General features: G+C 42.6%; 108 protein-coding genes and 1 riboswitch (1 of these 109 only partly in view). Of the genes, 76 read left to right on the forward strand and 32 right to left on the reverse strand.

Going from position 1 to position 115,343, the window contains the following annotated elements; translation table 11 throughout:
* The 4 genes from B7E06_RS02740 to B7E06_RS02750 form a co-directional block, all read left to right on the forward strand.
* Positions 1–559, forward strand: a 559-nt coding sequence (locus B7E06_RS02740; RefSeq protein ID WP_143414544.1) for an aminopeptidase, incomplete at its 5' end; no start/stop codon positions are given.
* A 797-nt stretch (positions 560–1,356) separates the two neighbouring features.
* The gene (locus B7E06_RS02745) at positions 1,357–2,835 is read left to right on the forward strand and encodes a phytoene desaturase family protein (protein ID WP_082232551.1); all 1,479 of its coding nucleotides are present in this window, start codon (positions 1,357–1,359) and stop codon (positions 2,833–2,835) included.
* A 55-nt stretch (positions 2,836–2,890) separates the two neighbouring features.
* Positions 2,891–3,067, forward strand: a complete 177-nt coding sequence (locus B7E06_RS21685; protein ID WP_179133929.1) for a hypothetical protein — start codon at positions 2,891–2,893, stop codon at positions 3,065–3,067.
* A gap of 169 nt (positions 3,068–3,236) precedes the next feature.
* On the forward strand, positions 3,237–4,763 hold the full coding sequence (locus B7E06_RS02750) for a BCCT family transporter (protein WP_082232552.1): 1,527 nt from the start codon (positions 3,237–3,239) through the stop codon (positions 4,761–4,763).
* Positions 4,764–4,856: 93 nt separating this feature from the next.
* Here B7E06_RS02750 and kynB read toward each other — a convergent pair whose 3' ends face one another.
* The 3 genes from kynB to recQ are packed head-to-tail and all read right to left on the reverse strand — an operon-like array spanning position 4,857 to position 8,922.
* The gene (gene kynB, locus B7E06_RS02755; protein WP_082232553.1) at positions 4,857–5,480 is read right to left on the reverse strand and encodes an arylformamidase; all 624 of its coding nucleotides are present in this window, start codon (positions 5,478–5,480) and stop codon (positions 4,857–4,859) included.
* Between the two features lie 11 nt (positions 5,481–5,491).
* A complete protein-coding gene (gene kynU, locus B7E06_RS02760) occupies positions 5,492–6,754 on the reverse strand; it encodes a kynureninase (RefSeq protein ID WP_082232554.1) in 1,263 nt (420 codons plus the stop codon).
* Positions 6,755–6,771: 17 nt separating this feature from the next.
* Positions 6,772–8,922 (reverse strand): DNA helicase RecQ, encoded by a 2,151-nt coding sequence (recQ, locus tag B7E06_RS02765; protein ID WP_082232555.1) that lies wholly within the window; start codon positions 8,920–8,922, stop codon positions 6,772–6,774.
* Positions 8,923–9,025: 103 nt separating this feature from the next.
* On the opposite strand from recQ, the gene B7E06_RS02770 reads away from it, so the two are divergent.
* From B7E06_RS02770 to B7E06_RS02795, 6 genes are all read left to right on the forward strand, one after another.
* Positions 9,026–9,961: an NADP-dependent oxidoreductase gene (locus B7E06_RS02770; RefSeq protein ID WP_082232556.1), complete on the forward strand. Its 936-nt coding sequence runs from the start codon at positions 9,026–9,028 to the stop codon at positions 9,959–9,961.
* Positions 9,962–10,090: 129 nt separating this feature from the next.
* Positions 10,091–11,536: a circularly permuted type 2 ATP-grasp protein gene (locus B7E06_RS02775; protein ID WP_082232557.1), complete on the forward strand. Its 1,446-nt coding sequence runs from the start codon at positions 10,091–10,093 to the stop codon at positions 11,534–11,536.
* A complete protein-coding gene (locus tag B7E06_RS02780) occupies positions 11,529–12,500 on the forward strand; it encodes an alpha-E domain-containing protein (protein WP_179133930.1) in 972 nt (323 codons plus the stop codon). The genes B7E06_RS02775 and B7E06_RS02780 overlap by 8 nt, the downstream gene beginning before the upstream one ends.
* 214 nt (positions 12,501–12,714) lie before the next feature.
* Positions 12,715–14,172, forward strand: coding sequence for a circularly permuted type 2 ATP-grasp protein (locus B7E06_RS02785; RefSeq protein ID WP_082232559.1), 1,458 nt, complete (start codon positions 12,715–12,717; stop codon positions 14,170–14,172).
* A complete protein-coding gene (locus tag B7E06_RS02790) occupies positions 14,165–15,136 on the forward strand; it encodes an alpha-E domain-containing protein (protein WP_082232560.1) in 972 nt (323 codons plus the stop codon). The genes B7E06_RS02785 and B7E06_RS02790 overlap by 8 nt, the downstream gene beginning before the upstream one ends.
* A gap of 20 nt (positions 15,137–15,156) precedes the next feature.
* The gene (locus B7E06_RS02795) at positions 15,157–16,011 is read left to right on the forward strand and encodes a transglutaminase family protein (RefSeq protein ID WP_082232561.1); all 855 of its coding nucleotides are present in this window, start codon (positions 15,157–15,159) and stop codon (positions 16,009–16,011) included.
* Positions 16,012–16,943: 932 nt separating this feature from the next.
* Here the strand turns inward: B7E06_RS02795 and brnQ are convergent.
* On the reverse strand, positions 16,944–18,260 hold the full coding sequence (gene brnQ / locus B7E06_RS02800; protein WP_082232562.1) for a branched-chain amino acid transport system II carrier protein: 1,317 nt from the start codon (positions 18,258–18,260) through the stop codon (positions 16,944–16,946).
* Between the two features lie 302 nt (positions 18,261–18,562).
* Here brnQ and B7E06_RS02805 point away from each other — a divergent pair, with 302 nt between their 5' ends.
* Positions 18,563–20,413 (forward strand): cation:proton antiporter, encoded by a 1,851-nt coding sequence (locus tag B7E06_RS02805; RefSeq protein ID WP_082232563.1) that lies wholly within the window; start codon positions 18,563–18,565, stop codon positions 20,411–20,413.
* A gap of 581 nt (positions 20,414–20,994) precedes the next feature.
* Here B7E06_RS02805 and B7E06_RS02815 read toward each other — a convergent pair.
* On the reverse strand, positions 20,995–21,177 hold the full coding sequence (locus B7E06_RS02815; protein WP_082232565.1) for an SE1832 family protein: 183 nt from the start codon (positions 21,175–21,177) through the stop codon (positions 20,995–20,997).
* 813 nt (positions 21,178–21,990) lie between these two features.
* Between B7E06_RS02815 and ehuB the strand changes: the two genes are divergently transcribed.
* The 4 genes from ehuB to ehuA all read left to right on the forward strand — a co-directional run bounded on the left by ehuB (position 21,991) and on the right by ehuA (position 25,186).
* A complete protein-coding gene (gene ehuB, locus B7E06_RS02820; RefSeq protein WP_082232566.1) occupies positions 21,991–22,878 on the forward strand; it encodes an ectoine/hydroxyectoine ABC transporter substrate-binding protein EhuB in 888 nt (295 codons plus the stop codon).
* A gap of 195 nt (positions 22,879–23,073) precedes the next feature.
* On the forward strand, positions 23,074–23,703 hold the full coding sequence (locus tag B7E06_RS02825) for an amino acid ABC transporter permease (RefSeq protein WP_082235880.1): 630 nt from the start codon (positions 23,074–23,076) through the stop codon (positions 23,701–23,703).
* Entirely contained in the window at positions 23,700–24,410 is a 711-nt protein-coding gene (ehuD, locus tag B7E06_RS02830; RefSeq protein WP_082232567.1) for an ectoine/hydroxyectoine ABC transporter permease subunit EhuD, read from the forward strand. Before B7E06_RS02825 ends, ehuD begins: the two co-directional genes overlap by 4 nt.
* Positions 24,410–25,186 (forward strand): ectoine/hydroxyectoine ABC transporter ATP-binding protein EhuA, encoded by a 777-nt coding sequence (ehuA, locus tag B7E06_RS02835; RefSeq protein ID WP_082232568.1) that lies wholly within the window; start codon positions 24,410–24,412, stop codon positions 25,184–25,186. The genes ehuD and ehuA overlap by 1 nt, the downstream gene beginning before the upstream one ends.
* 44 nt (positions 25,187–25,230) lie before the next feature.
* Here ehuA and B7E06_RS02840 read toward each other — a convergent pair whose 3' ends face one another.
* Complete coding sequence (locus B7E06_RS02840; RefSeq protein ID WP_082232569.1) at positions 25,231–26,421, reverse strand: MFS transporter; 1,191 nt, start codon at positions 26,419–26,421, stop codon at positions 25,231–25,233.
* 76 nt (positions 26,422–26,497) lie between these two features.
* Complete coding sequence (locus B7E06_RS02845) at positions 26,498–27,562, reverse strand: AI-2E family transporter (RefSeq protein WP_082232570.1); 1,065 nt, start codon at positions 27,560–27,562, stop codon at positions 26,498–26,500.
* A gap of 187 nt (positions 27,563–27,749) precedes the next feature.
* Between B7E06_RS02845 and pepT the strand changes: the two genes are divergently transcribed.
* The 4 genes from pepT to B7E06_RS02865 all read left to right on the forward strand — a co-directional run bounded on the left by pepT (position 27,750) and on the right by B7E06_RS02865 (position 30,832).
* A complete protein-coding gene (gene pepT / locus B7E06_RS02850; RefSeq protein ID WP_082232571.1) occupies positions 27,750–28,994 on the forward strand; it encodes a peptidase T in 1,245 nt (414 codons plus the stop codon).
* 273 nt (positions 28,995–29,267) lie between these two features.
* Entirely contained in the window at positions 29,268–30,041 is a 774-nt protein-coding gene (locus B7E06_RS02855; RefSeq protein WP_082232572.1) for a TerC family protein, read from the forward strand.
* A gap of 136 nt (positions 30,042–30,177) precedes the next feature.
* Positions 30,178–30,378: an SE1561 family protein gene (locus B7E06_RS02860; RefSeq protein ID WP_082232573.1), complete on the forward strand. Its 201-nt coding sequence runs from the start codon at positions 30,178–30,180 to the stop codon at positions 30,376–30,378.
* Positions 30,379–30,385: 7 nt separating this feature from the next.
* On the forward strand, positions 30,386–30,832 hold the full coding sequence (locus B7E06_RS02865; protein WP_082235881.1) for an OsmC family protein: 447 nt from the start codon (positions 30,386–30,388) through the stop codon (positions 30,830–30,832).
* 78 nt (positions 30,833–30,910) lie between these two features.
* On the opposite strand, the gene B7E06_RS02870 is transcribed toward B7E06_RS02865, so the two are convergent.
* Positions 30,911–32,563, reverse strand: coding sequence for a glycoside hydrolase family 13 protein (locus tag B7E06_RS02870; protein ID WP_082232574.1), 1,653 nt, complete (start codon positions 32,561–32,563; stop codon positions 30,911–30,913).
* Positions 32,564–33,161: 598 nt separating this feature from the next.
* Here B7E06_RS02870 and B7E06_RS02875 point away from each other — a divergent pair.
* Positions 33,162–34,418, forward strand: a complete 1,257-nt coding sequence (locus B7E06_RS02875; RefSeq protein WP_082232575.1) for a DNA polymerase IV — start codon at positions 33,162–33,164, stop codon at positions 34,416–34,418.
* Between the two features lie 101 nt (positions 34,419–34,519).
* Here the strand turns inward: B7E06_RS02875 and B7E06_RS02880 are convergent, their stop codons facing one another.
* Positions 34,520–34,654: a YjcZ family sporulation protein gene (locus B7E06_RS02880; RefSeq protein WP_082232576.1), complete on the reverse strand. Its 135-nt coding sequence runs from the start codon at positions 34,652–34,654 to the stop codon at positions 34,520–34,522.
* Between the two features lie 186 nt (positions 34,655–34,840).
* Between B7E06_RS02880 and B7E06_RS22185 the strand changes: the two genes are divergently transcribed.
* On the forward strand, positions 34,841–36,088 hold the full coding sequence (locus tag B7E06_RS22185; RefSeq protein ID WP_281249027.1) for a collagen-like protein: 1,248 nt from the start codon (positions 34,841–34,843) through the stop codon (positions 36,086–36,088).
* Between the two features lie 18 nt (positions 36,089–36,106).
* Here B7E06_RS22185 and B7E06_RS02890 read toward each other — a convergent pair whose 3' ends face one another.
* From B7E06_RS02890 to B7E06_RS02915, 6 genes are all read right to left on the reverse strand, one after another.
* A complete protein-coding gene (locus tag B7E06_RS02890; RefSeq protein ID WP_082232577.1) occupies positions 36,107–36,568 on the reverse strand; it encodes a hypothetical protein in 462 nt (153 codons plus the stop codon).
* A gap of 43 nt (positions 36,569–36,611) precedes the next feature.
* Positions 36,612–37,076 (reverse strand): Hsp20/alpha crystallin family protein, encoded by a 465-nt coding sequence (locus B7E06_RS02895; protein ID WP_082232578.1) that lies wholly within the window; start codon positions 37,074–37,076, stop codon positions 36,612–36,614.
* A 33-nt stretch (positions 37,077–37,109) separates the two neighbouring features.
* Entirely contained in the window at positions 37,110–37,352 is a 243-nt protein-coding gene (locus B7E06_RS02900) for a spore germination protein (RefSeq protein WP_082232579.1), read from the reverse strand.
* An 18-nt stretch (positions 37,353–37,370) separates the two neighbouring features.
* Positions 37,371–37,613 (reverse strand): spore germination protein, encoded by a 243-nt coding sequence (locus B7E06_RS02905; RefSeq protein ID WP_082232580.1) that lies wholly within the window; start codon positions 37,611–37,613, stop codon positions 37,371–37,373.
* Positions 37,614–37,732: 119 nt separating this feature from the next.
* On the reverse strand, positions 37,733–38,068 hold the full coding sequence (locus B7E06_RS02910; protein WP_082232581.1) for a hypothetical protein: 336 nt from the start codon (positions 38,066–38,068) through the stop codon (positions 37,733–37,735).
* 57 nt (positions 38,069–38,125) lie between these two features.
* Positions 38,126–38,680 (reverse strand): DUF3189 family protein, encoded by a 555-nt coding sequence (locus tag B7E06_RS02915; protein WP_082232582.1) that lies wholly within the window; start codon positions 38,678–38,680, stop codon positions 38,126–38,128.
* A 135-nt stretch (positions 38,681–38,815) separates the two neighbouring features.
* Between B7E06_RS02915 and B7E06_RS02920 the strand changes: the two genes are divergently transcribed.
* Positions 38,816–39,034 (forward strand): spore germination protein, encoded by a 219-nt coding sequence (locus B7E06_RS02920; protein WP_082235882.1) that lies wholly within the window; start codon positions 38,816–38,818, stop codon positions 39,032–39,034.
* 46 nt (positions 39,035–39,080) lie between these two features.
* Here the strand turns inward: B7E06_RS02920 and B7E06_RS02925 are convergent, their stop codons facing one another.
* On the reverse strand, positions 39,081–39,272 hold the full coding sequence (locus B7E06_RS02925; protein ID WP_082232583.1) for a hypothetical protein: 192 nt from the start codon (positions 39,270–39,272) through the stop codon (positions 39,081–39,083).
* Positions 39,273–39,351: 79 nt separating this feature from the next.
* On the reverse strand, positions 39,352–40,155 hold the full coding sequence (locus B7E06_RS02930) for a YihY/virulence factor BrkB family protein (RefSeq protein ID WP_082232584.1): 804 nt from the start codon (positions 40,153–40,155) through the stop codon (positions 39,352–39,354).
* Positions 40,156–40,333: 178 nt separating this feature from the next.
* Here B7E06_RS02930 and B7E06_RS02935 point away from each other — a divergent pair, with 178 nt between their 5' ends.
* The gene (locus tag B7E06_RS02935) at positions 40,334–41,104 is read left to right on the forward strand and encodes a polysaccharide deacetylase family protein (RefSeq protein ID WP_082232585.1); all 771 of its coding nucleotides are present in this window, start codon (positions 40,334–40,336) and stop codon (positions 41,102–41,104) included.
* Positions 41,105–41,297: 193 nt separating this feature from the next.
* On the opposite strand, the gene B7E06_RS21690 is transcribed toward B7E06_RS02935, so the two are convergent.
* A complete protein-coding gene (locus tag B7E06_RS21690) occupies positions 41,298–41,462 on the reverse strand; it encodes a hypothetical protein (RefSeq protein ID WP_179133931.1) in 165 nt (54 codons plus the stop codon).
* A 180-nt stretch (positions 41,463–41,642) separates the two neighbouring features.
* Positions 41,643–41,795: riboswitch (FMN riboswitch) on the forward strand.
* Between the two features lie 136 nt (positions 41,796–41,931).
* Between B7E06_RS21690 and ribD the strand changes: the two genes are divergently transcribed.
* From ribD to B7E06_RS02970, 7 genes are all read left to right on the forward strand, one after another.
* On the forward strand, positions 41,932–43,029 hold the full coding sequence (gene ribD, locus B7E06_RS02940; RefSeq protein WP_082232586.1) for a bifunctional diaminohydroxyphosphoribosylaminopyrimidine deaminase/5-amino-6-(5-phosphoribosylamino)uracil reductase RibD: 1,098 nt from the start codon (positions 41,932–41,934) through the stop codon (positions 43,027–43,029).
* Positions 43,030–43,677 (forward strand): riboflavin synthase, encoded by a 648-nt coding sequence (ribE, locus tag B7E06_RS02945; protein WP_082232587.1) that lies wholly within the window; start codon positions 43,030–43,032, stop codon positions 43,675–43,677.
* A gap of 16 nt (positions 43,678–43,693) precedes the next feature.
* Positions 43,694–44,887 carry a bifunctional 3,4-dihydroxy-2-butanone-4-phosphate synthase/GTP cyclohydrolase II gene (locus B7E06_RS02950; protein ID WP_082232588.1) on the forward strand — a complete coding sequence of 398 codons (1,194 nt, stop codon included), beginning with the start codon at positions 43,694–43,696 and terminating at the stop codon, positions 44,885–44,887.
* Between the two features lie 231 nt (positions 44,888–45,118).
* Positions 45,119–45,589, forward strand: coding sequence for a 6,7-dimethyl-8-ribityllumazine synthase (gene ribH, locus B7E06_RS02955; protein WP_082232589.1), 471 nt, complete (start codon positions 45,119–45,121; stop codon positions 45,587–45,589).
* A 350-nt stretch (positions 45,590–45,939) separates the two neighbouring features.
* Complete coding sequence (locus B7E06_RS02960; RefSeq protein WP_082232590.1) at positions 45,940–47,181, forward strand: aminopeptidase; 1,242 nt, start codon at positions 45,940–45,942, stop codon at positions 47,179–47,181.
* Between the two features lie 255 nt (positions 47,182–47,436).
* A complete protein-coding gene (locus B7E06_RS02965) occupies positions 47,437–48,450 on the forward strand; it encodes an acyltransferase family protein (protein ID WP_082232591.1) in 1,014 nt (337 codons plus the stop codon).
* Positions 48,451–48,541: 91 nt separating this feature from the next.
* Positions 48,542–49,201 (forward strand): type 1 glutamine amidotransferase domain-containing protein, encoded by a 660-nt coding sequence (locus B7E06_RS02970; protein WP_082232592.1) that lies wholly within the window; start codon positions 48,542–48,544, stop codon positions 49,199–49,201.
* Between the two features lie 1,033 nt (positions 49,202–50,234).
* Here B7E06_RS02970 and B7E06_RS02975 read toward each other — a convergent pair.
* The 4 genes from B7E06_RS02975 to B7E06_RS02990 form a co-directional block, all read right to left on the reverse strand.
* The gene (locus B7E06_RS02975) at positions 50,235–51,590 is read right to left on the reverse strand and encodes a YjiH family protein (protein WP_082232593.1); all 1,356 of its coding nucleotides are present in this window, start codon (positions 51,588–51,590) and stop codon (positions 50,235–50,237) included.
* Between the two features lie 127 nt (positions 51,591–51,717).
* Complete coding sequence (locus B7E06_RS02980; protein ID WP_082232594.1) at positions 51,718–52,590, reverse strand: fructosamine kinase family protein; 873 nt, start codon at positions 52,588–52,590, stop codon at positions 51,718–51,720.
* Positions 52,591–52,608: 18 nt separating this feature from the next.
* A complete protein-coding gene (locus B7E06_RS02985) occupies positions 52,609–53,496 on the reverse strand; it encodes a GNAT family N-acetyltransferase (RefSeq protein WP_082232595.1) in 888 nt (295 codons plus the stop codon).
* A 115-nt stretch (positions 53,497–53,611) separates the two neighbouring features.
* Positions 53,612–55,837, reverse strand: a complete 2,226-nt coding sequence (locus B7E06_RS02990; protein WP_082235883.1) for a M6 family metallopeptidase — start codon at positions 55,835–55,837, stop codon at positions 53,612–53,614.
* A 281-nt stretch (positions 55,838–56,118) separates the two neighbouring features.
* Here B7E06_RS02990 and B7E06_RS02995 point away from each other — a divergent pair, with 281 nt between their 5' ends.
* The 5 genes from B7E06_RS02995 to B7E06_RS03015 all read left to right on the forward strand — a co-directional run bounded on the left by B7E06_RS02995 (position 56,119) and on the right by B7E06_RS03015 (position 62,451).
* A complete protein-coding gene (locus tag B7E06_RS02995) occupies positions 56,119–57,765 on the forward strand; it encodes an ABC1 kinase family protein (RefSeq protein ID WP_082232596.1) in 1,647 nt (548 codons plus the stop codon).
* A 16-nt stretch (positions 57,766–57,781) separates the two neighbouring features.
* Positions 57,782–58,093 (forward strand): phasin family protein, encoded by a 312-nt coding sequence (locus tag B7E06_RS03000; RefSeq protein WP_082232597.1) that lies wholly within the window; start codon positions 57,782–57,784, stop codon positions 58,091–58,093.
* Between the two features lie 1,156 nt (positions 58,094–59,249).
* Positions 59,250–59,951: a cytochrome c oxidase subunit II gene (gene coxB / locus B7E06_RS03005; protein ID WP_082232598.1), complete on the forward strand. Its 702-nt coding sequence runs from the start codon at positions 59,250–59,252 to the stop codon at positions 59,949–59,951.
* Positions 59,952–59,969: 18 nt separating this feature from the next.
* The gene (gene ctaD / locus B7E06_RS03010; protein WP_082232599.1) at positions 59,970–61,880 is read left to right on the forward strand and encodes a cytochrome c oxidase subunit I; all 1,911 of its coding nucleotides are present in this window, start codon (positions 59,970–59,972) and stop codon (positions 61,878–61,880) included.
* Positions 61,873–62,451, forward strand: coding sequence for a cytochrome c oxidase subunit 3 (locus tag B7E06_RS03015; protein WP_245807659.1), 579 nt, complete (start codon positions 61,873–61,875; stop codon positions 62,449–62,451). The genes ctaD and B7E06_RS03015 overlap by 8 nt, the downstream gene beginning before the upstream one ends.
* A gap of 58 nt (positions 62,452–62,509) precedes the next feature.
* On the opposite strand, the gene B7E06_RS03020 is transcribed toward B7E06_RS03015, so the two are convergent.
* Positions 62,510–63,742 carry a GNAT family N-acetyltransferase gene (locus tag B7E06_RS03020; protein WP_082232601.1) on the reverse strand — a complete coding sequence of 411 codons (1,233 nt, stop codon included), beginning with the start codon at positions 63,740–63,742 and terminating at the stop codon, positions 62,510–62,512.
* A 4-nt stretch (positions 63,743–63,746) separates the two neighbouring features.
* Positions 63,747–64,469, reverse strand: a complete 723-nt coding sequence (locus B7E06_RS03025; protein ID WP_082232602.1) for a YwaF family protein — start codon at positions 64,467–64,469, stop codon at positions 63,747–63,749.
* A 357-nt stretch (positions 64,470–64,826) separates the two neighbouring features.
* On the opposite strand from B7E06_RS03025, the gene B7E06_RS03035 reads away from it, so the two are divergent.
* The 4 genes from B7E06_RS03035 to B7E06_RS03050 all read left to right on the forward strand — a co-directional run bounded on the left by B7E06_RS03035 (position 64,827) and on the right by B7E06_RS03050 (position 67,478).
* Positions 64,827–66,164, forward strand: a complete 1,338-nt coding sequence (locus B7E06_RS03035) for a sodium-dependent transporter (RefSeq protein ID WP_082232604.1) — start codon at positions 64,827–64,829, stop codon at positions 66,162–66,164.
* Between the two features lie 221 nt (positions 66,165–66,385).
* Positions 66,386–66,640, forward strand: coding sequence for a biotin/lipoyl attachment domain-containing protein (locus B7E06_RS03040; RefSeq protein WP_082232605.1), 255 nt, complete (start codon positions 66,386–66,388; stop codon positions 66,638–66,640).
* 142 nt (positions 66,641–66,782) lie between these two features.
* Positions 66,783–67,094, forward strand: coding sequence for a YwdI family protein (locus tag B7E06_RS03045; protein WP_082232606.1), 312 nt, complete (start codon positions 66,783–66,785; stop codon positions 67,092–67,094).
* Between the two features lie 15 nt (positions 67,095–67,109).
* Complete coding sequence (locus tag B7E06_RS03050) at positions 67,110–67,478, forward strand: DUF423 domain-containing protein (protein ID WP_082235884.1); 369 nt, start codon at positions 67,110–67,112, stop codon at positions 67,476–67,478.
* Here B7E06_RS03050 and B7E06_RS03055 read toward each other — a convergent pair.
* Entirely contained in the window at positions 67,475–67,726 is a 252-nt protein-coding gene (locus tag B7E06_RS03055) for a hypothetical protein (protein WP_082232607.1), read from the reverse strand. The two genes, B7E06_RS03050 and B7E06_RS03055, sit on opposite strands and share 4 nt — an antisense overlap.
* Positions 67,727–67,755: 29 nt before the next feature.
* Complete coding sequence (gene gerQ, locus B7E06_RS03060) at positions 67,756–68,244, reverse strand: spore coat protein GerQ (RefSeq protein ID WP_425432219.1); 489 nt, start codon at positions 68,242–68,244, stop codon at positions 67,756–67,758.
* Between the two features lie 436 nt (positions 68,245–68,680).
* Here gerQ and B7E06_RS03065 point away from each other — a divergent pair, with 436 nt between their 5' ends.
* The 5 genes from B7E06_RS03065 to B7E06_RS03085 all read left to right on the forward strand — a co-directional run bounded on the left by B7E06_RS03065 (position 68,681) and on the right by B7E06_RS03085 (position 73,144).
* Positions 68,681–69,349, forward strand: a complete 669-nt coding sequence (locus tag B7E06_RS03065; RefSeq protein WP_082232608.1) for a response regulator transcription factor — start codon at positions 68,681–68,683, stop codon at positions 69,347–69,349.
* The gene (locus B7E06_RS03070) at positions 69,346–70,695 is read left to right on the forward strand and encodes a HAMP domain-containing sensor histidine kinase (RefSeq protein ID WP_082232609.1); all 1,350 of its coding nucleotides are present in this window, start codon (positions 69,346–69,348) and stop codon (positions 70,693–70,695) included. Before B7E06_RS03065 ends, B7E06_RS03070 begins: the two co-directional genes overlap by 4 nt.
* Before the next feature lie 106 nt (positions 70,696–70,801).
* A complete protein-coding gene (locus tag B7E06_RS03075) occupies positions 70,802–71,740 on the forward strand; it encodes an ABC transporter ATP-binding protein (RefSeq protein ID WP_082232610.1) in 939 nt (312 codons plus the stop codon).
* Positions 71,718–72,422 (forward strand): ABC transporter permease, encoded by a 705-nt coding sequence (locus B7E06_RS03080; protein WP_082232611.1) that lies wholly within the window; start codon positions 71,718–71,720, stop codon positions 72,420–72,422. The genes B7E06_RS03075 and B7E06_RS03080 overlap by 23 nt, the downstream gene beginning before the upstream one ends.
* Entirely contained in the window at positions 72,422–73,144 is a 723-nt protein-coding gene (locus B7E06_RS03085) for an ABC transporter permease (RefSeq protein WP_082232612.1), read from the forward strand. The genes B7E06_RS03080 and B7E06_RS03085 overlap by 1 nt, the downstream gene beginning before the upstream one ends.
* A gap of 750 nt (positions 73,145–73,894) precedes the next feature.
* On the opposite strand, the gene hemQ is transcribed toward B7E06_RS03085, so the two are convergent.
* Entirely contained in the window at positions 73,895–74,632 is a 738-nt protein-coding gene (gene hemQ / locus B7E06_RS03095) for a hydrogen peroxide-dependent heme synthase (protein WP_082232614.1), read from the reverse strand.
* Between the two features lie 229 nt (positions 74,633–74,861).
* On the opposite strand from hemQ, the gene pta reads away from it, so the two are divergent.
* The 4 genes from pta to B7E06_RS03115 all read left to right on the forward strand — a co-directional run bounded on the left by pta (position 74,862) and on the right by B7E06_RS03115 (position 77,627).
* Positions 74,862–75,833, forward strand: a complete 972-nt coding sequence (gene pta, locus B7E06_RS03100) for a phosphate acetyltransferase (RefSeq protein WP_082232615.1) — start codon at positions 74,862–74,864, stop codon at positions 75,831–75,833.
* A 223-nt stretch (positions 75,834–76,056) separates the two neighbouring features.
* Positions 76,057–76,506 carry a LytTR family DNA-binding domain-containing protein gene (locus tag B7E06_RS03105; protein ID WP_082232616.1) on the forward strand — a complete coding sequence of 150 codons (450 nt, stop codon included), beginning with the start codon at positions 76,057–76,059 and terminating at the stop codon, positions 76,504–76,506.
* Entirely contained in the window at positions 76,507–76,908 is a 402-nt protein-coding gene (locus B7E06_RS03110; RefSeq protein WP_082232617.1) for a DUF3021 domain-containing protein, read from the forward strand. It begins immediately after the preceding gene.
* Positions 76,909–76,934: 26 nt separating this feature from the next.
* Positions 76,935–77,627 carry a hypothetical protein gene (locus tag B7E06_RS03115; RefSeq protein WP_082232618.1) on the forward strand — a complete coding sequence of 231 codons (693 nt, stop codon included), beginning with the start codon at positions 76,935–76,937 and terminating at the stop codon, positions 77,625–77,627.
* Positions 77,628–77,643: 16 nt separating this feature from the next.
* On the opposite strand, the gene B7E06_RS03120 is transcribed toward B7E06_RS03115, so the two are convergent.
* Complete coding sequence (locus B7E06_RS03120) at positions 77,644–78,486, reverse strand: lipoate--protein ligase family protein (protein WP_082232619.1); 843 nt, start codon at positions 78,484–78,486, stop codon at positions 77,644–77,646.
* A 200-nt stretch (positions 78,487–78,686) separates the two neighbouring features.
* Between B7E06_RS03120 and B7E06_RS03125 the strand changes: the two genes are divergently transcribed.
* From B7E06_RS03125 to B7E06_RS03140, 4 genes are all read left to right on the forward strand, one after another.
* Positions 78,687–79,997, forward strand: coding sequence for an HD domain-containing protein (locus B7E06_RS03125; RefSeq protein WP_082232620.1), 1,311 nt, complete (start codon positions 78,687–78,689; stop codon positions 79,995–79,997).
* Entirely contained in the window at positions 79,997–80,497 is a 501-nt protein-coding gene (locus tag B7E06_RS03130; protein ID WP_082235886.1) for a YwgA family protein, read from the forward strand. Before B7E06_RS03125 ends, B7E06_RS03130 begins: the two co-directional genes overlap by 1 nt.
* Positions 80,498–80,563: 66 nt before the next feature.
* Positions 80,564–82,576 carry an ABC transporter permease subunit gene (locus B7E06_RS03135; RefSeq protein WP_082232621.1) on the forward strand — a complete coding sequence of 671 codons (2,013 nt, stop codon included), beginning with the start codon at positions 80,564–80,566 and terminating at the stop codon, positions 82,574–82,576.
* A gap of 13 nt (positions 82,577–82,589) precedes the next feature.
* Positions 82,590–82,934 carry a VOC family protein gene (locus B7E06_RS03140; RefSeq protein ID WP_082232622.1) on the forward strand — a complete coding sequence of 115 codons (345 nt, stop codon included), beginning with the start codon at positions 82,590–82,592 and terminating at the stop codon, positions 82,932–82,934.
* A gap of 41 nt (positions 82,935–82,975) precedes the next feature.
* Here B7E06_RS03140 and B7E06_RS03145 read toward each other — a convergent pair whose 3' ends face one another.
* On the reverse strand, positions 82,976–83,158 hold the full coding sequence (locus tag B7E06_RS03145) for a 2-hydroxymuconate tautomerase (protein ID WP_082232623.1): 183 nt from the start codon (positions 83,156–83,158) through the stop codon (positions 82,976–82,978).
* A 185-nt stretch (positions 83,159–83,343) separates the two neighbouring features.
* Between B7E06_RS03145 and B7E06_RS03150 the strand changes: the two genes are divergently transcribed.
* On the forward strand, positions 83,344–83,883 hold the full coding sequence (locus tag B7E06_RS03150) for a YwhD family protein (protein WP_082235887.1): 540 nt from the start codon (positions 83,344–83,346) through the stop codon (positions 83,881–83,883).
* A gap of 371 nt (positions 83,884–84,254) precedes the next feature.
* The gene (locus B7E06_RS03155) at positions 84,255–84,590 is read left to right on the forward strand and encodes a YolD-like family protein (protein ID WP_082232624.1); all 336 of its coding nucleotides are present in this window, start codon (positions 84,255–84,257) and stop codon (positions 84,588–84,590) included.
* 171 nt (positions 84,591–84,761) lie between these two features.
* Here B7E06_RS03155 and B7E06_RS03160 read toward each other — a convergent pair whose 3' ends face one another.
* On the reverse strand, positions 84,762–86,816 hold the full coding sequence (locus B7E06_RS03160) for a transglycosylase domain-containing protein (RefSeq protein WP_082232625.1): 2,055 nt from the start codon (positions 86,814–86,816) through the stop codon (positions 84,762–84,764).
* Positions 86,817–86,945: 129 nt separating this feature from the next.
* Here B7E06_RS03160 and speE point away from each other — a divergent pair, with 129 nt between their 5' ends.
* The 6 genes from speE to B7E06_RS03190 all read left to right on the forward strand — a co-directional run bounded on the left by speE (position 86,946) and on the right by B7E06_RS03190 (position 91,750).
* A complete protein-coding gene (speE, locus tag B7E06_RS03165) occupies positions 86,946–87,773 on the forward strand; it encodes a polyamine aminopropyltransferase (protein ID WP_082232626.1) in 828 nt (275 codons plus the stop codon).
* A gap of 12 nt (positions 87,774–87,785) precedes the next feature.
* Positions 87,786–88,664, forward strand: coding sequence for an agmatinase (gene speB / locus B7E06_RS03170; protein ID WP_082232627.1), 879 nt, complete (start codon positions 87,786–87,788; stop codon positions 88,662–88,664).
* A gap of 125 nt (positions 88,665–88,789) precedes the next feature.
* Entirely contained in the window at positions 88,790–89,305 is a 516-nt protein-coding gene (locus B7E06_RS03175; RefSeq protein WP_082232628.1) for a hypothetical protein, read from the forward strand.
* 66 nt (positions 89,306–89,371) lie between these two features.
* Positions 89,372–89,803, forward strand: coding sequence for a YwiB family protein (locus tag B7E06_RS03180; RefSeq protein ID WP_082232629.1), 432 nt, complete (start codon positions 89,372–89,374; stop codon positions 89,801–89,803).
* Positions 89,800–91,467: an arginine--tRNA ligase gene (argS, locus tag B7E06_RS03185; protein WP_082232630.1), complete on the forward strand. Its 1,668-nt coding sequence runs from the start codon at positions 89,800–89,802 to the stop codon at positions 91,465–91,467. The genes B7E06_RS03180 and argS overlap by 4 nt, the downstream gene beginning before the upstream one ends.
* 103 nt (positions 91,468–91,570) lie before the next feature.
* Positions 91,571–91,750, forward strand: a complete 180-nt coding sequence (locus tag B7E06_RS03190) for a XapX domain-containing protein (protein ID WP_082232631.1) — start codon at positions 91,571–91,573, stop codon at positions 91,748–91,750.
* On the opposite strand, the gene cls is transcribed toward B7E06_RS03190, so the two are convergent.
* Positions 91,747–92,925: a cardiolipin synthase gene (gene cls, locus B7E06_RS03195; RefSeq protein WP_082232632.1), complete on the reverse strand. Its 1,179-nt coding sequence runs from the start codon at positions 92,923–92,925 to the stop codon at positions 91,747–91,749. The two genes, B7E06_RS03190 and cls, sit on opposite strands and share 4 nt — an antisense overlap.
* Before the next feature lie 169 nt (positions 92,926–93,094).
* On the opposite strand from cls, the gene B7E06_RS03200 reads away from it, so the two are divergent.
* From B7E06_RS03200 to icmF, 8 genes are all read left to right on the forward strand, one after another.
* A complete protein-coding gene (locus B7E06_RS03200; protein WP_082232633.1) occupies positions 93,095–95,233 on the forward strand; it encodes a heterodisulfide reductase-related iron-sulfur binding cluster in 2,139 nt (712 codons plus the stop codon).
* 531 nt (positions 95,234–95,764) lie between these two features.
* Positions 95,765–96,949: an acetyl-CoA C-acetyltransferase gene (locus B7E06_RS03205; RefSeq protein ID WP_082232634.1), complete on the forward strand. Its 1,185-nt coding sequence runs from the start codon at positions 95,765–95,767 to the stop codon at positions 96,947–96,949.
* Entirely contained in the window at positions 96,950–97,801 is an 852-nt protein-coding gene (locus B7E06_RS03210; protein ID WP_082232635.1) for a 3-hydroxybutyryl-CoA dehydrogenase, read from the forward strand. It begins immediately after the preceding gene.
* A gap of 20 nt (positions 97,802–97,821) precedes the next feature.
* On the forward strand, positions 97,822–98,967 hold the full coding sequence (locus B7E06_RS03215) for an acyl-CoA dehydrogenase (protein ID WP_082232636.1): 1,146 nt from the start codon (positions 97,822–97,824) through the stop codon (positions 98,965–98,967).
* 11 nt (positions 98,968–98,978) lie between these two features.
* Positions 98,979–100,118 carry an acyl-CoA dehydrogenase gene (locus B7E06_RS03220; protein WP_082232637.1) on the forward strand — a complete coding sequence of 380 codons (1,140 nt, stop codon included), beginning with the start codon at positions 98,979–98,981 and terminating at the stop codon, positions 100,116–100,118.
* Between the two features lie 18 nt (positions 100,119–100,136).
* Positions 100,137–101,075: a methylmalonyl Co-A mutase-associated GTPase MeaB gene (gene meaB / locus B7E06_RS03225; protein ID WP_082232638.1), complete on the forward strand. Its 939-nt coding sequence runs from the start codon at positions 100,137–100,139 to the stop codon at positions 101,073–101,075.
* Positions 101,072–101,701 carry a TetR/AcrR family transcriptional regulator gene (locus B7E06_RS03230; protein WP_082232639.1) on the forward strand — a complete coding sequence of 210 codons (630 nt, stop codon included), beginning with the start codon at positions 101,072–101,074 and terminating at the stop codon, positions 101,699–101,701. Before meaB ends, B7E06_RS03230 begins: the two co-directional genes overlap by 4 nt.
* A 97-nt stretch (positions 101,702–101,798) precedes the next feature.
* Positions 101,799–105,047: a fused isobutyryl-CoA mutase/GTPase IcmF gene (gene icmF / locus B7E06_RS03235; protein WP_082232640.1), complete on the forward strand. Its 3,249-nt coding sequence runs from the start codon at positions 101,799–101,801 to the stop codon at positions 105,045–105,047.
* Between the two features lie 58 nt (positions 105,048–105,105).
* On the opposite strand, the gene B7E06_RS03240 is transcribed toward icmF, so the two are convergent.
* On the reverse strand, positions 105,106–105,426 hold the full coding sequence (locus B7E06_RS03240) for a hypothetical protein (protein ID WP_082232641.1): 321 nt from the start codon (positions 105,424–105,426) through the stop codon (positions 105,106–105,108).
* A gap of 178 nt (positions 105,427–105,604) precedes the next feature.
* Between B7E06_RS03240 and rpoE the strand changes: the two genes are divergently transcribed.
* The 8 genes from rpoE to rho all read left to right on the forward strand — a co-directional run.
* Positions 105,605–106,144, forward strand: coding sequence for a DNA-directed RNA polymerase subunit delta (gene rpoE, locus B7E06_RS03245; protein WP_082232642.1), 540 nt, complete (start codon positions 105,605–105,607; stop codon positions 106,142–106,144).
* A gap of 195 nt (positions 106,145–106,339) precedes the next feature.
* Complete coding sequence (locus tag B7E06_RS03250) at positions 106,340–107,941, forward strand: CTP synthase (protein WP_082232643.1); 1,602 nt, start codon at positions 106,340–106,342, stop codon at positions 107,939–107,941.
* A gap of 1,133 nt (positions 107,942–109,074) precedes the next feature.
* Positions 109,075–109,437, forward strand: coding sequence for a response regulator (locus B7E06_RS03260; protein WP_082232645.1), 363 nt, complete (start codon positions 109,075–109,077; stop codon positions 109,435–109,437).
* A 173-nt stretch (positions 109,438–109,610) separates the two neighbouring features.
* Positions 109,611–110,474 carry a class II fructose-1,6-bisphosphate aldolase gene (gene fba / locus B7E06_RS03265; protein ID WP_082232646.1) on the forward strand — a complete coding sequence of 288 codons (864 nt, stop codon included), beginning with the start codon at positions 109,611–109,613 and terminating at the stop codon, positions 110,472–110,474.
* Between the two features lie 101 nt (positions 110,475–110,575).
* On the forward strand, positions 110,576–111,220 hold the full coding sequence (gene fsa / locus B7E06_RS03270; RefSeq protein ID WP_082232647.1) for a fructose-6-phosphate aldolase: 645 nt from the start codon (positions 110,576–110,578) through the stop codon (positions 111,218–111,220).
* A 70-nt stretch (positions 111,221–111,290) separates the two neighbouring features.
* Entirely contained in the window at positions 111,291–112,577 is a 1,287-nt protein-coding gene (locus B7E06_RS03275; RefSeq protein ID WP_082232648.1) for a UDP-N-acetylglucosamine 1-carboxyvinyltransferase, read from the forward strand.
* Between the two features lie 323 nt (positions 112,578–112,900).
* A complete protein-coding gene (gene glpX / locus B7E06_RS03280; RefSeq protein WP_082232649.1) occupies positions 112,901–113,866 on the forward strand; it encodes a class II fructose-bisphosphatase in 966 nt (321 codons plus the stop codon).
* 255 nt (positions 113,867–114,121) lie between these two features.
* A protein-coding gene (gene rho, locus B7E06_RS03285; protein ID WP_082232650.1) for a transcription termination factor Rho crosses the window boundary here: on the forward strand, positions 114,122–115,343 show its 5' portion. The gene runs 71 nt beyond the window's last position; the window shows 1,222 of its 1,293 coding nt (coding positions 1–1,222); its start codon is at positions 114,122–114,124; its stop codon lies beyond the right edge, outside the window.

Consider the following 115,343-nt stretch of genomic DNA (forward strand, 5'->3'; position numbering starts at 1 on the left):
TTGGAAAGGCGGCGCGTCAAAAACCGAGAAACAACAGGTTACCTTTAACCCGAACATGCCGACAGAAGAAGTGTTTACCGCTCCACATAAATACGGTGTTAATGGTCATGTGTCGAGCACTAAACCATTAAATTATGGCGGCAACGTTATTGATAATTTCACACTCACATTCAAAGATGGTAAAGTCGTGGACTTTAAGGCAGAGCATGGAGAAGAAACGCTTCGTCATCTTCTGGATACGGATGAAGGTTCAAAACACTTAGGGGAAATGGCGCTTGTTCCTCATGAATCACCCATCTCCCAGTCAGGTCTGATTTTTTATAATACACTTTATGATGAAAATGCCTCCTGCCATCTGGCCTTAGGAAAAGCCTACCCGAACAATGTGGAAGGTGGGTCTGACATGAGTAACGAAGAACTGGATAAAAACGGTGTCAACGACAGCCTGAGCCACGTAGATTTTATGATGGGATCAGGTGAACTCGACATCGATGGTTATCTTGAAGATGGCACGAAAGAAGCAGTTATGAGAAAAGGAAGCTGGGCGATTGAGTTTTAATTTGTAAGAGACTGTTTTGCTCAGGCCGGGAATCTTTCCCTTGCCTCGCTTTTCTCAATGGTAAGGTGATAGAGAAAGGGCTGATCCGTTTATCGAGTAAGAAAAAAGCGGCTGGGAAATAGCTCGCTTTCCACGGGGAGCCGGTGAGCTAGCTCGTTACACTCGCGGATCTCACCCTGGCTCTTCTCCCTGCAGGAGTCTCGCCATTTCCCAACCGCTTTATTATTGGTGGTATAAACGGAGCGCTGTAGTTTCAGTAAATGCTATTTAGGAAATGATCTTTTCTTACTCAGTGTTCCGTTACTCCTAGTAAACGCAAAGGGCCAGGGGAAACGGCGAGACTCCTACCATGAAAATAAAGTTCTATAATATGGAAAAATGGCAATACTAAAGTAGACGCAGCTCATTCTTCTTTTTTCGAGGAGAGCGTCTTATACAAATGGCTAGTGAGTTGGAGGGTGGAGTTAAGATACCTTTGGTTCCTCAATCGTCACGGTGTAACCTAAACCCTCTAACCTACGCAATGAGTACCTATGGGAGGATAGAACAAGGTGAGATCCCGCAGGGCGAAAAGCCCGAGGAAGCTCACCGTTCGCCCATGGAAAGCGAGTCTTTCCCCAGGCCCGGTTTTTCATATTCAGGCAAACGGAACACACCCTCTTGAGAAAAAAAGAAGCTCCATGGAAATATAAAAGGCTGTCGAGGCAAATCGACAGCCTTTTTGTTATGGACCAGAAAGGTAGAATTAAACGCTTCGAATAAGGGAATAGACCTCCTAAAGAAAAGAGGGGGAAAAAATGCAAGTATATGACACAGCGATTGTTGGCGCAGGATTTGGCGGCCTTGCAGCAGGAGCTGAACTAAGCAGAAAAGGATATAAGGTCGCTGTCTTTGAAGCATCCAACGAGCTCGGAGGAAGCGCTGGAAAGTTTGAACGCGAAGGATATCGATTTCAATCGGGAGCAACCGTAGGCATGGGCTTTGAACCCGGAGGAATCTTCGACCGTTTCTATGATTCTCTCGGATTAACCAAACCTCCCATGACACTGCTTGATCACATCATGGACATCCACTTTCCTGACCGGACGGTTCATTATTATAGAGATCGTCATCGTTGGTACGAAGAGATTGACAAACAATTTCCAGAGATAAAAGAGCAAGTGAAAGCTTTTTATGATGAGGTCTTTAAGGTCGGGGAACTCGTCGATCGTATAGTCAACAAACAGCCGGCTTTTCCTCCCAAAACTATGAAAGACTGGCTGGACCTTCTGCCTTTAATAGATAAAGAAACAGTAAAACTTGTTCCGTTTATGAGCCAGACCGTTTATGATCGTTTGAAAAAGTACAAACTTCAAGATCACCAGCTTTTTGTCACTTTCTTAAACGGTGAGCTGATGGACAGTGTTCAGACAAGTGTCGGCTTCTGCCCGGCCTTCTTAGGGTATACAGCTCTTCAGACGTTTCATAAGGGAGCTTTTGCCGTACATGGCGGGCTTGCTGTGGTAGCTGAACAGTGGAGTGATTATATCCAACAGCAGGGAAGTGATGTTTTTAAAAGGCATCCGATCACTTCGATTAAAAAAGAAGGAGAATATTTCAAGCTGTTTACGAAGCGAGAGAAGGTCCTCTATAGTAAACAGATTATTTTAAATAATTCTGTTCATAATTTTTCATCTGTAGTGGATGAAGAGCTGAGGAACCAGTCTTATGTAGGAAAAAGAAAAGAAGAGAAACGAAAAACATGGGGAGCCTTTATTATTCATGGCGGAGTAGAAGAAAGCGTTTTTGAAAGTTCAGACTCGTTCTACCATCAATTTATTGATCCGCACAATCCCGATGCGCTTCATGATGGCGGTCAGTTTTTACTTTCACTCTCCGCAGATCCATTGATGGCTCCTGAAGGGAAGCGTTCATTTACTTTATCTACACATACCCATATTGAGCAGTGGTGGGAGAGGGAAGCTTATGAAGAAAGGAAACAGTTAATGACAGAACAGCTCCTCTCAACCGTGAATCATTATTTCAATGGGTTCAACGAAGGGTTAGATATCGTGCTTCCAGGCACACCTGTTACTTTTCAGAAATGGTTGAGGCGTGACCTTGGAAAAGTAGGGGGATATGCTCCCGAAGGACGTTTCAGTTGGATGCGCAGTTATTCTGCACGGACAGGGGTGCCCGGTCTCTATCAATGCGGGGACACTACTTTTCCCGGCGGAGGAACACTTGGAGTGACGTTATCAGGTCAGATAGCTGCGAGGTTAATAGACGAGGATTGAGGAAAGGTAAAAGGGGTATATAAGGAATAACTAGATCATTAAAGGAGGATCAATCATGCCAGGAATCGAAGGTGAACTGCCGGGTTTCCAATCGAACCCTAATGATATAGGAAAGTGCAGCAGCTGTGGAATTATTCTGAGGTCGCGCCAGGAAAAAGAGATGATGATGTGTAAGGACTGCCAGGGCCGGCATAGAGATCGTGACGATATTGCAGGAAAAGACAAGAAATAGTTATGGTTGGAAAACTTAATGATCTGCTTCCATCTTTATAAAAGAACAGGGCTGATTCCACTTTTCGTTGGAGCCAGCCCTCTTTGTATGGAAAATTCTATTTCTTTACATACTAGTCGAGAAGGTGGTAGGGTAGAGACTTGTGTTAAAAAGAAAAAAGGAGTGCCTTATGAATAAAAAACAAAGCAGTCGAATAGACTGGCCCGTCTTTATTATAAGTGGAGGGTCTTTAATTTTATTTGTCGTTTTTGCTCTTATTAATATTTCCTGGATTGAGAACTTTGTTAATCAGACGTTCGCTTGGTCAGCTAAATACTTCGGAGGGTTTTGGCAGTTATTAATGCTCGCTACATTCTTCGTTGGTCTGTGGCTGGCTTTCTCCAAATATGGAAGAATTAGAATGGGTAATTTGGAGAAGCCGGAGCTCAGTTTGTATAAGTGGCTGTCTATTATTATGGCAACACTGCTTGCCGGAGGGGGGGTCTTTTGGGCAGCCGGAGAACCGATGTACCACTTTTTAACGGTTCCCTCCTATCTTTCCGAAAGTGGAATTCAAGCTGGGACAGCGGCTGCCGTAGATCCTGCACTCGCTCAAAGCTTTATGCACTGGGGCTTTCTTGCCTGGGCTATTCTCGGTACAATCAGTGCAGTCATTATGATGTATGGTCATTATCAGAAAGGGATGCCGTTAAAGCCCCGTACGCTTTTGTATCCTATTTTCGGAGAAAAACTGCGTGACAGCTGGTTTGGTACGTTAGTGGATGCTTTTTCAATTATTGCCGTGGCTGCAGGGACAATCGGACCCATTGGTTTTCTTGGTCTGCAGGCAAGCTACGGGTTACAGGAGTTAATGGGAATCCCTGATAGTTTCAGCACTCAGTTTTCTATTATTTTTGCTGTCGTATTAGTTTCTACGATCTCTGCTGTGACCGGTCTTTATAAAGGGATTCAATTTTTAAGTAGTTTCAATGTTCGTTTAGCGATAGGACTTATGGTATTTATCTTGATTGTTGGACCAGGTGGGTTTATTATCAACCACTATATTTCTTCCTTTGGTTTCTATGTCGATCGCTTTATCCCTATGAGTACATTCAGAGGAGATAAAGACTGGCTGTCCCTCTGGACCGTATTCTTTTGGGGCTGGTTTATTGGTTACGGCCCGATGATGGCGATTTTAGTAAGCCGCATTTCCCGTGGACGTACCATTCGAGAAATAATTACAGCCGTATCCATCTTTGCTCCCGTGATCTCTACTTTCTGGTTTACGATTCTTGGAGGTTCCGGTATTTTCTTTGAACTGCAAAATCCAGGTTCCGTATCTGAAGCTTTAAATACAGCAGGCAACCATGCGGCCATGTTTGCCATTACGGAACAGTTTCCGTTAGCTTCCATTATCTCACCATTGTTCTTACTATTAACGATTCTTTTTGTAGTAACGACGAGTGATTCGATGTCTTACACGATTGCCATGGCCGTTATGGGGGAAGGTAACCCTAAAAGGTGGCTTCGTATCTTCTGGTCAGTAGTTATGGGGGCCATTGCTTCTATTCTTCTTATTACAGGCGACAGCGGGATTACCCAGCTGCAGAACTTTATCGTTGTAACAGCTGTTCCGGTTTCGCTTATTTTGCTGCCGACCGTCTGGCTTGCTCCGCGTGTTGCCAAGCAGATGTGGAAGGAACAATATAATAAGTAAAAGGTTATATAAAAATCCCCTGGCTAATATTTTCGCCAAGGGATTTTTAATATTACGAGTTAATGTTGCAGGTCATCAGTAACAGCCCAACTGTTACGATTTTTGTTTAAGCACAGCTCTTACAGGGCTTCCGTCTGCATCTTCCATCTTTAAAGGAAATGCCGCAAGCTCATAAATGCCCGGAGCAACATGGTCTAGCACCAATCCTTCAAGAATTAAAATATCTGCACCATATAAACTATGATGTCCTGGAAGATCTTTACTCGTTTCAGGGTCTACCGATGGAGTATCTATTCCTATCAGATGTACGCCTTTTTGTTTTAAAAACGGGCCGGCGTCTTCTCCAATAACTGTATAAGACGAAGGGAATACCGAACGGTCTTTCCAGCTTAAAGTCCGAAAGATTACTTTTTCCACATTTTTATAATCAAATGGTTCAAGATCTGCGGCTGATATCTTATCCTTATTTTCCATATTGATAACAAGTACGTCACCAGCAAAGCGGTCAAGAGGAAGGGAGGCAGCTTTCTCTCCGTTACTATCATAATGAAATGGTGCGTCGATGTGTGTACCGATATGATTGCTTGCCTGAAACTGGCCAACGTTTACAGAGCCTGTATCTTCCATGGCCCAAGTGAGCTTGTACTGAAATGGCTCATCGCCAGGCCATGGTGGGGTCTGGCTGTTTAAACTCATAGAAATATCAATCCACTTCATTTTTTTCCTCCTTACGCGATAACATCTCGTTCATTCTTAAATTGCTTATACTTCTTCTGTTCCATAATCTCTTTTAAAATCATGACCATTTCATAAGTGTCTTCATAGGACACATACAGGGCAACAGGGGCGAGCCGTATAACATTTGGTGAGCGGAAGTCAGGAATAACGCCCTCGCTTTTTAACGCTTTGCAAATGCTTGCAGCTTCCGGATGAATAAGACTTACATGACCGCCCCTCGATTCGTCTTTCCTTGGGTTGGCAATCGTAAATGTGCCCTGCAGGTGTTCTTCAATTAAATTCATCATCAATTTAGTCAGTTTTAGAGATTTTTCTCTAATAGCGTCAATGCCGGCTTCCTGAAAAATTTCCAGTGAACCAAGCAGAGGCGCTGAGCTTAATATATGGGGGGTGCCAATCTGATAGGCCCCCGCCGTCTCGGCTGGTGTTAGGTGATGGTCCATATCAAACTGTTTATCTTTACGGGAACTGAACCACCCGGCCAGGCCGGGCTTCTGGCCCAGATGTTTTTCATGAACATACAATCCCCCGACACCGCCAGGACCGCTGTTTAAGTATTTATAGGTGCACCAGACTGCAAAGTCGACGTTCCAGTCATGAAGCTTGTGTGGAAGTGCTCCAATAGAATGGGCTAAATCAAAACCGACAATAATTCCGTAGTCGTGTGCCGCTTCAGTGAGCTTTCTTATATTTAGAAGCTGGCCGCTTCTATAGAGTACGGAAGGGAGCAGCATGACCGCTACTTCTTCACTCATCTGTTCAATAATATCTCCCTCATTTAAAGTATAGCCATCGCTGCTGCCCACCTGGATGAGATGTTCGTCAGGTGAATAGCCATGAAGGCTGAGCTGGCTTTGGAGAGCATAAATATCTGATGGGAAATTCAGGGCATCTGCTAAAATTTTTGTCCGTTTACCTTTTGGCTTGTAAAAAGTGGCCAGAAGTTGATGCAGGTTTGTTGTTATAGAGCCTGTGTTTATCACTTCATGGGAAAGTGCTCCTGCCAGGGGAGCGGTCATCTCACCAATTTTTTCAGACATATAATACCAGGGCTGTTCACCGGACATCCATCCTTCAATGCCGTGATTTTTCCAGTCTTCCAATGAAGTAAGAACTGTTTTTTCTGCTCTTTTCGAAAGCAGTCCTAAGGAATTGCCATCCATATAATATGAACCCTCTTTAATATAAAATTCATCTTTGTAAGTACGGAGTTTATCCTGTTCATCAAGCTTTTTAATTTCACTTCGATTCATTCCATCGCCTCCTGAATTCAGCCGGCATACCCGTGTTTCACTAACACCGCTTTTATTAATCGGTACGTGTAACCTTCGGGCAGTGCTTCTTTTATAGGTTTAAGACGGTGTTCATCTGCCTTACTGTGAGCCATCAGAACAGCCTCTTCCTGTTCGGGAGAAAACCATTCATCCCAGTTTACTTCAGCGCCTTCTTTGATACAGCGGAAAATATGATTTTCAACTGTAAGCACCGTCATATCTCTTTGGGTGGCAATTTCTTCAATCGTAATATTATTGTCCTTCCAAAGCTTATAAGAGATTTCGTGGCTTGGTCCATCGCCGGAAATTTTTACATCCTTCTTTTTAAAGGATGGTTGAGAAGCTGGAGGAGAAGGACGCTCACTCGCTTCTTCAGCCCATGGGCTCAGTATTTCAAGGAAAATTTCCCCGTATTGATCAAATTTCTGTTCACCAACACCCTTAATGTTAAGCATTTCTTCACGATTTTCCGGAAGGTAAATGGTAAATTCCTTTAATGTAGCATCGGAGAAAATAACATATGGAGGCAGGTCTTTTTCCTCGGCAATTTCTTTTCTTAAACGGCGGAGTTTTTCGAATTTATCTCGATCATAATTTGTTTCTTCCTCAGGAGAAGTCGTGGATTCAACCAACATACGTACTTCCCGTTCTCCTTTTAAAACGGCAACAGAGGCTTCGGTCAGCTTTAAGGCCGGGTATCGTCCCTGGCCGGGGTCAAGCAGCCCCTCGGCTGTAAGAAAGTTAATGAACTGGGAAAGCTGTTTTTCTGTGTAGCTGGATAAGATGCCATATGTCGACAGCTTTTGAAATCTAAACTGTTTGACTTTCTGGTCAGATGAGCCGCGCAGAACTTTTGCGGTTAACCCAGCTCCGAATTTTTCTCCCATCCGCTTGACGCAGGATAGAACCATTTGAGCTTCCCGGGTCATATCTACTTCTTCCCCTTCATACAGGCAGTTCGAGCACTTGCCGCACGGCTTGTAATCAAAAGGGTCTTTGAAATAGTCAAGAATATATTCCTGAAGGCACATGTGGGTATGGCAGTAGTTCACCATCGACTGCAGTTTCCTGTATTCATCCTGTTTCTTTTCTTCATCCATCATCGACTGGTCAATTAAAAAGCGCTGAAGGTGAATGTCCTGTCCGGAAAATAATAAAACACAGTCCCCGTGTTCACCATCCCGCCCGGCCCGTCCGGCTTCCTGATAATATGCTTCCAGATTCATCGGCATCGAATAGTGGACAACATAGCGCACATTAGATTTATCAATTCCCATTCCAAATGCGTTTGTTGCGACAATTGTTGTGATTTCATCTTGTACAAACTGAGTTTGTGCCCGCTGCCTCTGCTGTTCGCTCATACCTGCGTGATATTTTCCGGCGGCATACCCTTTCTTTTCAAGAAAGTTTTGCAGGAAATCAGCGTCTTTTCTTGTGGATGTATAAATAATACCTGAATCGTTTGGACGCTGCTTTAAATATTCCAACAGGAAGTCACGCTTATCCCGTCCTTTAATAATACGAAAGGAAAGATTATCCCTGGCAAATCCGGTATTAACAACTGATTCCTCTGTAACACCGATTAATTGCTGGATATCCGCAATAACCTCCCTGGTGGCTGTTGCAGTCAACCCCATTACAACAGGCAGGTTTGGTATTTTTTGAAGGTTGGGAACGATGGAACGGTAGCTTGGCCTGAAATCATGTCCCCATTGGGAAATACAGTGAGCTTCGTCAAATGCAACCAGTGAAAGATTGATTCGTTTTATCGTCGAAATGAAGCTTCCAGAATCAAAGCGCTCGGGAGCTACATAGACAAATTTATATCGTCCTCTTTCTATATCATTCATGCGCTGCTGCTGTTCTTCAAAAGAAAGAGAGCTGTTAATATACGTAGCGGCAATGCCATAGGAAAGAAGGGCATCCACCTGGTCTTTCATTAAAGAAATTAATGGAGATATAATAACAGCCGTACCTTCAAGAGTAAGGCCAGGAATTTGGTAACAAAGGGATTTCCCGCCTCCCGTAGGCATAACAGCAAGTGTGTTATTCTGTTCAAAAACGTTATGAATAACTTCTTCCTGCCCAGGGCGGAAAGAAGGGAATCCATAATATTCCTGAAGTATCTGCTGAGCTTTTTCTATCATTGTAGATCATCCTTTGCTTATGCTCCCCTTATCGTATCATGTTTTAATTCGAGGAATAGGGGAAAAAATATTTGAACACAGATTCTTTTTAAGGAGAGGTATTATGAAAGCTATTGTAATAGAAAAATATGGCAGCACGGAACAGTTAAAGGAAAAAGAGATGCAGATCCCGGAAATAGAAGATAATCAAGTACTCGTTGAACTTAAAGCGACTTCAATTAACCCAATTGACTGGAAGCTGAGAGAAGGGTATTTAAAAGAAAAAGTCGATTTTGAATTTCCGATTATTTTAGGATGGGATGCTGCAGGTATTGTTAGAAAAACAGGAGCTAATGTCAGCAAGTTTAAAGAAGGTGACAGAGTATTCTCTCGTCCGGAATTGACCCGGCTTGGCACCTATGCGGAATATGCCGCAATTGATGAGCATGTGCTGGCCCATCTTCCTGAAGAAATTTCTTATGAACAGGCGGCAGCTGTCCCTTTGGCGGGCTTAACCGCCCGTCAGTGTTTAGTCGACTCAGCGGGCATACAGGAAGGCGATAAAGTTCTTATCCATGCCGGTTCCGGAGGGGTTGGACACTATGCAATTCAAATTGCGAAGTCTTTTGGTGCTTATGTAGCAACAACGGCCAGCGGCAAAAATCAGGAATGGGTGGAAGAATTAGGCGTTGATCGTTTTATTAATTACAAAGAGGAAAACTTTGAAGAAGTGCTGGAGGACTTTGATATTGTTCTTGATACCCTGGGTGGAGACATTCAGGAAAAAAGCTACAGTATTCTAAAAGAAGGTGGACGACTCGCTTCCATTGTTCAGCCTCCAGATCAAGAGACAGCAGAAAAGCATGGAGTAAAAGCTGAATTTGTCTGGCTTGAACCTGATGGTGAAAAGCTTGCACAGCTCGGGAATCTAATGGTAAAAGGCGAAATGATTTCAAAAGTCGGCCACACTTTCCCTCTAAGCGAAGAAGGCTTAAGGGAAGCTCATAGACTTAGTGAAAGTCACCATGCGGTAGGGAAAATTGTCATAAAAATAAAGTAATAAAAATAGTAGTTGTTAGCCTATATCTTCTCTTGTAATGAGAAGATATAGGCGTTTTTAATTTTTTTGTGTATTAAATTTGTTATATGGGTAAAGTTTTGTAGTGGTGTGAAAAGGAGTGAGTCAGACATGTTAATCAATTATCAAGCAGAATCATTTTTCGATGAAATGATGGATTCATCAGGCAACCCTAAAGCCCCCTATAAAGTTTTTAACGACATCATTTCAGAGGCTTCCGCAGAAGGATTGCAAAAAAGACAGGAAAGAGCACAGTTAAACTTTTTAAAACAAGGAATCACTTTCACACTGGACGAGTATGGTACTGAACGGACACTTCCTTTTGATTTCGTTCCGATCATTATTCCTGAGAAGAAATGGAAGGAAATCGAAAAGGGACTAAAACAGAGAGTTGAAGCGTTAAGTCACTTTTTAAAAGATATTTATAGTGAAAAGAGGATTATTAAGGAAGAAGTAGTACCGAAAGAGCTGCTCGAAAATAGCGTCTATTATAATGAGGAGCAGGTTTCAGGTACTCATTTTAACGACCACATATTTATAGCGGGAATTGATCTTATTCGTGATGAAAATGGCGAATACCGTGTGATGGAGGACAACCTGCGTAATCCTTCAGGCATTTCATATGTTTATCAAAACCGTCATGTTATGAGACAAGTGTATCCAGAACTTTTTTATAAATATAGCATCCTGCCACTGGAAAACCAGTTTAAAGAGCTGCAAAAAGATCTATTCAGCCATGCACCGCGTAATGCACCATCTCAGCCGCATGCCGTATTGTTAACGACAGGTGTAAATAACGCTGCATATTATGATCATGTGTTTCTTGCAAAGCAGCTGGGGATTGAATTAGTAGAAGGACGTGATCTTGTCGTTGAAAATGATATCGTATATAAGGAAACGACCAGCGGCTTAGAGCGCGTGGATATCATTTATCGAAGATTTGATGACGAGCATCTAGACCCGGAAGCCTTTGATTCAGATTCTGAAGTTGGTGCAGCAGGGATTATGGAGGCTTATAAAAAGGGAAATGTAGCCATCTTAAATGGTGTGGGCAGCGGTGCGGCAGATGATAAGGCGATTTACGCTTTCGTGCCGGAAATGATTCGCTTTTACCTGGAAGAAGAGCCGATTCTTAATAATGTAACAACCTATTTCTTAAGAGATTCAGAGCAGAGAGAGTATGTGTTAGAAAACCTTGAGAAGCTAGTCATAAAAAATGTAGGGGCTTCCGGCGGAGATGATATGCTGATTGGTCCTAATGCCTCAGAAGAAGAAATTACGGAATTCAGGAAAAAAATTAAGGAAACCCCTAATCAATATATTGCCCAGCCTACGATTGAGCTGTCACGGGCACCGGCATTCCAGGAAGGGGAGTTCCGGCCCCGGCATATAGATTTAAGAATCTTTGTGACGAAAGGGGAGAAAACGAGCGTTTTTCCGGGAGGGCTTTCAAGAGTGGCTTTGAAGGAAGATAATCTTGTAGTGAACTCATCTCAGGGAGGCGGAGTTAAGGATATCTGGGTAATAAATGCAGAAGGAGGAGAGGATTATGCTTAGTCGAGTTGCGGATTCCCTATATTGGATGTCCAGAAATATTGAACGATCTGAAAATAATGCGCGAACTCTGAGCAGTCAGCTGATTTATATGCTGGAAGATTCAGAACAGCATATACTGGACAGCAGCTGGGAAGTTATTCTTGAAATCTGTGCTTCTAAAGGCGAGTATGATAACCATTACTCCCGTTTAAATAGTGAGAGTATCATACAATTTTTTACACAGAGCCGGGAAAATAAAGATTCTCTTATTAATTTACTGGGAAGTGCAAGAGAGCATGCAAGGGCATCCAGAACTATTATACCAGATTCTGTCTGGCAGCTGCTCAATCGTTTTTATATAGAGAAAAAGGATCAGCTGGAGCAGCCATTAAATTCAAGTAATATCCATAGTGAGTTGTACGATATCGTTGATATGTCAACGAATTTTCAGGGGATTATTGAATCTGCAATGTTAAGGGGAAAACCATATAGTTTTGTAAAGATAGGAAAATGGATAGAACGGGCTGATACTACAGCACGCACATTAAAGGTAATATGTGAGAAGACGTTAAAGGAAAATACAGGTTTACAAGTTTCTGATCACTTGCTGCATGCTCTCCAGGTTGTCAATGGGTATGATTCTTTTATTATGGAGCACCAATTAACGCTGGAGCCTAATGAAGTCTTCACCTTTTTAATTGAAGAAGAGCGGTTTCCCCGGTCCATTAAGTATTGTCTAGGACATACCTTAAATGCTGTCGAACAATTAAACTCTGGAAAGAGACCTCAATATACAGAAGAATTACTTCAGCTGCTGGCGAATACACAAAGAGGGATTAAGCGGTCAGAAGTTTCTGAAATGACTATTGAGGAACTCCTGGTTTTTCTTAATGGATTCCAGGAGCATTGTGAACGAATCAATGAAGTTTTCTCAGCCACATATAATTTAGATGGATATAAAAAAAGAACGGTGCTAAAGGAATAATGAGCTTGAACGGAAATAGTATAAAAATTGGTGATCGACAGCAGGTACTTGGAAAATAAGAGTGCCTGCTGTTTGTATTCTCGCATTTTCTTCACTTTCTGCGATTTTTTGCGAAAAATTTTGGCTTTTTAAAAAATCTTATGTAATTTTTTGACTATTCTATAAAAATGGGGGTATAGTTTTTACATAGAAGTCATGGGAGGAGAGAGTATCTATGTTAAAAAATTATCAGCAAGGCTCTTTTTTTGATGAAATGGTGGATGGATCGGGCCGTCCTAAAGAGCACTACGAATCTTTTTATAAGTTAATCTCCGATACCCCAGAAGAAGAATTGAGAGAGAAACATGAGACGGCTCAGCTGAGTTTCCTGCGGCAAGGTATAACATTTACTGTCTACAACGACGAAGGTGGTACCGAACGAACAATGCCTTTTGATTTTGTTCCAATTATTATTCCCGAAGATCAATGGAAAACCATCGAAAAAGGCATGAAACAACGTATGAAAGCTTTAAACTACTTTTTAGACGATATTTATAAAGATCAAGAGATTGTAAAAGATGGCATCATCCCGGAAGAGCTTATCCGTGATAATCTATATTATTATGAAAAACAGGTGTCCGGGTTGGAAGTTCCTTTAAATAATCATATCTTTTTGGCCGGTATTGATTTAATCAGGGACGAACACGGTGAATATCGGGTTCTTGAAGATAATCTGCGAAATCCTTCTGGTATGTCCTATGTTTTCCAGAATCGCTATGTAATGAGACAAGTTTATCCGGAACTATTTTTCCAGCACTCTGTTCAATCGTTGGAAATTCAATTTAAAGAGCTTCATGGTGCCCTGCTCAGTCATGCCCCGCGCAATTCGATCGCCTTTCAGCCTTGTGCTGTCCTGCTTACACCCGGCATGTATAATTCAGCGTATTACGATCATGTGTTCCTGGCACAGCAAATGGGTATAGAACTAGTGGAAGGGAGAGACCTGATCGTTAAAAATGATATCGTCTATATGAAAACGATCCGTGGTCTAAAGCGTGTAGATATTATCTACAGGAGAATTGATGATGACTTTCTAGACCCTGAAGCATTTCGACCGGATTCTGCTCTGGGTGTTTCCGGACTGCTGAGGGCTTACCGTAAAGGTAATGTAGCGATTTTAAACGGAATCGGGAATGGAGTGGCTGATGATAAGGCGATGTATGCATACGTCCCGAAAATGATTCAGTACTATTTAAATGAAGACCCGATTATAAAGAATGTAGAGACTTACTTTCTCCGTGATCCTGAACAGTTGGAATATGTCATTGAAAATTTAGAAAAGCTTGTTGTAAAAAACGTAGGAGCCTCAGGAGGGTACGATATGCTTATTGGTCCTCATGCTACAGAAGAAGAGCTAAGGGTCTTCCGCAGAAAAATCATTGAAACTCCAAATCAGTATATTGCCCAGCCTACTATTAAATTATCCAGAGCCCCAGCCTTTCAAAAAGGGGAATTTTATCCTTGTCACGTTGATTTACGAGTGTTTGTAATGAATGGCAGCCATACACATGTTCTTCCTGGAGGACTTTCACGTGTAGCTCTAAAGAAAGGCTCTCTTGTAGTCAATTCCTCACAGGGAGGCGGCGGAAAAGACACGTGGGTACTTGCCGAAGGGGGGAACGGCCATGCTTAGCCGAACAGCAGATTCACTATATTGGATGTCGAGGAATATTGAGCGTTCTGAAAACAATGCCAGAATTTTAAGCGCCCAGATGATTCATATGCTTGAGTCTTCGGATCAAAAAATAGTAGACAAGGACTGGGAGGAAATTCTTGAAATCTGTGCTTCTAAACAAGAATATTTCAGTCATTACGACAGACTAAACAGAGAGACCATCCTGCACTATTTAATGTTAAACCCGGTGAATATGAATGCCATACAAAATACCATTAATTTTTCGAGGGAAAATGCCAGAGCCAGTCGTGATATTATTCCAGATGCTCTGTGGCAGCTGATCAACCGCTTTTATTTAGAGAAGAGAAGCCAAGCAGAACAGCCGTTAATTCCTCCTGTCATTCAAAATCATTTAAAAGATGTTATTAATATGTCGATGACGTGCCAGGGAATTATTGAATCCACGATGACGAGAGGCATTCCCTATGCTTTTATAAAAATCGGTAAGTGGATAGAGAGGGCAGAGAAAACAGCAAGAATCTTGAATGTCATTTGTGAAAAAACGATCCGAGAGAAAAATAGTACGGACTCGCAATCGTATTATTATTGGCTGACAGCTTTGCAAATTGTCAATGGCTATGACTCTTTTATTAAGGATCATCCACCGACGATGAACCCTCAGCAAGTACTGACCTTTCTTGTGGAGGAAGAGAGATTTCCACGTTCCATTCGTTATTGTGTGGATCACATCATCAATGCAGTGGAAGATTTAGAGTCAGGCAAACGATCCCATTATTCCGAGGAATTATTTCAACTTCTGATGAATATACAGGAGAAGATAAGACATACAGATATTTCAGGATTGTCGATGGAAGAACTCATGGTATACCTTGATGAGTTCCAGGACGATTGCCATAAAGTCAGCTATGTTTTCTCAAAGACATATTATCTGGTTAATCCTGTACGTGCTACTCAAACGTAGGGGAAAAGGAGAGTAAGAATATGAAGTATCAAATTGAGCATACCAACTTGTTCCGGTATGATACGATGGTTGATCAAAGCATGAATGATATTCGACTGAAGCCGAGAAGCGATGAATGCCAGCGGCTGCTGTCTTATCGTACGGAAATTAACCCTGTATCAACTACGAAAGAACATATAGACATATGGGGAAATCACGTGGAATCATTTTTTATATCTCATAAGCACAATGAACTAATGGTAAAAACATTGTCTGTAGTCAATATTCAAAAGAGCCCGCTCGTATATATGCTGAAATATTCAGACCAGATGCGTAATATTTTTAATTCGAAACTGTTTAAAGACCATTATCTTCACTATATTAACGAATCGCCTTATACTTTTTTATACAAAGAACAGGTCGATGAAATCGTTCAAGCTGTAGGCGGAGAGGTGGATGACCCAATTCAGTTCTCTTTAGACTTAATGGGTTATTTAAATGGTTCCATCGCTTATGACGGTATGGCTACACATGTAGGTACAAAAGCATTTGAGTCATGGCCGTTAAAAGCAGGAGTATGCCAGGACTATGCCCATGTGATGCTCGGTGTCTTACGGGCAAAAGGAATTCCAGCACGTTACGTAAGCGGTTATTTGTATGTAGGTGAAGATTCCGCCCTCGTCGGCGACTCTGCGACCCATGCCTGGGTGGAAGTGATGGTTCCCGGAATCGGCTGGCTTGGTTTAGACCCTACCAACAATGTGGAAGCTCTTGAAAACCACATTCGTATCGGGACAGGTCGTGACTATGCCGATGTGAGTCCGCTTCAAGGAGTGTATCGAGGCGGGGGACAAAAATCAGATGTTAAGGTAAGCGTTACGCTGTTAGAACAGTAATTGACATCAAAAACAGTAAATTAAGAAGCGCGTGATATTAGGCCTATAACTAATATCGCGCGCTTTTCTAATGTCTAATTTATAGATGGATGTTCTGTTTACTGGAGTAAGAGAATAGAGAAATTCCATCTATCACATGTAGAAAAAAGTGGCTGGGAAGTGACTCGCTTTTAAGCGGAGAGCCGGTGAGCTAGCTCGATGCACTCGCGGATCTCACCCTGGCTCTATTCCCTGCAGGAGTCTGGACAGTTCTCTTTTTCCTGCTGATTATTGCAGGGGAAACTGACTGTTCCGTTTACTGTAGGGAGAGAACAGCGGCTGGGAAATAGCTCGCTTTTAAGCGGAGAGCCGGTGAGCTAGCTCGTTACACTCGCGGATCTCACCCTGGCTTTTCTCCCTGCAGGAGTCTGGACAGCTCTCTTTTATCTGCTGATTATTGGAGGGGAAACTGACTGTTCCGTTTACTGTAGGGAGAGAACAGCGGCTGGGAAATAGCTCGCTTTTAAGCGGAGAGCCGGTGAGCTAGCTCGTTGCACTCGCGGATCTCACCCTGGCTCTATCTCCCTGCAGGAGTCTCGCCATTTCCCAGCCTCTTTAAATTTAATGGGGAAAACGGAACGCTGTAATCTCAGTAAGCTCTCTAATGGGAACGATCCTATCTTCTTAAATGTTCCGTTACTCCGAAAAACATAAAGGGCCGGGGGAAACGGCGAGACTCCTATGGGAGGATAGAACAGGGTGAGATCCCGGAGGGCTAAAGTCCGAGGAAGCTCACCGTTCGCCCATGGAAAGCAAGTGGTTTCCCCAGGCCCGATTCTCTTCATTAAAGGAAACGTAAACAATTTATCCGTAGAAAGAGTTCTTTAACAATCATTAAAGGGGCTCCTTTAAAAGAAGCCCCTTCTTCTGCCTTATTAATCTATTTTAAGATATTAATTTTGATACCGTTCTGAAGTTCTCGGTGCCTTAAAGAAGGAAATGACCCAGCCGGCTAAACCGCCAATTAGTGCTGGTATAATCCAGCCTAAGCTAAATTCAGCAAATGGCAGGGAAGTAATAAATGGTTCAGCAAAACTCATGGGTAATCCGAATTCAACCAGGCCGTCATATAGGCTGACGACAGCTGTTAAGAAAACAACTCCCCGGTAAATATACGGTGAATGGCTGAAAAATCTTCCGATAAACGTAAGGATAACGAGAACGATCGCTATCGGGTAAAGGAAAACGAGAACAGGAACAGAGTATGCAATGATTTCGTTCAGTCCTAAATTAGAAATAGCAAAACTAACAATGGTAATGAATGTAATCACTGCTTTATAAGAAAAACGTGAAAATCTTTTAGAAAAGAATTGACCACAGGCCACGGTCAGACCAACACATGTTGTGAAACACGCAAGCAAGACAATGACACCGATAAGCAGTGTGCCAATATTCCCGTACATAAGATCAGCAGCAGCAGACAATACCATACTTCCACTTTCGTAAGTGCCTTCAGAGGCCATTTTCGTCCCAATCCAGCCAATACAAATGTATACAGCAGTAAGTCCTGCTGCGGTTACTAATCCAGCTTGCACAGAACGGTATGTGATTTCTTTAGGGCTTGTAACACCACGCTCCCTTAAAGCTGTGATTACTATAATCCCAAACGCAAGAGCTGCGATAGCATCCATTGTTAAGTAACCTTCAATGAACCCTGAGGAAAACGGCTGACTGCTGTATTTTTCTGCGGGCGGCTGTGCTTGACCGTCAAGGAGAAAAAAACTGCCAATGACTAAGCCGATAATGGCTATAAACAAAACGGGAGTTAAATACTGTCCCACTGTATCAACAAGCTTACTTGGATTTAAACTTGTGATAAAGACAAGTATAAAGAAAACAATAGTAAAGAGCAGTAAGCCTGTCGCAGTTATTCCCCCTGTCCAGGGAGCGATACCCATCTCAAATCCCACGTTGGCAGCTCTGGGAATCCCGAAGAACGGACCGATTGCTAAATAAATAATAGATGTAAAAATAATAGCGAACATGGGATGAACTCTTCCCGCTAATTCGATCGCACCGTTTTTTACAAGGGAAATGGCAGCTACCGTAATGATTGGAAGCCCTACGCCAGTAAGAACAAAGCCGATAATCGCCGGCCAGTAAGAAGTCCCGGCTTCCATTCCTAAGCTTACCGGGTATATTAAATTACCCGCTCCAAAAAACAGAGCAAACAGCATAAATCCAATGAATACAGTATCTCTTTTTTTCATGATGTATTACCTCTCAAAAGTTTTAAATTTGCCAGAAAGCGCTTCTTATATGGGTTGAAGAAGACAATTAATTCCAATAATAAGCTAGACGTCACTTTTGTCACAGCCGTAATCGTACCAATGTCAAAAAATTATGTCAATGTATTTGTTAGTAAATTTTGAAAAAATGGTTTAGTACTTTCTGGAAGGTGTATTATAAGGAAAATAGATAACGTAACCTTTATGATTTTACATAGGCGTTTACCGTCTATAGAATGTTGTCATATATAAGTTGTGAACATTAATGGAGAGTTGGTTCTTTTATGATAGATTCATTGTTATTGAATATAACGTTAATAGGGGTCTTGGGAGTCGGTTCCCAATGGCTGGCATGGCGATTCCGTCTTCCAGCGATTGTCATTATGTCAATCGCCGGGCTGCTGGCAGGACCTATTTTTGGCTTAATTGATCCACAGGCAGACTTTGGAGAACTTTTCCGTCCGATAATATCTTTAGCGGTCGCTGTTATATTATTCGAAGGAAGCTTAAACTTGGATATTAAAGAAGTTAGAGGTTTAGGACGACCGGTCTTTCGAATTGTTACGATCGGTGCATTTATTAGCTGGATTGCCGGATCCTTTGCTGCCCACTATGTGGCCGGATTGCCCTGGGCAGTAGCGTTCGTCATTGGCGGCCTGTTTATTGTTACAGGCCCAACGGTTATCCTTCCTTTGCTGAGGCAGGCTAAACTAAAGCCAAGACCTGCCAAAATATTGAAGTGGGAAGGCATTATTATTGACCCGATAGGAGCACTTCTAGCTGTATTCGCGTTTGAAATTATAGAATTTCTAATTGGCCATAACGGCACGATCTCTTCTCTGGTCACCTTTTTCCTTGCTTCTATCTTTGCTATCTTATTAGGTTATGGTATAGGAAAAGGAACAGGCGTTATGTTTGAACGAGGATTCGTCCCTGAGTTTTTAAAATCCCCAGTAGTGTTTGCGGCTGTAATTCTCTGCTTTACGCTGGCGGATGAAGTGACACATGAAACAGGACTGTTATCTGTAACTGCCATGGGGATGACACTTGCCAACATGCGTATCTCCTCAATTTCCGATATGCGTCATTTTAAAGAGAATATTTCTCTATTATTTATTTCTACGATCTTCGTGATGCTTACAGCGTCTTTAAACATGGAAACACTTCTCGAAATATTTAATCTGCAGATTATCGGCTTTGTGCTGCTCATGCTGTTTATCGTCCGCCCGCTGTCGATTTTCTTATCGACTATGGGGACCGATTTAAACAAGTCGGAAAAGCTGCTAGTCAGCTGGATTGCCCCAAGAGGAATTGTAGCACTGACAGTAGCAAGTTATTTTTCAAATGTGTTGCTTGATGCGGGATTTGAAGAGGCTTCTATCTTAATCTCACTTACATTTGCTTTAGTATTTACAACTGTAGTAGCCCACGGCTTTTCCATCGGCTGGCTTTCGAAAAAGCTTGGTTTGTCCATGGAGGGTCCACCTGGAGTTTTAATGGTAGGGGGAAGTCCTTTTACGGTCGGATTGGCCAGTGTACTGGATGAATTAAAAATTCCTGTTTTGATCAGCGATTCCTCATGGGATAGACTAATGAATGCCAGAACAAAAGGGTTAAAGACATACCATGGGGAAATTTTATCAGAGCAGAGAGAATATCATCTTGAGATGACACCTTATGAATACTTGCTGTCAGCAACAGAATTTGATTCTTATAATGCTCTTGTCTGTACGACATTTGTCCCCACATTTGGAAGAAATAATGTGTATCAGCTGAGCTTAGAGAAAAAGGAAAATGGCGATGATTTAGAATCCCTTGGCCGTACAATCGGCGGTAAGGTGCTGATAGGGGAATCAGCTTCATGGGAAGAATTAAATGGTCTCGTCAAGCAAGGATATGTGTTTAGGAAAACAACGATAACTCAGCAATTTAAATATATGGATTATCTGAAGAACATGAATGAGGGAGCTATGATGTTTCTTGTAATAAAGCCTTCTAAGAAAATTGAGTTCTTCACTCGTGAAAGCCAGCCTAAGGTGGAAACTGGGGATGTTATCGTATCCTTAACCCCGCCGAATAAAGAGAAAGAGAAAATTCGTGAGAAAATAGAAAATCAGAGGAATGGAAAGAAATAAAGGAAAGAGTCATTGTAATAGTGAGGATAAATCCGATAGAAAGTTAGAAAGTTGAAGGAAATTCCCTTGTTCCGTTTCCCTTGATAAAGAGAGGCGGGCCTGGGGAAACCACTTGCTTTCCATGGGCGAACGGTGAGCTTCCTCGGGCTTTTAGCCCTCCGGGATCTTCCCCTGTTCTATCCTCCCATAGGAGTCTCGTCGTTTCCCCTGGCCCTTTATGTTTTTTAGAGTAACGGAACATTAAGAGAAAACTATTTCCTTTAGAGCGGTTACTGAAACTACAGCGTTCCGTTTATACCATCAACAGTAAAGAGGCGGGGAAATGGCGAGACTCCTGCATGGAGAAAGAGCCAAGGTGAGATCCGCGAGTGTAACGAGCTATCTCACCGGCTCCCCGCGGAAAGCGAGCTATTTCCCAGCCGCTTTTTTCCTACCCCAGTAAACGGAACAGCCTTTTTCCCTTCTCTGAATTGAGGAGAGAAAGTGAGCTATTATATTCAGTAAACGGAATAGGAGTTTCTCTGGTGATGAGAAGATAGCCAGGAAATTAGAAAAGTCACGATCATTGATCGTGACTTTTTTTATTCAGGTGCTTCTTTGAGCTGCTGCTTTAATTCTTTTAACTGGTCTTCCATTCGCGCCAGATGTTTTTCTGCATTCTCTACATTCCCGCCGTTGGCATCCAGTTTTTCCAAATCTGACTGAATACGGATATAGTCAGATTTCAATGCGGCAATCTCATCTCTTATTTCCTGCTTAGTCAACATCATCACTCCTTTAATTACATTGTAGATTACTAGACACGGTTCAACAAAGATTTGAAAATTCTGAATAAAATATGGTAAAATTTACTCAACACTTTTGCAATAAACTCAGCCAGGGAAATAGTCCAATTTGCAGACCTTCCTTAATTTTAAAAAAGGATCTTCCGACTTCTTATAGAGAAAGTTCTTTAAATTAGTTTCATAAAGGTGTGTCCTGCCAATAATCTTGTCACTAGGCAGACTGGCTACACATAATCTATGAAGCTTTTGATAATTACATATTAAACAGCGATTTTAAAAACGATGGGAGGTAAATAAAGAAACGAAGGGAGATGGTAAACTGGGAGGCGCAAATGTAGCAATTTTCTTAAGATGGCTGAGTAGTGTTAGCAATTTACAAGGAGACGAGTGAGTGTTCCACGGTTTTTAATAGTAAGTGAACAGCAGGGATTTCTTAATAGTATCAAGTGGGGAGAAATGATTTACCATTTATAAAGAGGTTATAGGTAAAAATTCTTATATATTTTTCGGAAAATACTGAGAAATTTGATTATTCGTAACCTTTTTGAAGTATTTGTAACCTTTACGAAAAATAAAAGCCAAATCTTTTAAGGTAGAGGGAAATATGCGGAGTTACAGTCACATATCGGTTTTTAGTCCGTTTGTAGGTTTATCATATGTTATGTAACATTTATAGTAACTAGGCTAAAACCACTTCTGATTCCATCCTTGGTCTATGAAGTTCTATAAGCCGTATAGGAGTGTTTTATACCTATATAAAGATAACTATATCTAGGGGAGGTCTCTTGTGAAATGAAAAAATTTATTTTTTTATCAGTCACAGTTCTATTTTTATTTGTTTTAACGGCATGTGGGTCAAATGATAGTGAAGGCGAAAGTGGAGAAGGCGGGGAAGGGAAATTAGCAGAATTGCAGGAATCGGGAACCGTTACAATCGGATTTGCTAATGAAGAGCCGTACGCCTATGAAGAAGACGGAGAATTAAAAGGGGCCGCAGTGGACATTGCAGCGGCTGTTTTTAAAGAATTGGGCGTAGAGAATATGGATTCTAAGCTGGCTGACTTCAGTTCACTTATTTCCGGGCTTCAAGCCAACCAGTTTGATGTTGTTACAGCAGGGATGGCGATCACGCCTGACCGTTGTGAACAAGCAGCTTTTGGTGAGCCTGAAATGGTTTATGGAGAAGGAATTGTCGTTCAAGAAGGAAACCCTTTAAATATTCATAGTTATGAAGATATTGCCAACAACCCTGATATTAGAGTATCTGTTATGTCAGGTGCAACAGAAGTTGGATACTTAGATACAACTGGTGTAAGTGAAGATCAAGTAAGTACCGCATCAGATATTCCTGCCACGTTTTCTGCTGTACAGTCAGATCGTGCAGATGTAACAACGGCTACAGAAATGACGTTAAAAATGGCATTGGAAACTGTAGATGGACTTGAGTTTGTAGACGACTTTGAACAGCCGGATATTGAAGGCGTTCCAAGCTACGGAGCTGCTGCTTTCAGTCAGGATAATACTGATTTACGTGATGCATATAATGAGAAACTAAATGAGTTAAAGGAAGATGGAACAATCGCTGAATTGTTAGAGAAAAACGGATTTGACCCAGAAAGAAACATGGTAGAAGTGGATGAAGTAACAGCAGAGTCTGTGTGCAGTGGGGAAAATTACTAATTCCATTTTAAGATTTGAGAAATGTTTCATAGGGTCTTCCTCCCATGTTTGAGGAGGAGTGACCCTATGTTTTTTATATTTAGAAAGATTTATGAGTTCACTCTTGTTTAAGCAGGACAATTATAAATGGCAATTCATTTACCAAGATAGGGAGTGATCACTATTAGTGCGATAACAGAAATTTTCCCTCAGTTGATGCGAGGAATTAATGTAACAGTGTCTGTTTTGATTGCATCAGCAATCTTAGGATATTTAATGGCTTTTATTGCCGGTCTCTGCCGTTTATCAAACAATGTGATTATACGTAATATAACTGCCTTTTATGTAGAGATTTTCCGAGGTACTTCATTAATCGTGCAGCTTTTCTGGTTATATTATGCGGTTCCTATGCTGTTTGGAATTGAACTCGGCAGTAACTGGGTGGTTGGTGTTGTAGCGATTGCATTAAACTATGGAGCCTATATGTCGGAGATAGTCAGGGGTGCTATATTATCTGTCGACAAGGGACAATCAGAGGCAGCAACCGCTTTAAATATGTCTAGTTTCCAACGAATGAGGTTTATTATTTTTCCTCAGGCAGTGAGAATGATGCTTCCTGAATTCGGTAATTATTTAATTCAAATGCTTAAAGCAACATCCTTGGTTTTTTTAATAGGTATGAACGATATTTTATATTATGGAAATATTCTACGCAGCAATGATTTATCTCAAGCCCCAACGGTTTACATGCTGTTGCTTGCCTTCTATTTTATCCTTGCGCTGCCAATTATTTGGTTAACTCGTAAGGCCGAAGTCATTTCTAAGAAAGGGGTGGCCAGTTCATGAACCAATGGAGTTGGGAAGTATTCTTCGACGCGCTGCCCTTTGTACTTGAAGGTTTAGGGATAACAATTAGTCTTACATTCACCTGTTACTTATTTGCCCTTATTTTCGGCTTTTTCTGGACTTTTTTGAGGCGAATTCCTAATAAGCCTTTTAACTGGTTAGTAACGTGGATCATGGAGTTTATCCGCTCTACACCACCGCTTATTCAATTGTTCTTTATTTACTATGCGTGGCCGCTCGTCCCTGGAGTGGGGATGACACTCTCTCCATTTACCAGCGCTGTACTTGGTCTTGGGCTTCACTTTAGTACGTACATTGGAGAAGTCTACCGATCAGGGATTGACGGGGTGGATAAAGGACAGTGGGAGGCTGCTAAAGCTCTGAACTTTTCCACAGGAAAGAAATGGACGAAGGTTATTCTGCCGCAGGCCATACCTCCAACAATACCAATGCTCGGTAATTACTTAATCATTATGTTTAAGGAAGTGCCTCTTGCATCAACCATCGGGGTTGTCGGTATTCTACAGATGGCAAATAACTACGGCGCTCAATATTGGACTTATTTGGAGCCGCTGACTATAGTAGCGCTGCTGTTTCTGTTACTAAGCTATCCATCTGCCATTCTTATCAATAAGCTTGAGAAGAAAATGAATCGGCGATTCGATAAAAAACAAGCATTAAATAGCAGCAAAGGAGCGACGACATAATGACAGAGTCTATTGTAAAGTTTCGGGATGTTCATAAATCTTTTGGAGATGTAAAAGTTTTAAAGGGAATCGATCTTGATATTAAACCAGCAGAAAAAGTCGCTGTTATAGGGCCAAGCGGCTCTGGGAAAACAACGATTATCCGAATGCTGATGACTTTAGAGGAGCCCACTTCAGGAGATATCATCGTTGGGGATAAAAACCTCTGGAAGATGGATAAGAACGGTTCCATGGTAGAGGCTAATGAAAAGCATTTAAGAGAAGTGCGCGGTGACATAGGTATGGTTTTTCAGCATTTTAACCTTTTTCCGCATATGACGATTTTGGAAAACTGTATGACAGCTCCTATTCATGTAAAAAAAGTAGATAAGCAGCAGGCAAGACAGCATTCTATTGAGATGCTGAAGAAAGTAGGACTGGGCGATAAGCTGGAAAACTATCCGAATCAATTATCAGGTGGTCAGAAGCAGCGTGTAGCCATGGCAAGAGCTCTGGTTATGCGTCCTAAAGTTATGTTATTTGATGAAGTAACGTCTGCCCTTGACCCTGAGCTTGTTGGAGAAGTATTAGAAGTTATCCGTGACATTGCGGAAGAAGGCGAGATGGCGATGATTCTCGTAACCCATGAAATGGATTTTGCCCTCGATGTTGCGGACAAGGTGTTATTTCTTGACCAGGGGGTCATCGCAGAGCAAGGCACACCTAGCGAAGTAATTGAGCACTCAGACAATGAACGGCTGCAAACCTTCCTTCGTCGTTTTAGAGGGATGTCTTAAGAACACGCAGCAAAAAACCGCTTCCCTGCCAAGGAAGCGGTTTTTTATTGTGGGTGCTGCCACGGTTCTGTTTGAACTTTATAATCTCTCCATGTTAAGAAAATCACCACAATAAAAAGAAAACTGGTCATTTTAAATAGAGTGGCTGTTTCCACAAAGGCGTATATAAAACCAAGAACAAAAGCACTTAACCCGATGCCAAGATCAATAGAGGAGTAGAACATCCCATTGGCAATCCCACTTCTTTCAACGGTCGTTTTAGAAATGACCCAGGCTTGAAATGCAGGCATCATTGAGCCGTAGCCTGCTCCAAACAGAGCGCCGGCTATAACTAAATCCATGTTTGAATCGGCCCAGGCCAGGATCCACATCGCAACAAAGGAGAGGGCAGAGCAAATCATAATCAATTTCCACGGACCATGCTTGTCAAAATACTTGCCGGTGATAGGGCGGGCTAATGTCGCCAATAGTGCATTAAAAAAATAAAAGAGAAACACGCCGTCTAATCCCTGCTCCACACCGAAAATAACGATATAAGTAACGATTGATCCATAGCCGAATGTCGTAAGAAACGTAACTATGGCGGGATATCCGCTTTTTTTCTCAATCAGAGAACCAAAGAAAGAAAAACGCGGCTTCAGCTCGCGATTATGGTATACACTCTCTGGTGTCTGAAAAGAGGTGAAGCCAAATAAAAGGATTGAAATAATGCCAAGGCCAGCCGAGATCCAGACAAGTAAGTTAAAGTCGTAATTCTGATACAAATAAATGCCTAAGCTTGGAGCCATAATCATCCCGATGGTAATGGACAGCCCAAAATAGCCCATACCTTCTCCTACCCGCCGGCGAGGCACCATATCTACGGCGGCCGTCCCGTTGACGGTTGTCGACCATCCCCAGGCCAGTCCGTGGGCGAACCGGATGATTAAGAGTGCCACAACAATCTGTGTAACCGGGTAAAGCAATGTCATCCCAAGTAAAGAGACAGCCCCGATGATGACGAGAAGCTTTCGTTTCTGTGTCATTAAGATATGCCCAGTTATAGGGCGAATGAGAATAGCGGCAACAGAGAACATTGTTGTGACCAGTCCGATTTGCAGCCCGCTGCCTCCAATAGATTCTATGTAAGGCGGGAGGTTAGGTAAAAGCATTTGAAAGCTCATAAAGGTGAACAAGTTCGCCAGTATTAAAAAGATAAACGGCCTTGTCCATAATTTATTGGAAGCTTGCTCCATAAATATTTCATCCTTTCTTAAAGAAGTGAAACAGATAAAACCCGCTATGTAAGATAGCGGGATTTTTAAAAGTGTTCTATACCGTTTTGCGTTCCTGCCATTCCTCATAAAAATGACTGATTATAGCTTTTATAACGGCATAAGTAGGGATGGCAAACAGTAAGCCTAAGAACCCGGCAAGACTTCCGGCGGCCAGAATAACGGTGATCACCGTTAATGGATGGATGTGTAAAGCCTTTCCCATTACATTAGGAGAGATAAGGTTACCCTCTATCTGCTGAGCGATTAAAGTGATAATGGCTACATATACAGCCATAATTGGATCCTGGAACAGCGCGACAAGTATGGCTGGCAGAACGCCGATAAATGGTCCAATAAACGGGATAACATTCATTAACATTGCGAATAGTGCCAGTGTTAAAGAATACTCCAAACCGATAATTAGGTAACCGACAAGCAGGATAATCCCGACAAAGACACTGACGGTTAATTGACCGATGATAAAAGAGTGAAGCGTATGGTCAAGGGAGTGGGCAAGTTTTCTAAAACTCGCTGCAGCTCTGGGCTTAAGATACTGTGTAATAAACGGCACGAGTTTCTCTCCATCTTTCAGCATAAAGAAAAGGAAAAATGGGATTAGCACAAGCCCAAGCACAAAGCTTACAATTTGACTGATTACATTTACAATAACACCGGGAACAGCATCCAGTGAGCTTTGCAGCCATTCTGTAACTTTGTCCAGCGAATCCGTAAATTGGCTCGGAATAATGTCCTGGTTCTGCTGCCATAACGTAATTGTTTCCGTAATCATATCCGCCATCCGCGGAATATTATCAACAAGCCGGGAAAACTGCTCCTGTGCAATCGGAGCGATAAACTGTACGATGATATAACCGGCCAGTATAAATGCCAGGAACACACCAAGGATTGCCAGAAGACGCGGCACCTTATAATGTTCTAACAATTGCATTAACGGCCGTGAAATGTAAAATAAAATTGCACCGCCTATCAGCGGAAAAGCAATAGCCGCAGCATATGTAAGGAATGGCTGAAAGAAAAAGCTAATTTCATGAAGAAGCAAAATAAATAAACTTAGTAAAATACCGACCACTAACACTTGAAACCAACGTTTATGAATCATGAACTCACACCTTCGCCTAAAAAATTTGTTAACAGGCGTTACCCTTTTTAAGGAAGCAATAACCAAAATCTACTACAGTAAAGTATACAATAAGAAAGAAGGTTTAGCTCTTAAGAATAACTGAAACTTTAGTATAATGGTCAAAAAGAGACTTCGTACACAAAAGCATCAGAAAGGATGATTTTTAATGAAAAAAGAATTACTTCGAAGATTTATGGATTATGTAAGAATAGATACACAGTCTGATTTAAACAGTGAAGAGACACCTTCCACTGCAGGCCAATGGGATCTGGCTCGAAAACTTGTAGATGAACTAAACGAAATGGGAATGGAAGATGTTACGATAGATGACCATGCTTACGTCATGGCGACCCTTCCAGCTAATACCGAGACATATGTCCCGGTTGCTGGGTTCTTAGCCCATATCGATACAGCTACAGATTTTACCGGGAAAAATGTAAATCCTCAAGTAGTGGAGGACTATGATGGCGGGGATATTCAATTAAATGAGAAGGTGACACTATCGCCGGCAGATTTTAAAGAACTTTCTACATACAAAGGCCATACGCTCATTACTACGGATGGAAATACACTGCTTGGAGCGGACAATAAAGCGGGAATCACGGAGATTATGACCGCCATGAATTATCTTATTCAGCACCCGCAAATTAAGCACGGGAAAATCCGTGTCGGCTTTACGCCGGATGAAGAAATCGGAAAAGGCCCTCATAAATTTGACGTAGAGCGATTTGGAGCAGACTTTGCTTATACGGTCGATGGCGGACCGCTTGGAGAACTGCAATATGAAAGCTTCAATGCGGCTGCTGCCAAGATTAAATTTTATGGAAACAGCGTTCATCCGGGGACAGCGAAAGGAAAGATGGTCAACGCTTCTAAGATAGCCGTGGAATTTATTCATAAGCTGCCTGAAGAAGCAGCACCCGAGCATACAAGTGATTACGAAGGGTTTTACCACATTGTTTCTTTTAATGGAGATGTAGAAAAAGCAGAGATTTACTGTTTAATCAGAGATCATGATAAACAGAAATTTGCAGAGAAGAAAGCTGAATTAAATGCAATTGTCCAGGATTTACAGATCAAATACGGAGAGTCTGCCGTTGAGTCAGATCTTGAAGATCAGTATTACAATATGAGAGACAAAATTGAACCGGTAAAAGAAATCGTGGATACAGCACGGCAGGCAATGGAAAACCTCGGCATTCCTCCTATTATCGAGCCGATCCGGGGAGGCACGGATGGTTCACAGCTTTCCTATATGGGATTGCCGACTCCAAATATTTTTACCGGCGGGGAAAACTTTCACGGAAAATATGAATACATTTCGTTAGAGAATATGGAAAAAGCATCGCGCGTAATTGTAGAGATTAGCCGTCTTCTTGCGGATGGAAGCTTCAAACTAATGAATAGATAAGCCGCTGCTTTCGCATAATGAAGGAAGGGAAAAGGTTTATAAAAAATAAATTGACAAATTGCGCTTCCGTGCTATGATAAGAAAAGAATATAGCGATTCCAAAGGGGAGTAGCTTTAAACAGTAAAGTCGTCATGACGGGAGAAATCCCCGGCTTTATTGGCAACGGACGTTGTTAGCGAGACCTTTACCCACGTTTAAGGGTAAAGGTCTGTTTTTTTGATCTTTACCTTCGTGGTAGGGATCATTTTTTTTGAAAAAAAGGAGAGAAAAAGATGGACGCACAGTTATTGATCGAGTATGGGTGGGTATTACTAGTACTCGTTGGTTTAGAAGGAATCCTTGCTGCTGATAACGCCCTTGTTTTGGCGATCATGGTAAAACATTTGCCGGAAGAACAGCGTAAAAAAGCCTTGTTTTATGGACTATTAGGAGCATTTGTCCTGCGTTTTGCCTCATTATTTGTTATTTCTTTTCTTGTTGATGTATGGCAGGTGCAGGCCATTGGTGCCGCGTACTTATTATTCATTTCAGGTAAGCACTTATATGATAAGTGGCGAACAAAGAATATTGTGGAAGACAACCCAGGGGAACATATTGAAGATAAGAAGGAAGGGTCCAGCTTCTGGATGACTGTAGTTAAAGTGGAGCTTGCCGACTTAGCCTTTGCTGTTGATTCAATTTTAGCTGCGGTTGCCCTCGCTGTCGTACTCCCGGAAACACCTCTTCCTAATGTCGGAAGTCTTGATGGCGGTCAGTTTGCTGTTATATTGACCGGCGGAATGATCGGTATTATTATTATGCGGTTTGCAGCCAACGTATTTGTTAATCTGCTCCATTCTCGTCCGGGCTTAGAAATCGCGGCCTTTGTTATTGTCGGTTGGGTTGGGGTTAAACTGGTAGTCTATACACTGGCTCATCCGAACATTCAAATTTTAGACCAACACTTTGCTCATTCAACAGCGTGGAAGATTACTTTCTATACCGTCCTTGTTGGAATTGCCGTTGCAGGATGGTTTCTATCAGGTAAAAAGAAAGCTGAAGCTTAAGTGGGAAGAGGCTGCCGAGAATTCTTCGGCAGCTTTTTCAATTTTAATCGAGCTTCTGATACTTGAGCAGAAATACCACTTTATTTGTGAAAATTTGGTATAGTTGTGAAAAAGAATACGAAAGGAGAGGATATGGATGGGAAAAGCTGCGAATAACTCTGCCGACCAGTTTATATATGTGAAAAATCGTATTCATATGCTCAATCAAGTCGTATCCACGATGGATCCTGAACAAATAGATATGGACGATTACAATCGCGTACTGGAAATGCTTGAACAGCTGCATACGAAAATGGCACGCTTTAAAAAAGATTGGGAAGACAGTAATGGGGAGTGAATGGTTTATGACACAGCATCATTTTCATTTAAAAGCCGATTGGCCCGGCGGCCGCAATGAAGTCGGGTACATTGAAGCAGATAAACTGAAGACGGAAATTTCCATTCCGAAAGAAATGGATGGACCAGACGTAGGGACAAACCCGGATGAAATGCTGCTTGGCGCTGCGGCTACCTGCTATATTATCAGTCTGGGAGCAATGATAGAGAGAGCGCGGCTGCCTTTAGCGGAAATGAGCATGGACTCTGAAGGAATTGTGGACGTAACAGATGGGATCTTCACCTATGAAAAAATTATCCACCGTCCAAAAGTTTTCCTTAAGAAGGATGCCGGGGAGCGAGACTTGAAAAAATTAAATCAGCTCGTGGAAAAAGCAGAAACGAGCTGTATGATTTCAAAAGCAATTGCCGGCAATGTGGAGCTTGAGCTTCAGGCGGAAACAGGCATTAAATAAAATCCCACGCCTTGGGGCCTCCGATAAGTTAGTTTTTCATTCTAACTTTTGGGGGCAGCACCAGGGCATGGGATTTTTTTATAATAAATAGACTCTAGCTTCATATGGAGCTAACTTAATAGAGCTCGTTTTTTCTTTCGAGACTGCTTGGTTGGAAAGCAGCAGGTCGTCCGTTTTCAATGGATCGCCACTTTCAAAAACAGCAGGTTCTCCCGTTAAATTGGTAAGAATAAGCGCTTCTTGATCATCAAGAGTTCGTGTATAGGCGTAGACTTGTGGGTGCTCTGGATCAAGCAGGTTGTAAATACCGTAAGTAAACAGTTCATACTTTTTCTTAAGCTTGATCAGCTGCTTGTAATAAGAAAGAATAGAATCTTCGTCCTGCTGCTGTTTAGCAACATTGATTTCTTTATAATTTGGGTTCACTTTTATCCATGGGGTGCCCTTAGTAAAGCCAGCCTGCGGTTCGTCGCTCCACTGCATCGGGGTACGGCTGTTATCACGCGAAGTGCTCCATAGAATAGGCAGAACTTCTTCGTCTGTAAACCCATCTGCTTTTTTGAAATTGTAAAGGTTTTTTGCAGCTACGTCATCGTAATCCGCGATAGAAGGGTAGGCGACATTCGTCATGCCGATCTCCTGTCCTTGATAAATAAAAGGTGTCCCCTGCATGAGAAAATACATCGTGGCCATGGAAGTTGCACTTTCATACCAGTAGTCTTTATCATTTCCCCATGTAGAAACGACACGGGCTTTATCATGATTCTCAATAAACAGAGCATTCCAGCCGTCATTTTCCAAGGCCTTCTGCCAGCGGGTGAGAGCCTCTTTAAGTCCAACAACATCAAGCTGCTGCTCTGCCTCCTGATCCCATAAATCCAAGTGCTCAAACTGAAACACCATATCCATTTTGCCTTCCTTGCCGACCCATTTGTATGCTTCTTCCGCACTAACGCCATTAGCTTCCCCTACAGTTAAGGCACTTTTCTTTCCGTACGTTTTGTCCTTGAATTCATGCAAAAACTCATGAATGCCCTCCTGATTCATATGCATATCGAAAGACGACACGTAAGGCTTGCCTTCAGGATTCGGAAGGTCAGGGAATCCTTCCCGCTTTTTAATATGGCTGATCGCATCAATTCTGAACCCGTCGATGCCTTTTTCCAGCCACCAGTTGACGGTATCGAATAAAACATCGCGAACCTCTTCATTTTCCCAGTTCAAGTCCGGCTGCTTCCTTGAAAAGAGGTGCAGATAGTACTGATCTGTTTTCTCGTCATATTCCCAGGCCGACCCTTCAAAAATACTCTCCCAGTTATTCGGTTCTTTCCCATCTTTCCCGTCACGCCAAATATACCAGTCGCGCTTAGGGTTCTCTTTGGACGAACGGGACTCAATAAACCACGGATGCTCATCACTTGTATGGTTCAACACAAGATCAATGATCAACTTCATCCCACGCTTATGAACTTCATAGAGGAGCTCGTCAAAATCGTCCATGCCTCCAAATTCCTCAAGAATATCCTGATAATCAGATATATCATATCCGTTATCATCTTTAGGAGATTTATACATAGGGCATACCCAGATAAAATCAATTCCTAGATCCTCTAAATAATCAAGTCGCTCAATCATTCCCTGAATATCGCCGACTCCATCCCCATCAGAATCCTGAAAGCTGCGAGGATAGATTTGATACCCAATAGCTTCTTTCCACCAAACTTTTTCCATTCTAAAACCTCACTTTTAAAAAACGATTATTTTATATTTATTCCATAACCCGTCGTTTGCGCAAACGTTTTCCTAAGCTGTTGTTTCATATCTTAATTGATTGCGTCCTCTTTTACAACATATTTGGCAGATTTTTAACCATGGAAAAGGGGAGAAGTGTCGAAAGTGCGGGGGAAAACTTCGAAAGAACCAGGAGAAGAGCCGAAAGCGAGCGATAGACCGCCGAAAGAGTCCAGAAGCGCTGAAAGGGAGGGGAGAAACGTTGAAAGTGCCAGGAGAAGAGACGAAAGTGAGCGCTAGAGCGTCGAAAGAGTCCAGAAGCGCTGAAAGGGAGGGGAGAAACGTCGAAACAGCCAGGAGACGAGGCGAAAGCGAGAGGTAGAGCGTCGAAAGAGTCCAGAAGAGTTGAAAGGGAGGGGAGAAACGTCGAAAGAGCCAGGAAAAGAGCTGTAAGCAAGTGTCAAAGCGTAGACGTGGGCAATCACCTACTCTGAAATTCATCAAAATCTCCCCTCCTTGGATAAAATCTCCTCTGTTAATAATTTTCCAGAGTGGGTATAATAAGAACAAACGTTCGTAAATATGGAGAGTGAAGGAAATGGATTATTCAGTTTATCCTCGTCATGATGTACTGTGTATTGATATGCGCTCATTTTATGCGAGTGTGGAATGCACTAGGCGCGGACTTGACCCACAAACGGCACTGCTCGCGGTGGTAGGAGATCCGAATCGAAGCGGAAGTATTGTGCTGGCCGCCTCTCCGGCATTGAAGAAAAAGCACGGGATCAGCAATGTGAGTCGTTTTTTCGAACTGCCGGATGACCCTCAGCTTGTGATTGCCCAGGCGCATATGGGAGATTATCTCAAGGTGTCCGCTGAGATTACAAAAATGATTATGAACTATGTTCCGCCTGAAGCTGTTCATGTCTATTCAGTGGATGAGCTGTGGGTAACGATCGATGGACTTGAAAAGTTATATGGTCTCCCGAGAGAGATTGCCCAGATGATTCAGGATAATATCAGGGATCAATTCGGAATTGAATGTGTGATTGGAATTGGTGATAATAAATTTTTAGCAAAAGTAGTGATGGATATTCATTCGAAAAAGGCGAAGGATGGGATTGCGGAGTGCCGTTATGAACATGTAAAGAGTCTATTGTGGCCGATACCGATTGAAGATATTTGGGGTATTGGCTCCCGAATGATGAGGAACCTAAACAGGCTGGGTATCACAACGCTCGGACAGCTCGCTCAGTACCCTTTAAAGTATATGAAAAAGCATTACGGAGTGATGGGAGAGCAGCTTCATTGGCATGCATGGGGAATCGACCTCAGTCCTGTGATTGGTAATTTTACAAAAGCGGACCAGAAAGGGTACGGCCACGGAATTACACTACTGCGTGATTATGCGGGAGATGAACTGTCAACGGTACTTCTTGATTTGTGTGAAGAAGCCTGCCGGCGGGCGAGGAGAGACAGCCGTGCGGGGAGGACTGTCCACCTTTCTGTCGCATATGCAAGTGAGTACGGGGGCGGCTTCAGTCGTTCCATGTCCATCGACCAGCCGACGAATATTACGATGGATATGTACCAAATTTGCATGCGTCTGTTCCGCACATTTTATGACGGGGAGAGCCAGATTCGCCGAACGAGCGTTACGCTGACAAACCTTGAGGAAGACATCGCTACCCAGCTTACTCTTTTTGATGACCGGCCGAAACAAAAAGATATTGGAAAAGTGATGGATGAAATCCGTGATAAATACGGATCGATGGCTATCTTAAGAGCCAGCAGCTTCACGGAGTCGGGGATTACTCCTGATCGAAGCAAGAAAATTGGAGGTCATTATGCTTAAAAGGTTATTTAAAAACCAGAGCAGCGTGCGCTCTGGTTTTTAAAGTGCCCATGTACGAAAGGATGAAGGTTTATAAAGTTTATGTTAATAAGGAGTTACCCTTATTTGCAATAAGCAGCACCAACAATGATCAATAGAATGAAAAGAACTACGATTAACGCAAAACCGCGTCCTCTGCCATATCCGTAACCACCGTAGCATCCGCCATAACCACCGAATCCGCATCCGTAACCCATAACCTCACCACCTTTTTTACTCGATACGTTACTTTATGTGGTGAAAAAGAATTGGGAAAGGCGTTTGTCTATATTTCCGGTAAAAACGTCTATAGATAAAACACACAAAAAAGAGCGATAAAACTGATGATGGTTGCCGTGACCCTGTCTAGATTAAAGAATACATTGGATGGAGGGGGTGAAAAAATGAAAAGAAAAGCTAAGATTAACAGGTTAGCACCGGATTGCTTCGAGGAAGTAATCTGCTGTCCAACAGGCGGTGGACTTTGTCCGCCAAAAGGGCCACCGCAGCCGCAGCCGGCACGAGTGATACGTACAATACCGGGTCCCACCGGTCCAACCGGCCCAACGGGTCCAACCGGTCCGACTGGTGCGGGAGTCACCGGTCCGACCGGAGCCACAGGAGCGACCGGCCCAACCGGTCCGACCGGTGCAGGAGTCACGGGTCCAACGGGAGAAGCGGGAGCCACGGGAGCGACCGGTCCAACAGGACCACCAGGCCCGACAGGCGCAGGAGTCACGGGCCCAACGGGAGAAGCGGGAGCCACGGGAGCGACCGGCCCAACCGGCCCAACCGGTCCAACCGGTCCGACCGGTGCAGGAGTCACGGGTCCAACGGGAGAAGCGGGAGCCACGGGAGCGACCGGCCCAACAGGACCACCGGGCCCGACAGGCGCAGGAGTCACGGGCCCAACGGGAGAAGCGGGAGCCACGGGAGCGACCGGCCCAACAGGACCACCAGGCCCGACCGGGGCAGGAGTCACGGGTCCAACGGGAGAAGCGGGAGTCACGGGAGCGACCGGCCCAACAGGACCACCAGGCCCGACCGGGGCAGGAGTCACGGGTCCAACGGGAGAAGCGGGAGCCACGGGAGCGACCGGCCCAACAGGACCACAGGGAGACCGGGGGCCAACAGGGCCATCTGGAGCGACTGGACCGGTTTCTACGCTTTCGACAAAACCAATTTTATTTGGAGGAACAGTAGGGAGTGGTTTCCAGCGAATTGCCGGTTCTCCTGGAGCCGTATCAAATGCTATCCCTTATGTAACAGCAGGAGCTGGAAATGTAGTAGCTTTCTCTGCAGCTATAAACGTAAATAACCTACAGCCAGGACAGTACCTTTTCCAAGTTACCAGGAACGTTTTTAATAATTCGGTTACTCCTCCGGCCGGGACCATCATATCAACCATAACATTAACAACAGCTACGACCTTAAGTGGAACTATTAAATTTTCAATTCATGCCACAGAGGTTGGTCCACAGCCAGTTTTTGTGTCAAATGGAGGAGCATATGCCGCTGTCCCTGCATCAGTCACATGGACTACAGTCACACCAGGAGATGCTGTTCTTAGAACGGATGCCATTTCTCTTTATGCCATTCCTACCATAACAGCTTCTGCCGTATATACTGTGTTTTTAAGAACAGCAGTTTAAAGTAATAAAGCAGCTATTTCAGTTAAATAGCTGCTTTATTTTTTTATGCTTGCTTTTTTGCTCTTCTGTATTCCCGATATTCAACGTTCCGCTCAGTTCATTGATCCCTAGCTGCCCAAAGTTATTATTCGTTTCTAACTTATCTAATTTTAAATGATCGACGATAAAAATCGGCCCTGAGTTATGGGGAATGGACTCATTTTTACCGGAATTCTGAACCTGCATTTCCAGCTGCTGTACTCTTTTACGCAGTTCAGCTAATTCTTTTTCATATCTGGAGGTCACTTGAACCAGATACTCATCAACAGATTGAAGCAGTTTTGCTGTCAGTTTTTCAAAATCAGCGGATGTTTTATTATGCTTGCTGGCAGATTGCAGTTGCCGAATATGTAGTTTTTGCCTTTCCTGGGCTTGTTCCAGTTGATTGAGCCGGCTGATCAAGTCAGAGACGTTTTCTTTACCTGAGAAAGACTTCCCCATCGTGATCTCTCCTTTCCTGATCAGCCTGCTAAATAAAGAGATATCACTCCAGGGTGATATCTGTGAATGTTTCGGGATGACGTGGATAACTGAGGACCAATAAACCATTGTTAAAGGAGGTATGGAGCTGGCTGCTGTCGATGGCTTCCGGCAGCTCGATGGATCGTTCATGTTCACCGTAAATTCGTTCATTTAAAACAGTGGTAACCCCTTGGAAGGGAGGAATCGATTTTACATTGATTAAGAGTTTTGAACCTGTACAGGAGAGGTGAAGGTCCTCCTTACGTACCCCTGGCACTTCAATAATTACGACGATATGGGTATCTGTAATGTAAATATCCGATCTTGGAAAATCCCTTAACCTCAGGTCATCATCCGGCTCATCCTTTATAAAATTATCTACGAAAGGATTTTTGCTTTCTTTATCAAAAATACGAGTCCAAAATTCGCTGTTTCCTTGATATTGCTGAGCCACTTTCATCCATTCCTGCAAACGATCCATCTCCATGTTTTTCTCCTCCTTACCAGAAAATGAAAGCCATTAAACCTGAATGGTATAAGGCTGGGATGGGTTAGCCACCTGGTCCTGATCACTTACATCAGTGTCCAGTACCCCGTTTAATATAGTGGAGCAGGCTGGAGCGCAATCTCCAAGTGAAAAGTTGGCACCAAAGTATTTAGAGTTTGCCGTATGGCTATTATGAACGGTCGCTCCAATATCAATATTTCCGTTTTGGGTGACCCCGTTCGTTTTCATATTAAAAATGTTAATTAAAAAAGGCATGAATGTTTCCTCCTTTCCTTAGAACTGACCGGAATTCGTATTGGTAGGGTTGGCGATTTCGCCTTGATCATTTAAGTCTGGATCTATAAAGACATTCTCCATTCCTGAGCTGGCAGGTGCCATATCACCATATGATGAGTTCTGTCCCTGGGATTTCGTATTTGCGGTTGGAGAGTTATGAAAGCTTTCCCCAATATTAAAGGAACCGTTACTGGCAATACTGTTCACTTTAATGCTGAAAATGTTAACAAAGGATGCCACGGATATCCCTCCTGATACTCGATACGGTTACTATATGCAGCTGTTGGGCAGACGTGTAAGGTTAACGAGAAAAAGAAAAGAAACAGCCCCTGTAACACACACAGCGGGCTGTTTCTTTTTTACCACCAGTAAGGATAAAAAGGACCAAAACGTCTGATTCCAAAGAAAGGAAAGCCGAACAAGCCAAAGGGACCGAAAAACGGAAAGAACAAACGGCTCTCTTCTTCGTTCATTCCCTCAGCCTGCTGGCCTTGCTGTCCTTGATGGCCGGAAGGCATTAAAAGATACATATTGTTGTTATCATAACTGTGTAACAATCCTGTATGCATTCCGCCTTCATTGGTTTCAACCTGGACCATTTGATACAGGTGCTTGCGACAGAAGTCCTTGACAGACTGGCTGTTTGCCTCATGTTCCGCCCTGTAATCTGTACTCGGATAATAATAATCGTACATGGATACCCCTCCTTTAAATTCCTCGGTATCTTATGCAGAATTATAAAAATAGGTGAATTATGATTGTAGAGGGGAATGCTGTCTATCCGGTTTCCAATTTTGAATTTTAAAATGGTCATTTTTCAAAGTAATGATTTCTTTAGAACTTGAGGAATAGGCGGTTTTCTTAGTATGGGTCACCAGTTCACTAATTAAAGGGTTACACCTTTGAGCACCTTTAATAAGCAGCGGAACGCCTAAGCTGTCAATTCCCAGTCCTCTCGATAAACCTCCTCCAATCGTCATGACAAAAGGAACAGTAGGAGAGGTATTTGAAAAGATAATCCGCTCTTTCTCTTGAAATAATTCAAATAACATCAGGCTCAAATCCTCCAGGGCAGGTACGAGAAACTTACACGATTTTCTTCCTATCGTGTAAACACGGTCGCCGTTTTCATCTTCTCCGTGAAAAATTAAACGTCCGAAGTCTTTTTTTGTAAGCTTGTTAAAGTAAGGAACATTGAGTATTTCCTCTTTAGACAGGTGGGGAGAAGGTTTTAGCAATCCTAAATGAAAGGCAGCAGCTAGAGAAGTAGTATGGGTGCCGCCGTAGTCATTGTAAATATATATCATAGTCAGTCACCTGAATTCATGTTTGATACTATGTAGTGTTCAACGCCGAGTACTGATTTATACAGGGTGAATAACAAAGCTCTCCAGAAGCGCATATACATAAAGTCATAAAAAAGAGGGAAAGGATGAATGAAAATGCCAGCCATAATAGGACCTTATTGTATTAATAGTGTGAGCGGTGGAACTTTAAATATGGGGGACTCTTTTTATATTTCTCCACGAGAAACAGGGGAAACTTTTGTAGGTTCAGGTTCTTTAAATACAGGGAACTTTATAAGAAGTTTAAATGGAGTAAGTGTGTCGTCTCCCATTCAGCCTGTTGGAGGAAAAGGTAATATAGTCAGTCCTACCTGAAACGAAAAAGCGGCGAAAGAAAATTTTCTCTCACCGCTTTCTTTATTTAAAATTCAGGCCTACCTAAAACGATAACTAATAAAATAAACATGATTCGAATAAGCAGGTCTTCGGTGACAGTTTTTAGTAAAAGGATAAAAGCCACCCCGAGTACCGGATTATCTTCTTCTACGATAAGGATGGTAATAATCTCCAATAATGGTATTACATAATCAATAGCATCAAATTCATAAGCCATAAAATATCCCCTTCTCTTATAGCCAGATTATGAAGGAATAGGGGAGGCGTGATAGTGAGAAATAAAGGAGAAGTAATGATCACCTTTTTAAAAGAACGGCATTAATTTCTCCGCCGATTAACACGACAAGGGCAGAAATATAAAACCAAATCATTAAGATAACCAATGTTCCCAGGTTCCCGTATATAATGGAATAATCCGTGAAACTAATATAATAAGAAAAACCTAGAGAAGCCAATTGCCAGCCAATCGTTGAAAAAAGTGTCCCAGGTAGGACGTCTCTAACACGCAGCGTGATGTTTGGGGCAGCGAGATAAAGAAAACTGAAGATCCCCATTAATACAAGAAAGCTTATCCCCCAACGAAAGATATTCCAATCATTTAAAAAAGTGACCGATACATTAAAACTGGAGATCATAAAGACTCCGATCGTCTGACCAAATACAGATAAAGCCAATGAAATGGTGACCCCAAGCATTAATCCCATCGTTATAAAAAGGGCGATGGCGATTGATTTCTTTAGGCTTCTATTTTCCAGAACTTGAAATGAAGTGTTCAATGTTCTGATAAGGGCACTCATTCCCATAAACGCCAGCCACAAAGTCACAATCATGGATATGGAGAGTAAATCGCCTCTTGTGTTCTCCAGCACTGCGTAAAGATTTGTTTCAATTAAATTCATTAAACTTGCGGGAGCATAAGGCTGGATGATTTCCAAAACATTTCCTGGAGAAATCGGCAAAAGACGCAGTACGTGAAACAAAAGAATGAGAAAAGGAAACAAAGCAAGCAGTAGATAATATGCCAGCTGAGCCGCCATATCAAATATTTTATGCTCCCGGGAACGGGATATTAAGGAATGTATAAATACAGCAGGCTTCATTAAAAAATCTCCTTTCACATCGCAGTATCTAAATAATAATTATAAAAATACTATAAATTTTTTATCCCGTAATTTTTAATCGGCCACAGCAATTTATTAAATAATACAGGGAGTATATGAGCAAAATAAATGTAATATTAGTTACAAGCTAAAAAAGCATAAACAAGGTGGCAGAAAGATGAAGTATATTTATGTTTTGCTCGCAACCGCTGTCTTATTATTTGTGTCGGCAGATCAAGCCTTGGCTCAGGCTTCTGAGCAGACACACTCAAGATATTTTTATGAAAATAAGGGAACGGCCATATGGGACGTGGCTACTCCTTCTAAGTCCATAGCGATTACATTTGATGACGGTCCCAGTGATTATACGCCACAGATTTTAGAGGTGTTGGACCAATACAACGCAAAGGCTACTTTTTTTGTAGTTGGTACAAGAGCAAAGGAAAACCCGGAGATTCTTAAACAAACTTCTCTTGCCGGCCATGAAATAGCCAACCATACGTATGATCATGGGACATTAAAAGGAGTAACTTCCAAAGTCATTCAGCATGATCTGAATAAAGCAAACGAAGTGATTAAAGGAATTACAAATAAGGAAGCTCAATTGTTTAGACCTCCAGGGGGGTATTATAATGATCGGATCGTTGAAACGGCTGATCAGGAGGGGTTTAAAGTTGTCATGTGGTCATGGCATCAGGATACGTATGATTGGAAACGTCCGGGAGCTGACAAGATTGCGGCAAAAGTTCTGTCAAATGCCCGTAATGGCGATGTCATTCTCTTTCATGATGGGGGAGGAAACCGATCTCAAACCGTGATGGCTTTAAAACAAATTCTGCCGGAGCTGCAAAAACAAGGATATAAATTTGTAACGGTTTCTGAATTGCTGCAGCTCGATCCAAGGTATCAATTTCTTGATCGGTTAGCGGTAAATAAGGTTATGGAATAAAGAATTACTTCAAACTGCAAAACTAAGGAAGGGATTGATTTTAGTTTGCGCCAGATCCCCTATTATCTAATAGGAGTGTACAGTATCCCGGATATTTTCTTTCTTTAGGATAGGAAATATCAAAATACAACAATCATCCTAAAAAACCTGTTCAAAAAATGAACAGGTTTTTTACATCTCCTCAGCTTCTTTTTCAAATTGTACGGAAAAGCTCTTTTAGTGTTTTGCCCATTGTTACCACACCTATCAAACCGGATAAGCCTAAAAACACCCAGAAGGTGCTTATATACATATGTGGTGAGCTAAAGAAACCGGCTGCCATTCCAAACACGATAATGGCTGCTAAAACAACCTTCATTCTCACAGCTCCTTAAAAAAACGGTTAATATACTTACGATATCCCCTTTAGGATAGTTTCAATGCAATTTAACAATTCATAGAAGGTCTTTATGTGCTTTAAGCAATCTCTCACAAACTAAACCCTAATGGATTGCGATATTGCCGTATTTCTATTATATTAATAGTAATACAACTAAATAAATTCCTTCGGGGTCGGGTGAAAGTCCCAGCCGGCGGTAATGAACGTTAAGTTCCGAGCCCGCGACGGGGAAGCAGCAGCTATTTGCGTTTCCCCCTGATTTGGTGAATATTCCAAAGCCGACAGTGAAAGTCTGGATGGGAGAAGGAAGCAGAACGCCTCTGGTACGAATTTTCTGGATTTGTGCCCTCTATTAGGCGTACTTTCATAATGAATGATTTATCAAACTGCCCTGGAGAAGTGTATCTTCTTCGGGGTTTTTTATTTTCTTAAAAGCGGAGGTGAGCCAATGGAACGCGATCAAAATTACATGCGAATGGCTTTAGAAATGGCGAAAACGACGGTCGGCCAGACAAACCCTAACCCATCAGTGGCCGCCGTTGTTGTACGAAATCACCAGGTCGTCGGTCTCGGTGTCCATGTAAAAGCGGGAGAGCCTCATGCTGAAGTTCACGCTTTAAAAATGGCTGGAGAAAAGGCAAAGGGAGCTGATATTTACGTGACTCTGGAGCCGTGCAGTCATTATGGAAAAACTCCTCCATGTGCCCAGGCAGTGATTGATGCCGGAATTAAGCGGGCGGTTATTGCTTCCAACGATCCCAATCCTAAAGTAAGCGGAAGAGGGATTGAGCTGATGAAACAGTCAGGTATTGAGGTCGTGGCGGGTATATTGCAAAAAGAAGCTGACGAGCTTAACACCGATTTCTTTCATTTTATACAGAAGAAACGTCCCTATGTAAGGCTGAAAACAGCAATCAGTATGGATGGGAAAATCGCGACTTCTACTGGAGAGAGTCAGTGGATAACAGGTGAAGATGCGAGAAAAGACGGCCACATGTACCGTCATCAGTCGGCCGCTATTTTAGTAGGAGTGAATACAGTTTTAATGGACAATCCTAAATTAACGACCCGTCTTGAAGGAGGCGGAAAACAGCCGGTCCGCGTTATCCTGGACACTCACCTCCGTACACCGCCGGCCGCTCAGCTCATTGCTGATAATTCCGCTCCTACCTGGATTTTCACAGGGGCACAGGTGGCTGACGAAAAGATTGATGCTTTTCCATCCAAGTCCCATGTAGAAGTAATAAAGCTGGAAACAGAGCAGATTGAGATAGAGGATGTGCTTAAAGTTTTAGGAGAAAGAAACATGACTTCCTTACTTGTTGAAGGAGGAGCAACTATCGCAGACGCGTTTGTCCGCAGCGGTAATGTGGATGAGGTAGTCATTTATATGGCTCCTATGGTGATCGGCGGTAAAGAAGCATTGACCTCCGTTGCTGGAAAAGGGATAAGCAGTTTAAAAAGCGTAGAAGAGTTCGAATTTACCTCTACCGAAATGGTCGGAAAAGATATAAAAATTACAGCAGTGAAAAGGGAGGGACATTAATTGTTTACAGGAATCATCGAAGAAATAGGCACAATAAAAGGAATCAAAACGAAAACCGAGGCTATGGAAATCAGTATTCAAGCGAAAGATATCTTATCGGATATCAACTTAGGAGACAGTATTTCCATCAACGGCGTGTGTTTAACCGTAACCAGTTATACTGATCAGAGTGCTGAGTTTGATATTATGCCTGAAACTTACCGCGCGACCAGCCTGCATGAGTTAAAGCAGGGGAGTAAAGTGAATCTGGAGCGCGCGATGGCTGCGGGAGGCCGCTTTGGCGGTCATCTTGTTTCCGGTCACATAGACGGAACTGGACAAATCGTAAGCAAGAAGCCGGAATCCAATGCGGTGTATTATGAAATAGAGTTACCTGATGAACTTATTCATTATTTTGTATATAAAGGGTCTATTGCTGTTGACGGGACAAGCCTGACCGTATTTGTGGTCAATGAGAACAGAGTGACAATTTCACTGATTCCTCACACAATGGACCATACGGTTTTAGGAGATAAAGAGCCGGGGGACCGGGTCAATATAGAATGTGACATGATTGGGAAATACGTTGCTCATTTTCTCGGACAGGAGAAAGAGACGAAGCAGTCAAACATGTCTAAAGAATTTTTAAGAGAAAATGGATTCGCATAATGGAAGGAGCCTCCCTATGTTCGATACAATTGAAAAAGCTATAGAACGGCTGCAGCAGGGAAAACTGGTCATTGTCTGTGATGATGAAGACCGTGAAAATGAAGGAGACTTAATCGGACTCGCAGAACATGTGACACCGGAAATGATTAATTTTATGATCACTCGAGGCAGAGGCCTTGTTTGTACACCGATCACCGGAGGGTTAGCGGAAAAGCTTGAGCTGCTGCCGATGGTGAACAATAACAGCGACCCGCACGGTACTGCTTTCACTGTAAGCATTGATCATAAAAAATCAACGACAGGGATTTCAGCAGATGAACGGGCCATGACCATTAAAGAACTGCTGAACCCAGAAGTAAAACCAGAGGATTTTCAAAAACCAGGCCATATCTTCCCGCTGATTGCTAAAGAAGGCGGAGTGCTCAGAAGAGCCGGCCATACAGAAGCAGCAGTAGACCTTGCTGTACTAGCGGGAGCTAAGCCGGCTGGAGTAATTTGTGAAATCATTAAGGATGACGGTACGATGGCACGTGTGCCTGATTTACGGGAAATGGCTGATGAATTTGATATTCCTATGATTACTATCGCTGATCTAATTCAGCACCGTCACCGGCACGAAGATCATGTAAAACGCGAAGTGGAAATCAAGCTTCCGACAGAATACGGAGACTTCCGTGCTGTAGCATACAGCAATGATATTGATAATAAAGAACACATTGCTTTAATTAAAGGTGAAGTGAAACAAGGAGAGCCTACTCTCGTACGTGTTCACTCCGAATGCCTCACAGGAGATGTGTTTGGATCTTACCGCTGTGACTGTGGGCCGCAGCTTCACAACGCATTACGTCAGATTTCAGAGAACGGACATGGTGTGCTGCTTTATATGCGTCAGGAAGGCAGAGGCATTGGACTTCTGAATAAAATGTTTGCCTATAAGCTGCAGGAGGAAGGGTTAGATACAGTAGAAGCTAATGAAAAACTGGGCTTTGGCCCTGACCTGCGGGATTATGGAGTCGGTGCTCAGATCTTACGAGAACTCGGTATCTCCAAAATCAAGCTGCTGACCAACAATCCGAAAAAAATTTCAGGACTAAGCGGCTACGGCCTCGAAGTCGTCGAACGAGTTCCAATTGAAATGCCATCACGAAAAGAAAACGAACTCTACCTCAAAACAAAACAATCCAAAATGGGCCACCTCTTTCATTATTAGGTAGAAAAGTGGAGAGGGGCCGTTTAGGCCTGAAACGCATAAGCAAAACCATGTAGTTGCGGTTTATGCCACGCAATGGGTTTGCTTATGACGCGAAGGCCTGCCCCTCGGAACTGGCCAGTAGAAAAGCGGAAGTGGCCTGGTAGACACGACACGCATAAGCAAAACAGAAAGATTGAACGACAAGAAGGAAATTTAAAAAGATGAAAAAATTAAAGGAGCGAATAAATTATGGTAAAAAAGCTGGAAGGTAACTTAGTAGGCAGCGGATTAAAAGTAGGGATCGTTGTCGGGCGATTCAACGACTTTATTACAGGACGTCTTTATGAAGGGGCAGTAGATGCTCTAAAACGACACGGAGTAGATTTAGATGATGTGGAAGCGGCCTATGTGCCGGGAGCTTACGAAATTCCTATGGTTGCCGGTAAAATGGCAAACTCAGGAAAGTATGATGCTGTGATTACGCTAGGAGCCGTTATTCGCGGATCTACTCCTCACTTTGATTATGTATGTGGAGAGGCGGCCAAAGGAATTTCTCAGGCTTCCATTCAGAGCGGTGTTCCTGTAATCTTTGGTGTAATTACAACTGATACAATTGAACAGGCTATTGAACGTGCAGGTACAAAAGCTGGAAACAAAGGCTGGGAAGCAGCGACAGCAGCGATTGAAATGGCTAACTTAAACCGCCAGTTTGAAGTTTAAGATTAGTTTCAGTTCGGGCCTGCAACTGAACATGTGTAAAATCCTCTAAGCTGACTTAGGGGGTTTTTCATATGTGATTTGATTAGACCCCTTTAAAGTAGGGTATTTTTAATAGGTGAAACCAATTTGTTTTCATACTAGATAGGCAATATGTTTTAGTGAGAGTTGTTTTCGGAAAGCGCTATGATCAAAAAACAACCCCGCTGTATGCTCGGGAAATTGAATTACATAGCTTTACTGGTTTCTTATTCTGACAAGAACTTTATATGAGCCCCAAAAATGACAGAAGAAGCTCAAATGAAACGATTGAAACATTTGAAGTAGTAAATGATTGAATAGGAGGAATAACGATGACAACACATCAGCATAATTTAGAGAAATATGCCACATTAGCTTTGAAAAAAGGAGTGAACCTGCAAAGGGAGCAGGGGCTGCTTATTAACGCTCCTGTAGAAGCGGCAGATTTTGTCCGTATTATTACTGCGAAAGCTTACGGAATGGGAGTAAAGAATGTTCACATTGAGTGGAATGATGAAATGGTAAGCTATATGAAGATGAAAAATGCGCCGCTCAGTGTTTTGGAAGATTTCCCTAAATGGAAAGTTGATGCACTGGAAGGAATGGCGAAGGATGGGTACTCCATTCTAACCGTTTATGGGCCGAACCCGGATTTATTAAAGGGCGTAAACCCTGAAAGAATCTCAAAAGCAACGAAAGCGAGCGGTGAAGCTCTAAGCAGCTACCGTGATTATTTGATGAATGATAAAGTAACATGGTCTATCGTCGCCTATCCTCAAGAAGCTTGGGCAAAAAAAGTGTTTCCAGAAGAATCGGCGGAAAAAGCGATAGAGAAGTTGTGGGAGCAGATTTTTAAAATTACCAGAGTAGATCAGGACGATCCTGTAGAAGCCTGGGAAAAGCATAACGAAACACTGAGAAAAGCACGAGAGTTTTTAAATCAGAAACAGTATAAGCGTTTGCATTATAAAGCTCCGGGCACTGACTTGACAGTTGGTCTTGTGGAAGATCATATCTGGCATGGAGGCTCTACTAAATCAGAGAAAGGGGTAGAGTTCAACCCCAATATGCCGACAGAAGAGGTCTTTACTATGCCGCATAAATACGGAGTACAAGGTACGGTTAGCAGCACAAAGCCCCTGAGTTATGGCGGAAACTTGATTGAGAACTTTACGCTTACTTTTGAAAATGGGAAAGTCGTCGATTACTCTGCAGAATCCGGAGAGGAAACCTTGAAGCACCTTCTTCAATCGGACGACGGAGCTAAGCGTCTTGGTGAAGTAGCTCTTGTCCCTAATGAGTCACCTGTATCCAAATCCGGTCACATCTTCTTCAACACGCTGTATGATGAAAATGCTTCCTGTCACTTAGCATTAGGAAAAGCTTATCCGACAAATGTAAAAGGTGGATCCACGATGAGTAAGGAGCAGATGGATCAACATGGAGTGAATGATAGTATCGTACATGAAGACTTTATGATGGGATCAGCAGAGCTCGACATAGATGGCGAGACAAAAGAAGGAGAGTTCGAACCTATTTTCCGAAAAGGACAGTGGGCGGTTGAATTTGAATAAAGGAAGGACAAGCGGGCTTCTAAGCCCGCTTTTTTTATGAGCGGGTTGCAATAGATTAGAGTACAGGGATTGTAGAAATGGGGTGTAAATTAATTCTGTTTTGTTACAGTTTTGACATCTTCGTTACGGTTTATTTAAATCATGATGAAAAAAGAGTATTTATCATTTCAAATATGTTAAAAAAAGAGAGGACAGGTTTTAAATAATATAAAAGTGAGTAAATATAAAGTATAGAAAATTAGAGGGTGAAGATGAATGAAGCGGGATGCTATATTTGACAACGCAAAAGTTTTACTTATTTTTCTTGTAGTTTTCGGTCATATGATTCAGCCGACGATTAGTGGCTCAGATGGAATGAATACTTTATATATGTGGATTTATACCTTTCACATGCCAGCGTTTATTTTTTTAGCCGGCTTCTTTGCGAAAGGTTCAGGAAACAAAAACTATATCTTAAAGCTGGCAAAAAAACTGATTTTGCCTTACCTTATTTTTCAAACGATTTATACTTTGTTTTTTCTGTTTATCGGAAAATCTGAATGGCTGAATGCGCCATTTACACCTCATTGGTCGCTATGGTTCTTATTCAGTTTATTCTGCTGGCACATACTGCTAGTGATATTTAAGAAAATCCCTGCATTACTTGGAATTACTCTATCCATCGCAATTGGGGTAGGTGTAGGTTATTTCGGAAATATCGGACATGAATTCAGCTTATCAAGAACTTTCGTGTTCTTCCCATTCTTCCTGATCGGCTACTGGCTGACAAAGGAACAGGTGAAAAGCTGGAGACGGCCGGCAATCCGAATCGCAAGCGTTGGCATTATGACGGCTGTTGCTGTATTTATTGCGTTTGCTCCTGAATTTGATTCCGGATGGCTGCTTGGCTCTAAATCATATGAGACGCTTGGTGCGCCGGAACTTGGCGGTATTTACCGATTTGGTGTATATCTAGTAGCCTTGCTTATGAGCATGAGCCTGATGTCACTGATGCCTAACAAGCATTACAGCCTTACTGAATTAGGCGGTCAGACGCTTTATGTATACCTCCTCCATGGATTTATTGTTCAACTGCTTCGTCAGATGGAATGGGTACAGGTTAATAATGTATTTGATGTAGCGGCGTATGCCATACTATCAGCCTTAATCGTTTACCTGCTATCTACAGGTACGATTCGAACATTTACACAGCCAATTATTGAAGGACGATTCCAACTTCTTAGAAAACAGTGGACTCAAGTTAATAACGATCACTATCGCACGAATTAATAAAGGAATAAATTGGACAAAAATACCTCCCTTTACGGTTAAAATTTCCTCCTTGTGGGAAAATACCAAACAGAAGGGAGGTATTTTTTTTATGAAAAAAATACTTATGGTTGTGACAAATGCAGAGAAATTGAATGAAAAGGATACGGGCCTCTGGCTATCAGAGTTTGTTGAACCTTCTACAGAATGGAAGGACTCAGGCTACGAAGTCACGGCAGCCAGTATTAAGGGCGGTAAAATACCAATTGATCCTAACAGTTATACTAATGAACTCCCCGATGTGTGGGACGGGGTAATGGAGCCGATCAACGATACGAAAAAGCTGTCAGACATCAATCCGGAGAACTATGATGCCGTATTCTTTTGTGGAGGACATGGTGCGGCCGTCGATTTCCCAAACAATAAAGAAATTGAGTCCCTTCTTAACCATTTTTCAAAAAATAACAAGCTGATAGGGTCCATCTGCCACGGACCAGCGGCTTTTGTTGGAACGAAAAGGGAAGACGGCCAATCCTTTGTAAAAAATGTTAAACTGACTGGATTTTCAAATGAAGAAGAAAAAGCAGTCGAGATGGAACAAGCTGTTCCATTTCTGTTAGAGAACGAATTGAAGGAAGCGGGAGCCGAATACGAAGCCAAAGGACCAGAAGAAAGCTATGTAGTTGTCGACGGCCAATTCGTTACAGGCCAAAACCACCGTTCCACTTATGAGATCGCCCAGGTTTTCAAAGACCAGTTAGAAAAAGCCTAACAAAAGCCGCTCCCGTTTAAGGAGCGGCTTTTGTCTTTCAAAACGCTGGGATTTCACTCGGTTCTTATGCTCTCGAGAAGGCTTTTTTTGATTCTCACTTAAACGGCGGGAAAAGAGTTCCGTTTACATTTGATATAGAAAACCGGGCCAGGGGAAACAACTCGCTTTCCATGGGCGAACGGTGAGCTTCCTCGGGCTTTGCCTTCCGGGATTTCCTCTGTTCTTTATTTCCAAGGAAGCTTCTTTAATACTCAATTAAAGGGAAAGAGAGTTCCGTTTACTATGTATTAGAAAACCGGGCCAGGGGAAAGACTCGCTTTCCATGGGCGAACGGTGAGCTTCCTCGGGCTTTGCTTCCAGGATTTCCTCTGTTCTTTATTTCCAAGGAAGCTTCTTTAATACTCAATTAAAGGGAAAGAGAGTTCCGTTTACTATGTATTAGAAAACCGGGCCTGGGGAAAGACTCGCTTTCCATGGGCGAACGGTGAGCTTCCTCGGGCTTTTAGCCCTCCGGGATCTCACCCTGTTCTCTTCTCCCATAGGAGTCTCGCCGTTTCCCCTGGCCCTTTATGTTTTTTAGAGTAACTTAACCTTAACATAACAGGACAAAGGTAGAGGTTTTTCTCCCAAATATAGTGTTCCGTTTCCGCTATTAGTGATAATGCGGCTGGGAAATGGCGAGACTCCTGCAGGAAGAAGAGCCAAGGTGAGATCCGCGAGTGCAACGAGCTAGCTCACCGGCTCCCCGCGGAAAGCGAGTCATTTCCAAGCCGCTTTTCTCCAACTACAGGAAACGGGACGTTCTTTTATTCCCTTCTCAGAAAAGAGGAAAGAAAGAGAGCCATGAGTACAACAATCTAGCTCACGGCTCCCACAGAAAGCGAGCTAATTCCCAGCCTCGTTTCTCACAACGAGATAAACGGAACAGTTCTTCTCCAATAGTGTATCCTATACGGAATTTAATCTAATCTGTTATCTAATCCAACATAATAAAAAGCCGTCCCTGTATAGGAACGGCTGTAATTATAAACTATTAAAAAATAATATGTGCGATTAAAGCAATAACCGGCAAGGTAATAATCGTACGCAGCAAGAAGATAATGAAAAGATCCTTCAGTCCAACAGGTACCTTTGAACCAAGCAGCAAGCCACCGACTTCTGACATATAAATCAACTGTGTAACGGAAAGAGAGGCAATGACGAAACGCGTCATTTCACTTTCAATACCTGAACCGATAATAGCAGGAAGGAACATGTCCGCAAAGCCGACTAAAATCGTTTCAGAAGCTTCCTGTGCGTATGGAATCTGCAAAAGCTCCAGAATCGGGATAAACGGATAACCAAGCCAGGTAAATACCGGGGTATATTCAGCAATTACTAAAGCAATCGTACCGAGAGCCATAACAATCGGCGCAACACCCATCCACATATCGAGAATATTCTTTCCGCCATCTTTGAAGAATTTGACTGGCCCGCTGGATTTGCTTCCCCGATCAACGGCTTGAGCATATGCGTAAGTAAAAGCATTATGCTGTTCTGGAACGGTTTCCTCTATAGCAGCCGCTTCTTCTGTAACATACGTATTTGCTTTTCTTGATAGCGGCGGAATACGCGGCATAATCAAAGCGGCTATGAGGCCAGCAATTGCTACTGTAATATAGAAAGGAATAAACAGATGGCCAAGTCCGACTTCTGAAATAACGACTAAGCTGAAAGTTATGGAAACGATGGAAAAGGTTGTACCGATTACAGCTGCTTCACGTTTCGTGTAATAACCTTCTTCATACTGTTTACTTGTCAGCAGGACTCCGATGGTGCCGTCGCCGAGCCAGGAAGCCAAAGCGTCGATAGAAGATCTTCCCGGAAGGCGGAATAACGGGCGCATGATTTTCGTAAGAAGTACGCCAAACATTTCAAGTAAACCGAAATTAAGAAGAAGGGGAAGAAATAATCCCGCAAAAAGAAATACAGCAAATAGGACATGGAGAAGGCTGTCCAGCAGCAATCCGCCTGTATCTTCAGAAATAATTGCTTCAGGGCCTATTTGAAAGTAAACCATAACGGCAAAAATTGCCCCTAAAATTCTTGTAATGACCCATACGGCAGGAACATTAAAAAGAGACTTGAAAAAAGGGGTCTCATCCAGCTTATCAGGACCGACAAATTTGACGGCCAATGTAAGAATTGCAGTAAGCAATATAATAAACATCATAATAAGAGATAAGTAGTCCACGAGAACTTCCTGAACCCATGTTGCTAGAATAGCTATTAAAATTGTGACACTTTCTGAACCTGAATCATAGAAAGGGACCATGAAGAGTAGTATCCCGAGTAATGATGGTATGATAAATTTCAAATGAGAAGAAGCTTTATAATCACTTGCTTTCATAAAATAGTGCTCTCCCGTCTAATGTAAAGAATAATTATACAGCATTTTTAATTTTAATACGATTTTAATAAAATGCCAATAGAAAATATTGCCTTTATCATTATTCGCTGAAAATGAGGAAAATCCTTTAAATTTTTGTAAACCTTTTCAGGATTTTGTCGACAGGAGATCCGTAGGTTTCTCCAAAAAGATTTAGATGGACGAGCAAGTAAAAAAGCTGGTAGAGGGGACGCAGCTCTTTATATTCAGAAGGAAGTGGTGTAACTTCCTGATAGGACTTGTAAAAATCGTCAGGAAATCCGCCGAACAACTCTGTAAATGCAAGTTCAAAACAAGGGTCTCCGTATAAAACGGACGGATCTATTAAGTAAGGCTCTCCGTGACTTCCCGTAATATAGTTTCCACCCCATAAATCGCCGTGAAGCAGCGAAGAGGAAGGAGTTTCTGGAATAAACCGATCGAGGTTTTCCAAGAGCCATTCCAGGTTTCGCTGTCTAGAAAGAGGGAGGGTGTCTTTTTTAACACCTATGGTTAGCTGTTCTTTTAGCCGGCAGTCGCGATAATATTCAAGCCAAGTGTTTTTCCATACATTAGGCTGATCGAGTTTTCCTACGAATGTAGGGTGGCCGAAGCCGTAATTTTCAGCTTGATGTGTATGCATCTGGGCTAATTTTCTACCAAGGACTTCACCTGTATGGGCTTCTGGTGTCCCGTCGATCCACTCCAGGACAAGCAGTGCTGTTTCTCCTTGTTTCGGTTCGTCATAATAGTAAACATCGGGAACAGCTATCGTTTTTGTTTCTTCTATTAACCTTAAGCCTTCTGCTTCGGCCTTAAAAAAGTGAGAGGGTACGTTCCTGTTTCCTTTTATAAAATATTCGCGCTCTGCAGTCGCGACATAAAAAGCCTGGTTAATATCTCCACCGCTGATTTGATGAATGTCTTTTACGGGGGAGGAATCACCCAGATATTTTAAAACCCGTTCAATATCCTGCCTCATAATTCCCGCTCCTTTCATTTAGTGATAAAGCCCAGGCTGGGAAGTTAATTCTTTCTGAAAAGCGTGGACGGTATGGATTTCCTCAAATCCACACTGCTTGTAAAGCTGTTCTGCCCGCTCATTATGGATACGCACGGATATCGTTACAGCTTTTAAGTCAAATACGTAAAAGGCGTATTGAAGGGCATGATCAATGAGAGAAGTACCGATTCCTTTGCTTTGAGTAGAAGGCTCTACATTTACGAAGCAGATTTCTCCTTCCTCTTGTGTAACACTTTCAAAGTATAAATAGCCCGCTAAAGAACCTTGTTCTTTAAAACCCCACAGTTTATTTCCTTCTTTTGTAGAAAGTTCGAGCATTTCATTCAGTGTATAGTAAGCAGCCGATGGATGAAGCTTGCTGAGAGCTGAATGATCATATTCCTGAATTTCTTCAATTGCTGTATTCTTTTCATGTGATGGAGAATAATCGATGGAGTGAATAGCCAGTGTTTTTTCAGTGTTATATTTTTCGAAATTATGCCTTTTTGTAAAAGCCAGAAGCTCTTCATTAGCTTCAAAACAAGCTACTTTTACATATTCAAAGTGCAGCTGCATCGTAAGATATGCCTTATCCCAAAGACTTTCAATTACATCTTCGCCTTTTTTTGTAGAAAACGGACCGAGCAGGCGGCACAGCTTTTGTTCAAAAAATGGGAGAATCCCGAGAAAGCCAATCACTTCATCTTCTTCCCAGGCTACATAAGCCAGCGGCTCCTGGAACTGAGTGAGTGTCCAAATCTGTTCAAATATTTCATTAGGATCGGATGCCTGCCAGGCAACGTAATGATGATCCTGTTCGTTCATTGTATGTAACCATTCAGCAACTGTATGGAGCTGTTTTACTTCAAGTTCGCGTATCTGCATCACAATCTCACCTTTCTTATCTTTACTTCGAGCATGACATAAGAGGGAAGGGGAGTAAAGATGATCATTAGAAAAACCAACCAGTGCGGGAACTGGTTGGTTTTTCAGTTAATGATTATCTGTGCCCGTGGCCCTTGTCATGATCCTTGCCTTTACCTTTTCCGTGATCTTTATCATGCCCCTTGCCTTTGCCAGGATGGTCCTTATGTTTACCTTTTCCTTTGCCAGGATGATCTTTGCCATGTCCTTTATCTTTAAATTTTATTTCATATTCAAAAGGGACTGGGTTCAATTCATCCTGTGGAGCTGCATAATAGGTGGTCATATATGTTTTGCCAGGACGGAAGGCTTTTTTAATATTTAATGCATCCTCTTGAGTTACATTAAATGGATCAACTTCGATTACCTCGTGTTTGCCGCCTGGGTTTTCTTTAATAAAAGTCACACCATAATTTACGTAGTTTTCCTTCAGTTCATTTTCGTTTACGAAGTCCTCCTGGATGTCATTATTCCCGTTATAAGAAATTCCTGCTTCAGGAACAGCAATGTCTTTAATGAACCAGCCAGCATCGTTGTAACCCCAGTCTGTTAAGTAACGGAAAGAAACAAGAATTTCTTCGCCTGTATACTCACTTAGATCAAATGATTCATTCACATAACCATCTGTATAACCTGTAAAACCGGGAACATTTTCCTTAATCTTAGGATAGCCTTGTTCGACTACATCGGAGCGGGTATTTTCATTCTCAAGAGAGGTCCATGTATCTCCATTATCCGTAGAAACTTGAACCATTCCGAAGTCCCACTGCTCTTCAATATCTAAGTAATGATTAAATGTGAGGGTAGCTGTATTTAAATTTGTCAGGTCTGCTTCGAAGATGAGCTTGTTGTCAGCTTCGTCTCCTTCACCGCCCCATAAGACCTGATCGCCGCTTCCAAGTGGATCTTCTGTTGTTTCCCACTGAATAGGCATAAAGTCAATTCCGTTGAATGTAAAGTCTTTTACTTTTTGACCAGGCTCAATGTTAAATTCTTTAAAATCAGTACCCCAGGCAGGGACACCGTCTTTCTCGTATTCTTTGGCTTTTTCAAAATTCACCGTCATGCCGCGCTTCTGGCCATCTTCCACCGGCAGATCCCGCAGGTCGATGTTCTCAAAACCGTAGATGCCGCCTTTGTATTTAGTATCATCTAATACAAGAGCTGAAGTGAAATCTTGGTATACGTCATTAAAGGTTACATCGATGCCAAAATCTTTAAAAGCTTTTTCGTAGCTTTCGATACTGTTTAATTCACTTGTTGCTACATCACGGATAAATTCCTGTCCAAATCTTTCATAGTTATAGAGAGTGAATAGCTGGACTAATCCATAGTCTGCAATAGTTTCCGGTCCTGTTTCTGCACCTACATGCTCATCCCAGCTTGTGAGGGAGTTCTCTGGATGATCAAGCAGGAAGTTAATAGATCCGCTATCAAGACCATAGCCGCCTAAATACTCAGAGAATGTCGACATTCCTTCATTCAGCCATGAAGTTTCGTCACTGTCATTATCAGAGTGAATTAAATGCTGGAGTTCATGAATGGTTGTCCCAAAAAATGTATTTTCCAGACGAGTATCCCAATCACGGGAATCAATCGTAATCATATTACGGTCTGTATAATTCTCAAGAGTCTGCCAGAAGAAACCGGCTACGAAGAATGGATATTCCGGATCATAGTAGTTGTCGTCTTTTACGTTATCTACCATAAGAAGAACTTTATCCCCGTCTCCTTCATAATAGCCTTCTGGAACTATACCTAAGTCTTCCAATTCAGCGTTTGACCCATCCAGGCTGTCAGGACTGCCAAAGAAGTCTGTAGCAACAGGATACATGTTGCTGTCAAATTCAGCTGTTAGTGTATCCACCTGCTCTTGTGTAATTTCGTGAGCGGGACGTTCATCTTCTTCGGGGAAGGATAAATCATCAGCGACCCATACTTCTACATGTTCTCCTACACTTCGTAATGTGAAATCCTTGAACTCAAGGTCACGGTTAAGGAAAGATTTTGTTCCTCCATCATATGTAAAGTTACTGTCAGAACTTTCATTCTGGGCTGAAAGTTCTTCTTCATCGAATTCGTTGCTTTTTGCCTCTTTTTCAACTTTTTGATTGGCCTCTTTTTTGAAGCCAGGCTCCTCAGATTGCTTTTTCAATTGACCATCAATATCAATACGATCGCCATACCGCTCTGCATTCCAGTCTTTATATTCCGTTTCTGCACTGACACTGACAGCGGCTGGAGAAAACATCGATAGTGCTAATGCACCAACTGAAAGCAATGCCGTCACTTTTTTCTTCATGTCCATATACCCCTCCTGTAATTTATTTCGAAACCCGCAATATTAATTATAAGACTTAAGAATGAAATATTCAAAATATTTAGAATAGTAATTTGGAAGGATTTTTAATTAATAAAGTTCTTTAGTTCGTCATACTTTTATCCTTCTAATAGGTAAAAATATCTATTTTTTCCATAAAATTCGACAAAAACTAAGTGTTGGTTATCAAAAGGTTTAAGGGGGAAGTCATAAGGAAATTGTATAAATAATCTAAAAATTCAAGCTGAAGAGGAGGGGATGAGATGGTTCAGCGAGCCAAATACATACCCATTTACCGTGTAACAACGATCGTGTGGATGTCGCTGAAATTCCTCATCCAAATCTTTTGGTTTAAACATACACATAGAATTTGGGACCAGGAAACAAAACAGAAATGGGAAAGGCTGCTGGCAAAGCAGGCAGAGGAATACCGCAGAAAAGCTATAAAACTGGGGGGACTGCTGATTAAGTTCGGGCAGTTTTTAAGCTCAAGAGGGGATCTGCTCCCCCGTTCGTTTATACGTGAGCTTGAGGGGCTTGTTGATCGTGTCGAACCTGTCCCTTTTAAATATTCCAAAAAAACGATGGAAAGAGATTGGAGCCTTACACTTGAGGAAGTATTTCAGAGCATTGATGAAAAGCCGGTTGCTTCTGCTTCGATTGGAGAAGTATATAAAGCCATTCTCCTCGATGGAACTCCTGTCGCTGTAAAGGTACAGAGATATCGGGTACGTGAAATTTTTCAAATGGACTTTAAAGCTCTTAAAATTGTGTTCTTTATTTTGTCTAAGTTTACTAGGTATGGAAAGAAGGCAGATTTACCAGCACTTTATCGTGAAGTAGTGGCTGTGATTACGAATGAATTGGATTTTACAACGGAACTTGCGAACGGCAATCACTTCAGGAAAAAGCTGCATGATTTTGAAAAAGTTTATATTCCAGAATACTACAGCGGTTTATCAACAAAACGAATTTTAGTGATGGAGTGGATCGAAGGATCGAAAGTTACAGACATCAACTTCATGCAACGTCATCAGATTGATCGTAAAGCTACAGCCAAGCTATTGTTTGATCTATCTGTTGAACAATTTATGTTTGCAGGGATGTTTCATGCAGATCCGCATCCAGGGAATCTTATGTTAAAAGCTGATGGTACAATTGTTCTGCTTGATTTCGGTATGGTTGGTGAAATCAAGCAGCGCGATGCAACTTCCCTTCGCTTAATGGTTCAGGGATTTATTCTTGATGATTATGACCGTGTAATTGACGCTCTCTGGGAAATGGAATTCCTGCTTCCAAATGCGGACACGGAGCAGATCAAAAAGCTGATTAAGCAAACAACAGATATGTATTTAGATGGAAATTTCGATAAGCTTGATGCTCATCTTATGACTGACATATTGAGTGATATTCAGGAGTTCGTAAAAGAACAGCCAATCCAGCTGCCGGCCGACTATGCTTTTTTAGGCAGAGCTTCATCGATCATTGTTGGTGTCCTTACTTCTGTTTATCCTCAGATTGACTTAGTTGAGTGGGGGAGGCCTGTAATTAAAAAATGGATGACGGGTGAGGATTCGAGCTTTTCACTATATAAACAAGTCGCAAAGGATACGGTTAAACCATTGATGTCGCTTCCCCGGGCGCTTATCGAGTATTTAGAAGACGGTGATAAAGAAAGAGAGTGGAAGACAGAAATCCATCAGCAAAAGCTTTTTCATCAGTTTTATCTATTTTATTCCTTGATCTCTTTTATGCTTCTCATAGGAGGGATTGGGGTCACCCTTTATTTAGATCAAACGGACTGGCGGTCTTATCTTCCAATAGGCTGGACCGCTGTGGTTGTTGGAGCCGTGACTTTTATCCTTATCAGTATCCGTCACTTTCTTTTAATAAAAAGGATTAGAAGATAAGAAGGAGGAATTTATAATGGCTAATTTATTGCGAAAAGGTTTTTACTTAGGGCTTGGAGCGGCAATCAGCGGAAAAGAAAAGGTTGAGAAAGGTCTTAGTGATATGGTGCGAAAAGGAGAAGTCTCCCCAACAGAAGCCAGAGAAATATTAAATGACTGGGCGGAAAAGGGCGAGCAGAAAAACAACGATTGGAATGAACAGGCTCAGTCCCGTATTCAAACACAGCTGAAAAACTTAGGTTTTGTCACACGGGAGGAATATGAACGGCTGGAAGCCAGGCTGGAGCGACTGGAAAAAATTCAGAATCAGCAAAAGGAGAGTTTATGAAGGTAGTTTGGAGAGAACCAAGCCTGGAAAAAGACTTATTTTCCATAAGCGAATCGCTCGTTTCCCGGCAAAAGACTTTTGGAATCGCATCCTTGTTTGTGCTTAGATGATTCTCAAAATATGTGAATTCTGTTCCGTTTACTTAATGGAGAGAACCGGGCCTGGGGGAACAACTCGCTTTCCATGGGCGAACGATGAGTTTCCTCGGGCTTTAGCCCTCCGGGATCTCACCCTTGTTCTTTACTCCCCTAAAGGCTTCTTAGATTAAAGAGAATTCTGTTCCGTTTACCTGAATATGGAGAACCGGGCCTTGGGAAAGACTCGCTTTCCATGGGCGAACGGTGAGCTTCCTCGGGCTTTTCGCCCTCCGGGATCTCACCCTGTTCTATCCTCCCATAGGAGTCTCGCCGTTTCCCCAGGCCCTTTATGTTTTGTAGAGTAACGGAACATTGGATTAGAGAAGCCTAATTCCTTTAAAGCGGTTTCTGAAACTCCAGCGTTCCGTTTATATAACTAATGATAAAGAGGCTGGGAAATGACGAGACTCCTGCAGGGAGAAAGAGCCAAGGTGAGATCCGCGAGTGTAACGAGCTAGCTCATCGGCTCCCCGCGGAAAGCGAGTTATTTCCCAGCCGCTTTTCTCTTACTACAGATAACGGAACAGCTTTTTCCTTCCTCAATAATTTAGACAAATGAATGGCGAGACTGCTGCAGGGAGAAGAGCCAAGGTGAGATCCGCGAGTGCAATGAGCTAGCTCACCGGCTCCCCGCGGAAAGCGAGTTATTTCCCAGCCGCTTTTCTCTTACTACAGATAACGGAACAGCCTTTTCCTTCCTCAATAATTTAGACAAATGAATGGCGAGACTGCTGCAGGGAGAAGAGCCAAGGTGAGATCCGCGAGTGCAATGAGCTAGCTCGCCGGCTCCCTGCGGAAAGTGAGCTATTTCCCAGCCTCTTTAAACTTTTTCAATAAACGGAACAGCCATATGGCTTACAGATAAACTAAGGGGGATGATGAGACTCCACATTGTTTAAAACTTCACCTGAAGATCACCTGCCCAAGGTGATCTTTTTTTATACGGATATAACGTTTCATGGGAAGAACTTTAGGCAATAGGACAACTAACCTTTCAAATAGATAGTGAGGAGAATCCTATGAAAAAAATTTTCCTTTTATTAATAACTCTGCTGCCTCTGCTTTCCGGATGTAATTTAAGAGTGTTAGACCCCAAAAGTGATACTGCTGAAACGCTTTCCGATTTAATTTTCCTTAGTTTTGTCATTATGGTCGTCGTTTTGATTGTCGTTATGATCTTATTTGTTCGTTTTTTAACAAAGTATTTAATGAAACCGGAAACAGAAGGGAAAATCCCGAAAGACCGGAAAGAGAAAAAATGGGTGGAAATCACCTATACCATTTTGCCTTTTGTTCTGTTGGCTATCATAGCGGTGCCTACAGTAACGGCTACATACAATTTAACGGATAGAGCTGCTGAAGGAAAAAAAACCTCAGAAGATGCGATGGTTATAGATGTTATTGGAAAGCAGTTCTCTTGGAATTTCACTTATGAAAATGGAAAAGTTACGACGGACGAAGTTGTGCTTCCAAAAGACCAGCAAGTGGTGTTTGTGCTAAATTCTACGGACGTTATCCATTCGTTCTGGATTCCTAATTTGGCAGGTAAAATGGATGTTCGTCCTAATAAGGAAACGAGGTTATCGTTTACGCCGAGAGAATTTGGTACTTATCAGGGGACTTGTGCGGAATTCTGCGGAACTGAACATACCAAAATGAGATTTACAACGGAGGTAGTTTCACCGGAAGAGTTTGAAGCATGGGTTAGTGAAGATAACTAATGAAATGAGGTGCCGTTTATGAATCTCCCTTTTGGTGATATACCTTCAGATGTTATAGCAACATGGATTCTTATGGCCATTGTCGGCCCTTTATTATTATGGTGGGTAACAAAGAGGAGATATTGGCCGATTGTTCTTGAATATATAAGAACTACGGATAATAGAAAAATAGGAACGATGTATCTTCTTTTTGCCATTCTTTATTTTTTCCGGGGAGGCATGGATGCTTTATTTATAAGAACACAGCTGGCTGTGCCGAATAACGATTTTTGGGTCTTTCAATCGGATAAATATAATGAGGTTTTTACTACACATGGAACCGTTATGATCTTTTTCGTCGCTATGCCGCTGCTGATTGGCTTGATGAACATCGGGGTTCCTTTACAGATTGGTGCCAATGATTTAGCTTTTCCTTATTTAAATTCGATCAGCTTCTGGTTATTTGCAGCGGGTGGAATTATATTTAACATGTCGTTCTTTTTTAATGCGGCCCCTAATGCTGGCTGGACGGCCTATACACCGCTTTCTACCGAGCAGTTTACACCGGGTCCTAACAATGATTTTTACATATTTGGATTACAGATATCAGGTCTTGGGACAATATTTACGGCTATAAATATGATTGTTACTATTTTGCGATTAAGAGCGCCGGGAATGAAGATGACAAGAATGCCTTTATTTTCATGGGCTACCTTAATGACCTCTTTTCTTATTTTCATTGCTTTCCCTGTATTGACCATAGCCCTGGTCTTGCTGATGTTTGACAGGTACTATGGCACAAGCTTCTTTTCAGGTGAGATGGGATCACCGGTTTATTGGCAGCACTTATTTTGGATTTTCGGCCATCCTGAAGTATACATTCTCATTCTTCCTGCTTTTGGGATTTTTTCAGATGTCATTTCTACGTTCTCGAGACAGCGTGTCTATGCCTACCGGTCGATGGTTATTGCGTTAGCTATTATAGGGCTATTAGGGTTTATGGTATGGGCCCACCATATGTTTACTGTCGGCATGGGTGCTTTAGCGAATACCATTTTTGCTATATCGACCATGTTAATTGCTGTACCTACAGGCATTAAAGTATTTAATTGGCTGTTTACGATGCGGCAGGGAGTCATTCAAATTAGAACTCCTATGCTGTTCTCGCTTGGGTTTATCCCTACCTTTGTGATGGGCGGCGTTACAGGAGTAATGCTGGCTTCTGCAGCCGCAAATTACCAGTACCATGATACTTACTTTGTAGTGGCTCATTTCCATTATGTCATGGTCGGCGGGACTATACTCGGAGTATTTGCCGGAATTTATTACTGGTATCCTAAAATAACCGGCAAGACTCTTGATGAAACTTTGGGCCGCTGGCATTTCTGGCTGTTTTTGATTGGTTTTCATCTAACCTTCTTACCTCAGCACTTTGCCGGACTTAACGGGATGAGAAGGCGTGTGTACACTTATACTTGGGAAGATGGTGTATTTATTTACAATTTCATTAGTTCAATCGGAGCATTTGTCATGGGGATTAGTATGTTGTTCTTTGTTTACAACATCTATAAGACTCATCGGTTTGGCCTGAAGGCGGGGAATGATCCCTGGAACGGACGAACGTTGGAATGGACCACTGCTTCTCCCGCTCCCGAACATCCCTTTCATCCTATACCTAAAGTTGAATCAATTGATGCCTACTGGTATAGAAAATTGGATGATGAAAAAGAAATGGAGCCTGCTGAAAACCCGCGGCCCTCGCCGATTTCCATCGAGACGTATCAGCCCTTCATACTGTCGATTGTTTTAATGGCCTTCTCTGTAGCATTTATTTATCACTGGGTATGGCTGCAAATCATCTTTGGCGCAGGGGCGCTGGCTTTCTTTATTCTCAGGTCTCTGACAGATGAACGGGCAAAAGCCTATCGTGAGGAGGAAGACAATGAGTGAGCATATATCTAACGAGCTTTTTAAAGATAAGCGGTTTGGCTTCTTTCTCTATCTTGTTGTAGAAGCTGTTATGTTTCTGACTCTTTTCGCTACCTATTTTATTTTTACTCCTCCCGCTGAAGGAGCCCAGCCTTCTGATGTTTTTGAATGGCAAATGGTTGTACTGACTTCTGCTTTTTTGCTCTCAAGCAGCGGAACTTTACTGATTGCAGAGAAGGGATTAGAAACCGGGAACAGGAAGAAGATTTGGACAGGGCTCATTATTACTTTTGTGCTGGGAGCCGTTTTCTTAGGACTGGAGATTTATGAATTTTACGAATATGCGCATTCGGGACATACGATTTCAGAAAATAATTTCCTGTCATCGTTTTATGTATTAGTCGGTCTTCATGCGTCCCACGTCGCCTTTGGTATAGGGTGGATGCTGCTGCTTATGGGACAGCTAAAAGCGAATCGTGTTCCAAAAGCGCTTTTTAAAGAAAAGCATAAGATTTTTAACTATTATTGGCACTTTGTCGATGTTATCTGGGTATTTATCATACTCATTGTTTACTTACCGTATATATTATAAGAAAAAGCTTGTAGAGAACTCATGTTTTCTACAAGCTTTTATTTTGTGAAATTTTAAATTAGAAAAAAGACCAGCTGACTGGTTTTTCAGGAAAAGCAAATAATTTAATGGCTTGCTTTATTCCTTGTTCACTTCCATCAATTTCTGCTTTTCGGTAATCAAGCAGCTTTTCAAGAGAGATACACCCCATCAGCAGGGAAGAGAGCTCTGCAATATCAAGAGACAGTTTGACTGCCCATGGCGTGCTGCTGTCGGCTTGTGAGGCCTGTCCATTCTTAAAAGTATAACAATAAGACTGCTGCTGATTTGAAAAGGAATCATTAATAATAAAGTTAATGGTGACACTTGCCGGCCCAAATGAATGATCGTAAATGTAATTCATAAAGAGCGGAAGGTCAACGATTCGATACATAAGACCTGTCCCTGTTTCATGAGTTTTATGATACAGTCTGTGAATCATTCGATCAGCCTTGTAACGCGGGTCTTTTAAAAAGAAAGCAATGTCTTCATCATAAGTAGGGAAGGTGATCACATCAACCTGGTCTTTCTGATTATGAAAGAAATTCATAAATGAGTGAAAGGCATCATTTGAAAGGGTAAACCAGTCAATGACTTTGAGCTCTTGATGAAAACCCGTCTCATGTTTCATTTCATACACGAGATAACCTTTTAACTTGCCGTTTTCCCGATAGCCGATCGTGTGAGTATGAGCTGCTGAGATGTAGCGGAACTCATAGTCCTTCTTGTCACAAGCTCCATGCGTATCCTGTGCCCAGTCATGGTAGAAACTACTTATTTCTTCGGTATGATTAGAGTTCAGGGCGTCGACAGGTTTTATTTGTTCCTGGAAAGGTACTTGCTCAGGTGCGAAACGATAAACTTGAAGCTTAGGACCTGAACCGAAGCCCATTTTACGATAAAAGTCAGGACGAAACGGATAAAGCTGGACAAGGGGAAATCCCTGGTCCTTTGCTTCCTCTATGACATGTGTAATCATTTGCTTCGCAATGCCCCGTTTCTTATAAGGAAGATCCACAGCCAATGTGCCTACACCTGCAGAAGGAAGCGTCTGACCATACACATTCATTGGAAATGCATATTGAATAAAGCCGCCAAGCAGCTGATCTTCATCATACACACCGTAATGGCTGACGTTTTCATAGGCTTCCATCTTCTCGCGGTGTTCGGCAGCTTTTTGTTTATCTTCTTCTGTGGTCAATCCCATAACCGGATAACACCGGCTTAGAATTTCAGTAAAGTCGCGATAATCTGTCGTTCTTCGGATCTCCATTCGATCACTTCCTTTTCAACAAATAGCTTCCTTTATAGATTACTAATAATAAGAAGAAAAAGCTAAGGGCCATTAAAGATAAATTAAAAAGGTAAGAGAATCCCGTACCTAAAAGGTTTAATAGCGTACCTTCCATGGGAGGATAAGAAAGGTACAAATAATTTGTGTTCATCCATTTATTAAAAAGTGCCATAACTACAGCATAGCCTAGAAGATATAAATAAGCTTCTAAAGTTACTTTTAAATGGATAGGGACTTTAATTGAGAGAAGCAGGAAGATACTAGTCCATACAATGGCCATATGCTGAATAAAAAATTTCCAAAAACGGAAATGCTCATAATCATAGGGTAAGTCAGGCGTAATTAAAGCAAACAGGGCAGGGACGATTCCGATAAAGTAGTTCAATTGAATGAATTTAGGATGATAGGTGAGAAGGCCGATCATGCCGATAATTGAAGCAATGCCGCACAGGTGCAGCGGCAGGTAGAGACCTGTTGTGAAGAAACCGTGGGCCAGAGCCCAGATTTGATAACTCAGTTCACAGATTAGCAGAAGACTGAAGAGTATCCATCTAATCCAATGATGAGGGAGAGTTTCTCGCTTGATTTGTTGAGCATATAGAAGCAGAAATAAGGTGCCTATTGTGAAAAAGATAAGCATGATGAAATGACTGTAACTAAACAATTCAAATCTATGAGTACTGTAGGCTCCCCACCATTGCTTCATGTTGTTCACATCCTAGAGTAGTAGATTTTCCTGTGGTATGATTCTATCATACTAAATGCAGGAAGAATTCCCTATGGGAAAAATCAATTACTTTAACTGCGGCTATTTCTTTACTGCATGGAACCCCCATTTTCCAAGAGGATGTACTGTAGTTGCTTCTTCTACTGGAACAAAATGCATGCAATTTCAGTCGAAATCATTAGAAATTCTGCGGAAATCAAAGAATTTGCCCTCTTATTTTGATGTTAAGCTTTAAAATCGCTGAAAAGTAGAATTTCATATCGTTTCTGTGAATAAAGTATGGTATGCTGAGAAATATTTAGAATTAGAAGTATATTGAAGGGAGATGATTGACTAATGACTAGAGAGAACTGGGGATCCAGATTAGGTTTTATGCTGGCTGCCATGGGGTCCGCTGTCGGACTGGGCAATATATGGCGTTTCTCTTTTGTAGCTGGTAACAATGGGGGAGGCGCTTTTTTATTAATTTACCTTGTCTGTGTTCTTTTGATCGGTATTCCGTTATTACTTTCAGAAGTCAGTATCGGACGTAAGGCTCAGAGCGATGTTGTTGGCTCTTTTCAGAAGCTGGCACCTGGGACTCCTTGGTATTTATCCGGATTCTTCGGTGTGATGAGTGCTTTTTTAATCCTTAGTTTTTATAGTGTAGTAGCTGGGTGGGCCATTTATTATTTCGTCCAGTATGTCACAGGGAGTATGGCTTCCGTTCCCACAGGGGGCTACGAGCAGGAGTTTGGATCGTTTATTTCCCAATCCTGGCAGCCATTGTTCTGGACAGCGCTTTTTATGGCATTTACTATCTTTATCGTTGTGAGCGGAGTGAAAAAAGGGATAGAGTCTGCTAATAAAATCTTTATGCCGTTACTAGCCATTATATTAATTATATTAGCTTTTTATAGTATATCTTTTGAAGGAGCTTCAGAAGGACTCGCCTTCTTATTTTCACCCGACTGGTCAGCATTTAGTGATCCATCCATTTATATTGCCGCTTTAGGTCAGGCCTTTTTCTCGCTGAGTATCGGGATGGGGGCCATGCTGACATATGGCAGCTATCTATCAAAAGAACAGAAGCTGCCTGGGGCCACACTTGGAATTGGAATTATGGATACCTTTTTTGCGGTAGTGGCGGGGATAGTTATTTTCCCAGCGGTTTTTGCATTTGGTATTGATCCTGCTTCAGGGCCGCCGCTTGTATTTATTACGCTGCCAACGATCTTTGAACAAATTCCATTTGGCGGCATTGTCGGAATCGTGTTTTTCTTTGCATTAATTCTTGCATCTCTATCGTCATCAGTATCCATATTAGAAGTGCCGACGGCTTACTTCATGAGGGTGTGTAACTGGTCACGTCGGTTTACAAGTATCCTGATGGGATCGATTATGTTTGTGCTTGGAATTGTCGTATCTTTAGGATTTGGTATCTGGGCTGGTGTGACGCCGCTTGGAGAAATGAATATTCTTGATTCCATGGATTATGTTGCCTCTTATATTTTCCTGCCGCTCGGCGGATTGGCGATGATTCTCTTTGTAGGCTGGTATTTTACTAAAGAGCAGGCGCTCGAAGCGACAGATTTTACCGGGTCCGCAATTGGGAAAGTATGGTACTTTATAGTACGGTATATTGCACCGATTGGGATTATCCTCGTCTGTTTAAATTCACTTGGTCTAATTTAAAGGCAAGAGAATAATGGAACACTTAAAGGATTCACAATTTCAAAAGTAAAACCCGCACGGGGAAGTCCCTGTGCGGGTTTTTTGGTATTCATATACTCTTGCTTCACGTCCATATTTAATCAAATATTCACAATGTCATATTAATTTAAAGCATGGCTTGGGCACTTAAAGAATAGAGTAGATTAAATGGTAAGTTTAACACCTAATAAAGGAGAGAAATTATGAAAGAAGTGCTGGAACAGGTGTATAGTCCTTGCTATGGCTCGATTAAAGATGTTCTAATCGGTGAAGATTCGTATGTATATGAATGGGAACCATTGTTTTTGATCGAAACAGAAGATAAGGAATTAGTAGAAGTTGCGGTTGGAATAAGCGGCACTATTAAGATAGTAGATACCAAACCTGGACAGGAAGTTACCCCCTATTCCCGGCTGACGGTATTACAGGATGACCTGCTGATTACCGGAAGCGACTAGTAAGTGGAAAAAGCCTTTAATACGGATGTACCTTCCGTATTAAAGGCTTTTTTTTATGAACAAACGTAAAAGACATCTGTACCTCTGACATGTTATGATAAATGCGGATGTTTTACATCATAACAAAAGGAGTCTTCAATATATGGCCATATCAAATCAATCTATTTTAAAAAAGATGTCGAGTGAGATACAAGAAGCGATGCTTAATCATGAAGACGACCACAAGCTTCGCGAGCATGTGCGGGCTGTTCGTCTATTAGCTGATCTGGTGCTTGATCAGGAAACTTCGTCGTCCCTATCCGGCCGCTCCCAACAACAAGGATCGGTTCAGGAACCAACAGCAGAAGAGATTAGGAGAATGATGGGAAGTGATGCTCCTGTACGCAAAGCATCAGAAGATAATAAAGAAGCCGGGCATGATGAGGCAAATGGCTCGTCAATTTTTGACTTTTAAGGGGGAAATCATATGATGAAGATATTTTTACTGCTGGGCGTTTTAAATGGCTTTTTATCCGTGGCGTTAGGGGCATTCGGTGCCCACGGATTAGAAGGGAAAGTATCTGCTAAAGGATTGAGCCAGTGGGAGAAAGCGGTAGATTATCAAATGTTTCACACAATGGCGCTGTTTGTAACGGGCTTATTAATGAGCAAAATCCAGACCGGCCTGATGACAGGAGCGGGATGGTTCTTTTTGGTTGGGATTATTCTATTTTCAGGAAGTCTATATATTTATGCGCCGACTGGAATTAAGACGTTTGCTATGATTACTCCGCTGGGAGGCTTATCTTTCTTAATCGGCTGGATTTTGCTGGGAATTGCAGTTATTCGTTATATTTAAAAAAAATAAAGAATAGTGGTAAATATAAAAAGAATAATCGCACGAAGCAGCTGACTGATACTTATCATCAGCTGCTCTTTTTTATATTCTACAAAAGCCTCGATAAGCAAACTGATCGTAAGTACATAAAACATAAGGAGTATGATCCATTGATGATCCAAGTTGAATAGCGCGACAAAAGCAAGGATGACAGCACCGAGAATAGCACCATACTGCAATTGGATAAAAGCTGCATAGGGATGTCGCACCCGATCACCCCTTTCTATAGTTCATCATATTAACGCCGTGGAGGGTATTGAGTTAAACCGCCGCCGTTAAATGGATAGGTATAATTTATTTCTTCATCAAATGTAATGTAATCAAGGTAAACCATAAGCAGGATGTACCGTTTACCGTCTTGCGGATCACTTAAAATGATATGGTCACGTCCGGCAGCTTCAATAATTCCCCGGAAAATCTTAGCATTCCACTTCGTGTTATTTTCAAAGGTCATATAAACAGTGGCCTCTTTGCCTCGGTTCAGTCTCAGGATATTCTCAATATAAGATTGTTCCATAGGCAGCATGCCGCCTTGAGTTCCGCCGCCTGACATATAAGGCACCTGCATGCCTTGGACTCCCTGCACCCCTTGTAAGCCCTGGGCTCCTCCGCTGTAAGATCCAGGGTTGTAGGGCATTCCTTGCATGCCAGGCATTCCGTTCCCTCCCTGCATTCCCTGCATACCTTGCATTCCGGGCATTCCATTGGTCCCCTGCATTCCTTGCATTCCATTGGATCCTTGCGCACCTTGTGAGTTTTGGGATCCCTGCTGCTGATTATTAGCCAATCTGATCACTCCTTAACATAATTAATAAACAGTTGGACAGTTTGATCGTGTGGGAGCATAACAGTGTGATTGAATGTTTACCATTCCGGGGCTCCACCCCAAGGTGTTTGCTGGGTGTCATTTTCGCAAGCTAATGACTTATGCCGGCTGCTTTACCTTCTACCCGGCTCTTTTTCAGAAGCAGCTTTTGTAAACAGCCATAATTTTTTTTGGCCGGCAGCTATGCTGGCACCTCACTCCCCGTCTAAAACTGACTCTCTAAAACTATATGTACGGGTCTGGGGAGGATATGTATAAAAAAAGAGAAAGGTAAAACATATAAACACGGATTATTGTAAAATACAGGGTGAAGGATGATCCATAAGGAGGTTGAAAAATGAGAGTGCTATACATAGAGGATGACCCCGAAATCGGAGAATGGGTAGAAAGGAAGCTGAAAGAGAATGACTTTAAAGTGAGTTGGTACCGCTCAGGCCATAACCTTCCAGACAATATGGAGGAATATGATGCGGCCGTGCTGGATGTCATGCTTCCGGGGCTGGACGGCTTCTCACTAGGACGCCGGTTAAAAAGGAACTTTCCACAGCTTCCCGTTATTATGCTTTCCGCAAGAACAGCGATTGATGATAAATTAGAAGGATTAGAGTTTGCTGATGATTATATGACGAAACCGTTTCACCCTGAGGAACTAATCAAAAGGATAGAAATTCAAATGAGGAAGTTTGATCGAACGCCAAATGAGACTCTCTCCATCGGCCATTTAACCGTTTTACTGGACCAGCAGATCATTAAAAATAAGGAAACATCCCAGGAAATTTTACTAACAGGGAAACAGTTTTATATCTTTAAGTATTTTCTCAGGCATTTAAACCAGATTTTAACAAAGGAACAAATTTACGAAGGGGTGTGGGGAGAGCCTTATCGGGATGGTGATAAAGCACTTATGGTCCATATCCGCTATCTTCGGGAAAAAATCGAAAAAGATCCCTCATCTCCGGAAATTATTGAAACCATTCGCGGGATAGGTTACCGGGTGAGGGGATGAGAAAATGGCTGCAGTCGCTTCAGGTTAAATATTTATTTATTATATTACTTGCTGTTCTGGCCCTGCCAATTTCCTTGCCGCTTGCCTCATTACTTGTTTATTTTCCAGGTATTATGTTAGAAGATACAGATGAACCTTACGGGAGTGCCGAGCAATATGAAGAGAGGTGGCATGAGGAAGCAAGCCGTCTTAACGGCGCCTCGCCGAAAGAAATCAACGAAAAGCTTAAGGAGCTGTCTTTAGAGTTCCCGGAAGCCGGTATGTTTTGGGTGAATGGGGACGGGGTGACTCAGGAAATAATGAACTACGATCAAAATCTTCCGGATCAGTGGAGTTCTTCTTATACCGTTGAATTTATGAAGGATAACTATGGCGCTGACCCGTTTACTGTGATTGCTTTTATTGGCGATGAAGCGGCTGGCCAGGGATTTATGGTTACACAAATTGATCGGCTTTTTATCGGTCCGCCTGTACAGCGGCTGGATGAATGGTACACAGTCGCATATATTCTTGGTATTTCTACCGTCATGCTTGGATTTATGACCTTGTCGTGGTTTTTCTTTAGAAAAGTCCATAAACGACTATTGAGGTTGAAGGAGGCTATGGAAGAACATGGGGGGAATGGCATTCCCTCGCCTGTTACGATATCGAATGAGGATGAAATAGGACAGCTGGAGCATAGTTTTAACGGAATGGTGGAAAAGCTTAAAGCAGGCAGGCAGCGTGAGAAACAGGAAGAGACAATCCGGCGGGACCTGATTGCTAATCTATCACATGATTTGCGCACTCCTTTAACAACGATCCGTGCCTCACTGTCGGATATCAGCGGAGAAATTACGAGCAGAGAATCGCAGGAGAAATTAGCATCGGTTCAGCAAAAAATTGATTACCTCAGCCATTTAATAGATAACCTGCTTTCCTTAACACTTCTCACAGGGAAAAGGTATCCTTATCATCCAAAACAGACAGAAGTAAACCGAATGATGAAAGAAATTGCGGCTCACTGGTATCCGACACTTGAGCAGCATCAGATCGAAATTGAATTGGTTACAAGCGACCCTGTATATTGGGAAATAGATCCAAAGTGGATGGAACGAATTTTTGATAACTTAATGCAGAATGTGATCCGCTATGCAAGTGAAGGTAAATACACACGAATAGGTGTTAAAGAAAATGAGATTACACTTGAGGATCGAGGGCCGGGAATGAAAGGGTCTGAAGGTAAAGACGGTGCCGGAATTGGTCTCTCAATCGTTGAATTAATGGTAAACGAAATGAAACTTCATTTAATCATTAATTCGAGTGAAGCGGGAACACGCATTACGATTGCCCGAAAAGATGTCTAGTTGTTAAAACTGGCATCTTTTTTTTAGGCAAATTTAAACAAAATTTAAACAAAACATCTCCCAGTTTTTAAATTGGAAGATCTAGGATAAAAGTGAGGTGATAATAGTGAGTGAAACAGTAATTCAAACACATGGATTAGTAAAAACTTTTAAACAGATGAATGTAGTGGACAGAGTAGAGCTTACGATTAAGAAAGGGGAAATTTACGGTTTTTTAGGACCTAATGGAGCTGGGAAAACTACAACCATCCGAATGCTCCTTGGTTTAATGAAACCAACTTCCGGCAGTATCCATATTTTTGGCAAGGACTTAAAGGCAACTAAAATTGAAATTCTTAAAAAAGTAGGGTCCCTGGTAGAATCACCTTCTTACTACGATCATTTAAACGGCAGAGAGAACCTCGAGGCACTGCGTAAGATTCTGCAGGTTCCTAAATCCAGAATAAATGAAGTTCTTGAAGTTGTCCGTTTAACAGCAGATGCGCATCGGCCTGTTAAGGAGTACTCTCTTGGAATGAAGCAGCGTCTTGGGATAGCTTCCGCACTGCTTGGGGAGCCGGAGCTTCTTATTCTTGATGAACCAACAAACGGACTTGATCCATCAGGTATTCATGAAATCAGGGAATTGATCAAATCTCTCCCTGAAAAATATGGCATGACAATTTTGATTTCAAGCCATTTATTAAGCGAAGTGGAACAAATGGCTACACAGGTAGGCATCATCTCTAAAGGACAGCTCATTTATCAAGATTCCATTAAACGATTGAAAAATAAAGCACAGCCTCGTATCCGTCTGCGAGTAGGTAATGGAGAAGCTGCAAAAAGGAAACTCCTATCGTATGGTTATGTCGTGGATGCGGAAGAAGATTATATTTTTACAGAAAGCGGAACCGATGAAGAAGTGTCTGGCCTGGTAGCTGCTTTGATTAAGGAAAAATTTCCTGTTTATCGAGTGGAAGAGCTGCGCCAATCGCTGGAAGGCATTTTCTTGGATTTAACGAAAACAGAAGAGGAGGAGAGCTATGGTTCATCTTCTGCAAGCTGAATTATTAAAAATTAAAAGAAAATGGTTCTGGTTTCTTGTCTTCCTCGGTCCATTCGGTGTCATTGCCCTGCAAGCTGTTAATTACGGTGTCCGCTATGAGTGGATTACATCGAGAACGGATGATCAATGGGCCACACTGCTTCAAAGCATCAATATGTTCGTTGCCCCGGCCCTGCTTCTTGGGATGACGATCTTAGCTTCACAGATGGCTTCGATCGAGCATAAAGAAACGGCATGGAAGCAGCTGCTGGCTCTTCCTGTAAAAAGGCGAGATGTTTTTGTCTCTAAGTTTATCGTAACAGCGGGCATGATATTTATCTCTTCGATCTTGCTTTTCATAGGCAGCATCGCCTTAGGACTTGCTCTTGGATTTGGGTGGGAATTTCAAACGGCAGCTGTGTTAAAAAACAGCTTTTATCCTTTTTTTGCAGGTTTACCTGTGCTGGCCATTCAGTTGTGGATGTCTATCGTACAGAAAAATCAAGCTGGTCCGTTGGCAATTGGGATTTTCGGAGCCGTTTTTTCCACTTATTCCTACAGCGTACCTGAGTGGGTGATCTGGAGATGGCCGATGATTTTCCCCGATGCCGATCCACTTCCTTATGTAGGACTTGGGCTGCTGGTGGGCATCGTTATTTTAACGGCCGGAGTAATTGATTTTAAAAGGAGGGATATTGCCTGATGGTTCGTTCATTATTAGCTTCTGAATGGTTGAAAATTAAAAGAACAAAAGTATGGAGTCTATTATTTATCAGCCCATTGTTTGCTGCAATAATCGGCTTTACTGTTGACCTTCCAGTTGAAGGTAAAGAAGGATGGGCTTATCTTCTCGTAATGATGGGAGCGGCACATTCTTTACTAATCCTGCCGCTGATCATCAGTGTGTTTTCAGGATTTATTTGCCGCTATGAACATCAAAGTGGTGGATGGAGGCGCCTGTTCAGTATGCCGGTTGCCAGGCAGCATGTATATTTGGCAAAATATCTGATCGTCTTTGGACTTGTAGCTCTTAACCAATTAATGTTTTCGATTGTCTATATTACAGCAGGGCTTTATCAGGGGATAGGGGGAGGACTTCCGGTAGATATCCTTTTTAAATGTTTAATAGGGGGATTGATCGCAACAATGCCATTAATTGCTCTTACCCTTTGGTTCGCGGCGATCTGGTCCAGCTTTGCAGCTCCTTTTACCTTGAATGTCATCTTAACCATCCCCAATATGCTCGTTGCTAACTCTGAAATGTTCCGCCCCTGGTATCCCTGGGTTCAGCCGTTTATTATGATGCAGGCTGAAGATGGTGGATTTTTCACAATGCCGGCGGGATCCCTGCTTCTGGCGGTCGGACTCAGCTTTGTTCTGTTATATATAGGAGGAAGTGTGAGTATTCAGAGGAAAGCTGTATAGGCATTGGTGCATTTGCTCTTCTCATTTTGAGTAGAGTCAAGACTGTTCCGTTTATCACGTGTAGCGAAAAGCGGCTGGGAAATGACTGGCTTTTCACGGGGAGCCGTTGAGCTAGCTCGTTGCACTCGCGGATCTCACCCTGGCTCTATCTCCCTGCAGGAGTCTCGCAAATCCTCTTATTCTTCTTATTACTGCATGGAAAATAGACGGTTCCGTTTAACTCGTTTGGAGAAAAGCGGATGGGAAATAGCTCGCTTTCCGCGGGGAGCCGTTGAGCTAGCTCGATACACTCGCGGATCTCGCCCTTGGCTCTATCTCCCTGCAGGAGTCTCACCATTTCCCAGCCTCTTTACCGTTGTCGGGATAAACGGAACACTATGTTTGGAGGGAAATCCTCTACCCTTAGCCTTTTACGTTAATGTTCCGTTACTCTAAATACATAAAGGGGCAGGGGAAACGACGAGACTCCTATGGGAGGATAGAACAGGGTGAGATCCCGGAGGGCTAAAAGCCCGAGGAAGCTCACCGTTCGCCCATGGAAAGCGAGTTGTTTCCCCAGTCCCGGTTCTCTCCATTAAACGGACCCGATCAAAATAGAAAAGGGGAGATTCTGGAGTGCAATATCATAGGAAGCTCACTGTTTGACTTTTCCCCAGGCCAACTCTTTTTTTAAGTTAGGTAAACGGTTCTCTAGTGTAAAAAACTAAATAAAAGGCTGCCGATAGCTTTTCGGCAGCCTTTTCACAATTATTAAACGTGTAAGAATTTCGCAACCTCATCTGTTTTCAGGATATTTCCGATGTAGAAAGATCCAAAGTCGCCGTAGCGGGAAGTTACCGTGTCAAAACGCATTTCATAAACAAGCTTCTTGAAATTCAAGACGTCATGCGCAAACAAAGTGACTCCCCATTCCCAGTCATCAAATCCGATAGAACCTGTAATGATCTGGCGGATTTTTCCGGCATACTGACGGCCGGTCATCCCATGCTCATACATAAGCTTGGCGCGTTCATCTTTTTCAAGAACGTACCAGTTATCATTGCCCTGACGGCGCTTGTCCATCGGGTAGAAGCAAATATGGTTCCATTTAGGAAGAATCGGTTTAAGGCGGCCCTGAATTTCAGGGTCGTTTTCATCCGCATTACCCATATAGTTAGAAAGCTCGACAACTGAAACATAGGAATAATTTTTAGTAGTAAATTCGGCGAGCTTGGATTTATTAAAAGCCGTTTCAATTTCATTCAGCTCTTCCATTGTCGGACGTAAAATCATGAGAAGAAGGTCTGCCTTTTGACCAACAATTGTGTACAATGCATGGCTTCCTTGCTTGCTTTTCTCTGTATCTTCCCATTTTTCGATCAGCTGGTGGAATTCACTGATAGCCTGGTCACGCTCTTCACTGCTTGCGCGCTTCCAAGCAGTCCAGTCGATGGAACGGAAATCGTGAAGGCAATACCATCCATCCATTGTTACTACCGTTTCTGGCATGGTGTGATCGCTCCTTTATTGTATTGGTTCTTTATCATTTCATCCTTATTTAATATAACATACCTCTGGTTTATTAATCATTTCTGCTAATTTGAAAGTATTGTGAACATAAAAAAAGGGTAAAGTGAAGATGTAATCGCTTCATGCGAAAATTTCCTATCAAAACACTTTTCATTGAACACAAAACATCTTATCATATAGTACAGAAGAAGAAATGGAGGGTTCGTTCATGAGTAACCTATTTGATACTTTAAAAGATAAAATGAGTGGGAATAGTAAGAAAATTGTATTCCCAGAGGCTTTGGATGAAAGGATTCTGACCGCGGTAAGTGAGTTAGGAGCCGAAGGTTTTGTTAAACCTGTACTAGTAGGAAATAAAGAAGAAGTAATACAGAAAGCGGAGGAAATCGGTGTGGATATTTCCGGTTCTGAGATACTTGATCCAGCAAATTACGAAGCTTTTGAAGAGATGACAGCAAGCTTTGTAGAACGCCGTAAAGGTAAGGCAACAGAAGAACAGGCACGTGAAATTCTTCAAAACGGAAACTATTTTGGTACTATGCTTGTTCATATGGATAAAGCAGACGGTCTTGTCAGCGGGGCAGCCCATTCGACAGCCGATACTGTCCGACCGGCCCTGCAGCTTATTAAGACAAAACCGGGAATCAAAAAGACTTCAGGTGTCTTTATTATGGTTCGTGATGAAGAGAAGTATGTCTTCGCTGATTGTGCGATCAATATCTCACCCGACAGCCAGGATTTAGCGGAAATTGCACTAGCTAGTGCAGATACGGCAGCTCTTTTTGATATTGAACCAAAAGTTGCCATGCTTAGCTTTTCAACGAAAGGCTCTGCTAATTCCCCGGAAACGGAAAAAGTAAGTGAAGCCGTTGAGCTTGCCAAACAGCAGAACGCTAACCTCGTCATTGATGGCGAATTCCAGTTTGACGCGGCCTTTGTTCCTTCCGTTGCTGAGAAAAAAGCGCCGGATTCTCCGCTTAAAGGAGAAGCGAACACGTTTATCTTCCCTAGCCTGGAAGCTGGAAACATCGGCTATAAGATTGCTCAGCGTTTAGGTAATTTTGATGCCGTAGGACCTATCCTTCAGGGCTTAAACAAGCCGGTTAACGATCTGTCCCGCGGATGTAATGCAAATGATGTTTACAAGCTTGCCATTATCACAGCGGCCCAGTCCCTGTAAAATTTAATAGGATAAGCCTGGAGGTATGATCCTCCGGGCTTTTTTTTATGCTCAAATTTGCTTTATACATGAAATTTTCAAGCTCAGAACGATAACATCTTTCATTTTCAAAAGCAGCTTTTGACCGCTTATCTCTTAGAAGCAGCCGCTTGTTGAAATTCAAGCAAAAGAAGGAAATTTCTGCTTACAATGGAATTAGAGTAAAGTAAGCGAGGTGAAAACGGTGAATGTGAAAATTGATCTAAATGGAAACAATGAGCAGCTGTCTGTCACCATTCATGCAAAAGAGTGGAGTGAAGAACTGGAGCAGCTTGTTCAATTAATCAATGGATCTCAGCGCAAACGTTTGATTGGCATGGAAGGAGCCCAGTCTGTTCTTCTCTCACCCGAAGATATTGAGTATGTATACTCGGAAAGCGGGAGAGTGTTTGCTCAAATTGGCTCCCGAAGCCTTGAACTTAAGATGAAGCTGTATGAAGTAGAAGAATTTTTAAAACCTTATCAGTTTGGAAGGTTTTCTAAGTCTGTGATTGGCAGTATCCGTCATATTGAAAGATTTGAATTATCCTTTAATGGAAACCTCTGTGTTTACTTTACTTCAGGCAATAAAGAATATGTATCTCGTCGTTATGTTCGAAGTTTAAAAGAAAAATTAACAGGAGGAGGAAACTAAATGGGACATCAAATCGTAGAAAGAGTATTCATCGGTCTTGGCTTTTCCGGAATTTTTACATTTGCCGCCTTAACTATCATGATGGTTAATGATGTGCAGGCAGGTGTAGATATAATCTGGAAGAACATGCTGGGAAGTATACTGATGGGGGTCTATTTTAGTCTCGCATCATTACTTTTTGAAGTGGAAAATTGGAGCCTGCTTAAGCAGACGACCCTTCATTTTCTACTGTCGGTAGCCGTGTTTTATACCATCTCTGCTTTTACAGGGTGGGTGCCTTTTACGTTGGGGGCTCTTCTAATAGGTACGGTAATATTTATAGCCATCTACTTTGTTTTTTGGTCTTTAATCGGACTTTATCTTAAGAAAATGACAAACGAAATGAACAAAAGTATCAGTTGAATATTTGATGCAGCAGGGAGAAGATTATGGAAACGAAACCACTATCATTTAAAGCAGAAATAAAACAAGGGCATCTGAACGCACTAAAAGCAATGAATTACGTTTTGGGAGCGGTTATTGGACTAATCACGGGAGCTATGCTGTGGGCTTTTACTGCAGAAGAGGTGGAAATGGGAGCATATCTTGGAGTGATTATTTTAATTATGGCAGTTATCCTCTTTTTTACCTTGAAATCCGGGAAGAATCAAATTCCCGTCAGTATTACTCAAAGCTTCGAAGAAAATGGGCTTTATGAAAAAATTCATTGGCCAACTAAAAATGAAGAAGTGGAAGAGAAGATTTCGTATGTGGATATGAAGAATGTATACATTGGACGGGCGACAAGAATTGTTTCTAAAGTGAGAGGGGAGCGTGTGTCTCAGACGATTTCCTATCCTAAGTTTGTTATCGAATGGGATAGGGATGGGCAGACCGGTTATAAGACTCTGATTTCAGGCTGGCACCCGCCTATTAACGAAATCATAAAGGCTATCCCTTCTCATGTATCTCTACATGCAATCAAGCACAATTTAGGAGCAATTCCAGACAACCGGATGGCGGAGGCTCTCCAAACCATTGAAACTGTACCAGTTGTAAAGAAAACACCGCTAGATTTACCCTTTAAATTTGGCAATATTAAGTTTAGAGATCTTCCTGTCTGGAAGCCAAGCTCAAAATAAAGAAAAGCACTGAAGCTTATTCTATCTGCTCCAGTGCTTTTTTATTGCGGATGATCATCTGTTCAAAGCGTTTCGTAAAATGATCAATCTCTTCTCCCTCTAATGAATCTGTGATGATTTTCCCACACCAGTCGTTCAGCTGGAAGAGAATTCGGTTGCGGACATCAGCTACTGTTAAGTCTGCTCCAAGAAGTTCATTTAATGACGCCATAACGCGCGGATCGATATTCGGGTATTGAAACCGGGTCGGGCTTTCTTTAAGCCCGATCTCATAAAAGTTTTTAAGCAGGCTGGCACGTGCCGCACCGCTGCCTGTGATATCCAGATAAATTTGTACCGCTGAACCGTTTTTCACCCGGCGCTGGGAAATGCCTGCGAATTTTTTGCCGTCTATACTTAAGTCGTAGGTGCCAGGGCAGTAAGAGCGGGTAATCTCGTAAGCTTCAATCTCATCGGTAAGGTCAGCAAACAAATGCTGGATAAAATCAACCATAGCTTCATAACCCTCATGGATGTTAACCTTTTTAGAGTCGGGAAAAATAAGCGACAGGTTGAGTACACCTTCGTCTAAAGCGACCGCAAGACCGCCAGAATTACGGACGACTACCTGATAGCCTTCCTGTTTTAAGTAATCCACTGCCTCGGAAATATGAGGAAGCCGGGCGTCAGGAATTCCAAGTACGATGGTGTCGTGATGAACCCACAGACGTGCTGCCGTCGGGGATTTCTGCTCACCAACGGAAATGGCTAACGCATCGTCAACAGCAAATGACTGAAGCGCTGAAAACGTGGGACCCATACTGCTTTGATCGATGAAGCGACAGGTGTCCGGCCGCAGTAAATGATGTATTTGTTTCATAAGAAATCGTTCTCCTTTATAATAACCAGCACCATTATAACAGAAGTATAAGAAGGGATACCAGGTAACGGAAGAAAGAATAACGAGACCTGCAGCTAACAAGTGTATCTGAGGCCAAAAAAGGGAAAAACAATCCCAGGTACCATGTTCCTCCAATAAAGTATATAATAAGGGAAAATGTCGTAAGGAAAGGGTCGACTATGGCATATCGTGATGAACAATTAAGTGAAGAAAAAGTGTTTAAAGACCCGGTTCACCGTTACATCCATGTACGGGACCGGGTGATTTGGGATTTAATTGGAACGCCTGAATTCCAGCGCCTGCGCCGGATTAAACAGCTGGGGACGAGTTATTTAACGTTCCATGGCGCGGAACACAGCCGTTTTAATCACTCTCTAGGCGTCTACGAAATCGTGCGTCGAATTATTAGAAATTTTGAAGATCGCCCGAACTGGAATTCGGAAGAACGTCTGCTCTGTTTAGCCGCAGCGCTGCTTCATGATTTAGGACATGGACCGTTCTCTCATTCATTTGAAAAAGTATATAAACTGGATCATGAAGATTTTACCCAGGCTATTTTACTTGGGGATACGAAGGTTAACAAAGTGCTGAGCAGAGTAAGCAGGAATTTTCCTAAGCATGTAGCGGACGTAATTAATAAAACTTACAGTAATAAGCTGGTCGTAAGCTTGATTTCCAGTCAAATTGATGCCGATCGTATGGATTATCTGCAGCGAGATGCGTATTTTACAGGAGTCAGCTATGGCCATTTTGATATGGAGCGTATTATGCGCGTCATGCGTCCTATGGGAGATCAGGTCGTTGTAAAAGAAAGTGGTATGCATGCCGTTGAAGATTACATTATGAGCCGTTATCAAATGTACTGGCAGGTTTATTTCCATCCCGTCACTCGAAGTGCGGAAGTGATTTTATCAAAAATTCTTCATCGTGCCAAAGAGTTGTATGAAGACCGGTATGAGTTTGAGCTGGAACCGATCCATTTTCTATCATTCTTTAAAGGAAGCCCTTCGCTTAGGGAATATTTGGCACTGGATGAGTCCATTGTGCTTTATTATTTTCAAATGTGGATGGAAGAAAAAGATGAGATTCTATCTGACTTGTGTGACCGGTTCGTCAACCGCCGTCTGTTTAAATATATTGAATTCAATCCAAACCTGCAGATGGCCGAATGGATGGAGCTTTATAAGCTTTTCAACAAAGCGGGAATAAATCCTGATTATTATTTAGTGGTTGATTCAAGTTCTGATTTGCCGTATGATTTCTATCGGCCAGGTGAAGAAGAGGAGAGACTGCCGATCCATCTCCTAAAACCTAATAACGAATTAAAAGAGTTATCCAGATTATCGGAAATCGTCGAATCAATTTCCGGTAAAAAGCGGACAGATCACAAGCTGTATGTGCCTGAGGACATGCTTGCAGCCATGTCCAGCCGAAGTAAGACGAAGAAACGGATTTTGGAAATATTGTATGGACAGGGGAGTGGGGAATGATGTTGGAGAATCATGCAAAGCTGATGCAGTTCTTCTCTAGCTCTGAACCGATTATCGGACGGAAAAGATTACAGAAAATGATTTACATACTTAAAAAGTGTAAAGTACCTTTTGAAGAACGTTATGAATTTCATTTTTATGGTCCTTATTCAGAAGAATTAACGCTTCGTATTGAAGAAATGTGTAATTTGGGTTTTATTCAGGAAACGAAAGAAGAGAAAAAGAATTATTACCAGTACCGCTATGAAGTTATGGAAGCTGGACGGAAATTCCTGCAACATTATGAAACGGCACTTCCTCCGCTTAATGAACATATAGAAGCAATGAATAAAGAAAGCTCACGTTTTCTGGAGCTTGTTTCGACCATGCTGTTTTTCGAACACTTGCCGAAAAATGAAGTGGCGGAAAAGGTGTTTTCCGTTAAGAGTAAACAGAATTATACGGAAGAAGATATTGAAACAGCCTGGAAATTTATTGAAAAGCTGCGAGGTATTCATTAATATAAAGTTAGAAAGATACACTAACCTTTTAGTGTATCTTTTTTTGGTTTGGAGAGGGGGCAGCCAATGAAAGTAATCAAATTTATTTTGTATTACATATTAGGGGCGGCAGGTATCTTTTTTATTAGTCTTGCTCCGTCTTTGTTTAGGGGAGGATCTTTTCTAAATTTGAAAGTTTTTTTCCATGAGGGAAGAATGCTCATTGAGAGCATGGCTGATCCCTCGCAGTGGGTATATCAAACACTTCGTGAGACAAAGCCCTTAATTCCGTATTTATGGGAGCTTTATCTTTATTCGATGACGATCTTTGCCGGTGCCATGATTATAGCGGTAGTCACAGCTTTACTTCTGGCATTTGGGGTTCTATTTCTGCCTGATAGAATAAAATTCCCGTTTAAAAGAATCATTGACTTATTAGAAGCTTTTCCTGATTTGCTGCTGGCATTTTGTCTTCAATTCTTTATCGTCTGGTTTTTCGAAAAAACAGATATTCTGTTAATAGATTTTCTCACACTTCGTGATGATAAAATTTACTTACTTCCTATAATTACGCTGGCTGTACTACCTGCTGTTACTCTTTACAAGATTCTTCTCCTTCAAATGGAAGAGGAAATGGCAAAATCTTATGTATCATTAGCGAAAAGCAAAGGTTTGACAAAATCGTTTATTTTAATGCGGCATGTGCTGCGAAATATTCTTAAGAGCACTTTTTATCAATCCAAAGTCGTAATCTGGAGCTCACTATCAAGCCTTATGATTATAGAATACATATTTAATATAAATGCAATTACTAACGCGTTGGTTTCAGACTTTCGACCGATAGTTACGATGGTTATTCTATTAATGTTATTCACCCCATTTTTTATTATCTACCAGGGAGTAGAACTCTTTATTTTCAAAGAACAAAAGATAACAGAAGAAACCGATCTTAAGATGAACTCTTTTATAGGCCGCTTTCAAAAGCGAACCAGACATAATGACTGGTGGAAACAGATTGTCCAGGGAACAGTGGTGCTCTTCAAAAATCCTAAATTCCTGGCGGGCTTCTCTGTTATCTTTTTAATTACAATGACAAGCCTTATTTACACATTAACCGCTGATCCTCTTGTTGATAAGATTTATCATATCGAAAACGATGAAGGGAAGCTTGTGAGTGCTGCTCCTCATTCTCCTGAGTACGTTTTTCTGGGCACGGATATTCTTGGGTTTAGTATTTTTGATCAGCTTCTCACAGGGGCAAAATACACCGTGCTGTTTGCGCTGGTGATTGCATTTTTAAGAGTTGCTTTAGGTTTCATTCTGTCGATTCCGTACACCTTTTTTCTTCCGGAGGGATGGCAGCGTGTAATCAGTAAAGTGGTCGACGGCATACATTTCCTTCCAATAACGGCAATAGCCTATTTATTGTTGCTTCCTGTGCTTATGATGCCAGTTGACGGTTTTACCACAACAGAAACAGAGCGAATTGTTTATCAGGGGCTGATTTTAACTGTATTGGCAGTTCCTCTGCTCGTCATTTTATTTAGAAACGAAATGAAGCTGATGATGAGAGAAGAATTTGTGCTAAGTACTAAGGTTTTAGGAGGAAGCTCTGTCCACTTAATTTGGCGTCATTTGCTGCCGCATTTGAAGGCGAGGATCGTCATTATCTTTGGACAGCAGTTTATCCAGACATTGCTTATTTTCATTCATCTTGGGGTCTTCGAAATTTATTTTGGAGGTACGAAGTTATCTTTTGATCCACTAAGGCCTGATCCGCCTCAATCCACGACGTATGAATGGTCCGGCTTGATCGGTGGTTCTAGAGAGGCCTTAATGACCGGTCACTGGTGGTACATTATTCCGCCTTTGGCTGCATTCATGATATTAATTATTTCTATGCAGGGGATCATCCAGGGAATTAAAGAAGTTCAGCTTAGAAGGGCCGGAGTACCAGTTAAACAAAAGAAAGAAAGAATTTCGTTTCAAAAAAAGAACCTTCACGAAAGCAGTTCTCAAGTGTATGACATAACGAAAGCGGAGAAGTTTGTTTTTATTAGTGAAGCTGCAAAAAAAAGAATTAAACAAACGTTTGATTAAGGAGGATACATTCATGAAAACAAGGCTCGAACATGTCCGAATAAATGTGGGGAATTTAACACAGGCTGTTAAATGGTATGAAGAATATCTTGGATTCAAAGTGGAAGCTGTCTGGCCTCCGGAGAACCCGAATTATGCGCATTTCGAAAGTGACGGAGGGGCCATTTTTGCCTTAATGGAAGGTGGCGCTTCGACGACTGGACGGTTCAACTTTTACATCAAGGATGTTGACGGATTATGGGAGCAGTTGAAAGGAAAAGTGGAAATAGTTGAACAGTTGATGGATACCCCCTATGGAAGCAGAAAATTTACGATCTGTGATCCAGATGGAAATGAACTTGGCTTTGTTCAGGGCTAATGAAAAGAGCTCTTAAGCATAATCGCTTAAGAGCTCAAGACTTAATCAATGAGGCGTTTTCCGGCAACACCGTAGTTTTGTTTTTTCATTTCTTCAATAACTACTGTTACCGCTTCCTGACGGGCACCCGTTGTCTCTGTTACTGCGTCTGTCACGCGTTCGACTAACGCTTTCTTTTGTTCGTCGGTGCGCCCTTCGAGCAGCTGTACCGTAATAATCGGCATGACGTTCTCCCCTTTAATACCTATAAATAAATCTCTGTGTATTTAATAAGGTTCGATCCTTTTCATCAAATTCCTGCTTTTTTCGCAAAAAAATTTTGAATCTGAGAAGAATCGTTGTTATGAAAAGAGAACTTTTCCTATGTTAAAATAAGGGGAGCAGCTTCATGAAGGAGGATTTAATCGAGATGAAAGAATTTGAACAGTTTAAAAAAAGTGATGAGAAACAGGATAAAAAGAAAAATCAGTTTACAATTATAAAAGATGACTCTACCGATGGTCACGGGGGATACGGTGTGGGGTCAATCAGTTTAGAAAATATGACTCCCGTTATCGTAGATCCTAATGAAGAAAAAGCTTATGTAGATATGGGCGCCCTGCATGCAAGAAGTGCAGTTGAAAAGAGAATCCGCTTTTTAACCGACCGCTCTGAAGTACCTAATGGAAAGCTGTATTGGATCGCCTGGGTAACGGTTGACTACCGAGACGGCAAGCCTTCTTATTACGGAGTAGCAGGAAGTGAACTCGTTGTAGACCGTGAAATACGTCGTGGCTATAAGCTGCTTCCAGAGCATGTGAACCATATGGATAAATCATTAAAAGGAAAATTTGTAGTCGATCATATGGATGAGAAATCTAAAAAGATTCTCGGCGATTATTTAAAAGAGTTCAAACCTGAATTATGGGAAAACACCGATCAGTCTCTTAAAGACAGTCTCGATGGTTAATAAAACAAACGCCTCTTTTCCAAAAGAGGCGTTTTTCTTTTTGGAAATACCTACAAAAACAATCCTGTCTATCAGCGGATATCACTAAGGCCCTATCTATTGAGGACGTTTTTTCATCCTGGACTGGGAAAAGACGGTTCCGTTTATCACGTTTGGAGAAAAGCGGCTGGGAAATGACTCGCTTTCCGCGGGGAGCCGGTGAGCTAGCTCGCTGCACTCGCGGATCTCACCCAGGCCCGATTCTCAATATTCAGGCAAACGGAACGGAATCTCTCTAAAATCGTCTTCCTAAATTTCCATTAAATAACTCATGTAAAAAGCGAACGTGCGTGCTATAATAAGAACAAACGTTCGCGAACGGAGGGTTATCTATGCAAAGCCGTGACAGAGGTTCTATTAAATGGACATCGCTTATGCTTCCAGAGCATGTTGAAATGATTAAAAAGATATGGAAAGAAGATGAACGGGTGGAGAAGGGGCTCCTTGACGAACAAAAAGCAGCCGAAATTGATTTCCTTCTTCAGCGTGCTCTCCATGATGATCTGACGGTGGAACTGCGGGTTCATAATGGATTTGGCTATGACGTATGGCCATTGAGAGTTACACGTGTAAATAAACAGGAACGTACAGTGGAAACAGTATTGGTTGACACTCAGGAAACGCGTACTTTCCCTTTGGAAGTCGTCTCTGATATTAAAATTGTGTAACGGTTCACAAGATGTTCACAAAATGTTCACGAACTTTCTAGAATTGTTATCTTGACTAGAAACCAGCTCGAATAATACTATTAAGGAACACATGGGTTATACATGTATGCTAGGACAGAGAAAACGACCGGCAAAAGCCGGTCGTTTTCTCTGTCTTTTTTTAAGTTGCTATTACGACAGCCAATCTATAACGTTTTTGTACCAAGGATCGTTCTGGAGTTCTTTTTCGATTTCTCTAATATCAGAGTCTTCGATTTCTTTACCTTCACATGTCTCTTTAGGAATGTCCTTTTCTTTTAAATAAACGAGTCGTTCTTCAGGACAGGCCGGACTGGATAGTTTTCCGGATTCTGGGTTGATGTAAACGCCTTTTAATTTTTTAGAAGGCGGAGTGAATGTTGCGGCCGGGAGATCCTTGTGTATTCCTTCAATGGACTTCGCCCATATTTCCTTTGAATACTGGTGGTCACGTGTCTTCGTCATTTCTCTGTTATCGTCATAACCGCTCCATACGCCCATCACGTAATCCGGGCTGAAGCCGATCATCCAGCTGTCTGTATCTGTAGTTCCTGATTTACCGCCGTACGTTCTAGTCAGCTGATCAGCGATTGTGGCACCGGTTACACTCATATACCCATTCAAAGACGGATCGAACATCCCCGTCATCATATGTGTTACGGAAAATGCAGTATCCTTATCGATTTTTTTTCCTTTTTTCTTGGCTTCATATTCGTATAAGACGTTATCCTGCTGATCAGTGATTTTCGAGATGGTATGTTTTTGGACACTTGAAGATCCATTTACGAGCTTTGCGTAGCCAGCTACCATGTCATAAAGAGGTATAGAGGCTGTCCCTAAAGCAAGAGAAGGAACCTCGGGCACGTCTCCTTTCAATCCGAAATCCTGGAGTGTTTTAACCAGCTTGTCAGGTCCAAGATCAACGTTCGTTTTTACGGCATAGATGTTATCTGATAAAGCGAGAGCCTGTGCCATTGTTATTTCGTCATCAGCATAGTAGTTATTGAAATTGCTGGGCGAATATACATCCCCATTGTCGAGTTTAAAAGTAGTTGGCTTGCTTTCCTGCATTGTAAGGGGAGTATAGCCGTTTTCTAAAGCTTCATAGTATAAAAAAGGTTTAATTGTGGAACCCACCATTCGTTTAGAGTGTGTGGCTCGATTATAAGTACCCTCTTTATAATCCCTTCCTCCAACCATTGCAGTTACGGCACCGGTGGAGTTGTCCATCACGACGGCGGCTGTCTGAATTTCATCGTTTTGCTTCATTTCCTCTGCCACCGATTTTTCTAATAGCTCCTGATGATCTTCCACTAATGTTGTGTATATATGAAAGCCTCCTGACTCGACTTCTTCTTGTTTCAGGTCGAGCAGACGAGCTGCCTCTCGCATTACTTCTTCCTGGAAGTAAGGAGCGATTGATTTCTCATCTTCTGTGTGGGCATAGTAATTAAGGGATGCAGTTACTGCTTCCTGTTTTTCATCACTCGTAATGTATTCAAGATCTCCCATTCTTGTTAAAATCCGCTCCTGCCGTGTTTCTGCATTCTCTTTGTTGGCAAGCGGCGAATAGTAGGTTGGTCCCTTAGGAATACCGGCAAGCATTGTCGCTTCAGCAAGTGTCAGGTTCTTGGCACTCTTATTAAAATAATAGCGGCTGGCCGACTCAATACCGTAAGCTCCATGACCGTAATAGATCGTGTTCAGGTAGCCTTCCAGTATTTCGTCTTTTTCATAGAAAAGCTCGAGACGGACAGCATACATTGCTTCTTTAACTTTACGGGTCCATGTTTTCTCATGTGTTAAGTAAAGATTTCGTGCATACTGCTGGGTGATTGTACTGGCTCCTTCTACCATGCTCATTGATTTAATATCGGTTAAGACGGCGGAAGCAATCCTTTTAAGATCAAAACCGAAGTGATTATAAAATCGGTGGTCTTCAATCGCCAGTGTAGCGTCGACCAGCTCTTCATTCATCTCTTCAAGGCTGATCCACTCGCGGTTCTCACGAGCCCGGGCATCTTCCATTACTTTACCGTCCGCCTTATAAAACACAGTGTCCGGCATATTGTTCAGTGACGGAGGTCCGAGCATTATGGCATAGATAAGCACAGCCAGCACACCAATCGCGCCGATTACAGATAGAGCAAACGCCGTTTTAAAACTGCGGCGCACCCATTTCCAAGTTAAACGAATAAATAATAGCATTATCCTATTCTCCTGACTGTTATAATTGCTATTATTATGTGGAAATCACAAGTAAAATAAACATGTGCTTGCTTTTTAAAAAAATTCCACTATAATTTGTTTGGCGAAATGTGAAAGGAGAGTCAGCAGATGGCTACATGGTTTACAGAAAAACAAACCGAAAACTTCGGAATTACAGCGAAGGTAAATCGGTCTTTGCATAAAGAGAAAACAGACTTTCAGGACTTAGAGTTGCTTGAAACAGAGGAATGGGGCAATATGCTCGTTCTCGATGATATGGTTATGACAACAGAGAAAGACGAATTTGTATATCATGAAATGATCGCACATGTGCCTTTATTTACTCATCCGAGTCCGAAAAAGGTACTTGTAGTTGGTGGAGGAGACGGCGGTGTTATCCGTGAAGTGTTAAAGCACGAGAGTGTAGAAAAAGCAGTGCTTGTAGAAATTGATGGGAAAGTTATTGAATATTCCAAGCAGTATCTGCCTTCAATTGCAGGCACCCTTGAGGACCCGCGTGTTGATGTACAGGTGGATGACGGGTTTATGCACATTGCCAAAAGCGAGAGGGAATACGATGTGATTATGGTCGATTCCACTGAACCGGTAGGCCCTGCTGTTAATCTCTTTACTAAAGGCTTTTACGAAGGGATTGCCAAGGCCTTAAAGGAGGACGGCATTTTTGTTGCTCAGACGGACAATCCATGGTTTAAAGCAGATCTAATTAAACAGGCGTTCAGCGATATTAAGGAGACATTTCCGATCACTAATATTTATACGGCCAATATTCCGACATACCCTAGCGGTCTATGGACGTTTACAATGGGAAGTAAAATCTATGACCCTAAACAAGTTCCAGCTGAACGTTTTACCGATATTGATACGAAGTACTATACAAGCGAGCTCCACAAGGCGGCGTTTGCGCTTCCTAAATTTGTAAAAGATTTAACGAAGTAAGGAGGATCCTGCATGCCCCATTATTTTGATGAGTCCTATTCAGGGAAGGTTTTTATAATGAGCCGAGCGTCCGAGAATGACGCCCAGGCCGTAATTTATGGAATGCCAATGGATTATACAGTCAGCTTCCGCCCGGGCTCGCGTTTCGGTCCCAATCGTATCCGCGAAGCTTCCATAGGCTTGGAAGAGTACAGTCCTTATTTAGATAAGCATCTGGAAGAAGTGGCTTACCACGATGCTGGAGACCTTATGTTTCCTTTTGGAAATGCGGAGAAGAGCCTTGGCATAATTGAAGAGTTCATGAGTGATCTTCTTGGAAAAGGGAAGTTTCCAATCGGACTTGGCGGGGAACACCTTGTCAGCTGGCCCGTCATTAAAACGTTTTATGAAAAAGTCCCCGACTTAAAAATTATCCATATAGATGCACATGCTGACTTAAGAGAGGAGTACGAGGGGGAGGTTCTTTCTCACTCGACTCCAATCCGAAAGGCATGTGAGCTGATTGGCCCTGAGAATGTATATTCGTTTGGGATTCGTTCAGGTATGCGTGAAGAATTTCAGTATGCACAGGAAAGCGGCATGCACATGTACCGTTATGAAGTACTTGAACCTTTGAAAAAAGTTCTTCCAGATCTGGCCGGTGAAAAGGTTTATGTGACAATCGATATTGACGTACTTGACCCTGCTTATGCGCCAGGTACAGGTACAGCAGAAGCAGGTGGGATTTCATCCAAGGAACTGCTTCACGCCATTCATGAAATTGCGCGCTCGGATGTAAAAGTAGTTGGTTGTGACCTTGTGGAGGTAGCCCCTCCATATGATCCTACAGAACAGACAGCAATAGCCGCCAGCAAATTTGTACGTGAAATGCTTTTAGGGTTTGTGAAATAAATGATAGAATGAATCCGTTGCTGAAAAAGAGCAGCGGATTCTTTTTATAGCGTTTAACTATGGCTGTAAGTATATTTGCCGGTGAATTTGACTTCTATTTAGGGGGATAAGGAGGCAGCCAGTAATTGCTGGCGGCTACACATACAAACTTCGCTGCAACGGTGAAACAGATAACTAAAGGAGTAAATGCTGTAATGAATAATAAAATTATCGCGTTTACGGCAGGTTATGCCATGATTATGGCTATACTGCTCGTATTAACGTTTAATTATAACTGGAATCCTTCGGGGTACAGTTATGAGCTGAACCAGCCGGAACTTATTATCAAGCAGGGAATCACTGAATCGAAACAGACGACCGTTAATTTTAACGAGAACATGTCGAACGCGCTCTTGTTTCAAATAGCGGTAAGTAATGTTCAGGCCCATTGGAAGCAGGATCTGCTTGTACTTTCTTTGTTTTTTCCGCTGATTTTGTTTTCCATTTTCAAGGAATATCGTCCCTTTAAAGAGGTGGTTCCGTATAAGTGGTTTGTCGGCCTGAGTGCGGCTGTGATTTTGGCATATGTGGCTTTTTCTATTCCTGATTATGTTACAGAATTAGACACAGTCGAACGATATGTGTCAAGCTTATTGGAATAAACCTTGAGTTTTTAGTGTCAAGTTTTTATAATAAAAAGGTTAAGGATGTACGTGAGGTGAGATAAAATGAGTGGTAAGAATATACGGGTCAAGCTTGTTACGGAAATTCGGGACTCGGGCCGTAAAGAAGAAATGGCGATGTCTGAACCTGGACAATACTTCTCTCGAGGAGAAACGGAGGTTCTTAAGTTTACCGAACATCCAGAAGAAGGAGAGCCGATTCAAACAATGGTAACCGTAAAGCCCGGTCATGTCAGTATTAAACGAACGGGCGGAGTTGATATGCGCCAGGTGTTTCAAAAACAGCTGGAGACAGAGAATTTGTATCACCATACGTATGGTGATTTTCATATGAAGACATTTACAGATCAGATTGAATACCGGCCATTGGCTGAAGCCAAGCAGGGACGACTGTTTATCAGCTATCAAATGACGCTGAACCACGAGGTTACCCAGCGTCATCGGCTGACGTTACTATTTGAGGAGGAAAGTGAATGAATATTGTCGAGCAGACAGAGCAGAAGCTGAAGGAAGAAATTGTACAGGCTGTGAAGCAGGCCGGATTAGCTACAGACGAAGAAATGCCTCATGTGGTCCTGGAGCAGCCAAAAGATAAATCTCACGGTGACTATGCGACGAATATGGCTATGCAGCTGGCACGAATAGCGAAGAAAAACCCGCGTCAGATTGCCACAGAACTTGTGGAAGCCTTTGACCGCTCAAAGGCTTCAATCAAAGATATCGAAATTGCAGGACCAGGTTTTATTAATTTTAAAATGAACAATCAGTACTTAACAGACCTTGTTCCTGCGATTATTGAAGCCGGTCAAAATTATGGCCGTACAGATACAGGAAAAGGCCATAAGATCCAGGTGGAATTTGTTTCTGCCAACCCGACAGGTACGCTTCACTTAGGTCACGCCCGCGGAGCAGCTGTCGGCGATTCTCTTTGTAATGTACTTGAGGCTGCCGGCTATAATGTCTCTCGCGAATATTACATTAACGATGCCGGCAACCAGATGAATAATCTGGCGCTTTCCGTTCAGGCCCGCTATATGCAGGCACTCGGCAAAGAATGGGAGATGCCTGAGGATGCCTATCACGGTCAGGACATTATTAATCTTGGCCAAAAGCTGGTAGATGAAGATGGAGACAAATGGGTCGATGTACAGGAAGAAGAGCGCATAGAATTCTTACGGTCCTATGGCTTGAAATTTTTACTGGATCGGATTAAGCATGACCTGGAAGAATTCCGGGTGCCGTTTGATGAATGGTTTTCTGAGACATCGCTTTATAAAGGCACACAGATAAAAGATGCCCTTCAGGTGCTGAAAGAAAAGAACTATGTATATGAAAAAGATGACGCTACATGGTTTGAAACGACCCAGTTTGGTGATGACAAAGACCGTGTATTGATTAAAAATGATGGATCGTACACGTACTTAACGCCTGATATTGCTTATCACAAAAATAAGCTTGATCGCGGATTTGATACGCTTATTAATATTTGGGGAGCCGACCACCACGGCTATATCCCTCGAATGAGAGCTGCGATTCAAGCCTTAGGCTATAGTGCGGATACGCTTGAAGTGGAAATTATCCAGATGGTGAATCTGTTTCAGGATGGGGAAAAGGTGAAGATGAGTAAGCGTACCGGAAAAGCCGTAACGCTTCGGGAGCTGATGGAGGAAGTAGGAATTGATGCTATGCGGTATTTCTTCTCTATGCGTTCAGCTGATTCCCATCTCGATTTTGATATGGACCTTGCCCGCTCTCAATCGAATGAAAACCCTGTATATTACGTTCAGTATGCACATGCCCGCATTTGCACAATGCTCAGTCAGGCTATTGATAAAGGATTGGCAGCAGGCGAATTTGATGGCAGTCATCTTTCTTCAGAAAAAGAAGAAGACCTTCTGAAGAAACTGGGTGAATTTCCTCAGGTCGTGGCAGATGCAGCCGAGAAGCGTACACCGCATCGTGTTACACAGTACACCTTCGATCTTGCTTCTAATCTGCACAGCTTTTACAATGCAGAAAAAGTTCTGGATGGGGAGCACCCGGAACGTACGTCAGCTCGAATTGCCCTAATGAAAGCTGTACGCACCACTATACAAAATGCATTAACATTAATTGGTGTTGCTGCACCTGAGCAAATGTAATTAAAAAGAAGCCGTTTCAGCATAATAATGTGTGGAACGGCTTTTTTGTGGTGAGAGGATCGAAAGTAAAATCTCTTACCAGGTTGATAAGGAGGAAAAATCAATGAAAGAAATTATACTAGCGTTACTGGCAGGATTCATTGTCGGTTTCCTTTTTGCGGCTATAAAATTACCCATTCCGGCACCTCCTGCTTTTGCAGGGATAGCCGGGATTGTGGGGATCTATTTAGGTTTTAAATTTTTTCTGTGGATTGGACCTATGCTTGCCTCTGTATTCCGTTAAAGAAGGGGGAGAAAGGGCTTTGCGATCTGCTCTTTGAGACGGATAGTAAATGCTCTTTTTCTTATCCACTGTTCATCCATAGTCAGGGAATCATCCGCATCGATCATAAAGGCGTTACGAAGCTCTGTGATAAAAGCAGGATCATAGAAATAGACATTTACTTCTTTGTTCAAAAACATACTGCGCTGATCAAAGTTTGCTGTACCGACATCCGCAAACGTGTTGTCGATAACGATTATTTTTGCATGGTAAAAGCCGGCGTCAAATAAACTGACAGTCGCTCCAAGTCGGAATAATTTATACAAAAAAGGCAGGCCGGCTTCGCGTACGAGCGGGTGGTCAGGTTTAAGCGGGATCATCGCGTGCAGGTGAACACCACGGGCAATGGCGGATGTTAAAGCATCCATGACTTTTTTCGTAGGGATGAAATAAGGCGTTCCAATTAAAATTTCTTTTTCAGCCATTGTTATCATTTCTATCAGCTGTCGTTCCAGCTGATTCCCGTCTGTTGCAGTAATTTTTAAATCGTGAGGAGCCTTTGTCTGCGGCACTTTTTCATTCGTATCAGTATCTCCCCAATCATCTGAGAAAATTTTCTGCAAGTTAGCTACGACAGGGCCAGTCACTCGAAAGTGATAATCACGCCAGTCATAAAAATCAGCATTGCCTCCCAAATATACATTTCCTATATTGTAGCTGCCGGTGTAGGCGATTTTATGATCAATGACAGTAATCTTCCGATGATTTCTTCGATTTAGTTTATAAAAGAAATAAGGAAAGCGGGGGACTTCCGCAAATTTAAATTGTACGCCGGCTTCCCTAAGCTCCTGGCGTATTTTTTTGGTGATTTTTAAACTCCCGATCCGATCGACAAATAACCGGACACGGATACCTTCTCTTGCTTTTCTTTTTAATATATCCAGAAATTGAAGCCCGGTTTCATCAGCTGAAACGATAAAAAAGAGGACATCAACGTATTCTTTGGCATCATGGATATCCTGAATCAGCGCTTCATAGAAGGGTGCGCCGTTTATATAGAAAATATAATCTCCGGGTGTTTTCTCAAAACTAAAAGCTCGCTGTTTGGATAAATGATCTTTTCGCCCCAGCTTAAAATCTAAAATAATTAATAAGATGATAACGGCAATGAAAATAAGGATAAGAGTAAAAATCATGCGTGTTTCCTCCTTATAAAGCGGATAAAGTTAGTTTGCCCAAAAAAAAGCGGATTAGGCATATGAAAAATTTCGGAAACTAGTTGACTGAATGCTCATTCATAACTTATTATAAAGCTATAGTATTCAGAATATTAGTTCGACAATGAACATCAGAGGGGGAGAGCAGATGAGTCCGTTATTAATCGCCAACTGGATTTTATTCCTTGCGGTCACCATTTACGGATTATACTTATTCGTAAGCGTCGTGCGTACACGAATCGCCTACATTAAAATGGGCCGGAAGTTTGAATTTGACGGGGAGATTAAAGATCGTCTGAAACGCGTATGGGTCAATGTGTTTGGCCAGAAGAAGCTTTTGAAGGACAAGAAATCCGGCATTATCCATGTCATGTTTTTCTACGGTTTTATTCTCGTGCAATTTGGAGCCATCGACTTTATTTGGAAAGGACTTGCTCCTGATTCACACTTGCCGCTTGGATTTTTCTATCCTGGATTTACGTTCTTTCAGGAACTAGTCACTTTTATGATTATCGTTGCAGTTGTGTGGGCTTTTCACCGACGTTATGTTGAAAAGCTTGTTCGCTTAAAAAGAGGATTTAAGTCTGGTCTTGTTTTATTGTTTATCGGTGGATTAATGGCAACTGTTCTAATCGGTAATGGAATGGGTATGATTTGGCATGGTCATGAAGGTGCCTGGACCGAACCAATTGCGTCCGTTATTGCAAACGCTTTCGCTTGGCTTCCACCGGTTGCTGCTGCTACTGTATTTTTCATTATGTGGTGGATTCACCTGCTGATCCTGTTAACATTCCTGATTTATGTACCGCAGTCAAAGCATGCACACTTGATTGCTGCACCAGTCAATACATTTTTAAGCCGTCAGGATCCTCCTGGGAAGCTGAAAACGATTGATTTTGAAATTGATGAAGAAGCTGATGAAGAGGATGTTTCCTTCGGTGTTGGAAAAATTGAAGACTTCAATCAATTACAGATGATTGATTTTTATGCTTGTGTAGAATGCGGCCGCTGCACGAATGTATGCCCGGCATCAGGCTCCGGTAAAATGCTGTCACCTATGGATCTAATCATTAAGCTGAGAGATCATTTGACGGAAAAAGGAGCTGCCGTAACTGGAAAAGCTCCCTGGGTTCCGGCCTATGCTTTTTCAAACACAGAAGGTAATACGCTTGCCCAAATGACTCGTGCACAAGGAGAGGGAGAAGCTGCCGCTGCTCTTGAGGAAGTGAACAATAAGAATTTAATCGGAGACGTGATCACAGAAGAAGAACTATGGGCGTGTACAACTTGCCGAAACTGTGAAGACGCCTGTCCAGTAATGAACGAACACGTGGATAAAATCATTGATCTGCGCCGCTACCTCGTATTAACAGAAGGAAAGATGGATGCAGACGGCCAGCGCGCGATTATGAATATCGAACGTCAAGGAAACCCTTGGGGCCTTTCTAAAAAAGATCGGGAAAACTGGCGGGATGCCGAAGAGGATGTCCATATCCCAACAGTGAAAGAACTGAAAAAATCAGGGGAAGACTTCGAATATCTGTTCTGGGTGAGCTCTATGGGGTCTTATGATAATCGCAGCCAGAAAATCGCAATGGCTTTTGCTAAATTGATGAACGCAGCCGGTATAAAGTTTGCAATTCTTGGAAACAAAGAACAAAATTCTGGCGATACCGCACGCCGGATGGGAAATGAATTTCTTTTCCAGGAGCTTGCAGAAAAGAATATTAAAGAATTTAACAAGAATGACGTGAAGAAAATTATTACGATTGATCCACATGCCTATAACATTTTTAAAAATGAGTACCCGGATTTAGGGTTTGAAGCAGAGGTTTATCACCATACCGAAATGCTATCCATGTGGTTGAAGGAAGGCAGACTTAAGCCTGAGGCAGAAGTGAATGAAACGATCACATACCATGACAGCTGCTACCTCGGCCGATATAACGAAGTTTATCAGCCGCCGCGTGAAGTCCTTGAAATGATTCCTGGAGTCAAAGTCGTAGAAATGAAACGCAACCGCTCCAACGGAATGTGTTGTGGAGCCGGCGGCGGTATGATGTGGATGGAAGAAAAATCAGGAAACCGCGTAAACGTAGCAAGAACAGAACAGGCTCTAGAAGTGGAACCGACCATGATCTCAAGCGGCTGCCCATTCTGCCTGACAATGCTTTCCGATGGAACAAAAGCAAAAGAAGTAGAAGATAAAGTAAGCACAATGGATATCGCTGAAATCCTGGCTAAATCCATATTTCCTGCTAAAGAGGAAGAGAAGACATCAGCCTAAGAACTTATTAAAACCTGTCTTTAATGATTTACCCGCGAGTACCTTGACTTCGCTGCGATTTTAGAAGAATAGCCGCTAAAATCTTATAATGACCGCGATTTTTAAAGAGTTTGCCGCGAAAACCTGAATTTGGCGGTGAATCTGCAAAAATCGACCAAAATCTAAAATACCAGTGGAAAGTGTACAGAATTTTTTGTACACTTTCCTTATGAGAGAAGATTGAGCGAGCGTTCAATCACCATATAATTGAAAGCGTTTACTAAGAAAAGTAGAGGCGGCCTGGTAGACACGAAACGCATAAGCAAGATGCCGGAATCGGCTGTCTTTCGCCGAGATTGCTTATGACGCGAGTGTCTGGCCGCCGGAACTGGACAAAAGAAAAGCGGAGGCGCCTTGGTCAGCTTCGACAAGCATAAGCCAAGCGATGGAGGGAAGTGGTCTATCTTCCCGTAATCGTTGACTTATGACCTCGAGCAGCTAGGCGCCAGAGCTGGATAGAAGAGAGATAAATAAAGAGGAGGAACTATACTTATGAGCAAAACAGTAATTGTTTCAGGAGCGAGAACACCTTTTGGAAAATTTGGAGGCGGGTTAGCACCATTAACAGCTGCTCAGCTGGGCGGTATTGCAATTAAAGAAGCACTCAAGCGGGCGAATGTGAATGCAGAGGATGTGGATGAAGTTATTATGGGCACTGTTCTTCAAGGCGGCCAGGGACAGCTGCCATCCCGCCAGGCTTCCAGAGAAGCGGGCATTCCATGGGAAGTTAAAACAGAGACAGTGAACAAAGTTTGTGCCTCTGGCATGCGCAGTGTCACAATGGGAGACCAGTTCATTCGCCTGGGGGAAGAAGACATTATTGTAGCGGGCGGTATGGAAAGCATGAGCAATGCTCCTTATTTCATGCCGAAAGCCCGCTGGGGACTGCGGATGGGAGATTCCCCTGTGAAAGATATGATGGTACACGATGGTCTCACATGTTCTTTTGAAGGTGTTCATATGGGGAACTACGGAAACCGGACGGCAGAGGATTTAGAGCTGACACGTGATGCACAGGACGAATGGGCCTACCGTAGTCATCAGCGTGCCGCGGCATCTGCAGACAAATTAGCTGATGAAATCGTAGCTGTTGAAGTACCGCAGCGAAAGGGAGATCCGAAAGTCATCAGTACTGATGAAGCCCCGCGTAAAGATACGAGCGTAGAAGCATTGGCTAAGCTGCGTCCGGTATTTGATCCGCAAGGGACGATTACGGCTGGAAATGCGCCGGGGGTAAATGATGGAGCTTGCGCGATGGTTCTAATGTCTGAAAAGAAAGCAGCGGAAGCCGGTGTACAGCCGCTTGCCACCATTTTAGCTCACGAAGAAATTGCTGTAGAAGCTCACGATTTTCCGAAGACGCCAGGACTTGTGATTAATAAGCTCCTCGAAAAAGCAGGAAAGACAGCCGATGACATTGACTTATACGAAATCAATGAAGCTTTTGCCGCGGTTTCTCTCGCAAGCGGTAAGATCGCCGGTCTTGACCATGAGAAGGTCAATGTTAACGGAGGGGCTGTTGCGTTAGGCCACCCGATTGGAGCGAGTGGGGCACGCGTTGTTTTAACACTTGCTTATGAATTAAAGCGCCGTGGAGGCGGTCTTGGGATTGCAGCGATTTGCTCAGGCGGCGGGCAGGGAGATGCTGTGCTGATTGAAGTAGGAGGTCGTGGATAAATGGCAGTTGAAAAAGTAATGGTAATCGGAGCCGGACAGATGGGAGCCGGAATCGCTCAAGTTTTTGCCCAGTCCGGAATCCACGTGAAATTAAATGATTTAAAAGAAGAAGCGTTAGAAAAAGGATTGGACGGAATTAATAAACGACTCAGCCGAGCTGTTGAAAAGGGAAAATTGACAACAGATGAGCAGCAGCAGGCACTCAGCAGCTTAAGCGGTACAACCGATCTAAAGGATGCAGCAGACTGTGATCTAATCATTGAAGCCGTCATCGAAAATATGGATGTCAAAACAAAGGTGTTTCAAGCACTGGATGAAATTGCACCATCACATGCCATTCTTGCTTCCAATACTTCTTCGCTTCCGATTACAGAAATTGCGGCTGTTACGAAGCGCCCTTCTCAAGTAATCGGGATGCATTTTATGAACCCTGTACCTGTCATGAAGCTTGTTGAAATTATCCGGGCGATTCAGACAAGTGATGAAACATACCAGGTTGTTGAGGATACGGCAAAGAAGCTGAACAAAACACCTGTAGAAGTAAACGATTTTCCTGGGTTTGTTTCCAACCGGATTTTAATGCCAATGATTAACGAAGCGATTTACACGGTTTATGAAGGGGTTTCTTCCGTAGAAGATATCGACACGGTCATGAAGCTTGGGATGAACCATCCGATGGGGCCGTTAACGCTGGCTGATTTTATCGGTCTGGATACATGTTTATATATTATGGAAGTACTTCACGATGGATTTGGCGACAGCAAATATCGTCCCTGTCCCTTGTTAAGGCAATATGTTAAAGCAGGCTGGCTTGGTAAGAAATCCGGCCGCGGATTCTACACCTATGAATAAGAATGAGGGAGAGAAGAACGATGCACTTGGAGTTTACGGATGAGCAGCGCATGCTTCGGAAAATGATAAGAGATTTTACAGAAAAAGAAGTTTCTCCTGCAATTGAACAGATGGAAAAGGAAGATCGCTTTCCTGTTGAGCTTGTAAGGCGGATGGGAGAGCTGGGCCTTATGGGGATTCCTATTCCTGAAGAATATGGCGGCTCAGAAATGGATTATACATCTTACGTCATGGCGATTCATGAGATTTCGAAGGTGAGTGCTACACTGGGGGTTATTCTTTCCGTACACACTTCTGTAGGTACAAACCCGATTCTTTATTTCGGAAATGAAGAACAGAAACAGAAGTATATTCCAAAGCTTGCTTCTGGAGAATATTTAGGAGCTTTCGCATTAACGGAGCCAAGTGCGGGGTCAGATGCTGGAAGCTTAAAAACACGTGCTGAGAAGAAAGAAGATTATTATATTTTAAATGGTGAAAAGATTTTTATTACAAATGGCGGCGGTGCTGATACATTTATTGTCTTTGCAAGAACAAACAAAAATGAAAAACGCGGCAAAGGTGTAAGTGCCTTTATCGTTGAGCGGGACACTCCCGGATTTACGATTGGAAAAGCGGAGAAAAAAATGGGAATGCATGGGTCCAGTACTGTTTCCTTAAGCTTTGACCAATGTAAAGTGCCGGCCTCCCAGCTGCTTGGAAAGGAAGGGGAAGGCTTTAAAATCGCCCTTTCCAATTTAAATACCGGAAGGATCGGAATTGCGGCCCAATCTCTTGGAATTGCAGAAGCAGCACTTGAGCATGCTGTAGCTTATGCGAAGGAAAGGGAACAGTTCGGACGTCCAATTGCCCAGCATCAAGGGATCTCCTTTAAACTTGCTGATATGGCCACGAGCGTAGAGGCGGCAAAACTATTAGTCTACCAGGCTGCTTCCTTGCAGGGAGCCGGGAAGCCTTGTGCAAAAGAAGCTTCAATGGCGAAATTATATGCTTCACAGGCAGCAATGGATACGGCGATTGAGGCTGTCCAGGTTCACGGCGGCTATGGATATACGGAAGATTATGCAGTTGAGCGCTTTTTCAGAGATGCAAAGGTTTGCCAGATTTACGAAGGAACGAGTGAAATTCAGCGCATTGTTATAAGTAATCATTTAACGAAAGACTAGGAGGAAAACAAATGGATTTTACATTAAGTGAAGAACAGCAAATGCTCCGAAAAATGGTGCGGGACTTTGCGAAAAACGAAGTAGAACCGACAGCTGCTGAACGGGATGAAGAAGAGAGGTTTGACAGAGAAATCTTTGATAAAATGGCGGAGCTCGGTTTAACAGGAATTCCGTGGCCAGAGGAATACGGGGGCATCGGATCAGATTTCGTAAGTTACGTCATTGCTGTTGAAGAATTGTCGAGAGTTTGTGCATCCACAGGCGTTACACTGTCTGCGCACATTTCACTGGCGAGCTGGCCGATCTATAAGTTTGGTTCAGAAGAGCAGAAGAAAACGTTTCTTACCCAGCTGGCGACAGGAGAAAAACTGGGGGCATATGCGCTTTCTGAGCCAGGAGCTGGAAGCGATGTATCCTCCATGCGGACAATGGCGAAGCTTGACGGCGACGAGTATGTCTTGAATGGAAGCAAGGTCTGGATTACCAATGGGGGAGTAGGAGATATTTACGTCGTATTTGCTAAAACGGATCCTGAGGCAGGCAGTCGAGGTGTTAGTGCATTTATCGTGGAAAAGGGGACACCTGGGTTTACTTTCGGCAAGAAAGAGAAGAAGCTTGGTATCCGTTCCTCTCCTACGACCGAGCTGATTTTTGAAGACTGCCGGATTCCAAAAGAAAATCTGCTTGGAGAAGAAGGCCAGGGCTTTAAGATTGCCATGATGACACTTGATGGAGGGCGTAATGGCATTGCTGCCCAAGCGCTTGGAATTGCCCAGGGGGCACTGGATGAGTCAGTAAACTATGCAAAAGAGCGCGAGCAGTTTGGTAAACCGATTGCACAGCATCAGGGGATTTCCTTTAAGATTGCAGATATGGCAACAGATATTGAAGCGGCCAGGCTGCTTACGTATCAGGCGGCTTACCTGGAATCTGCCGGCCAGCCTTACGCGAAGGCTTCCGCTATGGCAAAGCTGTTTGCAGGCGATGCTGCCATGCGGATTACAGTAGAAGCTGTCCAGGTTCACGGCGGCTACGGCTATACGAAAGATTATCCAGTAGAGCGTTACATGCGTGATGCAAAGATTACTCAGATTTATGAAGGAACAAATGAAATACAGCGACTTGTGATTGGCCGAATGGTGACAAAATAAGAGAGAGGAGGCCCGGGCATGCATATATTAGCTGAAAAAATTCAACAACAGGACATGCGGGCCCTCGCTCGTGCCATCACGATGATTGAAAATGATCATGAAGAAAAACTTGAGCTGATGAGTGATATTTTTTCCATACAGAAAAAAGCCCATCATATCGGAATTACGGGCTCTCCAGGAGCAGGAAAAAGTTCACTCATCAATCGGCTGCTTACTCACCTGCGGTCGAAAGATTTGACGGTGGCGGTTATTGCTGTCGATCCTACAAGCCCGTTCAGCGGCGGATCATTGCTCGGTGACCGAACACGGATGAATCAGCACTTTCTTGATCCGGGTATTTTTATCCGCAGTATGGCTACACGCGGCAGCCTTGGCGGATTAGCAAGGGCAACAAAGGATACGATACGTGTCTGCGATGCCTACGGGTTTGATGTCATTTTAGTGGAAACCGTTGGTGTAGGACAGTCCGAACTGGATATTATGAAAGTCGTGGATACGACTGGTCTCGTCCTTACCCCAAACAGTGGGGATGTGCTGCAGATTTTTAAAGCCGGAATTATGGAAATTGCCGATTTATTCGTGATCAATAAGGCCGATCTGCCGGGGGTGGTAAAGCTTAAGGCAACCCTTGAGGAATATATGATGATTGCTCAGCCTAAAGGATGGCATCCACTGATTGTAAAAACCATTTCAACAGAAAACAAAGGAATGGAAGAACTGTGGCAGGGAATGACCAGCCACTATGACTATCTATATGAAACAGACCAGGGGGAGAAACGGAGACAGCTGCAGCTGCGGCTGGAGGTCTATGAATTGATTCGTGAAGAAATCTGGCGGGACGTAAAGATTAAAATAGAAAAAGAGACCGGGAAACTTAAACAGCTTGAAGACCCGGCCGCTGATCCTTATGAGCTGGCACGCTCTTGGTACCAAGGATGGAAGGGTGAAAGAGGATGACAAAAAAACAGGTCCACTCTTCAATTAAAGATGAAGCCCTTGTAACAAAACGCCGTGAACAAATGATTAAAGGAGCTGTCTCTCTTTTTACTGAAAAAGGGTTTCATAAAACGACGACCAGGGAGATTGCGAAAGCCTCGGGTTTCAGCATCGGTACTCTTTATGAATATATCCGCACAAAAGAGGATGTTCTTTTTCTTGTTTGTGATTCCATTTATGAGCGTGTTAAAGAAAGAATGGAAGCCTCGATCGTTCAAAATCAAACGAGTACAGCCAGCTTAGTAGAAGCGGTTCGGGCTTATTTTCATCTTATGGATGAAATGCAGGGGGAAGTTCTCGTGATGTATCAGGAAGTTAAATCGCTTCCTAAAGATGCAAAGGATTATGTCCTTCAGAAGGAACGCGAGATGGTTGCTATGCTGGAAAAAGTAATAAAGAGCAGTCTGCCGATTTCGATATCAGATGAAACGGCTGCGCTTGTGGCAAATAATATTTTTATCCAGGGACAGATGTGGGGCTTCAGGCGCTGGATTCTCCAGAGGACGTTTACCTTGGAATCCTATACAGAACAGCAGATTCAAATGCTGCTTCAGGGATTGAATATTAAACAGAGTGAATTAATATAAGGGAATTTTTATAGTTGGGGTCTAAAGCAAGCAATGATTTTGTTTGTAAAACGAAGGACTTCCCTTCAATCAATTAACCTATCAAGGGGGAGAGTATATGGAACAGCCAAAAGTCTACAAGGCAAAGCATCCTATTCGTTTTGTTACAGCATCCAGCCTGTTCGACGGTCATGATGCTTCCATTAATATTATGCGTCGAATTCTTCAGGCGACCGGAGCGGAAGTTATTCATTTAGGTCACAACCGGTCCGTCGAGGATGTAGTGAATGCAGCCATCCAGGAAGATGCCCAGGGAATCGCGATCAGCTCTTATCAAGGCGGACATGTAGAATACTTCAAGTATATGGTGGACCTGCTTCAGAAAAAAGGGGCAGGACACATCCGCGTGTATGGGGGCGGAGGCGGCGTCATTATTCCAAGGGAAATCAAAGAACTCCATGAGTATGGTGTGGCGAGAATTTTCTCTCCTGAAGATGGCCGTTCACAGGGCCTTCAGGGCATGATTAATCAAATGATGGAAGAGTGTGATTTTATACCGCCGATTCACGATGTGGAACGTGCAGTTTCAGACTTAGTCAGCGGTGATCACCAGGCTATGGCACGTTTCATTACGTATGTGGAAAACACGCCAAAGCAGGAAAGAGAAGCTGTAGCCACTTTTGAAAGCGCTATCGAAAAAGTGACGGAGAAAAAAATTCCTGTACTTGGGATTACGGGAACAGGGGGTGCCGGAAAGAGCTCTCTGACTGACGAGCTGATCCGGCGTTTCATAAATGAAATTCCCGACAAAAAGATCGGAATTTTATCTGTTGACCCGACGAAAAAGAAAACAGGAGGTGCCTTGCTTGGTGACCGGATACGTATGAACGCGATTTTCAGCCCTCGTGTGTATATGCGTTCACTGGCTACACGTGAAGCACGTTCTGAATTGTCAACAGCGGTAGAAGAAGCCATTCAAGTAATGAAAGCCGGGGGTATGGATTTAATTATTGTGGAAACGAGCGGAATCGGTCAGGGAGACGCAGCTATTACGGATGTGACTGACCTGTCGATGTATGTCATGACGGCTGAATTCGGGGCACCATCTCAACTTGAGAAGATCGATATGATTGATTTTGCTGACTTTATTGTAATCAACAAATTTGAGCAAAAAGGGTCGGAAGATGCGCTGAACCAAGTAAAGAAACAGTACCAGCGCAGCCACATGCTATTTCATTCGGACAGTTCAGATTTTCCAGTTTACGGGACTATCGCTAGCCAGTTCAATGACCCTGGCACAAACACACTGTTTGCCGGTATAGTTGATAAACTTAATGAGAGCTTCGACTGGCAGGAAGATACGCAGCTTGAACGAGTGGAAAAGGTAGAAAAGCAAAATGTGATTATTCCAAATGAGCGCCAGCAATATCTCCGCGATATTTCTAAGGCTGTAAGGGATTATCATAAACATACAGAGGAGCAGGCAGAAACGGCACGTAAGCTGTACCAGTTAAAAGGTGCTGCAGAAATTTTGCAGGAGGAAGAGACCCAGCCGGCCATCATATCTTCTATTGAAGCACATGAAGAAAAACTTGACCGCCACTCAACGGCACTGCTCAATGACTGGGATGCTTTGCATGAACGTTACAGTGGAGATACGTACACATTTAAAGTGCGTGATAAAGATATTACGATGGATATTACAACAGAGAGTTTATCCGGATTAAAAATTCCTAAGGTGGCGCTTCCGAACTATGCGGACTGGGGCGATAGACTGACATGGCTTCTTAAAGAAAATGTCCCAGGAGCGTTCCCTTTTACAACAGGAGTATTTCCGTTTAAACGAAAAGGTGAGGATCCTAAGCGCCAGTTTGCTGGTGAAGGAACGCCTGAGCGTACAAACCGCCGCTTCCACTATCTATCGGAAGGTGATGAGGCGAAGCGTCTAAGCACTGCGTTTGATTCTGTGACCCTTTATGGGGAAGATCCCGATGAGCGTCCGGATATTTACGGGAAAGTCGGAGAGAGCGGTGTAAACATCTGTACCCTTGAAGATATGAAGAAGCTGTATGACGGCTTTGATTTAACCGCCCCTTCTACATCGGTATCGATGACGATTAACGGCCCGGCTCCCATCATCCTTGCTATGTATTTTAATACGGCCATTGATCAGCAATTAAATAAGTTTAAAGAAGAAAACGGGCGGGAGCCAAATGCGGAAGAGGCGGCAAAGATTAAAGAAGATACGATTCACGTCGTTAGGGGTACCGTACAGGCCGATATATTAAAAGAAGATCAGGGGCAGAACACTTGTATTTTCTCTACAGAATTTGCCTTAAGAATGATGGGAGATATTCAGGAGTACTTCATAGATCATCAGGTTCGAAACTACTATTCTGTATCTATTTCCGGCTATCATATAGCGGAAGCCGGAGCGAATCCGATTACACAGCTTGCTTTTACGCTTGCGAACGGCTTTACGTATGTAGAGTATTATTTAAGCCGCGGCATGGATATTAATAAATTCGCGCCAAATTTATCTTTCTTTTTCTCCAATGGCTTAGATCCTGAATATACCGTTCTCGGCCGTGTAGCGAGAAGAATCTGGGCGATCGTGATGAAAAATAAATACGATGCAAATGAACGCAGCCAAAAATTGAAATATCATATTCAAACATCAGGACGTTCGCTTCATGCACAAGAGATCGATTTTAATGATATTCGAACAACACTTCAAGCGTTAATAGCTATTCAGGATAACTGTAATTCCCTGCATACAAACTCTTATGACGAAGCGATTACAACACCGACTCAAGAGTCCGTACGCCGGGCGATGGCCATTCAAATGATTATCAGCAAAGAATTCGGTCTAACGAAAAATGAAAACTCTCTGCAAGGATCCTACATTATCCGCGAGCTGACAGACCTTGTCGAAGAAGCCGTTCTGCAGGAGTTTGAACGGATTAACGACCGCGGCGGTGTGCTCGGAGCAATGGAGCGTCAGTATCAGCGGGGTAAAATTCAGGAAGAATCCCTTTATTACGAAGGGAAAAAGCATTCAGGTGAGCTGCCGATTATCGGTGTAAACACATACTTGAATCCAAATCCTCCTTCAGAGGAAGAGATTGATTCTATGGAGCTTGCCAGGGCATCAAAGGAAGAAAAAGAGCATCAAATCAACGAGCTCCGCAGCTTTCAGAAGAGCCATGAAAGCGAAACAGACGCCGCCTTACAGCGTCTTCAGGACACAGCAGCAGGTGGAGGGAATATCTTTGCTGAGCTGATGGAGACGGTTAAAGTGGCGAGCTTAGGACAGATTACGAACGCTCTATATAAAGTAGGAGGACAATACCGCAGGAATATGTAACTTCTGGTAATAAAGGATAATAGAAAAACTCGCTTTCTCAATTGAGAAAGCGAGTTTATTAATGACCACCATCCAAGTGTTCCTCATCTGCGGCCTGGTCGATACTTACGACGTATGGGGTTTTCGTGCCGTAGGATTCATAAATAATTTCATAAGCTTCTTTTTCTTTAACCATCATCCAGAGGCTCTCCTCTTCAACGAGCAGAGTTTTTCCATCTACCTTAATATACTTACCTTCTTCTCCTTCAGACTTAGATTCGACTACAGCATCCTTAAGGTGATGCTCTTCAATGTATCCGTAATTCATAAACAGCCATACACCGGCAACAAGGACGAGAATAATGGTTGCGATCCAATTAAAAGGGTGTGATTTCAGCATCTGTTTCTCTCCTTTTTTCATTTTCTGCTTTTCTTATTTTACGACAAAAAGTCCAAACGACCAAATAACATCGACTTGGGATTGATTTTTACTAAAGCTAACCATATAATGGAGGTTATGATAAGGCATTCTTGTGCCTTTTGCTAAGAATGCGGATGGATAAAGGAGTGCAAAGATCGTGACTATAAAGGAAATGAACCATGAACAAATTCAAGAAATTTCAATGATTAATCTTGCTACAGCGATCCTTGATGAGAAAAGAGAAGCTATGGATTTTAATGAAATCTTTGAGCAGATTGCTGCTTTAAAAGGATTTACGGCTGCACAAAAAGAAACCAATATTAGCCAATTTTACACAGACTTAAACGTGGACGGAGGCTTCATGACCATCGGTACTAACCGCTGGGGACTGAAAAGCTGGTATCCAGTAGAGCAGCTTGAGGAAGAAATTGCCTCCCTGCCGCAGAAACGAAAGAAGAAGAAGAAAAAAGCGGCTAATATCATGGAAGATGAGCTAGGTGTGGAAGGTTTCGATGATGAAATTGAATCAGATTTAGATGACGATCTAGATCTTGCTGATGAGGATCTTGAACTTGATGAAGATGTTTCTGACGAGTTCGATGAAGATTATGAAGAAGATGACGATGAAGATGACAGTCTGACAAACAGCGATGAAGTAAACTTCATTGGTGATGAAGACGAGGAAGACGAATCCTAAGGTTGACTTTCGATTTCTGAATGAGTATTATTTTATTTGGGCTCTTTAATTTATCGAACGTTTAACGCTCCCCTGTACTGGGGGGCGTTTTTTGTTTTTTGTCATGTACCTGTCTAAAAAAATTTAGGAAGATGACACATAAATTTACACCTTATAAGAGATTGTATAATTAATGGAAAGAAAGAGGGATAAATCATGGCAACAAAGTATATCTTCGTCACAGGCGGCGTAGTTTCGTCCTTAGGTAAAGGAATCACAGCTGCTTCATTAGGACGATTACTTAAAAACCGTGGCCTTAAGGTTACGATTCAGAAATTTGATCCGTACATTAACGTAGATCCGGGAACGATGAGTCCTTATCAGCATGGTGAGGTCTTTGTAACAGATGATGGAGCAGAAACAGACCTTGACCTTGGTCACTATGAGCGTTTCATCGACATTAACTTAAATAAGTTCAGTAACATTACAACAGGGAAAGTATATTCCAATGTAATTAAAAAGGAACGCCGCGGTGATTACCTTGGAGGAACGGTTCAGGTTATTCCGCACATTACGAATGAAATCAAAGATCGTGTGTTCCGCGCCGGCCATGAAACGAATGCAGATGTAGTCATAACTGAAATCGGCGGAACAGTTGGAGACATTGAGTCACTTCCATTCCTGGAAGCCATTCGTCAAATTAAGAGCGATATCGGCCGTGAACACGTCATGTACCTTCATTGTACGCTCGTTCCTTATTTAAAAGCAGCAGGGGAAATGAAGACAAAGCCTACACAGCACAGTGTAAAAGAGTTGCGTTCTCTTGGTATTCAGCCTGATGTCATTGTATTGCGTACAGAAATGAAGATTTCTGAAGATATGAAAGAAAAGATTGCACTGTTCTGTGACATTAATAAAGACGCTGTAATCGAAGCAGGAGATGCTGACACCTTATACGATGTACCTCTTACTCTGCAGGAACAGAAACTGGATGAAATAACTTGTCAGCACTTCGGTCTTGAAACAAAGCCGGCAGACATGGATGAATGGCATAAACTTGTTGAACAGGTGAAAAACCTGAAAGGAAAAGCTACTATCGGTCTTGTGGGTAAATATGTAGAACTTCCCGACGCGTACATTTCAGTAGTAGAAGCCTTAAAGCATGCAGGCTACAGTTACGATGCGGATATTGAAGTGAAATGGGTCAATTCTGAAGATGTAACACGGGAAAACGTAGAGGCACAGCTGCAGGATGTTGACGGAATTCTTGTGCCGGGCGGATTTGGAGACCGTGGCATTGAAGGTAAAATTGAAGCGATCCGTTATGCCAGAGAAAACAAAGTTCCTTTCCTTGGCATCTGCTTAGGTATGCAGCTGGCGACCGTGGAATTTGCGCGTCATGAGCTTGGCTTAAAAGGAGCACATTCTGCTGAAATTGATCCATCCACACCCCATCCGATTATTGACCTTCTACCTGAACAAAAAGAAGTCTCAGATCTTGGAGGCACCCTAAGGCTTGGAATTTATCCTTCCCGCCTGCAGTTAGGGACAAAAGCGATAGAGGCGTATGGTGAAGAAGTAGTATACGAACGTCACCGCCATCGTTTCGAGTTTAACAATCACTACCGTGAGCAGATGGAAGCTAAAGGATTTGTATTCTCAGGGACAAGCCCGGATGGACGTCTTGTAGAAATTATTGAAGTAAAGGATCATCCTTGGTTTGTGGCCAGCCAGTTCCACCCGGAATTTAAGTCACGCCCAACTCGTCCTCAAGAATTATTCCATGGTTTCATCGGAGCAGTAATGAAAGAGAAATAAAAATTTGCCCCAGATGCCTTCGCTTGCATTTGGGGCTTTTTAGTTTTGTGAAATACTGTTTTTGATTTGAAAAGAGCCGAGAGAAATTTATGTTTATTAAAGTAAAGAAACATTGGAATAGCGAGGACAAATCCGCTAGAAATTTGAAGGAAATTCCCTTGTTCCGTTTACCATGATAAAGAGGGTCGGGCCTGTGGAAACACCTCGCTTTCCATGGGCGAACGGTGAGCTTCCTCGGGCTTTTTGCCCTCCGGGATCTCCCCCTGTTCTATCCTCCCATAGGAGTCTCGTCGTTTCCCCTGGCCCTATATGTTTTTTTTGAGTAACGGAACATTTAAGAAGAAAGGATCGATACCATGAGAGAGCTTACTGAGATTACAGCGTTCCGTTTCCCCCATTAAATTTAAAGAGGCTGGGAAATGGCGAGACTCCTGCAGGGAGATGGAGCCATGGTGAGATCCGCGAGTGTAACGAGCTAGCTCACCGGCTCCCCGCGGAAAGCGAGCTATTTCCCAGCCTCATTTCTCCAAACGAGATAAACGGAACCGTCTATCTTCCATGCAGTAATTAGCAGAAATAAAAGGAATGGCGAGACTCCTGCAGGGAGATAGAGCCAAGGGTGAGATCCGCGAGTGCAGCGAGCTAGCTCACCGGCTCCCCGCGGAAAGCGAGTCATTTCCCAGCCGCTTTTCTCCGCACTTGATAAACGGAACCGTCTTTTCCCAGTCCAGGATGAAAAAACATCCTCAATAGATAGAGCCTAAGTGAGATCCGAGAGTATAACGAGTTGTTTCTCAGCCGCTTTTCTATTATTACAATTAACGGAACAACCTTTTCCCTCTTAAAAGGGAGTGAGTGATTTCCCTGGCTCGTTTTATCCCCAAATATTAAAAAGAAACACTTTATCAATAGGAACATATAATGCCACTCTTCTACCCTAAAATAGGTTTTATGACAAATCACGATACGCGAAATTTAAAAAATAAGCAGGAATTATGTACTTTTATTAACCCTTCCACTATATTAATTTTCCATAAAAGCAGGATTACTGGATAGTAGTGTAGAAGTGGTTAGGCAAAAAGACTAAATAGGTACAGGGGAGCCATGTTATGGAAAGGTAGTGAAAAGAACTGATGGGAAACAAGATACTAGTAGTAGACGACCAACCAGGGATCAGGATGATGCTTGAAGAATTACTAAAAGCGGACGGCTATCAAACCATTACAGCAAAAACAGGAAAAGAAGCCTGCGATCAAGCTGTCGAACATCAGCCGGATTTAATCTTAATGGATTATAAGCTACCGTTAATGAATGGAAATGAAGTACTAACATATTTAGAGGAAAATAACTGGCATCGTCCTGTACTAATAATGACAGGGTTATCTCATAAATCCATAGCTGATGGTATCCAATATTCTTTTGTAAAGGAAGTGATTTCCAAGCCATTTGATATTCATGAGCTCCGTTTACTGGTCTCAAATACAATTCAATCATAAAAATAAAAGTTTTTTCTAATGTAAGCGTTAACTATGCGTTATGGATGTTGCACCTTTCTAACGGTATTGGTATTCTAGTAATTGTGAAAAGAGCTTACAGACATATATACGGTACAATTCTGAACCTTATATGTTGGTATAGATAAGTTTCATATATTAAAGGAGGATCTTTCATGCCGTTAGTTTCAATGAAAGAAATGCTAGAAACAGCTAAGGAAAAACGCTACGGAGTTGGCCAGTTCAACCTTAACAATTTAGAGTATGCTCAAGCAATTCTTCAAGCTGCAGAAGAAGAGCAATCTCCTGTAATCCTTGGGGTATCCGAAGGAGCAGGCCGCTACATGGGCGGTTTCAACGTAGTTGTAGCTATGGTTAAATCTCTTATGGATTCATATGGTACAACTGTACCAGTTGCGATTCACTTAGATCACGGATCCAGCTTTGAAAAATGTGCAGAGGCTATCCACGCTGGATTTACTTCAGTTATGATTGACGCTTCTCATGATCCATTAGAAGAGAACATTGCCGTAACGAAAAAAGTTGTCGAGCTTGCTCACATCCACGGAGTTTCTGTTGAAGCAGAACTTGGACGTGTTGGTGGACAGGAAGATGATCTTATCGTTGATGACGCAGAAGCTGCATATGCTATTCCAGCTGAATGTAAACAGCTTGTTGATGAGACAAACGTTGATGTGTTTGCTCCAGCCCTTGGTTCTGTACACGGTCCTTACAAAGGGGAGCCTAACCTTGGATTTGACCGAATGGAAGAAATCATGGGTCTTGTGGATAAGCCGCTTGTGCTTCATGGTGGAACTGGAATTCCAACAGCTGACATCAAGAAAGCTATTTCTTTTGGTACAGCAAAAATTAACGTAAACACAGAAAACCAGATCGCTCAGGCGAAAGCAGTTCGCGAAGTTCTTGCTGACCAGCCTGAACAATACGATCCACGTAAATATCTTGGACCAGGACGCGATGCTATTAAAGAAACGGTCAAAGGTAAAATGCGTGAGTTTGGTTCTTCTCAAAAAGCATAAAAGATTCAAGAAGGAAGCCGTTACCCTGTAGCGGTTTCCTTTTCCACATATATGAAAACGCCAACATTCGACAAATTACTTCCAAGGAGAGGATTTTTTAAATGAAATTTTTCATCGATTCTGCCAACATTTCTGATATTAAAGAAGCTAATGCCCTAGGACTGCTTGATGGAGTAACGACAAATCCAAGCCTTGTTGCTAAAGAAGGGGTTTCTTTTCATGATCGTTTAAAAGAGATTACTTCAGAAGTAACGGAAGGATCAGTAAGTGCTGAAGTTATTTCAATTGATGCAGAAGGCATGCTTAGTGAAGCTAAGGAACTGGCTGCTATTGCCCCTAACATAACGATTAAAGTACCAATGACTTTAGAAGGCTTAAAAGCCGTTAAAGCATTGAGTGACTTAAATGTAAAAACGAATGTAACCTTAATTTTTAATGCAAACCAGGCCCTTATGGCGGCACGTGCCGGTGCTTCCTATGTTTCTCCTTTTTTAGGAAGATTAGATGATATCGGCCAAAATGGTATAGAACTTATTGCTCAAATTTCAGAGATCTTTGACCGTCATGCGATTGATACAGAGATCATTGCAGCCTCTGTCCGCCACCCGATGCACATTACAGAAGCGGCATTAAATGGTGCCCATATTGCCACTGTGCCTTTTAAACTATTTGAACAGATGGTTAAGCATCCGCTTACAGATCAGGGGATTGAAAAATTCCTCAATGACTGGAATAATCAAAAGTAATACGAGTCAATTGGAAAAAAGTGCATACACTAAGGTCATAATCTTTACCCTGTAAAGTGAGGAGTTACTCATGAGAAAATTAATAGTTGAAGGCGGACCCCGTTTACGTGGACAAGTCCGTGTAGGCGGTGCTAAGAACAGTGCTGTTGCCTTATTGCCAGCTGCGATTTTGGCCAATTCTACCGTAACAATTGAAGGACTTCCTGACATTTCAGATGTGCAGACACTTTCCGAGCTTTTAAGAGAAATAGGTGGAAAAGTAAACAAAGACGGAAATACGATGGAAATTGATCCTTCTCAAATGATTTCAATGCCTCTTCCTAATGGACGTGTGAAAAAGCTGCGTGCTTCTTATTATTTCATGGGAGCGATGCTTGGTCGTTTTAAGAAAGCGGTCATCGGTCTTCCAGGAGGATGCCATCTTGGTCCTCGTCCAATCGATCAGCACATCAAAGGATTTGAAGCTTTAGGTGCTGAAATAACTAATGAACAGGGAGCGCTCTACCTGCGGGCGAAAGAGCTTCGCGGTGCGCGTATTTATCTGGATGTTGTAAGTGTAGGCGCGACGATTAATATTATGCTAGCTGCTGTAAAAGCTAAAGGGAAAACAACGATTGAAAATGCAGCGAAGGAACCGGAAATTATTGATGTAGCCACATTGCTGACAAGCATGGGAGCTAAAATCAAAGGAGCCGGGACAGACGTTATCCGAATCGAAGGTGTAGAAGAACTGAACGGTTGTCTGCATACAATTATTCCGGACCGCATTGAAGCTGGCACGTATACGATTATGGCGGCCGCTCAAGGCGACGGAATGATTATAGATAATGTCATTCCACAGCACCTTGAATCCCTTTTAGCCAAGTTGAGAGAAATGGGCGTAACGATTGAAGAAAACGAAGAACAGCTCTATATAAATCCCGGGAAAAAGATAAAGAGTGTTGATATTAAGACACTTGTTTATCCAGGTTTTCCAACTGATCTTCAGCAGCCGTTTACGACCCTGCTGACACAGGCCACAGGGACAGGTGTTGTAACAGATACTATTTACTCTGCGCGGTTTAAACATATCGATGAACTAAGAAGAATGAATGCATCGATAAAAACAGAAGGCGGATCTGCTATCATCACAGGACCAGCCAGACTTGAAGGGGCGAAAGTAAAAGCATCCGACCTCAGAGCAGGAGCAGCCCTGGTAATTGCTGGCCTGATGGCTGACGGCATTACCGAAATTACGGGAATTGATCATATCGAACGAGGCTATGAGAACATCACGAACAAGCTCATCGAACTCGGAGCTAAAATCTGGTATGAAGAAATGTCCCAAGAAGAAGTAGAACAATTCCAGAATTCTTAATAGAAAAGCGGAATCGGCCTGATAGACACGAAACGCATAAGCAAGCTGCCGTAATCGGCAGCTTTTAAGCCGATGCAGGGAGATTGCATATGACGCGAGTGTCTGGCCGATGCAGCTGGACAAAAAGAAAAGTGGAAACGGCCTGATAGACACGAAACGCATAAAATTATGAGATACAGGTTATAAAGAGGAGTATGAGGAGCTCCTCTTTTACCTGAACTTTCCATTGTAATCGCTTACTCAAGCCGTTAGCATATGATTATACTGTTATTTCCATGGGGAGATGAGGATAATTCTTATTTATAAGATAGGGGAGAAGAACCATGGAAAGAAGTTTATCAATGGAACTAGTAAGAGTAACAGAAGCAGCTGCTTTAAAGTCAGCTCGCTGGATGGGGAGAGGGAAAAAAGAAGAAGCGGATGACGCTGCAACTTCAGCTATGCGTGATGTGTTTGACACCATCCCGATGAAAGGAACAGTGGTCATAGGAGAAGGAGAAATGGACGAGGCTCCTATGTTATATATCGGGGAGAAGCTCGGAAATGGCTATGGACCTCGTGTAGATGTGGCTGTTGATCCTTTAGAGGGTACGAACATTGTTGCGAATGGCACATGGAATGCACTGGCGGTTATTGCTATTGCTGATCATGGCCAGCTTCTTCATGCACCAGATATGTATATGGATAAAATTGCGGTGGGTCCTGAATCGGTAGGTAAAATTGATATCAACGCAACAGTAGCTGATAATTTAAAAGCTGTGGCAGAAGCAAAAGGTAAAGATGTTGAGGATGTGGTGGCGACGATTCTTGATCGTAAGCGTCACCAGCAGTTAATACATGAGATCCGGGATGCTGGCGCGCGTATTAAACTGATTTCTGACGGTGATGTGGCCGCAGCGATTAATACAGCTTTTGACGATACTGGTGTAGATATTCTATTTGGATCCGGTGGTGCTCCAGAAGGCGTTCTTGCTGCAGTCGCTTTAAAGTGTCTAGGGGGAGAAATTCAGGGTAAGCTATTACCTGCAAATGATGACGAACTTGACCGCTGTATAAGAATGGGGATTGAAGACGTCAACAAAGTGCTCTACATGGAAGATTTTGTCGGAGGAGAGGACGCTATATTTGCAGCGACCGGCGTAACCGATGGAGAACTTCTCCAGGGTGTCCAGTTTAAAGGGCAGAAAGCGACAACTCAAACCCTTGTGATGAGGGCAAAATCCGGAACTGTACGCTTTATTGACGGAGACCACAGTCTGAAGAAAAAACCTAATTTAGTGATCAAATAAAAGCAGAAGGCCAGGAAACTGGCTTTCTTTCTTCTTTATCGGAAAGCCTCGTTATGTACCTGCCTGTTAAAAATTCTTGAATCCTGTACCGTACAAGTTGTAAAATGTATAGTGTTTCAATAGAAAAGTATCTTCATTGAGCTTCGATAACCTTCCTTTTATCTTCAAAACCTTTTCAGTGTCACTCTTGCCCATTGATGAACCGGAAGTTCGCTCTAATCCTTATAGAAAAATTTAATAAAAGTGGTGATTTTTTTGTCAGAAGTAACAATATCAAGCTTAGAGACAATGACATTAAAAAAACTCTACGCGTTAGCAAAGCAATTCAAAGTTTCTTATTATGCAAAGCTGACAAAGCGGGAGTTAATATTTGCGATTTTAAAAGCTCAGGCTGAAAAAGATGGATTTTTATTCATGGACGGCATTCTAGAAATTATCCCTTCCGAAGGGTTTGGTTTCCTGCGTCCAATCAATTATTCACCGAGTGCAGAGGATATTTATATCTCAGCATCACAAATCCGTCGTTTTGATCTTAGAAACGGGGACAAAGTGTCAGGCAAAGTGCGTCCTCCAAAAGAAAACGAACGTTATTACGGTCTTCTTCATGTAGATGCAGTGAATGGGGAGAATCCGGAAACAGCCAAGGAGCGTGTCCATTTCCCGGCCCTTACTCCTTTGTATCCAGATCGCCAAATGAAGCTTGAAACGGAAAGTAAAAAACTTTCCACACGTATCATCGACATTATGTCACCTGTCGGCTATGGCCAGCGGGGACTCATTGTAGCCCCTCCGAAAGCCGGTAAAACGATGCTTCTTAAACAAATGGCCAACAGTATTACAACGAACCATCCGGATGCTAAGCTGATTATCCTCCTTGTCGATGAGCGGCCGGAAGAGGTAACTGATATTGAGCGCTACGTAGCTCCTGATGTAGATGTAGTAAGCTCAACGTTTGATGAAGTGCCGGAAAACCATATTAAAGTAGCTGAGCTCGTCTTAGAGCGGGCGATGCGTTTAGTGGAGCACAAGCGTGATGTTATCGTATTAATGGACAGCATTACCCGTCTTGCACGTGCTTATAACCTCGTCATTCCGCCAAGCGGGCGAACGTTATCAGGAGGTATCGATCCGGCGGCGTTTCACCGTCCAAAACGCTTCTTTGGAGCTGCGAGGAATATTGAAGAAGGCGGAAGCTTAACCATTTTAGCTACTGCTTTAATCGATACCGGTTCTCGTATGGACGATGTTATTTATGAAGAGTTTAAAGGGACGGGTAATATGGAACTTCACCTTGACCGCGGTCTGGCTGAGCGGAGGATCTTCCCAGCCATTGATATTGTAAGATCCGGAACCCGTAAAGAGGAACTTCTCTTACAAAAAGCCGAACTGGATAAAGTATGGGCAATCCGTAAGACGATGTCAGATTCTCACGACTTTACTGACCGTTTCTTAAGAAGATTACGATCGTCTAAAGACA

Source organism: Halobacillus massiliensis (genome assembly GCF_900166625.1).
Lineage (GTDB): Bacteria > Bacillota > Bacilli > Bacillales > Halobacillaceae > Halobacillus_A > Halobacillus_A massiliensis.

What these genes read in the sequence shown, in the direction of transcription:
- B7E06_RS02745 (WP_082232551.1), top strand. Translation starts at nt 1,357, where the DNA reads ATGCAAGTATATGACACAGCGATTGTTGGCGCAGGATTTGGCGGCCTT.
- B7E06_RS21685 (WP_179133929.1), top strand. Translation starts at nt 2,891, where the DNA reads ATGCCAGGAATCGAAGGTGAACTGCCGGGTTTCCAATCGAACCCTAAT.
- B7E06_RS02750 (WP_082232552.1), top strand. Translation starts at nt 3,237, where the DNA reads ATGAATAAAAAACAAAGCAGTCGAATAGACTGGCCCGTCTTTATTATA.
- kynB (WP_082232553.1), bottom strand. Translation starts at nt 5,480, where the DNA reads ATGAAGTGGATTGATATTTCTATGAGTTTAAACAGCCAGACCCCACCA.
- kynU (WP_082232554.1), bottom strand. Translation starts at nt 6,754, where the DNA reads ATGAATCGAAGTGAAATTAAAAAGCTTGATGAACAGGATAAACTCCGT.
- recQ (WP_082232555.1), bottom strand. Translation starts at nt 8,922, where the DNA reads ATGATAGAAAAAGCTCAGCAGATACTTCAGGAATATTATGGATTCCCT.
- B7E06_RS02770 (WP_082232556.1), top strand. Translation starts at nt 9,026, where the DNA reads ATGAAAGCTATTGTAATAGAAAAATATGGCAGCACGGAACAGTTAAAG.
- B7E06_RS02775 (WP_082232557.1), top strand. Translation starts at nt 10,091, where the DNA reads ATGTTAATCAATTATCAAGCAGAATCATTTTTCGATGAAATGATGGAT.
- B7E06_RS02780 (WP_179133930.1), top strand. Translation starts at nt 11,529, where the DNA reads ATGCTTAGTCGAGTTGCGGATTCCCTATATTGGATGTCCAGAAATATT.
- B7E06_RS02785 (WP_082232559.1), top strand. Translation starts at nt 12,715, where the DNA reads ATGTTAAAAAATTATCAGCAAGGCTCTTTTTTTGATGAAATGGTGGAT.
- B7E06_RS02790 (WP_082232560.1), top strand. Translation starts at nt 14,165, where the DNA reads ATGCTTAGCCGAACAGCAGATTCACTATATTGGATGTCGAGGAATATT.
- B7E06_RS02795 (WP_082232561.1), top strand. Translation starts at nt 15,157, where the DNA reads ATGAAGTATCAAATTGAGCATACCAACTTGTTCCGGTATGATACGATG.
- brnQ (WP_082232562.1), bottom strand. Translation starts at nt 18,260, where the DNA reads ATGAAAAAAAGAGATACTGTATTCATTGGATTTATGCTGTTTGCTCTG.
- B7E06_RS02805 (WP_082232563.1), top strand. Translation starts at nt 18,563, where the DNA reads ATGATAGATTCATTGTTATTGAATATAACGTTAATAGGGGTCTTGGGA.
- ehuB (WP_082232566.1), top strand. Translation starts at nt 21,991, where the DNA reads ATGAAAAAATTTATTTTTTTATCAGTCACAGTTCTATTTTTATTTGTT.
- B7E06_RS02825 (WP_082235880.1), top strand. Translation starts at nt 23,074, where the DNA reads ATGCGAGGAATTAATGTAACAGTGTCTGTTTTGATTGCATCAGCAATC.
- ehuD (WP_082232567.1), top strand. Translation starts at nt 23,700, where the DNA reads ATGAACCAATGGAGTTGGGAAGTATTCTTCGACGCGCTGCCCTTTGTA.
- ehuA (WP_082232568.1), top strand. Translation starts at nt 24,410, where the DNA reads ATGACAGAGTCTATTGTAAAGTTTCGGGATGTTCATAAATCTTTTGGA.
- B7E06_RS02840 (WP_082232569.1), bottom strand. Translation starts at nt 26,421, where the DNA reads ATGGAGCAAGCTTCCAATAAATTATGGACAAGGCCGTTTATCTTTTTA.
- B7E06_RS02845 (WP_082232570.1), bottom strand. Translation starts at nt 27,562, where the DNA reads ATGATTCATAAACGTTGGTTTCAAGTGTTAGTGGTCGGTATTTTACTA.
- pepT (WP_082232571.1), top strand. Translation starts at nt 27,750, where the DNA reads ATGAAAAAAGAATTACTTCGAAGATTTATGGATTATGTAAGAATAGAT.
- B7E06_RS02855 (WP_082232572.1), top strand. Translation starts at nt 29,268, where the DNA reads ATGGACGCACAGTTATTGATCGAGTATGGGTGGGTATTACTAGTACTC.
- B7E06_RS02860 (WP_082232573.1), top strand. Translation starts at nt 30,178, where the DNA reads ATGGGAAAAGCTGCGAATAACTCTGCCGACCAGTTTATATATGTGAAA.
- B7E06_RS02865 (WP_082235881.1), top strand. Translation starts at nt 30,386, where the DNA reads ATGACACAGCATCATTTTCATTTAAAAGCCGATTGGCCCGGCGGCCGC.
- B7E06_RS02870 (WP_082232574.1), bottom strand. Translation starts at nt 32,563, where the DNA reads ATGGAAAAAGTTTGGTGGAAAGAAGCTATTGGGTATCAAATCTATCCT.
- B7E06_RS02875 (WP_082232575.1), top strand. Translation starts at nt 33,162, where the DNA reads ATGGATTATTCAGTTTATCCTCGTCATGATGTACTGTGTATTGATATG.
- B7E06_RS02880 (WP_082232576.1), bottom strand. Translation starts at nt 34,654, where the DNA reads ATGGGTTACGGATGCGGATTCGGTGGTTATGGCGGATGCTACGGTGGT.
- B7E06_RS22185 (WP_281249027.1), top strand. Translation starts at nt 34,841, where the DNA reads ATGAAAAGAAAAGCTAAGATTAACAGGTTAGCACCGGATTGCTTCGAG.
- B7E06_RS02890 (WP_082232577.1), bottom strand. Translation starts at nt 36,568, where the DNA reads ATGGGGAAGTCTTTCTCAGGTAAAGAAAACGTCTCTGACTTGATCAGC.
- B7E06_RS02895 (WP_082232578.1), bottom strand. Translation starts at nt 37,076, where the DNA reads ATGGAGATGGATCGTTTGCAGGAATGGATGAAAGTGGCTCAGCAATAT.
- B7E06_RS02900 (WP_082232579.1), bottom strand. Translation starts at nt 37,352, where the DNA reads ATGCCTTTTTTAATTAACATTTTTAATATGAAAACGAACGGGGTCACC.
- B7E06_RS02910 (WP_082232581.1), bottom strand. Translation starts at nt 38,068, where the DNA reads ATGTACGATTATTATTATCCGAGTACAGATTACAGGGCGGAACATGAG.
- B7E06_RS02915 (WP_082232582.1), bottom strand. Translation starts at nt 38,680, where the DNA reads ATGATATATATTTACAATGACTACGGCGGCACCCATACTACTTCTCTA.
- B7E06_RS02920 (WP_082235882.1), top strand. Translation starts at nt 38,816, where the DNA reads ATGCCAGCCATAATAGGACCTTATTGTATTAATAGTGTGAGCGGTGGA.
- B7E06_RS02925 (WP_082232583.1), bottom strand. Translation starts at nt 39,272, where the DNA reads ATGGCTTATGAATTTGATGCTATTGATTATGTAATACCATTATTGGAG.
- B7E06_RS02930 (WP_082232584.1), bottom strand. Translation starts at nt 40,155, where the DNA reads ATGAAGCCTGCTGTATTTATACATTCCTTAATATCCCGTTCCCGGGAG.
- B7E06_RS02935 (WP_082232585.1), top strand. Translation starts at nt 40,334, where the DNA reads ATGAAGTATATTTATGTTTTGCTCGCAACCGCTGTCTTATTATTTGTG.
- B7E06_RS21690 (WP_179133931.1), bottom strand. Translation starts at nt 41,462, where the DNA reads ATGAAGGTTGTTTTAGCAGCCATTATCGTGTTTGGAATGGCAGCCGGT.
- ribD (WP_082232586.1), top strand. Translation starts at nt 41,932, where the DNA reads ATGGAACGCGATCAAAATTACATGCGAATGGCTTTAGAAATGGCGAAA.
- B7E06_RS02950 (WP_082232588.1), top strand. Translation starts at nt 43,694, where the DNA reads ATGTTCGATACAATTGAAAAAGCTATAGAACGGCTGCAGCAGGGAAAA.
- ribH (WP_082232589.1), top strand. Translation starts at nt 45,119, where the DNA reads ATGGTAAAAAAGCTGGAAGGTAACTTAGTAGGCAGCGGATTAAAAGTA.
- B7E06_RS02960 (WP_082232590.1), top strand. Translation starts at nt 45,940, where the DNA reads ATGACAACACATCAGCATAATTTAGAGAAATATGCCACATTAGCTTTG.
- B7E06_RS02965 (WP_082232591.1), top strand. Translation starts at nt 47,437, where the DNA reads ATGAAGCGGGATGCTATATTTGACAACGCAAAAGTTTTACTTATTTTT.
- B7E06_RS02970 (WP_082232592.1), top strand. Translation starts at nt 48,542, where the DNA reads ATGAAAAAAATACTTATGGTTGTGACAAATGCAGAGAAATTGAATGAA.
- B7E06_RS02975 (WP_082232593.1), bottom strand. Translation starts at nt 51,590, where the DNA reads ATGAAAGCAAGTGATTATAAAGCTTCTTCTCATTTGAAATTTATCATA.
- B7E06_RS02980 (WP_082232594.1), bottom strand. Translation starts at nt 52,590, where the DNA reads ATGAGGCAGGATATTGAACGGGTTTTAAAATATCTGGGTGATTCCTCC.
- B7E06_RS02985 (WP_082232595.1), bottom strand. Translation starts at nt 53,496, where the DNA reads ATGCAGATACGCGAACTTGAAGTAAAACAGCTCCATACAGTTGCTGAA.
- B7E06_RS02990 (WP_082235883.1), bottom strand. Translation starts at nt 55,837, where the DNA reads ATGAAGAAAAAAGTGACGGCATTGCTTTCAGTTGGTGCATTAGCACTA.
- B7E06_RS02995 (WP_082232596.1), top strand. Translation starts at nt 56,119, where the DNA reads ATGGTTCAGCGAGCCAAATACATACCCATTTACCGTGTAACAACGATC.
- B7E06_RS03000 (WP_082232597.1), top strand. Translation starts at nt 57,782, where the DNA reads ATGGCTAATTTATTGCGAAAAGGTTTTTACTTAGGGCTTGGAGCGGCA.
- coxB (WP_082232598.1), top strand. Translation starts at nt 59,250, where the DNA reads ATGAAAAAAATTTTCCTTTTATTAATAACTCTGCTGCCTCTGCTTTCC.
- ctaD (WP_082232599.1), top strand. Translation starts at nt 59,970, where the DNA reads ATGAATCTCCCTTTTGGTGATATACCTTCAGATGTTATAGCAACATGG.
- B7E06_RS03015 (WP_245807659.1), top strand. Translation starts at nt 61,873, where the DNA reads ATGAGTGAGCATATATCTAACGAGCTTTTTAAAGATAAGCGGTTTGGC.
- B7E06_RS03020 (WP_082232601.1), bottom strand. Translation starts at nt 63,742, where the DNA reads ATGGAGATCCGAAGAACGACAGATTATCGCGACTTTACTGAAATTCTA.
- B7E06_RS03025 (WP_082232602.1), bottom strand. Translation starts at nt 64,469, where the DNA reads ATGAAGCAATGGTGGGGAGCCTACAGTACTCATAGATTTGAATTGTTT.
- B7E06_RS03035 (WP_082232604.1), top strand. Translation starts at nt 64,827, where the DNA reads ATGACTAGAGAGAACTGGGGATCCAGATTAGGTTTTATGCTGGCTGCC.
- B7E06_RS03040 (WP_082232605.1), top strand. Translation starts at nt 66,386, where the DNA reads ATGAAAGAAGTGCTGGAACAGGTGTATAGTCCTTGCTATGGCTCGATT.
- B7E06_RS03045 (WP_082232606.1), top strand. Translation starts at nt 66,783, where the DNA reads ATGGCCATATCAAATCAATCTATTTTAAAAAAGATGTCGAGTGAGATA.
- B7E06_RS03050 (WP_082235884.1), top strand. Translation starts at nt 67,110, where the DNA reads ATGAAGATATTTTTACTGCTGGGCGTTTTAAATGGCTTTTTATCCGTG.
- gerQ (WP_425432219.1), bottom strand. Translation starts at nt 68,244, where the DNA reads ATGCAAGGAATGCAGGGGACCAATGGAATGCCCGGAATGCAAGGTATG.
- B7E06_RS03065 (WP_082232608.1), top strand. Translation starts at nt 68,681, where the DNA reads ATGAGAGTGCTATACATAGAGGATGACCCCGAAATCGGAGAATGGGTA.
- B7E06_RS03070 (WP_082232609.1), top strand. Translation starts at nt 69,346, where the DNA reads ATGAGAAAATGGCTGCAGTCGCTTCAGGTTAAATATTTATTTATTATA.
- B7E06_RS03080 (WP_082232611.1), top strand. Translation starts at nt 71,718, where the DNA reads ATGGTTCATCTTCTGCAAGCTGAATTATTAAAAATTAAAAGAAAATGG.
- B7E06_RS03085 (WP_082232612.1), top strand. Translation starts at nt 72,422, where the DNA reads ATGGTTCGTTCATTATTAGCTTCTGAATGGTTGAAAATTAAAAGAACA.
- hemQ (WP_082232614.1), bottom strand. Translation starts at nt 74,632, where the DNA reads ATGCCAGAAACGGTAGTAACAATGGATGGATGGTATTGCCTTCACGAT.
- pta (WP_082232615.1), top strand. Translation starts at nt 74,862, where the DNA reads ATGAGTAACCTATTTGATACTTTAAAAGATAAAATGAGTGGGAATAGT.
- B7E06_RS03110 (WP_082232617.1), top strand. Translation starts at nt 76,507, where the DNA reads ATGGGACATCAAATCGTAGAAAGAGTATTCATCGGTCTTGGCTTTTCC.
- B7E06_RS03115 (WP_082232618.1), top strand. Translation starts at nt 76,935, where the DNA reads ATGGAAACGAAACCACTATCATTTAAAGCAGAAATAAAACAAGGGCAT.
- B7E06_RS03120 (WP_082232619.1), bottom strand. Translation starts at nt 78,486, where the DNA reads ATGAAACAAATACATCATTTACTGCGGCCGGACACCTGTCGCTTCATC.
- B7E06_RS03125 (WP_082232620.1), top strand. Translation starts at nt 78,687, where the DNA reads ATGGCATATCGTGATGAACAATTAAGTGAAGAAAAAGTGTTTAAAGAC.
- B7E06_RS03130 (WP_082235886.1), top strand. Translation starts at nt 79,997, where the DNA reads ATGTTGGAGAATCATGCAAAGCTGATGCAGTTCTTCTCTAGCTCTGAA.
- B7E06_RS03135 (WP_082232621.1), top strand. Translation starts at nt 80,564, where the DNA reads ATGAAAGTAATCAAATTTATTTTGTATTACATATTAGGGGCGGCAGGT.
- B7E06_RS03140 (WP_082232622.1), top strand. Translation starts at nt 82,590, where the DNA reads ATGAAAACAAGGCTCGAACATGTCCGAATAAATGTGGGGAATTTAACA.
- B7E06_RS03145 (WP_082232623.1), bottom strand. Translation starts at nt 83,158, where the DNA reads ATGCCGATTATTACGGTACAGCTGCTCGAAGGGCGCACCGACGAACAA.
- B7E06_RS03150 (WP_082235887.1), top strand. Translation starts at nt 83,344, where the DNA reads ATGAAAGAATTTGAACAGTTTAAAAAAAGTGATGAGAAACAGGATAAA.
- B7E06_RS03155 (WP_082232624.1), top strand. Translation starts at nt 84,255, where the DNA reads ATGCAAAGCCGTGACAGAGGTTCTATTAAATGGACATCGCTTATGCTT.
- B7E06_RS03160 (WP_082232625.1), bottom strand. Translation starts at nt 86,816, where the DNA reads ATGCTATTATTTATTCGTTTAACTTGGAAATGGGTGCGCCGCAGTTTT.
- speE (WP_082232626.1), top strand. Translation starts at nt 86,946, where the DNA reads ATGGCTACATGGTTTACAGAAAAACAAACCGAAAACTTCGGAATTACA.
- speB (WP_082232627.1), top strand. Translation starts at nt 87,786, where the DNA reads ATGCCCCATTATTTTGATGAGTCCTATTCAGGGAAGGTTTTTATAATG.
- B7E06_RS03180 (WP_082232629.1), top strand. Translation starts at nt 89,372, where the DNA reads ATGAGTGGTAAGAATATACGGGTCAAGCTTGTTACGGAAATTCGGGAC.
- argS (WP_082232630.1), top strand. Translation starts at nt 89,800, where the DNA reads ATGAATATTGTCGAGCAGACAGAGCAGAAGCTGAAGGAAGAAATTGTA.
- B7E06_RS03190 (WP_082232631.1), top strand. Translation starts at nt 91,571, where the DNA reads ATGAAAGAAATTATACTAGCGTTACTGGCAGGATTCATTGTCGGTTTC.
- cls (WP_082232632.1), bottom strand. Translation starts at nt 92,925, where the DNA reads ATGATTTTTACTCTTATCCTTATTTTCATTGCCGTTATCATCTTATTA.
- B7E06_RS03200 (WP_082232633.1), top strand. Translation starts at nt 93,095, where the DNA reads ATGAGTCCGTTATTAATCGCCAACTGGATTTTATTCCTTGCGGTCACC.
- B7E06_RS03205 (WP_082232634.1), top strand. Translation starts at nt 95,765, where the DNA reads ATGAGCAAAACAGTAATTGTTTCAGGAGCGAGAACACCTTTTGGAAAA.
- B7E06_RS03210 (WP_082232635.1), top strand. Translation starts at nt 96,950, where the DNA reads ATGGCAGTTGAAAAAGTAATGGTAATCGGAGCCGGACAGATGGGAGCC.
- B7E06_RS03215 (WP_082232636.1), top strand. Translation starts at nt 97,822, where the DNA reads ATGCACTTGGAGTTTACGGATGAGCAGCGCATGCTTCGGAAAATGATA.
- B7E06_RS03220 (WP_082232637.1), top strand. Translation starts at nt 98,979, where the DNA reads ATGGATTTTACATTAAGTGAAGAACAGCAAATGCTCCGAAAAATGGTG.
- meaB (WP_082232638.1), top strand. Translation starts at nt 100,137, where the DNA reads ATGCATATATTAGCTGAAAAAATTCAACAACAGGACATGCGGGCCCTC.
- B7E06_RS03230 (WP_082232639.1), top strand. Translation starts at nt 101,072, where the DNA reads ATGACAAAAAAACAGGTCCACTCTTCAATTAAAGATGAAGCCCTTGTA.
- icmF (WP_082232640.1), top strand. Translation starts at nt 101,799, where the DNA reads ATGGAACAGCCAAAAGTCTACAAGGCAAAGCATCCTATTCGTTTTGTT.
- B7E06_RS03240 (WP_082232641.1), bottom strand. Translation starts at nt 105,426, where the DNA reads ATGCTGAAATCACACCCTTTTAATTGGATCGCAACCATTATTCTCGTC.
- B7E06_RS03250 (WP_082232643.1), top strand. Translation starts at nt 106,340, where the DNA reads ATGGCAACAAAGTATATCTTCGTCACAGGCGGCGTAGTTTCGTCCTTA.
- B7E06_RS03260 (WP_082232645.1), top strand. Translation starts at nt 109,075, where the DNA reads ATGGGAAACAAGATACTAGTAGTAGACGACCAACCAGGGATCAGGATG.
- fba (WP_082232646.1), top strand. Translation starts at nt 109,611, where the DNA reads ATGCCGTTAGTTTCAATGAAAGAAATGCTAGAAACAGCTAAGGAAAAA.
- fsa (WP_082232647.1), top strand. Translation starts at nt 110,576, where the DNA reads ATGAAATTTTTCATCGATTCTGCCAACATTTCTGATATTAAAGAAGCT.
- B7E06_RS03275 (WP_082232648.1), top strand. Translation starts at nt 111,291, where the DNA reads ATGAGAAAATTAATAGTTGAAGGCGGACCCCGTTTACGTGGACAAGTC.
- glpX (WP_082232649.1), top strand. Translation starts at nt 112,901, where the DNA reads ATGGAAAGAAGTTTATCAATGGAACTAGTAAGAGTAACAGAAGCAGCT.